89 protein-coding genes (1 of these 89 only partly in view) are annotated in these 110,111 nt (G+C 73.3%); 48 read left to right on the forward strand and 41 right to left on the reverse strand.

Annotation, left to right across the window (positions count from 1 at the left end):
* The 5 genes from mobA to ABD324_RS22890 all read left to right on the forward strand — a co-directional run.
* Positions 1 to 7, forward strand: partial view of a molybdenum cofactor guanylyltransferase gene (mobA, locus tag ABD324_RS22870; protein WP_344420646.1) — the final stretch only. Its footprint begins 668 nt before the window's first position; 7 of the gene's 675 nt are visible here — the last part of the coding sequence; its start codon lies beyond the left edge, outside the window; it ends in the stop codon at positions 5 to 7.
* Positions 4 to 729 carry an MBL fold metallo-hydrolase gene (locus ABD324_RS22875; RefSeq protein ID WP_344420649.1) on the forward strand — a complete coding sequence of 242 codons (726 nt, stop codon included), beginning with the start codon at positions 4 to 6 and terminating at the stop codon, positions 727 to 729. Before mobA ends, ABD324_RS22875 begins: the two co-directional genes overlap by 4 nt.
* A gap of 96 nt (positions 730 to 825) precedes the next feature.
* A complete protein-coding gene (locus ABD324_RS22880) occupies positions 826 to 3,390 on the forward strand; it encodes a glutamate--cysteine ligase (protein WP_344420652.1) in 2,565 nt (854 codons plus the stop codon).
* 78 nt (positions 3,391 to 3,468) lie between these two features.
* Positions 3,469 to 5,235, forward strand: a complete 1,767-nt coding sequence (locus ABD324_RS22885; RefSeq protein ID WP_344420655.1) for an N-acetylglutaminylglutamine amidotransferase — start codon at positions 3,469 to 3,471, stop codon at positions 5,233 to 5,235.
* A gap of 1 nt (position 5,236) precedes the next feature.
* Positions 5,237 to 7,150: a S9 family peptidase gene (locus ABD324_RS22890; RefSeq protein ID WP_344420658.1), complete on the forward strand. Its 1,914-nt coding sequence runs from the start codon at positions 5,237 to 5,239 to the stop codon at positions 7,148 to 7,150.
* Between the two features lie 89 nt (positions 7,151 to 7,239).
* Here the strand turns inward: ABD324_RS22890 and ABD324_RS22895 are convergent, their stop codons facing one another.
* From ABD324_RS22895 to ABD324_RS22910, 3 genes are all read right to left on the reverse strand, one after another.
* Positions 7,240 to 8,778: a serine/threonine-protein kinase gene (locus ABD324_RS22895; RefSeq protein WP_344420661.1), complete on the reverse strand. Its 1,539-nt coding sequence runs from the start codon at positions 8,776 to 8,778 to the stop codon at positions 7,240 to 7,242.
* An 82-nt stretch (positions 8,779 to 8,860) separates the two neighbouring features.
* Positions 8,861 to 11,053 carry an apiosidase-like domain-containing protein gene (locus ABD324_RS22905; RefSeq protein WP_425565883.1) on the reverse strand — a complete coding sequence of 731 codons (2,193 nt, stop codon included), beginning with the start codon at positions 11,051 to 11,053 and terminating at the stop codon, positions 8,861 to 8,863.
* Between the two features lie 79 nt (positions 11,054 to 11,132).
* Positions 11,133 to 12,359: an FAD-dependent monooxygenase gene (locus ABD324_RS22910; protein ID WP_344420664.1), complete on the reverse strand. Its 1,227-nt coding sequence runs from the start codon at positions 12,357 to 12,359 to the stop codon at positions 11,133 to 11,135.
* A gap of 112 nt (positions 12,360 to 12,471) precedes the next feature.
* Between ABD324_RS22910 and ABD324_RS22915 the strand changes: the two genes are divergently transcribed.
* The gene (locus ABD324_RS22915; protein ID WP_344420667.1) at positions 12,472 to 13,968 is read left to right on the forward strand and encodes a lipopolysaccharide biosynthesis protein; all 1,497 of its coding nucleotides are present in this window, start codon (positions 12,472 to 12,474) and stop codon (positions 13,966 to 13,968) included.
* A gap of 12 nt (positions 13,969 to 13,980) precedes the next feature.
* On the opposite strand, the gene ABD324_RS22920 is transcribed toward ABD324_RS22915, so the two are convergent.
* A complete protein-coding gene (locus ABD324_RS22920; RefSeq protein ID WP_344420670.1) occupies positions 13,981 to 14,898 on the reverse strand; it encodes an ATP-grasp fold amidoligase family protein in 918 nt (305 codons plus the stop codon).
* Between the two features lie 246 nt (positions 14,899 to 15,144).
* Here ABD324_RS22920 and ABD324_RS22925 point away from each other — a divergent pair, with 246 nt between their 5' ends.
* The 3 genes from ABD324_RS22925 to ABD324_RS22935 all read left to right on the forward strand — a co-directional run bounded on the left by ABD324_RS22925 (position 15,145) and on the right by ABD324_RS22935 (position 17,701).
* Positions 15,145 to 16,131 (forward strand): glycosyltransferase family 2 protein, encoded by a 987-nt coding sequence (locus ABD324_RS22925; RefSeq protein ID WP_344420673.1) that lies wholly within the window; start codon positions 15,145 to 15,147, stop codon positions 16,129 to 16,131.
* A gap of 74 nt (positions 16,132 to 16,205) precedes the next feature.
* Entirely contained in the window at positions 16,206 to 17,186 is a 981-nt protein-coding gene (locus ABD324_RS22930; RefSeq protein ID WP_344420676.1) for a hypothetical protein, read from the forward strand.
* 80 nt (positions 17,187 to 17,266) lie between these two features.
* On the forward strand, positions 17,267 to 17,701 hold the full coding sequence (locus ABD324_RS22935; protein WP_344420678.1) for a CBS domain-containing protein: 435 nt from the start codon (positions 17,267 to 17,269) through the stop codon (positions 17,699 to 17,701).
* 72 nt (positions 17,702 to 17,773) lie between these two features.
* Here the strand turns inward: ABD324_RS22935 and ABD324_RS22940 are convergent, their stop codons facing one another.
* Positions 17,774 to 18,403: a mycothiol-dependent nitroreductase Rv2466c family protein gene (locus ABD324_RS22940; protein WP_344420681.1), complete on the reverse strand. Its 630-nt coding sequence runs from the start codon at positions 18,401 to 18,403 to the stop codon at positions 17,774 to 17,776.
* Positions 18,404 to 18,560: 157 nt separating this feature from the next.
* Here ABD324_RS22940 and pepN point away from each other — a divergent pair, with 157 nt between their 5' ends.
* Complete coding sequence (gene pepN / locus ABD324_RS22945; RefSeq protein ID WP_344420684.1) at positions 18,561 to 21,098, forward strand: aminopeptidase N; 2,538 nt, start codon at positions 18,561 to 18,563, stop codon at positions 21,096 to 21,098.
* 112 nt (positions 21,099 to 21,210) lie between these two features.
* Entirely contained in the window at positions 21,211 to 21,864 is a 654-nt protein-coding gene (locus ABD324_RS22950; protein ID WP_344420687.1) for a phosphatase PAP2 family protein, read from the forward strand.
* A gap of 131 nt (positions 21,865 to 21,995) precedes the next feature.
* On the opposite strand, the gene ABD324_RS22955 is transcribed toward ABD324_RS22950, so the two are convergent.
* From ABD324_RS22955 to ABD324_RS22980, 6 genes are all read right to left on the reverse strand, one after another.
* Positions 21,996 to 22,283: a hypothetical protein gene (locus ABD324_RS22955; protein WP_344420691.1), complete on the reverse strand. Its 288-nt coding sequence runs from the start codon at positions 22,281 to 22,283 to the stop codon at positions 21,996 to 21,998.
* A 195-nt stretch (positions 22,284 to 22,478) separates the two neighbouring features.
* On the reverse strand, positions 22,479 to 24,020 hold the full coding sequence (locus ABD324_RS22960; RefSeq protein ID WP_344420693.1) for a sensor histidine kinase: 1,542 nt from the start codon (positions 24,018 to 24,020) through the stop codon (positions 22,479 to 22,481).
* Between the two features lie 193 nt (positions 24,021 to 24,213).
* On the reverse strand, positions 24,214 to 24,951 hold the full coding sequence (locus ABD324_RS22965) for a LuxR C-terminal-related transcriptional regulator (protein WP_344420695.1): 738 nt from the start codon (positions 24,949 to 24,951) through the stop codon (positions 24,214 to 24,216).
* A 340-nt stretch (positions 24,952 to 25,291) separates the two neighbouring features.
* Entirely contained in the window at positions 25,292 to 25,783 is a 492-nt protein-coding gene (locus tag ABD324_RS22970) for a DUF5130 family protein (RefSeq protein ID WP_344420697.1), read from the reverse strand.
* Positions 25,770 to 26,012: an aa3-type cytochrome oxidase subunit CtaJ gene (gene ctaJ / locus ABD324_RS22975; RefSeq protein ID WP_344420699.1), complete on the reverse strand. Its 243-nt coding sequence runs from the start codon at positions 26,010 to 26,012 to the stop codon at positions 25,770 to 25,772. Before ctaJ ends, ABD324_RS22970 begins: the two co-directional genes overlap by 14 nt.
* 59 nt (positions 26,013 to 26,071) lie before the next feature.
* The gene (locus ABD324_RS22980; RefSeq protein ID WP_344420701.1) at positions 26,072 to 27,487 is read right to left on the reverse strand and encodes a DUF2252 domain-containing protein; all 1,416 of its coding nucleotides are present in this window, start codon (positions 27,485 to 27,487) and stop codon (positions 26,072 to 26,074) included.
* Positions 27,488 to 27,664: 177 nt separating this feature from the next.
* On the opposite strand from ABD324_RS22980, the gene ABD324_RS22985 reads away from it, so the two are divergent.
* Positions 27,665 to 30,091: a hypothetical protein gene (locus ABD324_RS22985; RefSeq protein WP_344420704.1), complete on the forward strand. Its 2,427-nt coding sequence runs from the start codon at positions 27,665 to 27,667 to the stop codon at positions 30,089 to 30,091.
* Positions 30,092 to 30,111: 20 nt separating this feature from the next.
* Here the strand turns inward: ABD324_RS22985 and ABD324_RS22990 are convergent, their stop codons facing one another.
* Positions 30,112 to 30,735 (reverse strand): arsenate reductase/protein-tyrosine-phosphatase family protein, encoded by a 624-nt coding sequence (locus ABD324_RS22990; RefSeq protein ID WP_344420706.1) that lies wholly within the window; start codon positions 30,733 to 30,735, stop codon positions 30,112 to 30,114.
* Between the two features lie 294 nt (positions 30,736 to 31,029).
* Between ABD324_RS22990 and ABD324_RS22995 the strand changes: the two genes are divergently transcribed.
* Genes ABD324_RS22995 through ABD324_RS23010 form a run of 4 tightly spaced genes read left to right on the forward strand, consistent with a single transcriptional unit; the run spans position 31,030 to position 35,493 of the window.
* Positions 31,030 to 31,518: a hypothetical protein gene (locus tag ABD324_RS22995; RefSeq protein ID WP_344420708.1), complete on the forward strand. Its 489-nt coding sequence runs from the start codon at positions 31,030 to 31,032 to the stop codon at positions 31,516 to 31,518.
* Positions 31,515 to 33,038, forward strand: a complete 1,524-nt coding sequence (locus ABD324_RS23000) for a glycosyltransferase (RefSeq protein WP_344420710.1) — start codon at positions 31,515 to 31,517, stop codon at positions 33,036 to 33,038. The genes ABD324_RS22995 and ABD324_RS23000 overlap by 4 nt, the downstream gene beginning before the upstream one ends.
* Positions 33,035 to 34,639 carry a glycosyltransferase family 39 protein gene (locus tag ABD324_RS23005; RefSeq protein ID WP_344420712.1) on the forward strand — a complete coding sequence of 535 codons (1,605 nt, stop codon included), beginning with the start codon at positions 33,035 to 33,037 and terminating at the stop codon, positions 34,637 to 34,639. The genes ABD324_RS23000 and ABD324_RS23005 overlap by 4 nt, the downstream gene beginning before the upstream one ends.
* A complete protein-coding gene (locus ABD324_RS23010; RefSeq protein ID WP_344420714.1) occupies positions 34,639 to 35,493 on the forward strand; it encodes a CE1 family esterase in 855 nt (284 codons plus the stop codon). The genes ABD324_RS23005 and ABD324_RS23010 overlap by 1 nt, the downstream gene beginning before the upstream one ends.
* 1,368 nt (positions 35,494 to 36,861) lie before the next feature.
* On the opposite strand, the gene ABD324_RS23015 is transcribed toward ABD324_RS23010, so the two are convergent.
* From ABD324_RS23015 to rfbB, 5 genes are all read right to left on the reverse strand, one after another.
* Positions 36,862 to 37,362, reverse strand: coding sequence for a hypothetical protein (locus ABD324_RS23015; RefSeq protein ID WP_344420716.1), 501 nt, complete (start codon positions 37,360 to 37,362; stop codon positions 36,862 to 36,864).
* A gap of 118 nt (positions 37,363 to 37,480) precedes the next feature.
* The gene (locus tag ABD324_RS23020) at positions 37,481 to 38,158 is read right to left on the reverse strand and encodes a DUF4352 domain-containing protein (RefSeq protein WP_344420718.1); all 678 of its coding nucleotides are present in this window, start codon (positions 38,156 to 38,158) and stop codon (positions 37,481 to 37,483) included.
* 174 nt (positions 38,159 to 38,332) lie between these two features.
* A complete protein-coding gene (locus ABD324_RS23025; RefSeq protein WP_344420720.1) occupies positions 38,333 to 39,652 on the reverse strand; it encodes a UDP-glucose dehydrogenase family protein in 1,320 nt (439 codons plus the stop codon).
* Between the two features lie 99 nt (positions 39,653 to 39,751).
* Positions 39,752 to 40,321 (reverse strand): dTDP-4-dehydrorhamnose 3,5-epimerase family protein, encoded by a 570-nt coding sequence (locus ABD324_RS23030; RefSeq protein ID WP_344420722.1) that lies wholly within the window; start codon positions 40,319 to 40,321, stop codon positions 39,752 to 39,754.
* Positions 40,318 to 41,286 (reverse strand): dTDP-glucose 4,6-dehydratase, encoded by a 969-nt coding sequence (gene rfbB / locus ABD324_RS23035; RefSeq protein WP_344420724.1) that lies wholly within the window; start codon positions 41,284 to 41,286, stop codon positions 40,318 to 40,320. The genes ABD324_RS23030 and rfbB overlap by 4 nt, the downstream gene beginning before the upstream one ends.
* A 42-nt stretch (positions 41,287 to 41,328) precedes the next feature.
* Here rfbB and ABD324_RS23040 point away from each other — a divergent pair, with 42 nt between their 5' ends.
* The 3 genes from ABD324_RS23040 (at position 41,329) to ABD324_RS23050 (ending at position 44,066) form a co-directional block, all read left to right on the forward strand.
* A complete protein-coding gene (locus ABD324_RS23040) occupies positions 41,329 to 42,150 on the forward strand; it encodes an SDR family oxidoreductase (protein ID WP_344420727.1) in 822 nt (273 codons plus the stop codon).
* A complete protein-coding gene (gene rfbA, locus ABD324_RS23045) occupies positions 42,147 to 43,031 on the forward strand; it encodes a glucose-1-phosphate thymidylyltransferase RfbA (protein WP_344420729.1) in 885 nt (294 codons plus the stop codon). The genes ABD324_RS23040 and rfbA overlap by 4 nt, the downstream gene beginning before the upstream one ends.
* Positions 43,032 to 43,175: 144 nt before the next feature.
* Complete coding sequence (locus ABD324_RS23050; protein ID WP_344420733.1) at positions 43,176 to 44,066, forward strand: glycosyltransferase family 2 protein; 891 nt, start codon at positions 43,176 to 43,178, stop codon at positions 44,064 to 44,066.
* Between the two features lie 12 nt (positions 44,067 to 44,078).
* On the opposite strand, the gene ABD324_RS23055 is transcribed toward ABD324_RS23050, so the two are convergent.
* Positions 44,079 to 45,188, reverse strand: a complete 1,110-nt coding sequence (locus ABD324_RS23055; RefSeq protein ID WP_344420736.1) for a glycosyltransferase family 4 protein — start codon at positions 45,186 to 45,188, stop codon at positions 44,079 to 44,081.
* A 499-nt stretch (positions 45,189 to 45,687) separates the two neighbouring features.
* On the opposite strand from ABD324_RS23055, the gene ABD324_RS23060 reads away from it, so the two are divergent.
* The 4 genes from ABD324_RS23060 to gmd are packed head-to-tail and all read left to right on the forward strand — an operon-like array spanning position 45,688 to position 50,424.
* A complete protein-coding gene (locus tag ABD324_RS23060; protein WP_344420739.1) occupies positions 45,688 to 47,181 on the forward strand; it encodes a sugar transferase in 1,494 nt (497 codons plus the stop codon).
* Entirely contained in the window at positions 47,178 to 48,482 is a 1,305-nt protein-coding gene (locus ABD324_RS23065; RefSeq protein ID WP_344420742.1) for a glycosyltransferase, read from the forward strand. Before ABD324_RS23060 ends, ABD324_RS23065 begins: the two co-directional genes overlap by 4 nt.
* Entirely contained in the window at positions 48,482 to 49,441 is a 960-nt protein-coding gene (locus ABD324_RS23070) for a GDP-L-fucose synthase family protein (protein WP_344420745.1), read from the forward strand. Before ABD324_RS23065 ends, ABD324_RS23070 begins: the two co-directional genes overlap by 1 nt.
* Positions 49,438 to 50,424: a GDP-mannose 4,6-dehydratase gene (gene gmd, locus ABD324_RS23075; protein ID WP_344420747.1), complete on the forward strand. Its 987-nt coding sequence runs from the start codon at positions 49,438 to 49,440 to the stop codon at positions 50,422 to 50,424. The genes ABD324_RS23070 and gmd overlap by 4 nt, the downstream gene beginning before the upstream one ends.
* A gap of 35 nt (positions 50,425 to 50,459) precedes the next feature.
* Here gmd and ABD324_RS23080 read toward each other — a convergent pair whose 3' ends face one another.
* The 4 genes from ABD324_RS23080 to ABD324_RS23095 form a co-directional block, all read right to left on the reverse strand.
* Complete coding sequence (locus ABD324_RS23080) at positions 50,460 to 52,199, reverse strand: glycosyl hydrolase family 28-related protein (protein WP_344420750.1); 1,740 nt, start codon at positions 52,197 to 52,199, stop codon at positions 50,460 to 50,462.
* An 11-nt stretch (positions 52,200 to 52,210) separates the two neighbouring features.
* A complete protein-coding gene (locus ABD324_RS23085) occupies positions 52,211 to 53,824 on the reverse strand; it encodes a tyrosine-protein kinase domain-containing protein (protein ID WP_344420753.1) in 1,614 nt (537 codons plus the stop codon).
* A complete protein-coding gene (locus tag ABD324_RS23090) occupies positions 53,811 to 55,076 on the reverse strand; it encodes a hypothetical protein (protein WP_344420756.1) in 1,266 nt (421 codons plus the stop codon). The genes ABD324_RS23085 and ABD324_RS23090 overlap by 14 nt, the downstream gene beginning before the upstream one ends.
* A 176-nt stretch (positions 55,077 to 55,252) precedes the next feature.
* Positions 55,253 to 56,347, reverse strand: a complete 1,095-nt coding sequence (locus tag ABD324_RS23095) for a glycosyltransferase (protein WP_344420759.1) — start codon at positions 56,345 to 56,347, stop codon at positions 55,253 to 55,255.
* A 103-nt stretch (positions 56,348 to 56,450) separates the two neighbouring features.
* On the opposite strand from ABD324_RS23095, the gene ABD324_RS23100 reads away from it, so the two are divergent.
* Complete coding sequence (locus ABD324_RS23100) at positions 56,451 to 57,740, forward strand: lipopolysaccharide biosynthesis protein (RefSeq protein ID WP_344420762.1); 1,290 nt, start codon at positions 56,451 to 56,453, stop codon at positions 57,738 to 57,740.
* 291 nt (positions 57,741 to 58,031) lie between these two features.
* Here the strand turns inward: ABD324_RS23100 and ABD324_RS23105 are convergent, their stop codons facing one another.
* Positions 58,032 to 59,540 (reverse strand): right-handed parallel beta-helix repeat-containing protein, encoded by a 1,509-nt coding sequence (locus ABD324_RS23105; RefSeq protein ID WP_344420764.1) that lies wholly within the window; start codon positions 59,538 to 59,540, stop codon positions 58,032 to 58,034.
* A 210-nt stretch (positions 59,541 to 59,750) separates the two neighbouring features.
* Here ABD324_RS23105 and ABD324_RS23110 point away from each other — a divergent pair, with 210 nt between their 5' ends.
* Positions 59,751 to 60,467, forward strand: a complete 717-nt coding sequence (locus ABD324_RS23110) for an FkbM family methyltransferase (RefSeq protein WP_344420767.1) — start codon at positions 59,751 to 59,753, stop codon at positions 60,465 to 60,467.
* Between the two features lie 7 nt (positions 60,468 to 60,474).
* Here ABD324_RS23110 and ABD324_RS23115 read toward each other — a convergent pair whose 3' ends face one another.
* Positions 60,475 to 61,179: an acyltransferase gene (locus ABD324_RS23115; RefSeq protein ID WP_344420770.1), complete on the reverse strand. Its 705-nt coding sequence runs from the start codon at positions 61,177 to 61,179 to the stop codon at positions 60,475 to 60,477.
* A gap of 95 nt (positions 61,180 to 61,274) precedes the next feature.
* Between ABD324_RS23115 and ABD324_RS23120 the strand changes: the two genes are divergently transcribed.
* Positions 61,275 to 61,934 carry a PIG-L deacetylase family protein gene (locus ABD324_RS23120; protein ID WP_425565884.1) on the forward strand — a complete coding sequence of 220 codons (660 nt, stop codon included), beginning with the start codon at positions 61,275 to 61,277 and terminating at the stop codon, positions 61,932 to 61,934.
* Here the strand turns inward: ABD324_RS23120 and ABD324_RS23125 are convergent.
* Positions 61,925 to 62,830, reverse strand: coding sequence for an NAD-dependent epimerase/dehydratase family protein (locus ABD324_RS23125; protein WP_344420773.1), 906 nt, complete (start codon positions 62,828 to 62,830; stop codon positions 61,925 to 61,927). The two genes, ABD324_RS23120 and ABD324_RS23125, sit on opposite strands and share 10 nt — an antisense overlap.
* Positions 62,831 to 63,044: 214 nt before the next feature.
* Between ABD324_RS23125 and ABD324_RS23130 the strand changes: the two genes are divergently transcribed.
* From ABD324_RS23130 to ABD324_RS23155, 6 genes are all read left to right on the forward strand, one after another.
* On the forward strand, positions 63,045 to 64,274 hold the full coding sequence (locus tag ABD324_RS23130) for a methyltransferase domain-containing protein (protein ID WP_425565885.1): 1,230 nt from the start codon (positions 63,045 to 63,047) through the stop codon (positions 64,272 to 64,274).
* Between the two features lies 1 nt (position 64,275).
* Positions 64,276 to 65,097, forward strand: a complete 822-nt coding sequence (locus ABD324_RS23135) for a glycosyltransferase family protein (RefSeq protein WP_344420776.1) — start codon at positions 64,276 to 64,278, stop codon at positions 65,095 to 65,097.
* Positions 65,094 to 66,212: a methyltransferase C-terminal domain-containing protein gene (locus ABD324_RS23140; protein WP_344420778.1), complete on the forward strand. Its 1,119-nt coding sequence runs from the start codon at positions 65,094 to 65,096 to the stop codon at positions 66,210 to 66,212. Before ABD324_RS23135 ends, ABD324_RS23140 begins: the two co-directional genes overlap by 4 nt.
* Entirely contained in the window at positions 66,213 to 67,340 is a 1,128-nt protein-coding gene (locus tag ABD324_RS23145) for an NAD-dependent epimerase/dehydratase family protein (protein ID WP_344420781.1), read from the forward strand. It begins immediately after the preceding gene.
* Entirely contained in the window at positions 67,340 to 68,674 is a 1,335-nt protein-coding gene (locus ABD324_RS23150) for a UDP-glucose dehydrogenase family protein (protein ID WP_344420784.1), read from the forward strand. Before ABD324_RS23145 ends, ABD324_RS23150 begins: the two co-directional genes overlap by 1 nt.
* A 228-nt stretch (positions 68,675 to 68,902) precedes the next feature.
* On the forward strand, positions 68,903 to 70,402 hold the full coding sequence (locus ABD324_RS23155) for a sugar transferase (protein ID WP_344420787.1): 1,500 nt from the start codon (positions 68,903 to 68,905) through the stop codon (positions 70,400 to 70,402).
* 18 nt (positions 70,403 to 70,420) lie between these two features.
* Here the strand turns inward: ABD324_RS23155 and ABD324_RS23160 are convergent, their stop codons facing one another.
* Positions 70,421 to 70,720 carry a TetR/AcrR family transcriptional regulator C-terminal domain-containing protein gene (locus tag ABD324_RS23160; RefSeq protein WP_344420790.1) on the reverse strand — a complete coding sequence of 100 codons (300 nt, stop codon included), beginning with the start codon at positions 70,718 to 70,720 and terminating at the stop codon, positions 70,421 to 70,423.
* A 259-nt stretch (positions 70,721 to 70,979) separates the two neighbouring features.
* Here ABD324_RS23160 and ABD324_RS23165 point away from each other — a divergent pair, with 259 nt between their 5' ends.
* The 3 genes from ABD324_RS23165 (at position 70,980) to ABD324_RS23175 (ending at position 76,157) form a co-directional block, all read left to right on the forward strand.
* Positions 70,980 to 73,910 carry a P-loop NTPase fold protein gene (locus ABD324_RS23165; protein WP_344420793.1) on the forward strand — a complete coding sequence of 977 codons (2,931 nt, stop codon included), beginning with the start codon at positions 70,980 to 70,982 and terminating at the stop codon, positions 73,908 to 73,910.
* A gap of 117 nt (positions 73,911 to 74,027) precedes the next feature.
* Positions 74,028 to 75,422, forward strand: coding sequence for an HNH endonuclease signature motif containing protein (locus tag ABD324_RS23170; protein WP_344420796.1), 1,395 nt, complete (start codon positions 74,028 to 74,030; stop codon positions 75,420 to 75,422).
* Positions 75,423 to 75,425: 3 nt separating this feature from the next.
* On the forward strand, positions 75,426 to 76,157 hold the full coding sequence (locus tag ABD324_RS23175; protein ID WP_344420799.1) for a hypothetical protein: 732 nt from the start codon (positions 75,426 to 75,428) through the stop codon (positions 76,155 to 76,157).
* A 51-nt stretch (positions 76,158 to 76,208) separates the two neighbouring features.
* Here the strand turns inward: ABD324_RS23175 and ABD324_RS23180 are convergent, their stop codons facing one another.
* Entirely contained in the window at positions 76,209 to 76,928 is a 720-nt protein-coding gene (locus tag ABD324_RS23180) for a TetR/AcrR family transcriptional regulator C-terminal domain-containing protein (RefSeq protein WP_344420802.1), read from the reverse strand.
* A 98-nt stretch (positions 76,929 to 77,026) separates the two neighbouring features.
* Between ABD324_RS23180 and ABD324_RS23185 the strand changes: the two genes are divergently transcribed.
* The gene (locus ABD324_RS23185; RefSeq protein ID WP_344420805.1) at positions 77,027 to 78,175 is read left to right on the forward strand and encodes an FAD-dependent oxidoreductase; all 1,149 of its coding nucleotides are present in this window, start codon (positions 77,027 to 77,029) and stop codon (positions 78,173 to 78,175) included.
* Here ABD324_RS23185 and ABD324_RS23190 read toward each other — a convergent pair.
* From ABD324_RS23190 to ABD324_RS23200, 3 genes are all read right to left on the reverse strand, one after another.
* Positions 78,138 to 79,058, reverse strand: a complete 921-nt coding sequence (locus ABD324_RS23190; RefSeq protein ID WP_344420808.1) for an endonuclease/exonuclease/phosphatase family protein — start codon at positions 79,056 to 79,058, stop codon at positions 78,138 to 78,140. The genes ABD324_RS23185 and ABD324_RS23190 overlap by 38 nt on opposite strands.
* An 86-nt stretch (positions 79,059 to 79,144) precedes the next feature.
* Complete coding sequence (locus tag ABD324_RS23195; protein ID WP_344420811.1) at positions 79,145 to 79,873, reverse strand: polysaccharide deacetylase family protein; 729 nt, start codon at positions 79,871 to 79,873, stop codon at positions 79,145 to 79,147.
* Positions 79,874 to 79,907: 34 nt separating this feature from the next.
* On the reverse strand, positions 79,908 to 80,900 hold the full coding sequence (locus tag ABD324_RS23200) for a polysaccharide deacetylase family protein (RefSeq protein WP_344420814.1): 993 nt from the start codon (positions 80,898 to 80,900) through the stop codon (positions 79,908 to 79,910).
* 115 nt (positions 80,901 to 81,015) lie between these two features.
* Between ABD324_RS23200 and ABD324_RS23205 the strand changes: the two genes are divergently transcribed.
* Positions 81,016 to 82,236 (forward strand): glycosyltransferase family 4 protein, encoded by a 1,221-nt coding sequence (locus ABD324_RS23205; protein ID WP_344420817.1) that lies wholly within the window; start codon positions 81,016 to 81,018, stop codon positions 82,234 to 82,236.
* On the opposite strand, the gene ABD324_RS23210 is transcribed toward ABD324_RS23205, so the two are convergent.
* The 4 genes from ABD324_RS23210 to ABD324_RS23225 are packed head-to-tail and all read right to left on the reverse strand — an operon-like array spanning position 82,209 to position 87,922.
* Complete coding sequence (locus ABD324_RS23210) at positions 82,209 to 83,360, reverse strand: glycosyltransferase (RefSeq protein WP_344420820.1); 1,152 nt, start codon at positions 83,358 to 83,360, stop codon at positions 82,209 to 82,211. The two genes, ABD324_RS23205 and ABD324_RS23210, sit on opposite strands and share 28 nt — an antisense overlap.
* Positions 83,357 to 85,453, reverse strand: coding sequence for an O-antigen ligase family protein (locus ABD324_RS23215; protein ID WP_344420823.1), 2,097 nt, complete (start codon positions 85,451 to 85,453; stop codon positions 83,357 to 83,359). Before ABD324_RS23215 ends, ABD324_RS23210 begins: the two co-directional genes overlap by 4 nt.
* Before the next feature lie 56 nt (positions 85,454 to 85,509).
* Positions 85,510 to 86,763 carry a hypothetical protein gene (locus ABD324_RS23220; protein ID WP_344420826.1) on the reverse strand — a complete coding sequence of 418 codons (1,254 nt, stop codon included), beginning with the start codon at positions 86,761 to 86,763 and terminating at the stop codon, positions 85,510 to 85,512.
* Positions 86,756 to 87,922 (reverse strand): glycosyltransferase family 4 protein, encoded by a 1,167-nt coding sequence (locus ABD324_RS23225; protein WP_344420829.1) that lies wholly within the window; start codon positions 87,920 to 87,922, stop codon positions 86,756 to 86,758. The genes ABD324_RS23220 and ABD324_RS23225 overlap by 8 nt, the downstream gene beginning before the upstream one ends.
* A 59-nt stretch (positions 87,923 to 87,981) precedes the next feature.
* On the opposite strand from ABD324_RS23225, the gene ABD324_RS23230 reads away from it, so the two are divergent.
* Both ABD324_RS23230 and ABD324_RS23235 read left to right on the forward strand, forming a co-directional pair.
* On the forward strand, positions 87,982 to 89,253 hold the full coding sequence (locus tag ABD324_RS23230; RefSeq protein WP_344420832.1) for a glycosyltransferase: 1,272 nt from the start codon (positions 87,982 to 87,984) through the stop codon (positions 89,251 to 89,253).
* Between the two features lie 152 nt (positions 89,254 to 89,405).
* On the forward strand, positions 89,406 to 90,443 hold the full coding sequence (locus tag ABD324_RS23235) for a hypothetical protein (protein ID WP_344420835.1): 1,038 nt from the start codon (positions 89,406 to 89,408) through the stop codon (positions 90,441 to 90,443).
* 9 nt (positions 90,444 to 90,452) lie between these two features.
* On the opposite strand, the gene ABD324_RS23240 is transcribed toward ABD324_RS23235, so the two are convergent.
* Positions 90,453 to 91,577, reverse strand: coding sequence for a GNAT family N-acetyltransferase (locus tag ABD324_RS23240; protein ID WP_344420837.1), 1,125 nt, complete (start codon positions 91,575 to 91,577; stop codon positions 90,453 to 90,455).
* A gap of 108 nt (positions 91,578 to 91,685) precedes the next feature.
* On the opposite strand from ABD324_RS23240, the gene ABD324_RS23245 reads away from it, so the two are divergent.
* Complete coding sequence (locus tag ABD324_RS23245) at positions 91,686 to 92,882, forward strand: GNAT family N-acetyltransferase (protein WP_344420840.1); 1,197 nt, start codon at positions 91,686 to 91,688, stop codon at positions 92,880 to 92,882.
* Between the two features lie 25 nt (positions 92,883 to 92,907).
* Here the strand turns inward: ABD324_RS23245 and ABD324_RS23250 are convergent, their stop codons facing one another.
* Positions 92,908 to 93,666, reverse strand: coding sequence for a hypothetical protein (locus tag ABD324_RS23250; protein WP_344420843.1), 759 nt, complete (start codon positions 93,664 to 93,666; stop codon positions 92,908 to 92,910).
* Between the two features lie 157 nt (positions 93,667 to 93,823).
* On the opposite strand from ABD324_RS23250, the gene ABD324_RS23255 reads away from it, so the two are divergent.
* The 4 genes from ABD324_RS23255 (at position 93,824) to ABD324_RS23270 (ending at position 100,216) form a co-directional block, all read left to right on the forward strand.
* Positions 93,824 to 95,314 carry a lipopolysaccharide biosynthesis protein gene (locus ABD324_RS23255; protein ID WP_344420846.1) on the forward strand — a complete coding sequence of 497 codons (1,491 nt, stop codon included), beginning with the start codon at positions 93,824 to 93,826 and terminating at the stop codon, positions 95,312 to 95,314.
* Positions 95,315 to 95,429: 115 nt separating this feature from the next.
* Complete coding sequence (locus tag ABD324_RS23260) at positions 95,430 to 96,935, forward strand: sugar transferase (RefSeq protein WP_344420849.1); 1,506 nt, start codon at positions 95,430 to 95,432, stop codon at positions 96,933 to 96,935.
* 6 nt (positions 96,936 to 96,941) lie between these two features.
* Positions 96,942 to 99,164 (forward strand): penicillin acylase family protein, encoded by a 2,223-nt coding sequence (locus ABD324_RS23265; RefSeq protein WP_344420852.1) that lies wholly within the window; start codon positions 96,942 to 96,944, stop codon positions 99,162 to 99,164.
* 62 nt (positions 99,165 to 99,226) lie between these two features.
* The gene (locus ABD324_RS23270) at positions 99,227 to 100,216 is read left to right on the forward strand and encodes a hypothetical protein (RefSeq protein ID WP_344420856.1); all 990 of its coding nucleotides are present in this window, start codon (positions 99,227 to 99,229) and stop codon (positions 100,214 to 100,216) included.
* An 88-nt stretch (positions 100,217 to 100,304) separates the two neighbouring features.
* Here ABD324_RS23270 and ABD324_RS23275 read toward each other — a convergent pair whose 3' ends face one another.
* Complete coding sequence (locus tag ABD324_RS23275) at positions 100,305 to 101,243, reverse strand: NAD-dependent epimerase/dehydratase family protein (protein ID WP_344420859.1); 939 nt, start codon at positions 101,241 to 101,243, stop codon at positions 100,305 to 100,307.
* A 144-nt stretch (positions 101,244 to 101,387) separates the two neighbouring features.
* Here ABD324_RS23275 and ABD324_RS23280 point away from each other — a divergent pair, with 144 nt between their 5' ends.
* Positions 101,388 to 102,182, forward strand: coding sequence for a hypothetical protein (locus tag ABD324_RS23280; RefSeq protein ID WP_344420862.1), 795 nt, complete (start codon positions 101,388 to 101,390; stop codon positions 102,180 to 102,182).
* 218 nt (positions 102,183 to 102,400) lie between these two features.
* Here the strand turns inward: ABD324_RS23280 and ABD324_RS23285 are convergent, their stop codons facing one another.
* From ABD324_RS23285 to ABD324_RS23300, 4 genes are all read right to left on the reverse strand, one after another.
* A complete protein-coding gene (locus ABD324_RS23285) occupies positions 102,401 to 103,006 on the reverse strand; it encodes an HNH endonuclease (protein ID WP_344420864.1) in 606 nt (201 codons plus the stop codon).
* Positions 103,007 to 103,123: 117 nt separating this feature from the next.
* On the reverse strand, positions 103,124 to 104,230 hold the full coding sequence (locus ABD324_RS23290; RefSeq protein ID WP_344420867.1) for a cystathionine gamma-lyase: 1,107 nt from the start codon (positions 104,228 to 104,230) through the stop codon (positions 103,124 to 103,126).
* Entirely contained in the window at positions 104,227 to 105,234 is a 1,008-nt protein-coding gene (locus ABD324_RS23295) for an NAD(P)H-dependent glycerol-3-phosphate dehydrogenase (protein ID WP_344420870.1), read from the reverse strand. The genes ABD324_RS23290 and ABD324_RS23295 overlap by 4 nt, the downstream gene beginning before the upstream one ends.
* A complete protein-coding gene (locus ABD324_RS23300; RefSeq protein ID WP_344420873.1) occupies positions 105,231 to 105,941 on the reverse strand; it encodes a lysophospholipid acyltransferase family protein in 711 nt (236 codons plus the stop codon). Before ABD324_RS23300 ends, ABD324_RS23295 begins: the two co-directional genes overlap by 4 nt.
* A gap of 89 nt (positions 105,942 to 106,030) precedes the next feature.
* Between ABD324_RS23300 and cofC the strand changes: the two genes are divergently transcribed.
* The 3 genes from cofC (at position 106,031) to ABD324_RS23315 (ending at position 110,075) form a co-directional block, all read left to right on the forward strand.
* Positions 106,031 to 106,675, forward strand: a complete 645-nt coding sequence (cofC, locus tag ABD324_RS23305) for a 2-phospho-L-lactate guanylyltransferase (RefSeq protein ID WP_344420876.1) — start codon at positions 106,031 to 106,033, stop codon at positions 106,673 to 106,675.
* Between the two features lie 81 nt (positions 106,676 to 106,756).
* Positions 106,757 to 109,120, forward strand: coding sequence for an RNA degradosome polyphosphate kinase (locus tag ABD324_RS23310; RefSeq protein ID WP_344420879.1), 2,364 nt, complete (start codon positions 106,757 to 106,759; stop codon positions 109,118 to 109,120).
* 1 nt (position 109,121) lies between these two features.
* Positions 109,122 to 110,075, forward strand: a complete 954-nt coding sequence (locus ABD324_RS23315) for an NUDIX hydrolase (protein ID WP_344420882.1) — start codon at positions 109,122 to 109,124, stop codon at positions 110,073 to 110,075.
* Positions 110,076 to 110,111 lie beyond the last annotated feature (36 nt).

The following is a 110,111-nucleotide window of genomic DNA, read 5'->3' on the forward strand; positions in this document are numbered from 1 at the left end:
GGGATGAGCTGGCTCGAGCTCGGGCGCGGGGTGTTCGCCCGGCGGGATCCCGACGAGCTCGACCTGACGACCGGGCTCGTCCTGGGTGCCGAGCGGGCGCTCGTGATCGACACGGACCGTGACCTCGCGCGCGGAGCCGCCCTGGCCGCCGCGGTGCGGGAGGTGACCGCGCTGCCGGTCACGGTCGTCCTCACCCACGGGCATTTCGACCACTGCTTCGGGACCACCGCGTTCCTGCCCTGCCCGGTCCTCGCGCATCCCGGCTGCCGGGCGTTCCTGGAGCGGTCGGAACAGACCACACGGTGGGCGCCGGAGTTCCCGTCGATCGCGGAGGTGGATCCCGTGGTGCCGACGACGGCGCCGGGGCTGGTCGACCTCGGCGGGCGGCTGGTGCGGTTGTTGCCCCAGGCGCCGGCGCACACGGACCACGACCTGGCGGTGCACGTGCCGGACGCGGACGTGCTGTTCGCCGGGGACCTGGTGGAGAACGGGACCCCCGACTACGAGGACGCCCACCCGCTGACCTGGGCGGACGCCGTCGCCGGGCTCCCCCGCGCCGGGACGGTCGTGCCGGGGCACGGGGATCCTCTCGGCGCCGCCGAGGTCGTTGCGCAGCAGGCGGAGCTGGCCGAGGTGGCCGGGTTGGCGCGGGCGGTCGCGGCCGGGGAGATCGACCGGGCCGAGGCGGACGCGCGGTCACCGCATCCGGGCGTGCCCTGGACGTCGTAGACGTGTGTTTCGGCCTCCCGAAAGTGCCGACTCGCGGGACGTGGGGGTCGCCTCGGGGCTATACGGATGTAACAAAGCGCGCCTAGCGTCACCCGTATGAGTGCCGCCGCGAGACCTCTGCTCGGGGTGGAGGAGGAGTTCCACGTCGTCGACCTGACGACGCGGCGGGCCGCGCCCGAGGCCGAGGTGCTGCTCGGGGAGCTCGACGGCGCCGAGTTCGCCCGGGAGCTGCAGCGCTCGCTGGTGGAGACCAACACCCCGGTCTGCGCGACGCTCGACGAGCTGGGCGGGCACCTGCGGCGGCTCCGGCGGAAGCTCGAGTCGGTCGCCGAGCCGCAGGGGCTCGGGATCGTGGCGGCGGGGACCGTCCCGCTGGTCGACCTCACCGGCGACGACATCTCCGCAGGCGCCCGCTACGAGAAGATGCAGCACGAGTACCAGATGCTGGTGCGCGAGCAGCACATCTGCGGCGCGCAGGTGCACGTCGACGTGCCGGACCGGGACACCGCGGTGCAGGTCGTGCGGCGCGTCGCCCCGAGCCTGCCGCTGCTGCTGGCCCTGTCGGCGAGCTCGCCCTACTGGCGGGGGCACGACACCGGCTACGCGAGCTACCGGAGCATGGTCTGGTCGCGCTGGCCGACCGCGGGGCCGCCCGCGATGGTCGAGACGGGTGCCGAGTACGACGCCATGGTCGACCAGCTGATCGCCAGCGGCACGATCTCCGATCCGGGGATGCTCTACTTCGACATCCGGCCGAGCGCGCACGTGCCGACCGTCGAGCTGCGGGTGTGCGACGCCTGCACCGAGGTCGACGACGTCGTGCTGATCGCGGGCCTGTTCCGCGCGCTGGTGTGCCGCGCCCGCGCGGGGATCGACGCCGGCGACCCGCTCCCGACGCAGGGCCAGGAGCTGATCCGCGCGGCCTCGTGGCGGGCGGCGCGCAGCGGGCTGGAGGGAGATCTCGTCGATCTGACGGGACCCACGCTCGTCTCCCCGCCCCTGCTGATCGGGCGCCTGGTGCAGGAGCTGCGGCCCTGGCTCGAGGAGCTCGGCGACTGGGACACCGTGGTGGACCTGTCGCAGGCCACGCTGCTGCGCGGCTCGTCGGCGGCCCGGCAGCGGCGGATGTTCGGGCGCCGCGGCGAGCTGGTCGACGTCGTCGACGCCCTGATCGCGGGCACCCAGGGCCGCCCGCTCGCGCTCGACCCGCCCGTCGAGGCCCCGCACACGTCCGCGCTGCTCGTCGGCTACGAGCCCACCGGGTTCGACGAGGCCGTGTCGGCGACGGGCAGCCTGCCCGAGTACGGCTGGCTGGTCCGCGCGCTCGACCGGCTCGGCCCGCGCGGGATGACGGCGGCGCGGTCCGCGCTGGAGACCGAGCAGCGCGCCCGCGGGGTGACGTTCGGCCCCGACGACGGCACCGGCGGCCGGCTCTTCCCGCTCGACCTGGTCCCCCGGATCATCGACGCCGACGACTGGCAGGGCCTCACCGGCGGGCTCGCGCAGCGCGTCCGGGCCCTGGAGCTGTTCCTGCGCGACGTCTACGGCGAGCGCGCGATCGTGCGGGACGGGATCGTCCCGGCCACCGTCGTCGAGAACGCGCCGGGGCGGACCCGGCAGGGCGAGATCGTGCCCGGCGACGTCGTGCGGATCGCCGTTGCGGGGATCGACCTGGTCCGTGACGCCCCGGACCACTGGCTCGTGCTGGAGGACAACCTGCGGGTGCCGTCCGGGATCGGCTACTCGATCATGAGCAGGCGGCTGATCCGCAGCGTGATGAGCGATCTCGAACCGCCGGCCGGCGTCGTCGGGCTGGAGGACGTGCCCGGACGGCTGCGGGCCGCGCTGCTCTCCGCCACGGACTCGGGCAGCCCCGGGGCCGACGAGGTGGCGCTGCTGTCGGCCGGGCCGTCGGACTCGGCGTTCTTCGAGCACCGGCTGCTGGCGGACCAGATGGGCGTCCCGGTCGTCACCCCGCGGGACCTGCAGGTGACCGACGACGGGGTGTTCCTCGTCAGCGAGGGCGGCAAGCGGCGGCTGTCCGCGCTCTACCGGCGGATGGACGAGGTGGAGCTGATGACGGCGCGGGGCGCGGACATGCGCCCCGTCGGCCGGCAGCTGGCGGCCGCCGTGTCGCGCGGGCGGGTCGCGCTGCTCAACGCCCTGGGCAACGGGGTGGCCGACGACAAGCTCGTCTACGCCTACGTCCCGGCCATGATCCGCTACTATCTCGACGAGGAACCGCTGCTCGACTCCGTGCGGACCTATCCGTGCGTGGACGCCGAGGCGCGCGCCGAGGTCCTCGACCGGCTCGGTGAGCTGGTGCTCAAGCCGGTCGACGGCTACGGCGGGCAGGGCATCGTGATCGGCCCGCACGCCGAGCGCAGCGAGCTGACCGAGGTGGAGAAGGCGATCCGCACCGAGCCCGCGGCCTGGGTCGCGCAGGACCTGGTGGCGCTCTCGACCCATCCGACCTTCACCGGACGGCGGCTGGAGCCGCGCGCCGTGGACCTGCGGGCCTTCGTGTTCCAGAGCCAGTGGCACGGCAGCCCGCACCTCGACGTGGTGCCCGCGGCGTTGTCCCGCGTGGCCCCGCCGGGGAGTCTCATCGTGAACTCGTCGCGGGGTGGCGGCGCGAAGGACACCTGGATCCTGCGCTGAGGTCGTGAGTGCGGATGGTCGCTATGGCGACTATCCGCACTCACGGGGTCGGTGGGGTCTCGACGGGAGGAGTGGCGGATGTGTGGCATAGCCGGCGAGCTGCGGTTCGATGGGAGCCCGGCGGACCCCGCGGTGGTCGCCAGGATCACCGCGGCCATGGCGCGCCGCGGGCCGGACGGGACCGGGGTGCACGCCGCGGGGCCGGTCGCGCTGGGCCACCGCCGTCTCAAGATCATCGACCTGTCCGAGCGGGGCGCGCAGCCCATGGTCGACAGCGCGCTCGGGCTGGCGGTGGTGTTCAACGGCTGCATCTACAACTACCGCGAGCTGCGGGTCGAGCTGGAGGCCGCGGGCCACGCCTTCTTCTCGGACTCCGACACCGAGACGGTGCTCAAGGCCTACGCGCAGTGGGGTGCGGCGTGCGTCGAGCACTTCAAGGGGATGTTCGCGTTCGCGGTGTCCGAGCGGGACAGCGGGCGGCTGGTGCTGGGCCGGGACCGGCTCGGGATCAAGCCGCTGTACTACGCGGACGGCCCGGGGTACGTGCGGTTCGCCTCGACGCTGCCGGCGCTGCTCGCGGGCGGCGGCGTGGACACCGCCGTCGACCCGGTGGCGCTGCACCACTACATGACCTTCCACTCGGTGGTGCCCGCGCCGCGGACGATCCTGGCCGGCGTCCGGAAGCTGCCGCCGGCCACCGTGCGCACCTACTCCGCCGACGGGACGTTCACCGACCACGTCTACTGGCGGCCCGTCCACGAGCGGCGCTTCGACGTGCCGGACTGGAAGGAGGCGATCCTCGAGAGCCTGCGGACGGCGGTCCGGCGCCGGATGGTGGCCGACGTGCCGGTGGGCGTGCTGCTGTCCGGCGGGCTCGACTCGTCGCTGGTGGTGGCGCTGCTCGCGCAGGAGGGGCAGCGCGACCTCAAGACCTTCTCCGTCGGCTTCCACGCGGCCGGCGGCGAGAAGGGCGACGAGTTCGAGTACTCGGACCTCGTCGCGAAGGAATTCGGCACCGACCACCAGCAGATCCTCGTCGATCCCGCGCGGATGCTCCCGGCCGTCGACGACACGATCGCGGCGATGGGCGAGCCCATGGTCAGCCACGACTGCGTGGCCTTCTACCTGCTCTCGGAGGAGGTCTCCCGCTCGGTGAAGGTGGTGCAGTCCGGGCAGGGTGCCGACGAGGTGCTGGCCGGGTACGACTGGTACCCGCCGCTCGCCTCGGTGCCGCGGGAGGACGCCGTCGACGCCTACCAGGCGGTGTTCACCGACCGTCCGCACGCGGAGCTCGCGGAGATCCTCGAGCCCGAGTGGCTGCTCGACCACGACCCGAGCCGGGAGTTCATCCGCGCGCACTTCGCGGAGCCCGGGGCGGACCGCACGCTCGACGCGGCGCTGAGACTGGACAGCACGATCATGCTCGTGGACGATCCGGTCAAGCGCGTCGACACCATGACGATGGCCTGGGGGCTCGAAGCCCGGGTCCCGTTCCTGGACCACGAGCTCGTCGAGCTCGCCGCGGCGTGCCCACCAGAACTAAAACTCGCGCACGGCGGCAAGGGCGTGCTCAAGGAGGCGGCCCGCGGGGTCGTCCCGGACGCGGTCATCGACCGCCCGAAGGGGTACTTCCCGGTCCCGGCGATCCGGCACCTGGAGGGGCCCTTCCTGGAGCGCGTGCGGGCGGCCGTGACGGACCCTCGGGCGAAGGCGCGCGGCCTGGTGCGGGGAGACTGGCTCGAGGCGATGCTCGCGGATCCCAACGCGCGGCGTACCAACCTCGGGTCGAACGCGTTGTGGCAGGTAGCGCTGCTGGAGATGTGGCTGCAGGAGAGAGGGTTGTGAGGTGTCGTTCACCGAACGGAGGCGGGCCCAGCTCGCCGGGGCGTCCCTCATCCCCCCGGCGTACCGCTCGCCGCTGCCCTCCCCGGACGGCACCCGGCTCGCGTGGATGTCGGACCGGGACGGGCGGCCGCGGGCCTACGTCGGCACCCTGACGGACTCCGTCTCCCCACAGGACGCCCCACCGCAGGACACCCCACCGCAGGACACCCCAGCGCTGGACACCCCGCCGCTGGACACCGAGGTGGACCCGGCCGTGGCCTGCGACGTCGCGGCGATCTCGTGGTCCCCCGACGGCACGTGGCTGGCCTGCGAGGTCGCTCCCGGCGGAGGGGAGCGCACCCGGGTGGTGCTGGTCGACCCGGAGGGCGGCGAACGCCGCGAGATCGCGGAGGGCTCGACCGCGGTGCGGCTCGGGGCCTGGTCCCCGACCGGCCGGCAGCTGGGCGTGACGATCTACTCCGCGCCCGGCGACGGATCCGGGGTGGCCTGCCTGGTCGACGTCCGCGACGGGTCCTCGACGGTGCTGGGCACCGGCCCCGCCGCCACGGTGTGCGCGATCAGCCGGGACGGGCGGCGGGCCGTGCTGCGCAGCGGGCGCCGCGGCGACCGCGGGCTGGAGCTGGTCGACCTGTGGACCGGGCGGCGCACCGAGCTGCTGCCCGGCGGCGGGGCGACGGTCGCGGACGTCCGGTTCGGCGTCACCGGCGGCACCCTGTACGTGCACACCGACGCCGGACGGGAGCGGCCCGCGCTGCTCGCCTGCTCGATCGGCGAGGACGACGTCTCCCTGCTGTGGGAGGTCGCGGCCCGCTCGCACGACGATCTCGACGTCGTCGCGCTCGACCCGGCCGGGGCCCGCGCCGCGCTGGTCTGGAACGTCGACGGGCGCTCCGAGCCGGAGATCGTCGACCTGCGGACCGGGTTCTGCGAGCCCCTCCCGGAGTACGCGGGCGACATCGTGAGCGGGGTCGCCTTCACCCGCGAGGGCGCCGGGCTGCTCGTCGCGAGCGAGGGGCCCGCGGTGCCGCCGCACATCTCCCACATCGCGCTCGACGTCCCGCTCGCCGAGCCGGTGCCGCTGCTGCCCCCGGTCGGGGACTCCGTCGACCTCGTCGATCCCACGCTCGTCGAGCCGACGCTGCACGAGTTCCGCGCCGAGGACGGGCTGGTGCTCACCGGCTGGCTGTTCCGCCAGCGCGGCGGGTTCGGGGCCGCGCCCACGCTCGTCTGGCTGCACGGCGGGCCCGAGGCGCAGGAACGGCCCGTGTTCCATCCGCTGTTCCAGGCGCTCGTCGCCGCCGGCGTGCAGGTGTTCGCCCCGAACGTCCGGGGCTCGGCGGGCTTCGGGCGCACGTTCTCCCAGGCGGACGACGGGCAGCGGCGGTTCACCGCGATCACGGACGTGCGGGCGGCCGTCGGGTTCCTCACCACCTCGGGGCTCGCGGACCCGGCGCGAATCGGCGTGGCCGGGCGCTCCTACGGCGGCTACCTCACGCTCGTCGCGCTGGCCTGGTACCCGGAGCTGTTCAGCGTCGGGGTGGACGTCTGCGGCATGTCCGACCTGCACACCTTCTACGCCGAGACGGAGCCGTGGATCGCCGCCGCCGCCGTCACCAAGTACGGGGACCCGCTCGCGGACTCCGCGCTGCTCGAGTCGCTCTCCCCGATCCACCGGGCAGAGCGGATCACCGCGCCGCTGCTCGTGGTGCACGGCCGCTACGACACGAACGTCCCGCTGGGCGAGGCGGAGCGGATCGTGGCCGCCCTGCGCGAGCACGGCCGGGACCCCCGCCTGCTGCTCTTCGACGACGAGGGCCACGAGACCCACTCGCTGGCCAACCGGGCCGAGTTCGTGGCCGAGGTGGTCGACTGGGTGACGAGGCACCTGCACCCGGCGGCGGTCGCGACCGCCTGACCCCTCGGCGCAGCGTTATGGAGCCATAACGCCCGTTTCGGGCCTCGAAATGTGCGTTATGGCTCCATAACGCGACAGGGGTGGGCGGGTCAGGCGCGGGAGAAGGACTGGATGCGGTTGGCGGCCACGCGGAAGGTGTAGGGCTCGTTGGTCGTCGTACCGTCCGCCCTGGTGAAGACGATCGTCGCGCTGACCTGGCCCTCCCCGCTGGAGCGGGGGTTCTGGACGCTCACCGAGCGGATCCCGGACCAGAACTGGCGGTAGCCGTCGAGGCTGCCCGACGCCGCCTGGGCCTGGCTGCCGAGCAGCGCGTACGCCGAGTCCGGGTCGCCGGGCAGCAGGCCGTAGTAGTTCTGCACGAAGCTCACCGCGTTCGCGTCCGCGGGAGCGCTCGACGGGGTCGGCGACGGCGTGGTGGTGCGCGGCGGGGTCGTGGTGGTCGTCGGCGGGGGCGTGGTCGTGGGCGCCGTGCTCGTGGTCGGGGCCGTGCTGGCGGCGGGCGGCTGGGCCTCGGTGCCGCCGCCGTTCGCGCGCAGGGCGCCGATGAGGATGCCGCCGCCCACCACGAGCAGCACCAGGACCGCGATCAGGATCGGGACGAGCCCGCGGCGGCGACGCCCCGGCCCCGGCGGGCCCGCGGGCGGGGTCGACGGTGGGGGGACCACCAGGGGTGCGGGGAGGTCGGTGAGGGTGCGGGGACCCGTGGCCTTCGCGTCGGCGGCCGGCACCGGGGCGATCTGGGTGGCCGCCGTGAGGGGCGCGGTCGCGCTCATGCCGACCGTCGAGCCGCCGGTGGCGATCGCGGTCAGCGCGTCCCGGGCCTGGCTCGCGGTGGGGCGGTCCGCGGGCTCGTTCGCGAGCAGCCGCATGAGCAGCGCGGTGAGGGTCCCGGCGTGCTCGGGCGGGCGGATCGCGCCGGTGGCGACCTTGTGCAGCAGGGCGTAGGCGTTGTCGTCGAGGCCGAACGGGGGCTCCCCCTCGACCGCGGCGTAGAGGGTGGCGCCCAGGGCGAAGACGTCCGACGCGCTGGTGGGCTCCTGGCCGCGGGCGACCTCGGGGGCGAGGAACGCGGGGGTGCCGGCGATCATGCCGGTGCGGGTGAGCTGCACGTCGTCCACCGCGCGGGAGACGCCGAAGTCCGTGATCTTGGCGCGGCCGTCCTCGGCGATCAGCACGTTGCCGGGCTTGATATCGCGGTGTACTACGCCCGCGGCGTGGGCGGCCGCCAGCCCGTCGGCCACCTGCCGGCCGATCCCGGCGGCCTCGGCGGGCTCCATCGGGCCCTTGCGCCCGAGGACGACCGCCAGCGACTGCGACGGGAGGTACTCCATGACCAGCCAGGGGCGGTCGTCGTGCACCACGACGTCGAACATGCTGATCACGTGGGCGTGCTGCAGGCGGGCCCCGATCCGGCCCTCGCGCAGCAGGCGCTGGCGGGACTCCTCCGCCGCGTCCGCCGGGTTCCCGGTGGTGAGGGCGGCCGCGGCGATCAGCTCCTTGACCGCGACGGTCCGGTTGAGCAGCTCGTCGGTCCCCCGCCAGACCGCACCCATCGCCCCGGCGCCGATCCGCTCCTCCAGCCGGTAACGGTTCCCGATTCGGGGTGCGTCGGCCTCGGGCGGGGTCATGACCGTCAAGGGTAGGCACTCGGCGTGAGGTGGGTGCCAGGTGGTCGCCAGGTGTGGCGCAGTCGGCCCTCGACCCGGCCGGTCACCGGGGCAGGCCCAGTTTGCGGGCGCAGGCGGGCCAGGAGCCGTAGCCGCCGCGGGCGTCGCGGACCTTCGTCGCGATCTCGATCTGCTGCTCCTTGGTGGCCTGGTCGGCCCGGGGCGCGTACCTCGTGCCGCCGAAGTCGGACCAGGTGCCGCGGTCGAACTGGAGGCCGCCGTAGTAGCCGTTGCCGGTGTTGATGGACCAGTTCCCGGAGGACTCGCAGGCGGCGAGGGAGTCCCAGGGGCCTGCGGCGGGTGGGGCGGGCTCGGGCTTCGCCGCTGCCGGCTTGGCCGGCTCCGGCTTGGCCGGCTCGGGTTTCGCGGGCTCGGGTTTCGCGGGCTCGGGTTTCGCGGGCTCGGGTTTCGCGGGCTCGGGTTTCGCGGGCTCGGGTTTCGCGGGCTCGGGTTTCGCCGGTTCCGGTGTGGTGGGCTCCGGCGCGGCGGCGGGCCGGGCCGCGGCGGCCTGGCCGGAGTTCGACGTCGTGGCGGCGGGCTTGCCCGTGTCCGGCGTCGCCGGGCCACCGGTCGTGGAGCCCGCCGACCCAGCGGAGCCCGTCGACACAGTGGGACCCGTCGACGCGGTGGAGCCCGTCGACCCAGTGGGGCCCGTCGAGGTGATGGCGCCGTCCTTCCCCGTGCCGGTGCCCGGGTCGTCGACCACCTCGGCGCCCGGCTGCCCCCAGCCCGCCTTCGCGTCGTCGAGGACCAGGACCCAGTCCCGCTCGTCGCCGGTGCCCTCGGGGGCCTCGAAGGCGGCGGTGCCCGTGGCCTCCACCGGTTCGTCGACCTCGAGGACCTCGCCGGTGCGCGGGTCCACCCAGGAGGCCCGGACCGAGTCCGCGGAGAGGGTGTCGAGATCGACGGTCACGTCCTCGCCCTCGGGGGTGTAGGCGACGAGGAACGAGCCGTCGGACGCGAGGGCGCCGGAGACGCGCGAGCCGCCGGTCGCGCTGCTCCTCAGCGCCTCGTCCGCGGGGCCGAGGAGGCGGTAGGGGCGGGACTCCAGGACCCGTTTGAGCACCCCGAGCTGCTCCGCGGTGTCCTTCCCGGTGCCGGTGCTGCCGGTGTCGCCGGTCGAGCCGCCGAACGTCGTCCCGTTCGCCCCGCCGAGGGCCGCGCGCCAGGCCTCGGCCCGGACGTCGTGCGCCGAGGTGGCGGCCCCGCCGCACCTCTCCCCCTCGACCGGGGGTGAGGTGTCGAGCACCGGCTGCGCCGCCCCGGAGTCCCGGGCGGTCGCGCGGGCGTCCGCCCGGGTGGCGGTGTCCGCGCAGCTCCCGGCGGTGCTGGAGGTGATGTCGGTCGGCCCGGTCGAGCGCGGGCGAGCCGGGTCCGAGCCCGTCGACCCCGCCGCCCCCGCCGACCCCGCCGACCCTGAGGACGAGTCGGCGGGCCCGGAGGGTGAGCCGGTGGAGGAGCCACCCGTCCTCGAGGCCGATCCACCGGACCCGGATCCGTCGGTGCCCGAACCACCCCGTACCGGACCACCCTGTGCCGGACCACCCTGTGCCGGACCATCCGCAGCCGGACCATCCGCAGCCGAGCTCGGGCCCGTCGAACCGGCGGAGTCCCGTCCCAGGTGCTGCACCGGGGCCTCGCTCCCCCCGGCCCGCAGCCCCTTCACCAGCTCCGACCAGATCCCCTCGTGGCCCCCCGCGTCCCCGCCCCCGGTCAGCCACACCACCGACGCGCCGGAGTACCGAGCCCCCAGGAACGCCCCGTACTCCTGCGCGTTGTCCTCCGTGACCAGGCTCCCCGCCTGCCCGTCGCTCCACACGGGCGCGAGGGCGAGGGTGATCCCCGCGGAGGCGGCGTCCGCCACGAGCGTGTCCACGTGCTCCCAGTACCCGCCCGGCGCCGTGTCCAGCTTCCCGAGGTACCCCGAGTACGGCGCGCGGCCGGCCCGGTCCCGTTGCGCGCCGGGCATGATCAGCCCGGCACGGACCACGGTGTAGCCCTGACCGGCGCGGGTGTCGAGGTAGTCGGCCGCCTCGTCGTCGCCCATCGCGGTGAGCAGGTCCCAGCGGGTGTCCGCGAGCCAATAGAACGGCGCCCCGCCCGCGTGGACGAACCACCGCCCCTCCACGCGCACCCCGCCGGGCGGCGCGTCCCGCCACCCCACGACGACGAGCACTCCCGCCAGCACCACCACGACGGCGATCGCCGCCCACACCGTCCGCACCAGTCGACCCACAGGCGGGAGGTTCGCAGCGCGCCCCGCCGGGCGGACCGGAACCGGGATTTCCCGTCACCATGGTGAACGGGGTCGGGCGTCAGCGGATGGGCTCGCCCCTCCGCAGGGCGCGGCGCAGCCGGCGGGCGGAGGTGAGGCGGCGGCGGACCCGGCGGACGGGGTCGATCTGGGTGGCCCGGTGCAGCTGGTAGTGCAGCGGGTGCTGGTCCCCGCGGCGGTCGGACAGCGACCAGGCGAACCGGACGGGATCGGCGTCGAGCCCCTCCGTGGCGACCTCGAACCACTCCATGCTGCGCCGCGCCATGTCCTGGATCGGGCGCATCTGCGCGCGCCGCCGGGCGTCGTACGCCGCCAGGGCAGCGGAGAGGCCCCCGTCGGTCGTCCGAGCAGGGCCGCCGTACACGGCGTCGGCCAGCCCGTACGCGTCCTCCATGGCCAGGACGGTGCCGGAGCCGATGGAGAAGTGGGTGGTGTGCGCGGCGTCCCCGGCGAGCACGAGGTTGTCCCGCCGCCAGGTCGCGTTGCGGACCTCGCGGAACTCCAGCCACGGCGAGGCGCCCATCCCGGGCGGCGCCACGAGGGCGTGGCCGTCGAGGGCGCGGGCGAAGCGGCGCTCCAGCATCCGCATCGCCTCGTCTCCCGGCATCGCGTCGAGGCCCAGGCCCGCCCAGGTCGCGGGCGGGCACTCGACGATGCAGGTGCTGGGGCCGTCGGAGGCGGGGTAGGCGTAGAACCAGATCCAGCCGGCCTCGGTGCGCTCGTAGGCGAAGGTGAAGGCGCGGAACCGCCGCGTGGTGCCGAACCACACGTACTTGTTGCGGCCCTGCGAGACCTCGGTGCCGAAGTGGGTGGCGTGGCGGGTGCGGATGCGGCTGTTGATCCCGTCCGCGGCCACGACGAGGTCCGCGTCCGCGGTCAGCGGGTCGGTGGCGGGGTCGTCGGTGACCTCGGCGCCGAACCGGACGTCCGCGCCGACCGCGACGGCGCGGTCCGCGAGCAGCGACAGCATCCGGGAGCGGCCGACCGCGTAGCCGTAGCGGCCGCCGAGGTGGACCTGCCGCCCGGCGACGTCGACCACCTGGTCGCCCCACAGGTGCAGCGCGCCGCGCAGCGCCGGGGCGCCGACGGGGTCCGCGCGGTAGGCGGCGTCGAGGATGTCCTCACCGAGAGTGACGGCGAAGCCCTGCGCGCTCCCGTACCCGGAGCGCTCCGCGACGACCACCTCGTCCCGGCCACCGGAGCGGAGTCTGGCCTGGATGGCGAAGGTCAGCCCGGCCGGGCCCCCACCCACACACACGATCTTCACTCCGCGCCTCCCACGGTCGCCCAGGGCCACGGCACGGTAACAGAACGCAGTCGCCGACCTGCCCGACGGGGCGCACACCGCATTCTCAGGTGAGCCGTCTAGCGTCAGGAACGTGACCGCGCCCGGCAGCACGCGAGGCGGCCTGCTCGGCCGCCTCCAGGGGCTGCGCGGCGAGCTCGAGATCCCCCTGTTCCGCAACGCCTACGCCCTCATGCTCAACACCGTCGTCAACTCCGGGTTCGGGCTGCTCTACTGGATCTTCGCGGCCCGCACCTTCGACGCGGACGAGGTCGGGCGCGGCAGCGCGCTCGTCTCGCTGATGATGCTGGTGTCCATCCTGACCCAGCTGAACTTCGGGCAGGTGCTGATCCGGTTCCTGCCCCGGGCCGGACGGTCGTCGGCGCGGCTGGTGCTGGTCGGCTACGGCCTCTCGACCACGCTCTCCCTGCTGGCCGCCGCCGGCGTGATGGCCTACTGCCACTGGGCCCGCGCACCGGGCGACCCGCTGCACGTCTCGCTGCCCTTCGCGGTCTGGTTCATGGTGTCCACGGCCGCCTGGTCCGTGTTCAACCTGCAGGACAACGCCCTGACGGCGCTGCGCTCCTCGATGTGGGTCGCGCTCGAGAACGGCGTCTACGGCGTGGTCAAGCTGGTGCTGCTGGTCGTCGTCGCGGGCACGAGCCTGGCCGACGGCGTCTTCACCAGCTGGACGCTGCCCGTCATCGCCCTGCTCGTCCCGGTCAACCTGCTGATCTTCCGCCGGCTGCTGCCGCGCCACCATCGCGCGTCCGCACCGGACGCCGGCCTGCCCGAGCGCGGCACGATCGTCCGCTACATGGCGGGCGACTACGCCGGGCAGATCTTCAACCAGGCCGTCTCGTCGTTCCTGCCGGTCCTGATCGTGCACCTGATGGGGTCCGCGGAGGCCGCCTTCCTGCTGCCCGCGCAGACCGTGTTCATCGCGATGAACCTGCTGACGCAGTCGATCGTGTCGTCGCTGGTGGTGGAGGGGGCGCGGGACGCGGCGCGGGCGCACGAGCACGCGGTCGCGATCGCGAAACGGATCCTGGTGACGGTCGTCCCCGGCGCGGTGCTGGTCGCGCTGGTGGCGCCGTGGCTGCTGCAGCTCTACGGCACCGAGTACCGCGCGCACGCGACGACGCTGCTGCAGCTGCTGATGCTCTCGACGCTGCCGCACCTCGTCGTCACCCTCTACATGACGATGTCGCGGCTGCAGAACCGCACCGGCCCGCTGGCGGTGATCCAGGGCGTGCACGCCGTGGTGATGCTGACCGGCACCATCCTGCTGTCGGGCCGGCTCGGGCTCGACGCCGTGGGCTGGTCCTGGCTCGGGATCGAGACCGGGCTCGCCCTCGCCGTGCTCAGGCCCGTGATCGCCTGGCTGCGTCCCCGCCACGGCGGCCCGGGGCCCGACGAGGACCCGACCACCCTGATCGTCCCCGAGGGGTCGACCGAGCAGACCGTGCGGATCGAACGGCCGCCGATCTGGCCGGCGACGGGCACCCTCGGGCCGGTCGGCCCTATCGGCGGCTACGAGCGCCCCGACGGGGACGATCCGCCGACCGAGCCCTTCCGCGCGGTCCGCTGAGCGGGGGCCGCGTCAGCCGGCGAGCTGGCGCTCCCGCTGCACGAACCGCTCCGGCACGGGCACGCCGTCGCGCCACAGGTCGCCCAGGGCGCGGTCGAACTCGCGCGGCTTGAGCCGCACCAGCCCCCCGCCGGGGTTGTGGGTGATCTCGCCGAAGTAGACGTGCCCGTCGACCTCGTAGAGGTCGATCCGGGCGAACTCGAAGTCGGCACCCAGGGTGCGGGCGATCTCGAGCATCCGGTCGTAGGACGCCGGCCGCGGCGGCAGCGCGTCGGCCTGCGCGAAGCGCCCGGAGATGGCGAACGGGCACCAGTCCGGGTGCAGCAGCGTGGAGGTGTGCGCGCTGAACCGGTCCTGGTCGACGACGACCATCGTCGGCTCGCCGTGGAAGACGAAGAACTTGTGGTCCGCGGGGGGTGTCACGCCGTCCCCCAGGAACTCCTCGACGACGGCCCGGCGCGGCAGCCCCTTGTAGGGCGCCTCGCGCCAGCCGTGCTCGTAGAAGTCGGTGTCGAGCCAGCGGGCGACGGTCGCGCGGATCGCGGCGTGGTCGGCCGCGGCCGGGTCCCGGACGAGCAGGGTCATGTCGCAGCCGTGCGTCCCCTTGACGACGTACGGCCGGGTGCGCGCGGCGAGGTCGAGGTCCTCGGCGCGGTCGACGACCTGGTGCAGCGGGATCAGGTGCGCGGCCCCGATCCGCTCCGCCACGTGCTCGCGGACCGCGTACTTGTCCGCGGTCACGTGGACCATCTCCGGCTGCTCCCGCAGGTTCTTCGCGGCCAGCAGCTGCGAGTACGTCCGCGGCCGGCGCAGGGTCGTCAGCTCGCCCTGGAACAGGGCGTGGTGGGCCACGGCGAAGGCCCGCGGCGGCAGGAACCGCAGGCGGCGCGCAAGCACGACCCGTGCGGCGAACGACGCGGAGAGTGACATTGGGCTGACGATACCGGGTCCGCTAGGCCATTCGAGTGTGCCCCGGCTGGTCGCAGCGACGATCACCCTTTGGGGCGACAGGCAGCCTGCCGAGCGGTCGATCCGGTACCGCTGACCGCTGCATTTCACCTGTTCGGACCGCCCGCAGCACCCCACACCCCGCCGGTCGCAGCCCGGACGCCGCCCACCTTCCGGCTCCGCGCCGGTCGATACGTCCCGCAACGGCCCTTGTTACGGTCCCGGCCCGTGCGGGAAGAAGATGCGGTCGTCTCGGTGATCACGCCGGCCTACAACGTGGGCCGCTGGATCGGCGAGGCCGTCGACTCGGTGCTGGCGCAGACGGAGCGGCGGTTCGAGTACGTGGTCGTCGACGACGGGTCGACGGACGACACGGCGGACGTCGTGCGCGAGCGGGCGGCCCGCGATCCGCGCGTCCGGCTGGTCCAGGTGCCCAACGGCGGCTCCGGCGCGGCCCGCAACATCGGCCTGGCGGCCACGACCGCGCCACACGTCGCCTTCCTCGACGGCGACGACCGCTGGCGCCCGGACTTCCTGCGCCACACGCTGGCCACGCTCGCGACCGCCCCGCCGGAGACCGGGATGGTCTACTGCCACACCCGCGTGATGCTGGAGAACGGCCGGGTCGTGATGGCCCGCTGGCAGCCCACCGGACGCGTCGACCTGGACCGGCTGCTCGCCGCGAACTGCCCGCCGCACAACGGCAGCTCGCTGCTGATCCGCCGCAGCTGCTTCGCCGAGGCCGGGGAGTTCGACGCGTCCCTGCCCAGCACCGTCGACTTCGAGATGTGGCTGCGCATCGCCACCTCGTCGTCGACGCCGCTGATGTGGGGCACCCGCCGCTACCTGCTGGACATGCGGCTCATGCGCACCGGCTCGATCAGCAGCAACCGCACGGCCCGCTTCACGTACCTGGACAAGCTCCTCACCGAGTACGCGCCGCGGATGCAGCGGCTGCACCCGGGCCTGGCCTACGTCCGGCCCGCGGTGTTCGCCTACCGCGACGGCCACGACGACGTCGCCGACAGCTGGGCCGTGCAGGCCCGGGAGGCCGGGACCGGGCAGCTGGCCCGGGACGCGTGGGGGCTCTCGCTACTGGCCTGGAGCACGGCGGGCCGGACCTCGCGGGCGCGGATCCGCGAGGCCCGTGGTCGCGCGCGCGGGCTCGCCTACGCCGGCCTCCCGCGGGCCCGGAGGCTGCTCACCGGCAGCTGAGCATGGCATCTGTCATGCCCGGAACCGGCTGACCGGCACGGGGCGGCGCGGGCCCGCGGCGGGATCGTCGGACCATGCTGACCCGACTCGCCCCCGCAGTGGGGCTGTTCCTGCTCGCCCCGCTGGTGGCCGAGTTCCTGCTCGGCAACCTCCCGGTGACGGCGCTGTTCGCGCTGGTCGCGCTCGCCCCGCTCTACGGCGGCGGCGCGCTGCTCGTCCGGGAGGTCGCCCGGCGCTCCGGCCGCGGCTGGCCGACGATGCTGCTCCTCGGCCTCGCCTACGGGGTGATCGAGGAGGGCATCACCACCCAGTCCCTGTTCAACCCGCACTACCTCGGCACGGACCTGCTGTCGTCGGGGTTCGTGCCGGCGCTGGGCATCGCGGTCCCGTGGACGGTCGGCGTGCTCACCCTGCACACGGTCTGGAGCATCGCGACGCCGATCGCCCTGGTGGAGAGCGTCTCCCGGCGGCGGGGGCCGTGGCTGGGCACGCCCGGACTGGTCGTCACGGCGGTGCTGTTCCTCGCCGGCGGGGTGGCGACGACGGCGCAGCAGCTCTCGAGCGATCCCTTCCGCGCGCCCGCGCCGCAGCTGGTCGGCACGGTGGTGGTGGCCGTGCTGCTCGTCGTCGCGGCGTTCCTCGTGCCGCGTCCCCGCACCGGGAGCACGGCGGGCACCGCCCCGTCCCCGTGGATCCTGCTCGGCCTCACCCTCGCCGCGGGCGTCGTGTGGGAGCTCGTGCCCATGACCTGGTGGGCCGTGGTGGCCTGGGCGCTGCTGCTGGTCGCCGCGCTGCTGACCCTGCCGCGGTGGTCGAAGGCCCCGAACTGGACACAGCGGCACGTCCTGGCCCTCGCCGCCGGCACCACGCTCACCTACGCCTGGCATGCCTTCGGAGAGACGCCGGTGTTCCCCTCGTCACCCACCGCCGATCTCGTGGGCAACGCGCTCTTCGCCGCCGGCGCGGTCGCGCTGCTGGTCGTGGCGTGGGTGCGGGTCTCCCGGGCGGCCGGTGCCGCGGACCGCTCGGCGACGCCGGTACGCGCGAATGCGTGATTCACCGGCCCGATTCCCTGCCGAAATCCGCGGGCGGGCGCATCATGAGGGCATACCGGCGAGTGGTGGAGGTAAAGGCGATGAAGATTGCAGACATCCTCGACACGAAGGGTCGGACCGTGCACACGGTGCTTCCCTGGGCCACGGTGGCCGATGCGGTGAACCGGCTCGAACGGCTCGGCGTCGGCGCGCTCGTGGTCTGCGACGGGGACCATCGGATGGTCGGGATCCTGAGCGAACGAGACCTCATCCGTGAGCTCTCCCGGAGAGGACCGGCCCTCCTCGAGATGCGGGTGGACGAGGTCATGACCAGCAAGGTCGCCACGGCGTCGCTGGGCGAGCCGATCGGGACGGCGATGGCGAGGATGACCAGGGACCGCTACCGGCACCTGCCGGTGACCGATCGCGGCGCGCTCGTCGGGATGGTCTCGATCGGCGATCTCGTGAAGGCCCGGCTGCGCGACATGGAGCTCGAGACCGGGGTCCTGCGGGACATCTTCATCGCCGCCCACTGATCGCCGGGGAAATCGCCCGAAATGCCACGAGCGGCACTTCTCGTACGGAAGTGCCGCTCGTTTCATGAAAGCTCAGTAATCGAAGTTCGGGTCCTCGGTGCGGGTCCGCTTCAGCTCGAAGAAGTGCGGCCAGCCGGCCAGCAGCCGGGCGCCGTCGAAGACCTTGCCCGCGTCCTCGCCGTGCGGGACCTTCGAGATCACCGGGCCGAAGTACGCCACGCCGTCGACGTGCAGCACCGGGGTGCCCACGTCCATGCCCACCGGGTCCATGCCCGAGTGGTGCTCGGTCGTCAGCTTCTCGTCCCACTCGGTGGAGGCCGCGGCCTCGGCCAGCTCGGCGGGCAGGTCCTGCTCCGCGAGGGCCTCCTTGATCACGACGTCGAAGTCCTTGTTGCCGCCGTTGTGGATCCGCTCCCCCATCGCCCCGTAGAGCGGGCGGACGACCTCGCGCCCGTGCGCCTCGGCGGCGGCGATCAGCACGCGGACCGGGCCCCAGGCCTTCTTCATCATCTCGACGTACTGCTCGGGGAGATCACGGCCGGAGTTCAGCACGGCGAGGCTCATCACATGGAAGTTCAGGTCCAGGTCGCGGACCTTCTCGACCTCGAGGATCCACCGGGACGTCAGCCACGCCCACGGACACAACGGGTCGACCCAGATGTCGACAGCGGTCTTCTCCGTGCTGGTCTCCGGGCTGGTCACGGGCACTCCGATCGTCGAGGAAACACACTCCCGTGACAGCCAACCACCGGTCGCCGCACCGTGTTCCCCCGGCGGCCGTAATGCCGGGGGCGCCGCACCGCCGCCCGTGATTGGATGCGTTCACGCCACCCCGTGATGGAAGGACCGCCACCCGCCCATGGCCCCGCCGAACCTGACCCGCGCCGACGCCGAGCGCCGCGCCGCCCTGCTGGACGTCTCGTCCTACGTCGTGGATCTCGACCTCACGGACGGCTCCGGCGCACCCGGCGAGAAGACCTTCGCCTCGACCGTCACCGTCCGGTTCGCCTGCGCCGAGCCCGGCGCGGGCTCCTGGATCGACTTCGTCGGCGCCTCGGTGGAGTCGGCCACGCTCAACGGCACCGCCCTGGACGTCTCGGGCTACCGGGAGGACGACGGGCTCGCGCTGCCCGGCCTCGCCGCGGACAACGAGCTCACGCTGGTCACGGTCGCCGAGTACACGAACACGGGCGAGGGCCTGCACCGCTTCGTCGACCCGGTCGACGGCGGGGTGTACCTCTACTCCCAGTTCGAGACGGCGGACTGCAAGCGGATGTTCGCCTGCTTCGACCAGCCGGACCTCAAGGCGCGCTACACCCTCACGGTGACCGCCCCGGAGGACTGGAAGGTCGTCTCCAACGCGGTGGCCACCGTGGAGAAGGGCGTCCACCGCTTCGCCGAGACCGAGATCATGTCGACGTACCTCGTCGCGCTGATCGCCGGCCCGTACGCGAGCTGGCACGACTCCCACGACGGCATCCCGCTGGGGATCTTCTGCCGCGCCAGCCTCGCGCCGCACATGGACCACGAGCGGATCTTCACGGAGACGAAGCAGGGCTTCGACTTCTACCACCGCAACTTCGGGATCCGGTACCCCTTCGGCAAGTACGACCAGCTCTTCGTGCCGGAGTTCAACGCGGGCGCGATGGAGAACGCGGGCGCGGTGACCTTCCTGGAGGACTACGTCTTCCGGTCCCGGGTCACCCGCAGCCTCTACGAGCGCCGCGCCGAGACGATCCTGCACGAGATGGCGCACATGTGGTTCGGCGATCTCGTGACCATGCGCTGGTGGGACGATCTGTGGCTCAACGAGTCCTTCGCCACCTGGGCGTCGGTGCTCTGCATGGCCGAGGCCACCGAGTACTCGGAGGCGTGGACGACGTTCGCGAACGTCGAGAAGTCCTGGGCCTACCGCCAGGACCAGCTGCCGAGCACGCACCCGATCGCGGCGGACATCCCGGACCTGCAGGCCGTCGAGGTCAACTTCGACGGGATCACCTACGCCAAGGGCGCCTCGGTGCTCAAGCAGCTGGTGGCCTACGTGGGGCTCGAGCCCTTCATGGCGGGCCTGCGCGCGTACTTCGAGGCCCACCAGTGGGGCAACGCGACGTTCGACGACCTGTTGGGCGCCTTGGAGAAGGCCTCCGGCCGGGACCTCTCCGACTGGGGTGCGCAGTGGCTGCGCACCACCGGGCTCAACCTGCTCCGCCCCCAGTTCGAGCTCGACGACTCGGGTCGGTTCACGAGCTTCGAGATCGTGCAGGGCGGGGCGCGGCCGGGTGCCGGGGAGACCCGGACGCACCGCGTGGCCGTCGGGATCTACGACGAGGACGCGAACGGCAGGATCGTGCGCACCGAGCGGATCGAGGTCGACGTCGCGGGCGACCGTACGGCCGTCGACGCCCTGGTGGGCACCCACCGCGGCACCCTCATCCTGGTCAACGACGACGACCTCACCTACTGCGCGCTGCGGCTCGACCCGGGCTCGCTGACCACCCTGATCGACCGCATCGGGGACATCGCCGAGCCGCTGCCGCGCACCCTGTGCTGGTCGGCGGCCTGGGAGATGACCCGCGAGGCCGAGCTCAAGGCGCGCGACTTCGCCACCCTCGTCTCCGGCGGGTTCTCCCGCGAGACCGAGATCGGCGTGCTGCAGCGGCTGCTCCTGCAGGTGCAGACGGCGGTGGCGTCCTACGCGGACGAGACGTGGGCCGCGGAGTCGGGCTGGCCGATGCTGGTCGACGCCCTGCTGCGGCGCCTCGAGTCGGCCCCGGCCGGCTCCGACACCCAGCTCGCGACGGTCAACTCGCTCGCCGGCTGCGTCCTCTACACCTCCGTGCTCGAGGGCATGCAGGACTGGCTCCGCGGCGTCGACGTGCCCGAGGGGCTCACCGTCGACACCGACCTGCGCTGGCGGCTCCTGCACGCGCTCGTCGCGCACGGGCACGCCGGCGAGGCGGAGATCGAGGCGGAGCACCGCCGCGACCCCACCTCCACCGGCCAGCGGCAGGCGGAGCGGGCCCGCGCGCTGATCCCCACCGCCGACGCCAAGGCCCGGGCCTGGGACCGCGCGGTGCACGACGACGAGCTGCCCAACGCCGTCAACGAGGCGATCATCGGCGGTTTCGCGCACCCCGTCCAGCGCGCGCTGCTCGCGCCCTACGTCGAGAAGTACTTCGCCGAGGTGTCGGACGTGTGGGCGCGGCGGACCTCGGAGCGGGCGCAGAGCATGGTGCTCGGCCTGTTCCCGAGCTGGGCGGTGGAGAAGTCCACGGTGGACGTCGCGGACGCCTGGCTGGCCGACGAGAGCCACCCCCCGGCCCTGCGCCGCCTGGTCTCCGAGGGACGGGCAGGAATCGTCCGAGCCCTGGCCGCCCGCGAGTTCGACCGCTCCTGACAGGGCGTCATGGAGCCACAACGTCCGTTTCGGGGTCTCGAAATGTGCGTTGTGGCTCCATAGTGCGAACGGGAGTTGGCGTTCGGAGGGCGCAGCGGGGAGCCTGGGTCTCGTGACCCCGTCCGCTCTTCCCGCCCTGCCCGCCGAGCTGCGCCGGCCGGCCGCCGTCGGCGTGGTCGCGGCGACCGTGGTGTTCGGGCTGCTCGCGGCCCGCTACGGGGGCGACAGTGGGTACGGGCGGGTCGACGGGCACGCCGTCTCGGTCGTCGACCGGCTGACCGGGGCGCACTTCTCGCTCCTGGAGCAGCTCACCCGGTTCGGCTCGCCGCCGCTGGTGGTCGCCGCGGCGCTGCTGCTCTGCGCAGTCTGCCTGGTGCTGGGGCGGCGCCGGCTCGCCGTCGTCGCGCTGGTGGGGCCGGGACTGACCGGGCTGGCCACGACGCTGCTCAAGCCGACGATCGGCCGGACCATCGGGGACGGCGGCTACGCCTTCCCCAGCGGCCACACCGGCGGCGCGACGTCGATCGCGCTGGTGGCGGCGCTGCTGCTCGTCAGCCTCGTGAGACCGGGCCGCACCACGGGCATCGCCCTGGTCGTCGTGATCGCGCTGGTGGCCGGCGGCACGATCGGCACCGCGATGGTCGCGATCGGCGCCCACTACCCGACGGACACCGTCGGCGGCTTCTGCGCCGCCGTCGCCCTGGTCCTGGGCACCGCCCTGGCCCTCGAGGCCGTCGCGACCCGCCGCCGCGCTATGGAACCATAACGCGCTCCCAGGGCCCCCGAACTCGCGTTAGGGAACCATAACGCGCTCCCGTGGCCCGGAAACGTACGTGATGGAGCCATAACGCGACGAAGGCCCCGCCGGACACCGGCGGGGCCTCGTCGTCCGTGTGGTTACCGGCGCAGGCCGAGCGTGCGGAGCAGGCCGCCCTTGCGCTCGCCCTTCGGGGCGAAGGCGGCACAGACCTCGGGGCCGCAGGCGCCGCAGTCGCTGCCCGCGCGGTAGTGCTCGTGGGCCTCCTCGGCGTGCCCGCAGGTGCACACACCCAGGACGGGCGGCGCCGGGGGCGCGACGGGCGGCGCGGTCGGCGCCGTGCGCTGGCTGGGAACCACGATGTCCCGGGTGGGCACGCTCGCACCGAGATCGTCCACCGCCGGCAGGCCCGTGGGGGGCGTGAGCACCGACGAGGAGGATCCCGTGGCACCACGCACCGTGGCCCGGTTGCTCGGACGGGCGTTGTCCGACTCACCCATTCGGGATCCCACCTTTCTTCCGTGCGGCCTCAGACGACCGCTCGGAGCACAGTATGCAACCGGATGACACCACTCGGCCATCACCAGGAACGGTGAGACGCCCGACGGTGTCGAAGGTTGCCCCTACCGAGCGATACTGTCGGTGGCCGGTAGGTGAGAGTCGGCGGCCGGAAGAGTGAGACGGGCGATGCATCCGCGCGGCTCGGTCGCGGAGCGCAGTTCCAGGCTACCGCCCTGACCCTCCGCGAGCTGCCTGCTGATGTGCAGCCCGAGGCCCTCACCGCCCGCCCCGGCGTCCCGCGCGCCCCGGTCGAACACCTGGCCCTCGCGCCCCTCGGGCAGCCCCGGGCCGTGGTCGCGCACCTCGATGACCACCCGGCCGCCCGCGGCGAAGGCGGACACGTCGATCCGGGTGCCCGGCGCGTGCCGCTCGCAGTTGGCCAGCAGGTTGGTGACGATCTGGGCCGCGACGGCCGAGTCCCCGGCGGTCTCGAGATCCTCCGGGACCTGGAGGCTCACCTCCTGCTCACGGGCCTGCCGGAGCGCGACGAGGCCCTCCAGCATCGGCGCGACGAGATAGCCGGCGCCCTCGGAGCCGGGATCGGCGGCCGGGCGAGCGGCGCGGCCGTCCTCGTCCCGGTCGAACAGCGCCAGCTCGCCCTCGATCTCGCCGAGGTCGTCCCTGGACTCCAGGATCGTGTGCAGCCGCCCGAGCTCCGCCAGCACGGCCTTGCGCAGCCGCGCGTGCTCCGGCCCCTCCCCCTCGGCGGAGAGCAGATGGGTGATTCCGGCCAGACCGGCCAGCCCGTTGCGCAGCTCGTGATTGCGTTCCGCGGTGTTCGCCGCCGCCCGCTCCATGTGGAGGGCGGCGACCGCCAGCTCCTCCTGCTGGGCGAAGTTCTCCTCCTGCAGGTTGCGCAACCCCCGTTGCACCATCTGCAGCAGACCGACGAACAGCACCGAGAGCCCGACGAGGCGCAGCGCCGGGAACACCAGGTCTCCTACGGGCGCCGCCGAGCTCGACAGGCGGTACAGCTGCCCGGCCGCCAGCACGACCAGCCCGAGGCCGGCCCGCAGCCGCGCCCCGCTCTGCCGCCGCGCCGCCTCGACCACGCCCAGGACCGCCGCCGCGACCCACCCGACGACCACGATCACGGTGGAGACGGGACCGGTGAGCACGTTCGTGACCGGGCCCAGCTGCGGGACGGCGAACAGCGCCAGCACGGCCAGCACCACACCGCCCACCATGATCACCCAGCCGCCCCAGCCCCCCAGGCGCCGCGGCGGCCGGAGGGCGAACACGAGCAGCACCAGCGCCGTGGCGTACGCGACGAACCGGGAGACCTGCTCGGCGGTCGTCGCCGTGGCCGCCGGAGCCGTGACCCCCCAGGGCAGGACCACCGCGCAGTACAGCACCAGGGCCGCGGCGAGCCAGGCCAGCCGGGCGTCGCCGAGCACGCGGGACCCGACGAGCGCGAGGATCGCCGCCGCCGCGCCGACACCGGCGGCCGCGATCGTGAGCACGTCCGACGCCGTCTCCCGGTGGAGCCAGTCCAGGATCCGCGGGGTGCTGGCGAGCACGACCACCCCGGCGCAGAGCGCCGCGATCGCACAGAGGTCCACCGTCAGCCGCGAGGTGAAGCGGGCTCGCTGCAGTCGGCCCACCGCACTCGTCACACCCGTGGCCATGACCGGTGAGGCCCCCCTCCGCCGGACGCCGCCCACACCGTCGGCGGGCGTGCCGTGGGCTCATACTAGGCGGGCGCAATCACCGTCGGCAGCGGGTGACCCGCTGCACCCGAACGGCTGCCGGGTGTTCGCCGGACACTCGTGCGACACGCATCCCACCTGCGGGGACTCAGCCCCCGCTGGCCTTGCGGAACAGCGCGACCGCCTCGAGCTGCGAGCCCACCTCGAGCTTCGTCAGCACCGCGCGGATCTGGGTCCGGACGGTCGCCAGCGACACCACGAAATGGTCCGCGACGGCCTGCGCGCGCTTACCGCGGGCGAGCTCCGCGAGCACCTCACGCTCGCGCTGGGTCAGCCGGCCGAGCTTCTCCGTGAGGTCGCGGCGCTCGGACTGGCGACGGCGGAACAGGTCGATGAACTTGCGGCGGCGGTCCTCGGACATCACCGGCCGGCCGGCCGCGGCCTCGCGGACCGCGCCGAGCAGCGTGGGGAACGGCGCGTTCTTCGGCACCCAGGCCAGCGCGCCGGCGTCGAGCGCCGAGCCGACCCGGGCCGGGTCCGCGCTCCCGGAAAGGACGAGCACCTGCCAGCCGTTCGCGAGCAACGGCCCGACGAGCTCCACACCGTCGATCCGGTTGCCGTCGGCGTCCCGGCCGAGATCGAGGTCCAGCAGCACGAGACCCGGGCGCAGCCGCGAGATCTCGGCGATGATGCCGCGCTCGGCCGCCGGGCGGACGCGGTGCGCGGCCACACCCTCGGACTCCAGGCTCAGCACGAGCGACGTGGCGACCAGCTCGTGATCGTCGACCACCACGACCGGCACCCCCGGCGCGGAGACGGCGCCGGGCGCGGGGACGGCCCGGAGCGGGCGCTCCGGGTCAGGGCGGTTCGGGCTCGATTCACTCATCGCGATGCGGCTGCGATCCCCCGTGCGTCCGACTGGTCATGCGGCCGGGACGAGCGCCCACAGGTGCGGTGACTGAAACCGCCCGTGAGTGGATGCCTACGCCGCGCCCCCATGAATACACCATATGGCTGACCCGGAGTAGGCATCCCGCACGATTGCGGGATGCAGGGTGTGGCGGAGCGGCGGACGGTACGCCCGCCGGGGTGATCCCCGGTCGGGCGGCCCGAACGGGCCGCTCAGCGGCCCGGCTGCTCGTCGCCGCTCAGCGGCCCGGCTGGTTTCCGCCGCTCAGCGGCTCGACTGCTCGTCGCCGCTCAGCGGCTCGGCTACTTTTCGCCGCTCAGCGGCGGTGGCCCGCCTGGTCGGCCAGCATCCGCAGCCCCGACAGCAGGCCACCGAGCAGGTCCGACTCCTTGAACGAGGCCACCATGCTCATGACGGCGAGCTTGGCGCCCCGGTCCGGCAGCCGCAGCTTCGCCTCGGCGCCGGTGACCACCTCGACGAGCCGCTGCCCGGGGCTGACCGCCACCAGGACGGCCTCGTGGGCCGAGTCCAGCGAGGACTGCAGCTCCGCGGCGGCAGCCGCGGAGTCCGCACCCAGATCGCCCAGGTAGATCGCGAAGAGCAGGCCGGTGTCCCGGCTGGCCAGGGTCAGGGCCTCGTCGAGCCGCGAGAGCTGGACGGGCGTGAACAGCCCCTTGCTCTCCGGCTCGGCGTGGACCTCGGCGACCGACACGCGGCCGCTCCCGGTCAGGACCGAGCCCTCGGGCAGGTCGGCAGGATCGATCGTGGCGACGGCGCTCGCGCCGTGCCCGTGCTCACCAGTGGCCACGGGCACCTCCGGTCGTCGCGGCGGGGTTCTCGATCGCGTGCGGGTCGTGCGGGGTCAGGTGCGCGCCCTCCGGGTTCGCCGTCCACAGGACCGGCTCATGCTCCCAGGGCTGCCCGGACCGGTACTTCGGACGACGCGCGGCCCGGCGCGCGACAGTCAGCAGGGCCACCGCCCCGTACAACACCGCGGGCGCCAGTACATAGACCAGCACCGTCTCCACCACGCTCACGGTGCGACAACCTATCCGACTCCGGCACCCCGAAGCACGTCAGGCGGACCGGACGCTTCTCACACTCCCTCTTCCGCGGGCAGCACCCCGCGCCGGACGGCGTCGATGAGCGCCGCGTGATCACGCTCGGTCTGGTCGGCGTAGAGCCGCGCGAACCGCCCGATCGCCGTGCGCGCCTTGCCCCCGCCGCCGAGGTAGCCGCTGATCATCGACGCCCCGCTCGTCCGGGCGTGGCCCTTCGCCAGCATCCGCCCGCACACCGAGGCGTAGTCCGACAGTCCGGAGGCCCCCGCGCCGTCGAGCACGATCGCGCCCTTCATGTCCCGGAACTGGCGGACGTAGTACTGCCGGCGCCCCACCGTCGTCCAGCCCAGCAGCGGATCGGACACGGTCTGCAGCGCCTGCTGGTACTCGACCACCCGCTCGCCCTGGTGGTGGTGCAGCGGCGTCTCGCCGTGGACGTACGGCGCGACGACGGAGCGCTGCGCCTGCTTGAGCTGCAGGAACAGCACGTCGTCCGGGCCGGAGCCCTCGCACAGGGCGATGTAGGCGCGCAACCCCACCGAGCCGACCCCGACGACCTTGTGCGCCACGTCGACCACCCGGTAGCCGCCGACCACCCGCGCCCAGTGGGACGGCAGGGTCAGCAGGTACTCGTCGAGCGCGGCGACGAGCCGGTCGTACTGCTCCGGATCGGGCCGCGTGATCAGCGGCGGCGCCTCCACGATCCGGCGCTCGCCGCCCTCGGTGCGGGAGAAGCGCGGCAACGCGTGGTCGCTGGTGCGCCGGCGCGCCTTGCGCACCGCCTCGGCGACGGCCCGCCGGCTGGCCCCGGGCGGGGCGAGCTCGCGCATCTGGTCGGCGGCGAGCAGCGCGAACGAGCGGGCGAGCAGCGGCTCCTCGGCGAGCTGCTCGAGATGGCGGCGGTAGGCCTCGACGCAGCGGGCCACCGCCTCCCCGCAGCCCTCCTCCCCGATCCCCTGCTCGCGCCCGGCCACCCAGACGCTGGCGGCGAGGCGGCGCAGGTCCCACTCCCAGGCACCGGGATGGGCCTCGTCGAAGTCGTTGAGATCGAAGACGAGATCACGCTCGGGCGAGGCGTAGAACCCGAAGTTGCCGAGGTGGGCGTCCCCGCAGATGACGGGGCGGACGCCGGTGGCGGGCAGCGTGGCGAAGTCCGAGGCGTGCAGGGCCGCGGCGCCGCGCAGGAAGGCGAAGGGACCGGCGACCATCCGCCCGACCCGCACCGGGACGAGCCGCTCGACCCGGCCCGCGTTCGTCGCCATCACGGACTCGACCGCACCGATCCGCCGACCCTCGGGCGACCAGTCCGCCAGCGACGAGCGCGGCACCTCCTGCCGCAGGGCCTTGCCGATCCGGTAGCGCTCCGCGCGGGGCACCGCGGGCGCGGACAGGACGCTGAAGCCGCGCCGGTCCGGATCGGCCAGGGACTCGAGCACGACGTGCGGCTGCATGCCGGTGGTGTACACCGTGGACGGGCGGTCGCGCCACGACCACCCGGCGCAGCGGTCACCGCGGGTGGCCGCCCGACTGTGACGTCCGGGTGCTCCTCGCCGCACCGTGGTGACGGTCGGAGGTGATCCCGTCACCCTCGGCTTGTCCTGCTCGGCCCCGCCGACCAGCATGGGTCCATGCGCTTCCGGCGGTCGGTGCTCGGCCTCGTCGCGGCGGCCGGGCTCGCCGGTCTCGCCGGGTGCGCGAGCGTGCCCACCCCGCTGTGCAACCAGGCCGCGCAGCTCGTGGACTCCGGGCAGCTCGCGCAGGCCGCCGAGCTGTACGCCCGCGCCGAGCAGCGGCAGGAGGGCGCGTGCTCCACGGACGGCCTCGACGAGGTCGGCCGGCGCTACGGCATGGCCTTCCAGGACGCGGCCCGCGGCACCAACGCCGAGATCGCCGGCCAGGCGGACTCGGCGAAGGCCGCCTACGAGTCCGCCCTGCGGATCGACGCGGGCAACCAGGCCGCCGCCACGGGCCTGGTCCGCCTCGGCCTGCCGCCCGCGGAACGCACGGCCCCGCTGGCGCTGCCGGAGGTGCCGTCGTACCCGCCGCCCTCGCCGTGGGACTCGTGGCCGCTGTTCCTCGTGGCGATGCTGGTCACCCTGCTGGGCCTGGGCGCGCTGGCGTGGTTCGTGGTCCGCCGCACCTCGGGCCTCGAACCGGCGGGGGTCGGGTCCTTCCGGCGGACCGGTCGCCCGTCTGCCGCGGCCCGGGTCGACCCGGCCCCGCGCCGCCCCCGGACCGACGACGGGGAGGCCGAAGCACCGGCCCCGGCACAGGCACGCCCCCCGGACCGCGCCCGCTCCGACCTGGGACCGCCGGTCCCCGACCGCGCTGGTCCCGAGCCCGCTGGTCCCGAACCCGCCGAGCCCGAGCCGGGCCGCCGGTCGCGGCGCGGCCTGGCCGCCGCGCTCGGCGCCGGAGCCCTCGGCGGCCTGTTCGCCCGCCGCGCCCGCACCGCGCCCGGGGAGCACGAGGACGTCGAGGAACCCGACTCCCCGATGCTCCCGACGGAGGAGTCGGTGGCCGAGGAGGAGCGCCGGCGGTGGGGCGCACCGCGCCGTCCCCGGGATCGGCCCGCGACCGCGGCCGGGCCCGAGGCCGAGGCCGACGAGCCGGACCCGCCGACGGCGGGCGGTGTCGATCCGGACCCGCCGACGGCGGGCGGTCTGGATACGGAGCCGCCGGCCGCGCGCCGCGGCGACCCCGACGAGCCGGCCCGGCCCCCGACGCCGCGCCCGGCGCAGGACGGGCCCGAGGAGCGCACGCTCGGCCCCCTCCACGACTCGTCCGCCCGCTCCGAGGTGGCCGAGACCGGCCCCGGTCCCCGGGGCTCCACGGGCGAGCATCGGTCGGAGTCCATACCGGACCCGGACGAGCCGCCCACCGCCGGGCCGGGACTCCCGACCGAGGCCCCGCACACGGAGACGGCACACGCCGAGGCACCGTCGCCCGCGACACCGCACCCCGACACCCCACGGTCCGACACACCACCGTCCGACACACCACCGTCCGAGCCATCACACGCCGACGCGCGGCCCGCCGAACCGCGCGCCGACGCGGGACCCTCCGACGCGCGGCCGGCCGGCGCCGCCGAGCCGGACCGCCCCACGACCGCCGCGGAACCCGCCCCGCCGCCGGCCGATCACCCTGCGCCGCAGGCTGATCAACACGAGACCGATCCCGGGGCGCCCTGCCCGAACCCCGCACCGCCCTCCGATCCCACCGCCGCGTGGCCCACCGCCCCTCTCCCCGCGGTCCCGCCCGCCGCACCACCGGCGCCCCCACCGGTGCCGTCGTCGTCGGGCCTGCCGGGCGTCGCCCGGAACCCCGCGCCCGCGGGGCCGGCCCCCTCCCGCGCCGGCGCCGCCCGCGGCGAGGAGGTCGTGCAGCTCCAGCGGGTCCTCGACCGCTCCCTGCGCGGCCACACCGACGGCGGACCGCCCCGCTACTTCGCCAGCACCCGACGGTTCGACGGCCCGGCGGTCGGCGTCACCGTCGAGATCGCGGCGGTGACCCTCGCCGACACCCCGATCGTCAGCCGGATCATCCTGGTGCGCCGCACCATCGCGCCGGAGTCGCCGGCGGCCCGCTGGTCACCCGCGGAGGAGCCGGAAGAGCAGGTGGAAGCCGCGGCGGCCGCCCGTCGCTACGCGATCGGCCGCCCGTCGCTCGACGAGCACTGGGCCACCCGCCCCCGCACCACGGACCGCGCGCTGTTCGCCGAGCTGGACCGGATGCGCCCGCTGTGGGGCGATCTGCTGTTCTCCCGCGCCCCCGGCCTCGACGACTCCGGCGAGGCCCGCCTGGAGGAGCCGGGCGGCGACCTCCGCACCCGGCTCAGCGCGGCGCTGCACCCCGAGCGCCCGGCCAGCCCCTTCCCGCGCCCTCCCCTGGAACCGCTGGCCGTGGTGCGCGCGATCCTCGTCGGCGCCGAGGACGACGAGCGCGACCTCGCCCACGCCCAGGTCGCCGTCGCGCAGACGAGCGCCCTGGCCCTGGCCGCCGCGGAGTCCGCGGAGTTCCAGCTCACCCACGCCATGCGCGGCGTCGGCAGGTAGCCCGGTCAGCGCCGGCCCGATCAGCGCGGCGGCAGGATCTTCGTGACGATCCGGTGGACGGCGTCCGTGATCAGCATGACTGCCCGGTGGTGGGCCTCGTTGGGCTGCCCCATCGGGTCCGGGATCGCCAGGTCCGCGGGATCGGTGGCGACCAGCCCACGCTTCATCCGCGCCTGCTCCACCAGCTCGAACGCCCGCTTCACCGGGTCCTCGGGCGGCAGCATGTCGCCGTCGACCGCATCGGCGAGGGCCGCGAACTCCCGCAGCGCGAAGGTGGTGCGCAGCCCGGCCGGCTCGCGTTCGACGACCGCGCTGCGGTGACGCACGTTCGCCCCGAGCACGAGGTCCGCCCGCCGCACCATGGACGAGCGCAGCTGACGAGCCCGGAACTCCCCGGCGATCAGCCCGTCGAGCCCCCAGGGCCGCAGCTCGTCGCGGGTGTCGGGGTGCATCATCTCGCCGACGACCGCCGACACCCCCGCGCTGGACACGTCGATCCGCCGCGCGAGGTTCCCGCCGAGCCCGCCGATCAGCAGGTGCCGGGTCATGATCTCGGCGGCGGGCGAGCGGCAGATGTTGCCCGTGCACACGAACAGCAGGCGGAAGATCTCCTGCCGGTTGCCTCCGTCGTCGGCGGCGTCCACGGGCCCTCCCCTCGTCGTCCCCCACGGTGACATGCCCGTGCCCCGAGCGCGCTGTGATGCTTTCCCCGCACGTCGCCGCCCGGTCGGCCCTCGTTACGACGTTCGGCCCCGCGCCTCCTCGATCCCGGTCACGGACCGTTCTCACGCAAAGTAATTAGTTGAACCTGTAACAAAGAGGCTCGTTAGTCCGAATGCCAGTACATGACGACGGCCTACCTGCCGGTAACCACCTATAAGCAGCGCGTTCCCGCAACCCGCCGCCGTGACGCGCGCAGCAGCACGCAGTCACTCATCGTGACGCTGTGCCTTGCTGTGGCGTTCGGCGCCCTGATCGCGGGAGAGCTGCTCGCCGGGAGGCCGGCCGGGGTCGTCGCCGCCGCGGCCGCCGCCCTGGTCGCGGCGGTGCGGCTGCGCGCCCCGCTGCCGGGGCCGCGCATCCACGACCGCGAGCTGGATCTCGTGATCGGCGCCGGGGCCGCGTTCGTCGCGGTCGCGCTGCTCGTGGGCCAGGTGGTCGCACCCGGCCGGGCGCTCGGCGTCCTCGCCGTCACCCCCGTCGTGGTCGCCGTCCTGGCCGTCGCGCTCGGGACCCGCCGGCTGTGGCACGCCCGGGGGATCCCGGTCGTCACGGCTCTGGGCTGGTTCCTGCCCTGGGCCGGGCCGCTGCCGATCGCGCTGGCCTCGGCCGGGCTCGTCGGGGTCGTCGCCCTGCTGTCGGTCCGTGGACGCGCGGTCCGCCTCCCCGGCATCCGTGGTGCCGGTGTCCGTGGGGGGACGGCATGAGCACCCGGCCCAGCACGCTCGCCCTGCTCCCGCTCTCGCCCGAGGTCGCGACCGCCCGGTCCGGCCCGGCGCTCGGGGCCCGGACCCACCACGCCGTCCACGGCCTCGCCGACGTGCACCCCCGCCTCTCCGCCCGGCCCGCCGGCCGGCGCGGGATCGGCCGGGCCGGGATCGCCGGGATCGCGGCCCTCCTGCTCCTCGGTGCCGCGGCGGTGGCGGCACCGAGGCTCACCGCGGTGGTCGTCGCCGGCGTCCTGATCGCCGCGTACGCCGCGGCGACCGGATACAAGCTGCTGCTCGTCCGCCGCGCGGTCGCGGACGACCCGACGATCCACGTCAGCGACGACGACGCCCGCGCCGCCACCGACCTGCCCGTCTACACGGTCCTCGTCCCCGCCTACCAGGAGCCGGAGGTCGTCGGCCAGCTGGTCGGTGCCCTCGCGGCGCTGGAGTACCCGGCCGACAGGCTGGAGGTCCTCCTGCTGCTGGAGGAGGACGACGTCGAGACCCGGGCCGCGGCCGAGCGCGTCATCCCCGGCACCCCGGTGCGGATCGTCGTCGTGCCGCCCTCGGAGCCGCGGACCAAGCCCAAGGCCTGCAACTTCGGGCTCACCGAGGCGCGCGGTGAGTTCGTCACGATCTACGACGCCGAGGACCGGCCGGATCCGCTGCAGCTGCGCCGCGCGGTGGTCGCCTTCCGGCGCGGTGGCGAGGACCTCGCCTGCCTGCAGGCGCGGCTGAGCTACCACAACGCGGACCAGAACCTCCTGACCCGCTGGTTCACCCTCGAGTACGACGTCTGGTTCCGCTGGCTGCTCCCCGGCCTGATGGCCACCCGCGCGCCGATCCCGCTGGGGGGCACGTCGAACCACATCCGCCGCGACGTCCTGGTCGGCATGGGCGGCTGGGACGCCTGGAACGTCACCGAGGACGCCGATCTCGGGGTCCGCCTGGCCCGGCACGGGTGGGCGACCGCGATGCTCGGCAGCACCACCCTCGAGGAGGCCAACAGCGACGCGATCAACTGGGTCAAGCAGCGTTCCCGCTGGTACAAGGGCTATCTGCAGAGCGTGCTGGTGGCGCTGCGGGAGCCGCGGGAGCTGTACCGGGCGATCGGTGCCCGCGGGATCGCCGGGCTGCTGCTGTTCGTGCTCGCGACCCCGGTGCTCGCGCTGCTCAACCCGGTCTTCTGGTTCCTCACCGCGCTCTGGTGGGTGGCCGAGCCGCCGTTCGTCGAGTCGCTGTTCCCGCCGGTGACCTTCTACCTGGGATCCGCGGTGTGGATCATCGGGGTGCTCGCGGCGATCCACACCGGGATCGCGATCTCGCGGGTCGCCGGCAAGCCCTGGCTCGCGCCGGCCGCGCTGCTGGTGCCGCTCTACTGGGTCCTGATGTCGCTGGCCGCGGCGAAGGCCGTGCTGCAGCTCGCGTTCCGCCCGTCGTACTGGGAGAAGACGACCCACGGGCTCGACGCCTCCCCGTCCTCGATCGCCACCGTCCCCTCCGGGAGCACCTCGTGACCGCCGTCCTCGAGAGGCCGGCCACCCGGCACTCCGCCCCGCCGCGCCCGGTGCGCGCCCGGGCCGTGTTCGCCGCCGCCGCGGCCCTCTACCTGGCGCTGGGCACGGTCCTGGTGTTCGGCTTCGACTCGATCATGGAGGACGCGCTCTCCCGGGTCTCCGCGGCGAGCTCCGTCTGGTCCGCGGTGGACCCGAAGCTGGCGGCCGTCGGGTTCGTGTGGACGCCGCTGCCCGCGCTGCTGATGGTGCCGTTCACCGTGCTGCGCCCCCTCTGGCCCGCCCTGGTCTCGACCGGCTTCGCCGCCGTGGTGATCTCGGCGCTGTCGATGGCGGGCGCGGTCGCGGCCGTGCACGGGATCCTCGCCGACCTGCGGGTCCGGGGCACCGCCCGATGGCTGGTCACGGCACTGTTCGCGCTCCAGCCGCTGATCCTGGTCTACGCCACGAACGGCATGACCGAGGCGCTGCTCATGCTCTGCCTCCTGGTCTCCGCCCGTCGGCTGCTGCGCTGGCTACGGGCCGGCGAGGGGACCGGCCGGCGGGCGCACGATCTCGTCGTCGCCGGCATCGCGCTGGGCGTCGGCTACCTGGCGCGGTACGAGGCGATCGTGGCCGCGGCCGCCGTCACGCTGCTGGTCGTGGCCGTGACCTGGTGGCGCACCCGGGACCGGAACGCCGTGCTGGTCGACGCGCTGCTGGCCGGCCTCCCCGCCGCCGCGGCCTTCGTGATCTGGGCGCTGCTCAGCTGGCTGACGGTCGGCTCCCCGTTCGAGCAGTTCACCTCGGCCTACGGCAACGCGGCCCTGACCGGGGCGAGCCGCTCCGGATCACTCGGCGACGTGGCGGCGCAGGTCCTGCTGCTCGCGCCGCTGGCCCTGCCGCTGCTGGTCGCGGCCTGCTGGCGGCGTCCACTGGCCGCCCTCGCCCCGGTGGCCGTGTTCGGCTCGGTGCTGGTGTTCGAGTGGCTGCTGCGCGCGGCGGGCGACCTCTTCGGCTTCCTGCGCTACCAGATCATGGTGATCCCGCTGCTCGCCGTGGTGCTCGCACTGCTGCTGGCCGAGGCCCGCCCCCGGCGCGGCCTGCGCACCGCCGGCGCGGCCCTGCTCGCGATCGTGGCGTTCGGCGGCGCGGCCGTCACGTCCGGCCTGCTGGTCCTGAACGGCACCACCCTGGCCAGCCAGGAGTACCTGCGCATCCGCCCCGTCGTCGACTCGGTGCTGGACCGGCCCACGATCGCCGGTGCGAACGGCATGTGGGCGGGCGACCGCGCCCTGGCCGCCCGGATCGACGCCCTGGACCTGCCACCCGGCAGCGTCCTCGCGGACAGCGGCTCGGCCTTCGCCGTGCTCGCCGCGAGCGCGCACCCGCAGGCCTTCCTGATCACCTCCGACACGGGTTTCGACGCCGCGCTGGCCGATCCGCCCGCCCACGGCATCCGCTACGTGCTCCGCAACGAGCAGGGCGGCATCGACGCGGTCCGCACCACCTGGCCGAATCTCGCCTCCACGGGCTGGGCCCAGGAGATCGCCTCGATCCCGGCCGCCACGCCGTGGTCCTACTCGTGGACTCTCTGGCAGGTGACCCCGCAGACTGGGCGGTGATGCGCCGCCTCCTCCCGCTCCTGCTGCTCGCCCCGCTGCTCGCGGCCGCCTGTTCGGCTCCCGCAGCGGGGCCGTCCCCTGCGCCGTCCGCGCCTCCCGGGTCGGCGACGGCGGCCGTGGTCCCGGCCTCGCCGGGCGACCGGACCCTGTCCCTCACCCGCCCCGAGGGCGCCCGGGAGGCGATCGTCGTCCATCCCGCGTCGGCGAGACCCGGTGCGGCGCTGGTGGTCGTGATGCACGGCAGCGGCGGAACCGGGGAGGACATGCGCGGCCTGGGGTTCGACGACCTGGCGGCCCGCGACGGCGTGATCATGGCCTACCCACAGGGGCTGAGCGGGACGTGGAACGCGGGCGCCTGCTGCGGCAGCGCCGCGTCGAAGAAGATCGACGACGTCGGCTACCTGACCGCGCTGGCCGCCACGCTCGTCGGCACGGACGGTGTGGACCCGCGCAGGGTCTACGCCGTCGGCTTCTCCAACGGCGCGATGATGAGCTACACCTGGGCCTGCGCGGGCGGCGCGCTCGCCGGGATCGGCCCGGTGGCGGGCGCCACCACCGGCCCCTGCCCGAGCCCCACCCCCACCAGCGTGATCGCCCTCGCGGGCACCGCGGACGACCGGGTGAAGATCGAGGGCCGCCCCGAACGCGGCTGGGACTCCCTCGAGGTCACCCTCGCGCCCTTCCTCACCGCCGACGCCTGCGCCGCGCCCGCGACCAGCACGGACGGCCCCGCGACCCTCACCACCTGGGCCTGCGGGGGCGGCCACACGGTCGTCCGGGACGTGCTGGCGGGGCAGGGGCATTCGTGGCCGGACTCGGCGACCGGATTCCTCTGGGAGAAGCTGGGGATCTGAGCGGCGCGACAACGATCCACCGACGCTCGACCGCACAATCACGGGCCGCACCTGGGCCTGATTCCCGAAGCAGAAGCTCTGCGCCGTTCCCGGGCCGTCAAGCCACGGGTGGGGCTGACGACGGGGCGGGCTTCGTCGACTCCGACGGAACGATCGGTGGGGACGAGGCAGGCGGGTCAACCACAGGTGGCTTCGAGGCAGGCGGATTCGAGGCAGGCGGACTCACGACCGGTGGGGCCGACGAGACGGGCGGCCGCGGAGCCGACGACGAGGGCGGCAGGGGCGCCGTGGTGGGCGGCGTGCTCGGCCGGCTGAATAGCCACTCCCAGATCGTCCGGCTTTGCTGCACCGGCGCAGTAACCGGCGGCGTCCCGCTGATCGGGCTGCAGTAGTAGTTGGGCGTCCCCGCGACCGGCGTGCAGTAGGCGTAGAAGCCGGTGCCGGGGGCGGCCGGGCGGGTAGGCTCGGCACTGGCCGTGGCCGCCATCATCAGCGATGCCCCGACCGCGACCGTCACCACGACACCCACAGCCGTCGCGGTCCATCGACGGGAACTCCATTTCGGCACGGTCGCTCCTTCTGCAGAAGAACTCTCGCAGAGGGGGACGGCTCCCGGCCGCCGGTGGTTGCCGGTCGAACGGAGCAATGCGGACAGAATGCCGCGACGGTCGCCGAGCGGTCGGGCGACTCCTACACGAGGGCTGCGGGCACAACTGTGCGTTGCGGCGGCGCGGGCAACCGGCCGAGCAGTTCAACCCGGTGAACCATGTTCCGCGAGGGCGGCCCTCCGGCCCACCTCGGTGGATGGAACCGATCACCGTGATCGTCCACTCGCCTTTGTGGATCAGATGATGATGCCGCAGACACAACAACACCAGATCCCCGACCGCCGTGTCCCCGCCCTGCGACCAATGCGTCACATGATGAGCGCTCGTCCACTGTCCAGGGACGTCACACCCCGGGTGAGCGCACCCGCCGTCCCGCTGGTCCAGAGCCCGCCGCATCGCCGGAGTCACCAGGCGGCTGCGCCGCCCCACATCCAACGGCTGCCCCTTGGCGCCGAGCACGATCGGCACCACGTGCTCCAGCGAAATCTCCGCACACGCCACCGCCACCGCCGTCTCCGGCAGCTCGACCGCCAACCCCTCACCGAGGATCGTCCGCTGCGGTACCACCGCCCGCGCCGCTTCCAGCCGAGCCGACGCCGCACGGGCCGACATCCGCTGCGCGGACCGCAGAAGATCTGCCGTGTCCTTGTAGCCCAGGTCCCCCGCCAACCCGCGGGAGTCGATCTCGGCGACGATCGCGAGATGCTGCGCGTCGAAAGAACTCTGCCGCGTTTGGCCGCCTTCGCCTGACACCGCCGGCCTACTCCGGCAGCGACATGTCCTTCTTCGCCGCGGCGATCAGCCTTTCCCGCCCCGCGCTGACGTCCGCCCGGAGCCGCTCGTACTCCCCTGGCGTCATCCCCTCCCTGATCCCGGCGCTCAACCGCTCCAGGCCCAGCCGCACCTCGTTCGCGAGATCCACCGACCGGCGGGGCGCCAGGAGCCTGATCCGGGTCAACGCCCCGCGAACCCCCCGGATCGCCTCGCGGAGCGCCTCCCCCGTCGCCCCGTCCGCACTCTCGGCCTCGCTCGACGTCCGATGGTGGCGGTACGAGGCACGGGTCGCGGCGTAGGTGGCGTCGATGAAGTCGAAGTAGGCCTTGGCCAGCTCCTCCCGCGCCCACTTCACGGTCTCCCGCCGCCCGGCGAAGTAGGTGGTCGCCACCAGCGTCGCGACACTCACGACCGCACCGGCCGCAGCGATGTAGGTGGTGACGTTCCACCCCGCCGCCGCGGGAACCTGAGCGAGATCGACCGACACCGGACGATCGTGCCCGGGTGGGCACGGTCCCGACAATCACCGAACCGACTCCGTCGTCCCCGAGGGCGGTGCGTGACCACCTCGCGGCCCGGTGTGCCGTGGGGTGGTGGGCAGAGGGTCAGCCGACCTGGCTGGTCCAGACGACGTCGGCGGAGGACGAGAAGATGCTGCCGGTGTACTGGACCTGGTAGGTCCCCTTGAGGCCCGGGTTCTTGAAGCAGACCCCGCCGGAGACGCTGCCGCCCGCGGCGAGGTTGCCGGAGTTCAGCGTGTTGCCCTCGGCCAGCGTGGAGACGACGATCGCGCCGTTCGGGTCCTGCAGCTTCCAGTCGAACTGGTTGTAGCCGGCCTGCGACGTCGAGCCGTTCCTGTACGACACCGTCGTGCAGAGAACCTTCTGCCCGAAGCTCGTGGACGCCTTGAGCGCCGTGGCCGTGAGCGTGACGCCGTCGTTGACCTGTGCCTGCCCGGCCGCGACCGGGCCCTTGGCGGAGTCGCCGGCCGCAGCGGCCGAGGCCGCTCCCCCGCCCGCGGGAGCGGCGGTGGTGCCGGAGCCGCCGGAGCCGAGGCCGGCGATCACACCCAGGAGGACGGCGAGCACGACGACGCCGCCGAACACGAACGGCCACTTACGGCGCTTGCGCGGCGCAGGGGCGGGCTGACGCTGCTGGGGAACCTGAGCGAACTGCTGCGGGTATCCGTAGGGCGCACCGTCCTGCTGTCCGGGCCAGCCGTAGCCGTGCTGCTGTTGCGGGTCGTAGGGCCGTCCGTGCTGCGGGGTCTGCGGTGTGGTCACGCAGGACCCATCGCCTTTCGTCTCGCGACCTGTTAGCCAAGGCACTGCGCGATCGTCACCTTTGATGATCAGGCAGATGCACTCCGTGACAGGCACGGAGGAGGAACTCCGACCGCGACAGTCGTGACGGGTCGACCGCGTGGGGATCAGCGTGTGGGGATCAGCGTGTGGGGATCAGCTCGCGTGGCGGCGGCCCAGCGCCCGGTAGCTCCAGCCCGCGGCCTCCCACACATCCCGGTCCAGCGCGTTGCGCCCGTCGAGGACCCGCTTCTGCCGCACGATCTTCCCGAACGCCACCGGGTCCAGCTCCCGGAACTGGCGCCACTCCGTGAGCAGCAGGACCGCGTCGGCGCCCCTCGCCGCCTCCTCCGCCGTGTCCGCATAGTCGATCTGCGGCCAGTGCTTGCGGCAGTTCTCGATCGCCGCCGGATCCGTCAACACCACCGTCGCACCCTGCAACTGCAGCTGCGCCGCCACGTTCAACGCCGGCGAATCCCGGATGTCGTCCGACTCGGGTTTGAACGCCGCCCCCAACACCGCCACCCGCTTCCCCAGCAGCGAACCGTCGAGCACCTCACGCGCCAGCTCCACCATCCGGATCCGCCGACGCATGTTGATGTTGTCGACCTCCCGCAGGAACGTCAGCGCCTGATCCGCACCCAGCTCCCCCGCCCGCGCCATGAACGCCCGGATGTCCTTCGGCAGACACCCCCCACCGAAACCCAGCCCCGCGTTGAGGAACTTGCGGCCGATCCGGTCGTCGTGCCCGATCGCGTCCGCCAGCTGCTTCACGTCCGCGCCGGTCGCCTCGCACAACTCCGCCATCGCGTTGATGAACGAGATCTTCGTCGCCAGGAACGAGTTCGCGGCGGTCTTCACCATCTCCGCCGTGGCGTAGTCCGTGACCACCTTGGGGGTCTCGGCGGCGACGATCGTCGCGTAGACCTCGTCGAGCAGGGCATGCGCGGTGTCGGCGTTCTCGTCCGGCAACCCGTACACCAGACGGTCCGGGTGCACCGTGTCCTGCACCGCGAAACCCTCCCGCAGGAACTCCGGATTCCACGCCAGCATCGCGCCCGGGACCTTGTCCCCCACCAGCTCCGCGAGCCGAGCCGCGGTCCCGACCGGCACGGTCGACTTCCCGACGACGAGCTCGCCGGCCGCCAGCACCCCGATCAGCGACTCGACCGCCGACTCCACGTACCGCAGGTCCGCCGCGTACTCCCCACGCTTCTGCGGCGTCCCCACACACACGAAGTGCACCCGAGCACCCGCGGCGTCACCGAAGTCCGTGGTGAAGCGCAACCGCCCCGACGCCAGCGACTCCGCCAGCAGCTCCTCGAAGCCCGGCTCGAAGAACGGCGTCCGCCCCGCCGCCAGCATCGCGATCTTGGGCTCGTCGACGTCGACGCCCACCACCTCGTGCCCCAGCTGCGCCATCGACGCGGCGTGCACCGCACCGAGATACCCGCAGCCGATCACCGAGATCCTCATGTGCTCCCCCGCCCGGTCGTCGCTCGCGTCCCGACGGTAGTGGAGCGCACCGGGGCGCCCGCAGGCGCCGGTGTCGGGCGAACGCCTCGTGAACGGCGGTCAGCCGGCCCACGTCGGGAGCAGGCCCGAGGCCGCCGCCTCGGCGAGGGAGGGCGCGTCGCGGTCCTTGTCCGAGAGGACCAGGTCGAGGCCCGACGGCCAGGGCAGGCCCAGCTCCGGGTCCAGCGGGCTAATCCCGTGCTCCGCCGACGGGTTGTAGGGCTCCGAGCAGAGGTAGGTGGCGATCGTGTCGTCCTCGAGCGCCACGAACGCGTGCCCCAGCCCCTCGGTGAGATACACCGCGCGCGCGGACCCCGCGTCGAGCTCGACGGCCTCCCACTGCCCGAACGTCGGCGATCCCACCCGAACGTCCACCACCACGTCCAGCAACCGCCCCGAGGGGCACGACACGTACTTCGCCTGCCCCGGCGGCACGTCCGCGAAGTGCACCCCCCGCACCACCCCGGCCGCCGACACCGACTGGTTCGTCTGCTTCACCACCAGGTCGAAGCCCAACGCCTCCCGGAACACCGGCCCCTGGAACGGCGCCACGAACGACCCCCGGGAGTCCGGGAACACCGTCGGCTCGAACACCCACGCCCCGGCGATCCCCAGCTCGCGGACCTTCATCGCGCCGCACCGGCCTTCAACGGCTCCCACCAGGCACGACTCTCCTGATACCACGCCACCGTGTCCGCCAGCCCGGCCTCGAACGACACGCGCGGCTCGTAGCCCAGCTCGTCGCGGATCTTCGACCAGTCCACCGAGTACCGCCGGTCGTGACCCAAGCGGTCCGCCACCGGCTCCACCGACGACCAGTCCGCCCCCACCGCGTCCAGCAGCTTCTCCGTGAGCGCGCGGTTCGTCAGCTCCGTCCCGCCGCCGATGTTGTAGACCTCACCGGCCCGCCCCCGCTCCGCCACCGCCGCGATCCCCGCGCAGTGGTCCGACACGTGCAACCAGTCCCGCACGTTCAGCCCGTCCCCGTAGAGCGGCACCTTCCGCCCGTCCAGCAGGTTGGTGACGAACAACGGGATCACCTTCTCCGGGAACTGGTGGGACCCGTAGTTGTTCGAGCACCGCGTCACGCTCACGTCCAGACCGTGCGTCCGGAAGTACGAGCGCGCCAACAGGTCCGAACCCGCCTTCGACGCCGAGTACGGCGAGTTCGGCTCCAGTACGTGCTCCTCCGACCACGACCCCGACTCGATCGACCCGTACACCTCGTCCGTGGACACGTGCACGAACTTGCGCACCCCGCCGTCCAGCGCCGCCTGCAACATCACCTGCGTGCCCACCACGTTCGTCGACACGAAGTCCGCCGCACCCGCGATCGAGCGGTCCACGTGCGACTCCGCCGCGAAGTGCACCACCACCTCGCAGCCCTCCACGGCGCGCGCCGCCGCCGCGGGATCACGGACGTCACCCACCCGCAGCTCCACGTCCAGGCCGGCCAGGTTCTCCCGCCGCCCCGCGTACGTCAGCAGGTCCAGCACCCGCACCTCACCCGACAGCCCGGGATACACCCCCGCCGCGAGCGACCGCACGAACGCAGAGCCGATGAACCCCGCCCCACCCGTCACCAGTACACGCACCCGGCGAGGGTAGCGGCGCGGCACCACCGGAGAATGACGCCCATGCGCGCGCTCATCCTCGGTGCCGGTGGCCAGCTCGGCCGCGCTCTCGCGGCGGCCCTCCCGGACGCCCGGGCGCTGACCCGCGCCGACCTCGACCTCGCCGATCCCACGGGCCCGGACTGGGGCGCGTACGACACCGTCCTCAACGCCGCCGCCTACACGAAGGTCGACGCCGCCGAGACCGCGGAGGGGCGCCGCGCCGCCTGGGCGGCCAACGCCGCCGGGCCCGCCGCGCTCGCCCGGATCGCCGCTGCCCACGACCTCCGGCTCGTGCACGTCTCCACCGAGTACGTCTTCGACGGCACCCACGACGGCCTCGTCCCCGAGACCGCGCCGATCGCGCCGCTCAGCGCCTACGGGGCGTCGAAGGCCGCCGGGGACGCCGCCGTCGCCGTGTACGAGCGGAGCTGGATCGTGCGGCCCACGTGGGTGATCGGCGACGGCGCCAACTTCGCCCGCACGATGCTCGGCCTGGCGGGGCGCGGGATCAGTCCGACCGTCGTCGCCGACCAGATCGGGCGGCCGACCCTGGCGGCGGACCTGGCACGCGGCATCGTGGCGCTCCTCGACGCCGAACCCGGCACCTACCACCTCACGAACGGCGGCGAGCCCGCGAGCTGGGCCGAGGTGGCCCGGTTCGTCTTCGAGCGGGCCGGCCGGGATCCCGGCGACGTCACCGAGACCACGACCGCGGAGTACTTCGCGGACAAGCCGGACGCCGCCGCGCGGCCGCTGAACTCCGTCCTCGACCTGAGCAAGGCCGAGAAGCAGGGCGTCGCGCTGCCGGACTGGCGGGAGAGCCTGGCAGGCTACCTCGCGTGAAGGGCATCCTCCTCGCCGGTGGCACCGGCACCCGTCTGCACCCCATCACGCGCGGGGTCTCCAAGCAGCTCTTGCCCGTCTACGACAAGCCGATGATCTACTACCCGCTCTCGGTGCTCATGCTCGCCAGTGTGCGGGAGGTCCTGGTGATCACCACCCCGGACGACCGGGCCCAGTTCGAGCGCCTCCTCGGCGACGGCAGCGAGTTCGGCATCGCCCTGAGCTACGCTGTGCAGCCCGAGCCCAACGGCATCGCCCAGGCCCTGGTCATCGGCGCCGACCACGTCGGGGGCGACGAGGTCGCGCTCGTGCTGGGGGACAACATCTTCCACGGCCCCGGCTTCTCCGGGATGCTGCGCGACGCCCGCACCGGGCTCCGCGACGGCCACGACGGCTGCGTGCTCTTCGGCTACCCGGTGAAGGACCCGGAGCGCTACGGCGTGGGTGAGGCGGACGCCGACGGGCGGCTGCTCTCCATCGAGGAGAAGCCCGAGAAGCCCCGCTCGGACCGCGCCATCACCGGCCTCTACCTCTACGACGCCGGCGCCGTCGAGATCGCCCGCGGCCTGCGCCCGTCGCCCCGCGGGGAGCTCGAGATCACCGACCTCAACCGCGCCTACCTCGACCAGGGCCGCGCCCGCCTCGTCGACCTCGGCCGCGGCTTCGCCTGGCTCGACACCGGCACCCACGAGTCCCTCATCGAAGCCGGGCTCTACGTCCAGGTCCTCGAGAACCGCCAGGGCATCCGCATCGCCTGCCTCGAGGAGGTCGCGCTGCGCATGGGCTACATCACCCCGGACGCCTGCTACGCCCTGGGCGAGCAACAGGCCAAGAACGGCTACGGGCAGTACGTGATGGACGTGGCCCGCGCCGCGCGCTAGCCCCGCCCCGCCCCGCGCCGTGGGCCGGGTCCGCGGACCGGGTGGGTGCTCGCTACGCCCGCCGCCGGCCGGGCGAGGGCCGACGGTCGTAACGGACGGCTCGGGAGGGGCGACGAGTCACAGGAACGAGGGAGGCTCGGGAGCATGTCCGAAGCGCGGGTCGCGGTGTGCGTTCCGGTGTACAACAAGGAGCTGTTCCTGGCCGAGACGATGCAGAGCATCCTCGACCAGACGTTCACCGACTTCGAGCTCGTCGTGCTCGACAACGCCAGCTCGGACGACTCCGTCGCCATCGCGACCAAGTTCTCCGACCCCCGGGTGCGGGTCGAGCAGAACGCCACCACCGTGCCCCCCACGGTGAACTTCAACCGCGTGGTGCGGCTGTCCTCGGCGCCGTTCGTGCTGGTGGTCATGGCGGACGACATCCTCGATCCAGATCTGCTGGAGCGCCAGGTCGACGCGCTCGAGTCCGCACCGGACCTCGCCATGGTGGCGGTCCGCCACCACAACATCGACGAGGACGGCCACGTCGTCGCGAGGGACCGCTGTCTGCGCACACCGGATCTCCTCGGCCGGCGGACCCGGACCGAGCTCCTCCGGCGGGCGGTCCGGCACGGCGGGAACCCGATCGGCGGCCCGACCGCCGTACTGTTCCGCCGCACGGCGTTCGACGCGGCCGCGGGCTTCGCCGAGGACGAGCCGTTCTTCAGCACCGACATCAGCATGTGGCTCCGGTTGACCAGGCACGGCGACTACCTGGGCCTTCCCGAGACGCGCTGCCGGTTCCGGCTCAACTCGGGCTCGTACTCCGCCCGGATGGGGCGGGACGCCGTCCGGGTCCAGCGCCGCTGGGTCCGGGACCTTCGCCGGACCAACCGCCCGGACCTGCGACTCTCGGACCTCCTGTACGGGGACGCGCGGGCGCCGCTGACCTCGGTGCGCCAACAGCTGATCTTCGCCGCGTCGGCGCCGCCGAGCCCGGTCCAGCGGCTCGCGGCAGGAGTACTGGGACTGCGCACCCCCGGCCGGGCCTGAGCCCGGTCCGGTTCAGGGCCGGGCGGCCCGTTCGGCCGCCGCCACGAGGTCCTGCGCGGCCCGCCTCGGTGAGGCGAACTCGGCGTCGACGTCGTCGGCCCAGCCGCTCCACTGGTCGCAGGTCTCGACCAGCGCCTCGGCGAGCGCCTCCACCGTGGGCGGCACGACCCAGCACCCCGGACGATCCTGCAGGTTGGGAGCGATCCCCGAGACGTCGGACACCACGGTCTGCAGCCCGGCCACGTGCGCCTCGAGGGCCGTGAAGCCGTAGACCTCCTCGGTACTCGGCAGCACCAGCGTGTGGCACTCGGCAAGGAGCTCGACCACGCCGGCCTCGTCCAGGAACCCCCGGAAGTGCACGCTGTCGGCGACGGCGAGCTCCGCGGCCAGCGCCTTGAGGGGCTCCATGAGCACCCCGTCGCCCGCGATGTCGAGTGTCGCCTTCCCGGCCAGCGGCGCGAACGCGCGCAACAGCGCCGCGACGTTCTTGCGCTCGATGAGCTGTCCGACGTAGACGAACCGGTGCGGCCCTCCGGCTTCGCCGTCGCGGAGCTCCCGGACCCGGTGCATGAACTCGTCGAGCTCGACGCTGTTGACCGAGGTCACGACACGATCCGGAGCGGCGCCGTCGTGGATGGCCGCGTCCCGGGCCGCCGGACCGGGCACGATGACGGCGCCGGCGTTGCGGAACACGAACGACCGCACCGCGTGGAGCAGCCCGCCGCCGAACTGCCGGCTGTGCAGCGTGCTCTCGGCGTAGATCATGTACGGCTTGCGCAGCACCTTCGACCAGAACACGACCGCCAGGTTCGCCGGCTGCCAGAACGCCTGGATGATCACCGCGTCCGACCCCTTGACCAGCCTGCGCGCCACCCCCGGGCGGAGCAGGCCCATCGGGCTGTCCAGCCGGCGCGCGATCGCGGCGGGCAGCGGCACCCGCCAGCAGCCGACCAGGCTGGACGGGTAGTCGGGCGACGGGCGCCAGGTCCAGTGGCGGACCTTCTCCTCCCGGAAGAAGAACGCGGCGCTGAAGTCGACGAGCGCGGTCAGCTCACGGAACATCGGCTCCCGGTAGGGGGCCTGCACGTCCCCCAACCACACGATCTTCACGGTCTCTCCCATCGGGGATCCGGCCTCGAGGGCCACGGAGTGGGGTGGGAACGAACCGGGTCGGTGCGACGCGGCGCTGCTGCGCGACCCACGGTTACGTCGTGTACCGGTGGAAATGGTGTTACAGCCGGAGTGGTCAGGGGAAGTCGCCGGCCCGGACGAGTCGGGTGGCCTCGCCCACGTTCCACTACGGAGAGTGTCCAATTGACCTCTCAGAGAAGGAATTCCCGTCGGTGAACGCCGGCGAGGGCCTTGCGTGACCGACTCCACACTAGACTGATCGGGTTGCACTTCCACCTCGGGATTGTTCCCAAAATGGGCCCATTCTAGGGTCCATATCTACGCAGAGTGAGTACTCCACTCAGAGTAGAGCCTATGAGTTCCCCCGGAGGGGCTAACGTCGGGACGGAGAGCGACGAACTCTGCTTCGAAGGGCTCGTCTCGTCGACGCAGGTCGCGAACGCGCCAAACGACTACTCTATGTGATGCACCCGAAGTGATGGGGGCCAAGATGTCGCAGTCGATCCTGCCGCTCGCCGACGGTGATCCGGGTTCCGAGGGAACCGCGGGTCCTCCGTCGGCAGGGGCGCGGTCCGACCTGACTCCGTCGACCGCGCACCAGATCCGTCGGGTGCCGGACCGGATCGAGCCCGTGGTGCGCCCCTGGGCGGGCCTGGGCTCGATCGGCTCGATGAAGGCCTGGATGGTCCTGCTGCCCGTCGACGCCGTCGCGCTCGCCGCACCCGCGCTCTGGGTGCCCGCGCACTTCAAGGGACTGCTCGCGTGGGCGGCGCTGTCGCTGGTACTGCTGTTCATGGGCGGCTGCTACCGGCCCCGGCTGCACGTCAGCGTCCTCGACGAGCTCCCGGCCCTGCTCGGGCGGGTACTGACGGCGGCCGCCGTGATCGCCACGATCTTCGCGCTCTGGCACGACCAGGACGAGGTCATGGTGTTCCTCGGCACCGGCATCGTCGGGATCGGACTCCTCGTCGTGGGCCGAATGATCACCAGCTCCGTGATCCTCACGGCACGCCGCCGGCGCATCGTCTGCCACCGCACCGTGGTGGTCGGGGGCGGTGTCGAGGCGGCCGAGCTCATGCTCCTGCTCGACCGCTATCCCCAGTACGGCCTCTTCCCGGTCGGGTACGTCGGCCCGACGGCCGGGCCGGCCGCGGTCGCGGCGTCCCGGCTGGGCGGGCTCGACGACCTCGACAGGGTCGTCCGGTCCACCTCGTCCGACGTCATCCTCGTCGCGGACGGGGAGCACCCCGAGTCCGCCCTGCTCGACGCCCTGCGCAGCCCGGCCCTGGCCCACTGCGACCTCATGCAGGTCCCGCGGATGCACCAGTTCTGCCGCCAGTCCGGTGCGGACGACCACATCGGATCCATCCCGATCGTCCGGATCCACCGACCGCGGCTGCGCGGTCCGGCACGGGTGGTGAAGCGCGGCGCCGACATCCTCGTCAGCGGTGTGGTCCTGCTCGTCCTGGCGCCGCTGCTCACGTTGTGCGCGATCGCGGTCCGCCTCGAGGGCGGTCCCGGGGTGCTCTTCCGGCAGGAGCGGGTGGGCCGGGACGGCAAGCTCTTCACCTGTCTGAAGTTCCGGTCGATGCGGCCTGCCACCGCCGAGGAGTCCGCCACCAACTGGTCCATCGCCGCGGACTCGCGGGTGGGCCGGGTCGGCAAGGTGCTCCGGCGGACCGGGCTCGACGAGCTCCCGCAGCTGTGGAACATCCTCGTCGGCGACATGACGCTCATCGGGCCGCGGCCCGAGCGCCCGCACTTCGTCATGAAGTTCTCCGAGGAGTTCCCGACCTACCGGCACCGGCACCGGGTGCGGGCGGGGCTCACCGGCCTCGCCCAGGTCTCCGGTCTGCGGGGCGACACCCCGATCGCGGACCGGGCACGGTTCGACAACTACTACATCGAGAACTGGTCGCTGTGGCTCGACTTCAAGATTCTGCTCCGGACGTTCTCCGAGGTCTTCCTGGCCCGCGGCCGATGACCGAGGCCCCGCGCGCCGAACCGGGCCGACCGCTGTCCGTGCTCGTCCTCGGCATGCACTACGCACCCGAGTCCACCGGGAACGCCCCCTACACGACCGGGATGGCCCGCGGCCTGGCCGCCGCCGGACACAGTGTCCGCGTCGTCACCGGCTACCCGCACTATCCACAGTGGCGGGTCGCCGAGGGCTACGGCGGGCTCCGGATGCACGAGCTCGACGGCGACGTCGCGCTGACCCGGGTCCGCCATCCCGTCCCGGCGCAGCCCACCGCCGTCCGCCGGATCCTGATGGACGCGGCGTTCACCGTGCATGCGGCCGCGGTGCGCGGCCCGCGCCCGGACGTCGTGATCGCCGTGAGCCCGGTGCTGCTGACGGTCGCCGCAGGCCTGACCTGGCGTTCGCCCGGACGGACCGCGCTCGGTGTCGTGATCCAGGACCTCTACAGCCGCGCGCTGGTCGAGACCGGGATGGCCTCCGGGCGGGCCGCCCTCGGGGCGGCGGCGCTGGAGGGCGCCCTGTTGCGGCGGGCGGACGGTGTGGCCGTCGTCCACGAGAACTTCGTCCGCAACCTCGAGGGGCTCGGCGTCGACACCGGGAAGGTCTCGGTGATCCGCAACTGGTCGCACGTGGAGCGCTCGCGCACCGACCGGGCCGCGACGCGGGCACGCCTCGGCTGGGGCGCGGACGAGATCATCGCGCTGCACGCCGGGAACATGGGGGCGAAGCAGGGCCTCGAGAACGTCGTCGCGGCCGCGCGCCGGGCGGACGCCGAGGGCTCCCCCGTGCGCTTCGTGCTGCTGGGCGACGGCAACCGGAGGACACAGCTGGAGGCCGCCGCTCGGGGCGTGGAGCGGCTGTCGTTCCTCGACCCGTTGCCGGACGGCGAGTTCGAGGCGGCTCTCGCCGCTGCGGACGTGCTGGTCCTCAACGAGGCGGAGTCGGTGGCCGAGATGTCGGTCCCCAGCAAGCTGACGTCGTACTTCGTGTCGGGCCGGCCGGTCGTCGCCGCGACGGACCGGCGCAGCGCCGCCGCCGCCGAGATCGACCGCTCCGGTGCGGGGGTCCGGGTCGACACCGGTGCTCCGGACGCGCTGCACCGTGCCATTGCCGAGCTCGGGGCCGACGCCGGGCGCTGCTCGGCACTGGGCGCGCTCGGTGTGGTCTATGCGGACCAGAACCTTACTGCTAACGCAGCAGCCGCCGCGTACGATTCCTGGATCGTCGGCCTCGCGGCCGGGCGGACCCGGCGGGGTCGCTCTCCGCAGGTGGGCGCACGTTCGATGTCGAGACGAGGAGTTTGATGCCGAGTCATCGCGGGCCCTTGCCGCGACACGCCACGGTCTACGTCGCCGGCCACCACGGCCTGGTCGGATCCGCGATCGTGCGGCACCTGCGGGCCCAGGGGTTCGCGAACATCGTCGGCGCCCGCTCCGGCGAGGTCGACCTGCGTGACCCGGCTGCCGTCCGGGCCTGGTTCGACCGGACGAGGCCCGACGTCGTCGTCGACGCCGCCGCGCGGGTCGGCGGGATCCTCGCCAACTCCCGGGAGCCGGTCGAGTTCCTCTCCGACAACCTGCGCATGCAGCTCAACCTCATCGACACCGCGCACGCCTTCGACGTCGAGCACCTGCTGTTCCTCGGCTCCAGCTGCATCTACCCGAAGTTCGCCGAGCAACCGATCCGGGAGGACTCGCTGCTCACCGGGGCGCTGGAGGAGACCAACGACGCCTACGCGATCGCCAAGATCGCCGGGATCATGCAGGTCGACTCCTACCGCCGCGAGTACGGCCGGCGCTGGATCTCGGCGATGCCGACGAACCTCTACGGGCCCGGGGACAACTTCGACCTCCAGAAGTCCCACGTCCTGCCCGCCCTGATCCGCAAGTTCCACGACGCCACCGTCGCCGGCGCCGACGAGGTCGTCGTCTGGGGCACGGGGACCCCGCGGCGCGAGTTCCTCCACACCGACGACCTCGCCTCGGCGTGCCTGTTCCTGCTGGAGAACTACGACGAACCCGGCCCGATCAACGTCGGCTGCGGCGAGGACCTGGAGATCGGCGAGCTCGCCCGCATCGTCGCCGACACCGTCGGCTACCGCGGCGGCATCGTCTTCGACACGTCCAAACCGGACGGAACACCCCGCAAGCTCCTGGACGTCTCGCGGCTCACCGGCCTCGGCTGGAAGCCCACGATCTCCGTCCGAGACGGCATCGCCACCACCTACCGCTGGTACCTGGACAACGAGGACGACATCCGATGAGCGAGACCAAACGTGCGTTGATCACGGGGATCACCGGGCAGGACGGCTCCTACCTCGCCGAGCTGCTGCTGGAGAAGGGCTACGAGGTCCACGGCATCATCCGCCGCGCCTCCACCTTCAACACCCACCGCATCGACCACCTCTACCAGGACCCCCACGACCCGGACGCGCGGCTGTTCCTGCACTACGGAGACCTCACCGACGCCTCGCGCCTGGTCACCTTGATCGCCAAGGTCGCGCCGCAGGAGGTCTACCACCTGGCCGCGCAGTCGCACGTGCGGGTGTCGTTCGACGAACCCGAGTACACCGGCAACACCACCGGTGTCGGCACCACCCGGCTCCTCGAAGCGATCCGCATGGCCGGCATCGACACCCGCTTCTACCAGGCCAGCTCGTCGGAGATGTTCGGGGCGACCCCGCCCCCGCAGAACGAGGACACCCCCTTCTACCCTCGCTCCCCCTACGGCGCGGCGAAGGTCTACGGGTACTGGATCGCGCGGAACTACCGCGAGGCCCACGACATGTACGCCGTCAACGGCATCCTGTTCAACCACGAGAGCCCCCGCCGCGGCGAGACCTTCGTGACCCGCAAGATCGCCCGCGCCGCGGCACGCATCAAGTTGGGCATCGACACCGACGTCTACCTCGGCAACCTCGACGCGGTCCGGGACTGGGGCTACGCGCCCGAGTACGTCGAGGGGATGTGGCGGATGCTGCAGGCCGACGAGCCGACGGACTACGTCCTCGCGACGGGGACCGCCTACACCGTGCGGGACTTCGTGCGGTTCTGCTTCGACCACGTCGGGCTCGACTGGCAGGAGCACGTCAAGTTCGACCGGACCTACCTGCGCCCCACCGAGGTCGACTCGCTGATCGGCGATGCCACCAAGGCCCAGGAGATCCTCGGCTGGAAGGCGCAGGTCCTCCCCCCGGAGCTCGCCTCCATCATGACCCAGGCCGAGCTCGACGCACACCGCGGCTGACGGCAGGGGCCCCGGGGAGGACCCGGGGCCTGCCGTCAGAACCCGACGCCGTTCAGGGTGTTCCCGGTGATGACCGTGCCGCGGTCGTCGTAGATCCGGAAGACGTCCTGCGGCGCGGTGACCGCGGCGGCGGTGATCCGGTTGTCCGTGATCCGCCCGCCCGCCACCCCCTCGAACAGCACCGGGAGCACCGGGGCGCCGCAGAGGAAGCGGTTGCCCTCCACCCGGACCGTCGACGGGGTCGCCGGCGCACGTCCGCCCGGCGTGGTGGCCGTACCGCCGGCCAGGGCGTCGACCACGAAGATCCGTTCGGTGTTCACGGAGGCGTCGAAGTCGTTGTCGGTGACGAGGACGTCGGCCGAGCCGCTGATGATCTGCACGTGGGAGTGGTCCCGCAGCCCGCACTCGCGGAAGGTGTTGCCGCGCACGACGGTTCCGGTCGAGTAGTCCTCGACGTGCACCGCTTCCAGGGCGTACCCGCTGAAGCCGTTGCCCTCGATCACCGCCCGGTCGACATGGGCCAGGCCGACGCCGAACCCGTCCGGCGACTCCGTGCCCGAGAAGGTGCTGCCGACGACCCGGACACCACTGGTCGTGCCGTTGGGGCTGTTGAACTCGAGGGCGGTGTTGCGGTTGAGGGCGAAGGTGCAGCGCTCGACGGTGATGTCCGAGGTGGCCGCCGTGGACTCGTTGGTCTGCAGGAGGCCGTAGACCGTCGTGGTGATCACCGAGTCGGTGATCTGCAGGCCCGAGCTGCGCTCCTGGTCGCCGACGCGGATGCCGTGGCAGGTCGTGTCCGGGTACACGTCCATGTTCCCGACGAGCATGGAGCGCGACAGCGTGAGGTTCGTGAACGCACCGAGCCCGACCAGCACCGCATCGAAGGAACCGTTGCGGCGCAACGTGATCCCGTCGACCACGATGTCGTTGCCGGCGACGGCGAGCAAGGTCGCGAACCCGCCGCCCACCCCGCTCCCGAGGTCGAGGAAGGACCGGCCGGGGTCGCCGGCGAGGGTGACGCCGGACCGGGGGCTCAACGGGGCGCCGTCGATCCGGTAGTTCCCGGCCGGGAAGTAGAGCGTGCCGCCGGTGCGGCCGAGAGCGTCGAGGGCGGCGCGGATCCTCGCGTCGTCGCCGGCGCTGCCGTCGCCCACCGCGCCGTGGTCCCGGACGACGTCGACCACCGGCAGCCTCGTCAGCGCCGCGGATCCCGTGGGCGCGGACGGTGTGACCGACGGGCCCGGCGCGGCGCCGGCGAGTGACCGGGCCAGCACACCGGTGACCCCCGTCCCGGCCGCCACCAGCAGCCCGATCCCGAGCAGGGCCCGCCTGCCGATCCCGCGCCGGTCCCCCGCCGGTGCCGGGTTCTTCGGGGTCGCTCGGCCGCGACCTCGGTCCAGGAACACGAACAGGCTCACGCATCCCACCACGGTTGCCAGGGCCGCAACCGGCCAGTCCGCCTGCCCCGGCTGCCAGGAGGAGATCCTCCAGGCCAGGACGCCGCCCACGGCGGCGAGCAACAGTACCCCCGGCCAGGTCCTCCGGGCGCCCAGGAGCCCCGCGACGCCGCCGACGGCGGCGAGCGCGACGGCCGTCACGGCGTCCCCGAGATCCGACTCACCGCGCAGGACCCCGACCGGCCACCACAGCGGCAACGGGACACCGCCGACCACCAACCCGGTCACGCTCGTCGCCAGCATCCCGGCCCCCGCCATCACGGCGGCGGCCACGACCCCGGCGACAACGGCGTACCGGCGCGAGACCGTGCCGCTCACGGAGAATCAGGCTACGAACGCCGCGAACGGGATCGGTAGGACTTGCCGCCCGCTCCCGCGGAGACCGGGGTCCCACCGGCGGGCCGCTTCTTCGGCGCCGGCTCCTTTCGGGGCTCCGGGTCGACGGCCCGCTCCGCCACTGCCGGCTCCACCACTGCTGCCGGCTCCACCACGGCCGGCTCCACCACGGCTGTCTCCACCGCGGCCGGCGCGACGGGCTCCTCCTCCGGGAGGTAGGCGTCCCCGTAGCTGGTCCACGGCGACCCCGAGCTCTTCGGCACCCGGGTGAGGACCGTCCCGACGATCGGCAGCGAGGCCGAGCGGAGGAAGCCGTTGGCCGCCGCGATGTCCCGCTGGCTCGTGCCGCCCCAGCGCACGACGAGCAGGACGGCGTCGGCGTGGGCGGCGAGGTTCGCCGCATCGGCGACGGGCAGGACGGGTGGCGTGTCGAGGATGACGAAGTCGTAGCGCTCCCGCAGCGCCCGCAGGAGATCGGCCGCGCTCCGTGAGGACAGCAGCTCGTTGGGCCGGGGAACGGTGCGGCCGCTGGCGAGGACGTCGAAACCCACGCTCCGCTGGACGGCGTCGTCGAGGGCGACCTTGCCGGCGAGCACGCCGGTCAGCCCGACCGACGGCTCCAGGCCGAGGTAGTCCGCGGCCTTCGGCCGCCGCAGGTCGGCGTCCACGAGGATCACCCGGGCCCCGACGGCGGCCAGCGCCCCCGCGAGGCTGCACGCCGTGACGGTCTTGCCGTCCGCGGGCAGCGCGCTCGTCACGACCAGCATGCGGACGTCGCCGTCCACGTTCGCGAACTCCAGGTTGGTCCGGATGCGCCGGTACGCCTCGGCCCGCACGACCGCGTCCGGGGTCGGGCCGGCCGGCATGGCCACGGCCAGGGCGAGCTCGCGGGGAGCGGACTCGGCGGCATCGGGGACGAGTCCGAGCACGGCGGCATCGGTGATCTCCTCGAGCAGCTCGGCCGACCGGACGGAACGGTCGAGGGAGCGCCGGACGATCGCGGCCCCGATCCCCACCACGAGACCGACCACGGCGCCGATCACCAGGTTCAGCGCCAGCTTCGGGGACGCGGCGTCGGCCGGGGCGGTGGCCGGCTGCACGACCTCGGCACGCAGCACCGGGGTCGCGGACGCATCCGCGGTGCCGCCGGGCTGCGGCGTCTCGAGCTGGTCGACGAGACGGGTGAACGACCCCGTGACCTCGGAGGCGATCCGCTGAGCACCCGCGGCCGACCCGTCGCGCACCGTCAGGGTGAACAGCACCGTGTCCGTGACGGAGCTGGTGGTGATCTTCCCCTGGACCTCGTCGGGCGACAGGCCGAGCGCCGGGGCGGCGTCGGACGCGACCCGGGGCCCGGCGAGGATCTCCTGGTAGGTCTTGACCCGGTCCTTGGCCAGCTGGGCGCCCTGGTAGGAGTCCGAGAAGGACGACTGGCCCGCCGAGGTGGTGCCCTGGCCGTCCGCGGCGACGAAGAAGGTCACCGAGGACTCGTAGGTCCTCGGCAGCAGCAGGGTCACCACGGCCGCCAGCAGCAGACCCGCCACGAGGCAGGCCGCCACGAGGCGGGCGTTCTCCCGGAGGACGGTCAGATAGTCACGAGCGTTCACGAAGGTCCTCACGCAGAAATCGAGAGCGTGCCGCTGGGCGGCGGATCGGGGGGACGGGAAGCAGCGGCCGCTCCGGAGGGGCGGGATCCGCCCGGCGCAGTTCCCACACGAGCAGCACCATGCCGAAGGCCCAGGTCGAGTCCAGCGGCGGCTGGGACAGCAGCAGGGTCAGGAAGACGACGTAGATCGGGGCGTCGCCGTACGCGCCACGGTGCCGCCACATCACGACGACCGGCACGAGCAGTGCCGCGGTGATCAGCAGGACGAACGGCAGACCGTCGACCGAGATGTCCGAGATCAGGTTGATCCCGGACTGGGCCTCCGTCGGTGGCGCTCCGAGCGGTGTCTCGGTCAGCGCACGGATTCCGGCTTCGGTCGCCAGCTGGCGTTCGCCGAGGGAGGTGGCGTTCTGGGTCGACTTGGTCGCCACCCCGAAGACCGGGGCCTCCAGGGCCGCCCAGGCGGCGAGCCCGACCACCGCCAGGCCGCCGAGCTGGCGCAGGTAGTTGCGCAGCGAGATCCCGCCGCGGGCGCGGAGGAACCGGTGGTAGGCCCAGACGACCAGGAACACGCCGAACCCGGCCGTCGACAGGGTCCCGACGAGCCCCAGGAGCAGCGCGATCTTGAACCAGCGCGACCTGAGGCCGACCATGTCCGTCATGAAGTAGGCCATGGCGCAGTACATGGCCATCCAGCCGGGTTCGCGGCCGAGCCCGGTGAACCGCGGGTAGACCGTGCCGAGCACGGCGTACGAGCTCTGTGACGGGGTGAAGGGGAAGTACAGCGGTTCGGGGTACCCCCGGATCGGGATCGCCCCGATCGCCGCCGATCCCGGTCCGGCGACCAGCCAGACGAGGAAGGTCACCGCCCACGAGGCGGACAGCAGCACCAGCAGCAGGACCACCGCGCGGCCAACCATCCGCCGGCGGCGAGGGTCCTGGCAGACGATGGCCAGTGCACCCAGCGCGGCACAGGTCAGGACCAGACCCTGCAGGGGGTACTGGAACGTCCGGCCGGGTACGACGCCGGCGGCCTGGATCAGCAGCCAGACGTACCCGGCCGTGACGCAGCCGAGCACGATCGCGATCGGGATCGCGCCGCGGTCCGGTCCGAGGCGACGACGCAGACCGCCCTCCGTGCCCGCCACCGCGAGCACCGCCGCCACCGCGAAGCCGGCGAAGCCGAGCAGCGACAGCGACTCACCCAGGATGTTGGGCCGGACGAAGGGCAGCGACGCGACCAGCACGACCACCGACGCGACGGAACAGAACCGCCTGGCACGACGGCCACGGTCGTCCTGCGGGCCCACGGGTCGCGAGGGGACGTGCGTGCGCACGGCCCCGTACCCCCGGCTGCCTTCCACGTCCGTGACGTCGCTCCTTCCCGGTAAAACGTTGCACCACCCGGCCCAGGACCGGTCACCGCCGGTCAGCCCAACAGGGCCCGCGTGAAGTCCGCCGTACCGATCCGCGGGGCGGCGGCCCCGCAGGCCCGCACGAACCGCTCCCGGTCGCGCACCAGCTCCCTCACCCCGGCCGCGACACCCTCCTCGGTCATGTGGACCGCCAGCCCGGTCCCGGTGTCCCCGACGACCCTGGCGAGCCAGCCGCCGTGCGGGACCAGGCAGGGGGTGCCGACGAGGCAGGCCTCGGCGACGATGCCGCTGGGCGCGTCGTTGTCGTAGAGGACGGCCAGGACGTCGACGCCACGCAGGCAGGCCTCGAACTCGGCGTCGTCGAGCATGCCGTCGCGGACGACGAGTCGTCCGGCGGCGGCCAGGTCGCGGGCCAGCGGGTCGTGCGCGAGGTGACGGCGCACGTCGGGCTCCAGGCGCCCGGCCACGACGACCACCGCCGCCGGCACCCGCGCCGCCGCCGCAACGAGCAGCGGCACGTTCTTGCGGGCCGAGATCACGCCGAGGACCCCGATCGTCACACCGTCGGTTCCCCGGGCGGGCAGCCAGTCCGGCGTCCCCGGGTCGGGACGCTCGGTGCGCACCGGGTCACGGACCGGCCGGGCCCGGTAGCCACGGCGGTGGCGCACCACGCCGAACGCGTCGGTCAGGAACAGCATCTCCACCCGCCGGACCAGCGAGAGGGCCGCGACCAGGACCGGTTTGGCCAGGGTCGCCGGGCGGAGGCGCTCGGGCCCGTCGACCGTCGTCGTCCGCATCACGAGCACCCGGACCCGCGGCCCCCGGCGCACCAGCGCGGGCAGCAGCCGCAGCAGGGGAACGAGATGGAAGTCACCGTCCGGGAGGACGAGCAGGTCCGCGGACCGCCGCGCGGCGACCTCGACCGCGACCGGCACCGCGCCGCGCCGGTCCACCTGCGCCTCGTCCAGGACCTCGACCTCGACACCGAGATCGCCCAGCAGGACACGGAACTCGTCGGACTCGACCACCCGCCGGGTGGTGAGGACGACGACGTCCGCCCCTGCCACCTGGACCAGATGGCGGACGTAGTGGAGGTGATGACCCAGGAACTCGACCTCGAGCACGCAGACGGTCGATCCGTTCGACACGGGCGCAGCATAGTCACGGGACCTGTCACGATCGGACGGTCCGGAACGACATCCCCGCCGAACGGGTGGCGACGTCCACTCGATGAGGAGGACCGGAACTTCCATGGCGGGGTCTGCGCGCGGGGGCACGCTGTCGGTGCTGCTCGGACGGCTGGGCGGGGTGGCCGGCTCGTTGGTGCTCGGCCAGCTGTTCGTCGGCCTGACCTACATCGTCGCGGCACGCGGGCTCACACCTGCCGAGCTCGGCGTCATCGCCACCTGCACCGCCATCGGCACCATCGCGTGCACCGTGTTCGACGCCGGGCTCAACAACCTCCTCGTCCGGGAGGTGGCGGCGGGGGATCTCACGGCGCTCGACGCCCGCGCGTACGTGCGGACGAAGCGGCGACTGCTGCCCGTGATGCTCGTCCCGACCGTGGTCGCCTGCCTGCTGATCGAGTCGAACCATGTGACCGGGGCCCTGCTGGGCCTGCTGGGTGCGGCGGTGTGGGAGGCGCAGACGGCCAACTCGCTGCTCCGGGCCGGGCACCGCTTCGGCCCCGCGGCGACCAGCCAGATCGTCGGGCGGGGCGTCGGCCTGGTCCTGGTCCTCGTGCTGGTGCTGATCGGCGCACCCGAGCTGGGCCTCGTCATCGGCCTGCTGGCCTCGTTCGCGCTCGAGGCGGCGATCGACCGGGTGCTGCTGGGAGCACCCGGCACACCGGCTCGGACGCAGCGCGAGGCCCTGCCGCTGTACCGGGAGGGGATCGGCTACGGCCTGATCTCCCTCGCCGCCACGTCCCAGCAGCTGGACACGCCGCTGGTCGCACTCGGCGGCGGGGCCGCGTCGGCAGGTCTGTACGCCGCCGCCGGCCGGCTCATCAACCCGCTGTCCTTCTTCGCGAACGCCCTCGGCCTCGTGGGCTCGCCGTGGCTCGCCGACGCCCGGCGCGATCCGGAGCGGCTGCTCGCGGAGGAGCGCCGGTTCCTGCGCATCTCCGCGGTCCTCTGCCTCGCGCCGCTCGTCGCCGCCGCGGTCGGCCCGTTCGTCATCCCGTTCCTGCTGGGCGAGGCCTACAGGACGTCCGCGGCGGTGTTCGTGGTCCTCGCGTTGGGGTCGGCCGTCGCCTCGATGAACCAGCCGCTCGGGATCGTGGCGCAGAACCGGGGGCGGCAGCGCACGGTGGCGCTCGCCGTCGGGATCGGGGTCGGGATCGGCCTCCTGGCCACCTACGCGCTGGGCGCGTGGGGCGGAGCGGTCTGGGCGGCGGTCGGTTTCCTGGTCAGCCAGGCCTACATCCTCGTCCACCTGTGGCTGGTGGTCCGGGGGCTCCGCCGGGACGGCGCGCCTAGCTCGCCCGGTTCAGCGGCCCACCCGCCCGCCCGTCCCGCGGACGCGAAGCACCGGCGGTGAGCTCCTCGTCCGACCGCCGCAGGCGGCGGAGGACGAAACCCAGCAGGAGCCCGAGCAGCACGGACGCGGCCACCCAGATCCCGATCCAGAGTACGACGGTCATGGTTGGTTCCCCTGTCGGATTCCTACGAGGGTGCGCTCTTCGGCCCGATGTCGCATCCCCCGGTCCGGGTACCCCCGACCGGCCGACCATCACCCTCCGTACGCCCGTCTGGTCTGATCCGGTGGAGTCGTCGCCTGATACGACGGCTCACGGCGGTCCGGCTGACGACGCTCGGCGGCTGCCCGGGGTCAGGCCAGCGTCACGACGGTGTTGCCGCTCTCCGTGACCCCCGTGGCACCGTAGTTCCCGACGGTCCGCGCGGTGGGCCGCAGGCGGAACGTGTTGCCCGTGATGGTCACGTTCGTCACGGTCGGGTGGTTCCCGCCCGGCCCGACCCAGACGCAGTCGATCCGGTTGCCGTTGCCCGAGGTGTCGAAGGTGTTCCCCGTGACGGTGATGTCGTGCGAGGCGTCGGCCACCCAGACGTGGGACGCCCAGTCCAGCCCCGCGGTGAACGAGTTGCGGAAGATGTTGTCCGCCACCGTGACGAACGCGGAGCGGTCCTCGATGTGCACGGGCTCGTAGGCGTAGCCGTCGAACGTGTTGCCCTGGATGCGGGCGTTCTGGACGTTCGCCAGCCCGACACCGAAGCCGGCGCCTATCCGGTCCGCCCGGTTCGCCGAGAACGTCGACCCCGTGACCGTGATGTCGACCATGCGCCCGTTGGGGGCGTTGAACTCGAGATCGTCGAGGACGTTGCCGGTGAAGGTCGAGCGGTCGACGGTGAACCCGTCCGTGGTGGTGCGGACCCCACTGTCCTGGAAGAGCCCGTAGTCCGTGTTCCGGATCGTGGAGCCGAGCATCTTCGCGTTGCCGAGGGCACCCCAGATGGCGATGCCGTGGAAGGTCTGGCCCGAGAAGACGTCGCGGCGACCGTCGATCACCACGCCGTCCATGGTGAAGCCGCGCGATCCGTAGAGGTTGATCATGACTCCGTAGACGCCCGTCCGCCGGGCGAGCGTGAGGTCCTGGAGGGTCACGTCGTCGCCGGTCACCCCGAACATCTGCCGGAAGGACGTGATCTTGTCGGCGTCGAGGCCCAGCGTGGCCCCCGGGGTCGTCCCACGGATCGTGACGGCCGTGGCGAGTGTGATCCCCGGTGTGGCGTCCGTGGTGAGGATCCGGCAGTTGCCGGACACCGTCACGACGCCGTGCTTGGCGCTCATGTCGGTGATCGCGGCCTGCAGGGCGTCACGGTCGTTCGCGACGCCGTCGCACTTCGCCCCGTAGGCGCGGATGTCCGCGGTGGCGGCGTTCGGGTCCCGTACCGGTGGGGTGACGACCGGCGGGGCGTCAGGGGTCGGGGCGGTACCGGTCGGGGCCGTACCGGTCGGCGCCGGGCCGGAGGTCGGTTTGCCGGGTGCGGGACTGGTGGGTACGGGACTGCCGGGTACGGGCGTTCCCGCGGTGGGCGCGGCGGCAGCCGCCCGCGCGCGCTCGGCTGCCCGTCGCCAGTCCCTGACCGTGCCCCTCGCCGAACCGCTGGCGGCCACCCGGACCTCGGGGCCCGCGGCCGGAGCGACCTCCGGGACGGAGGGGGCTCGCATCCGGTGGCTCTGGGCGCTCAGGGTCGTGTCGACCTGTTCACCCGGGCCGGGGGCGGAGCCCAGCAGCCCGAGAGCCACCGCGACGACGGCAACGACGGAGGCACCTGCGGCGAGCGGCGGCAGGGCGGAACGACGGCGTGGGGAGCGCACGAGCCGAGAAGCTAAGCGGCGTCGCGTTCCGGCGGCGGAAATCTGAGGACGGAGGTTGCCTTTCGACGCCGACCGGTCCGTGCTCCGCGCCGGAGTGCGGTGCTGGAACGCCGACCGGGTGATCGATGGGCCGAACGGGTCAAGCATGGTCTCAGAAAGGTCACGTCGCGTCACCGTAACCGCGACCTAGATCATCACGAGGGAGTACAGGTGAATCTTCGCGAGCAGGTCCGGCAGCGGTTCGAAGCGGTCGGCCTCGAACTGGCCCGCCACCCCCTGCACCCGGTGGTCAAGGGGCTGCGGCACGAAGGTGTCGACACGGTCGTCGACGTGGGCGCGAACAGCGGGCAGTACGGCGCCAACCTCCGCAGGCTCGGCTTCACCGGCCGGATCGTGTCGTTCGAACCCGTGGCCGAGGCCTGCGCCGCGGCCCGCCGGAGGTCCGCCAAGGACGCCCGGTGGTCGGTGCAGCAGCTCGCGCTGGGGGCGGAACCGGCCCGGGTGGAGATCCACGTCGCGGCGAACGGGGCGGCCTCCTCCTCCGTCCTGCGGATGCTGCCCGCGCACGAGGATGCCGCCCCCGAGGCGAAGGTCGTGCGCAGCGAGGACGTGGAGCAGCAGCCCCTGGACGAGGTGTGGGACCAGCACGTCGGAGCGGGCGGACGAGCCTTCCTCAAGATCGACGTGCAGGGCTACGAGCGCCACGTCCTCGACGGAGCGACCAGGGTCCTGGCGGACGGGCTCGTCGCCGGCCTGCAGCTGGAGCTGTCGTACGTCGCGCTCTACGAGGGTGGCTGGAACCAGGCCGAGGCCCTCGCCTGGGCGGACGGCCACGGCTTCGAGCTCTTCCGCATCCTGCCCGGCTTCTCCGACGCCGCGACAGGACGCATGCTGCAGGCCGACGGGATCTTCTTCCGCCGGGCCTGACGCCCGCTCAGCGCGCGGACACGGCCGGGAGCGGCGGGGCGCCGACCTCGTCGGCCGCCGGATCCCACACGACGTCCCGCTTCACCACCCGCGCGGGCGAGCCGGCGAGCAGGCAGTTCTCCTCGTCGAAGCGGCCGGTGACCACACTGTTCGCCGCGACCACGCAGCCCCGCGGGATCCTCGCGCCCTTGAGGACGAGCGACCGGTTGCCGATCCACACGTGGTCGCCGATCTCCACGGGCAGGGTGCTCGGGCGCTGCTCCCCCGCGACCACCAGGGTGTGGAAGTCGTCGTCGAGGATCTGCACGTCCCAGGCGATCGCGCAGTCCGCGCCCACCGTGATGCCGATGCTGGCGATCAGCAGGGACCGCGGGGAGAAGTAGGTCCCGGCGCCGATGGTGACCGTCGCCCCCGGGCCGACGTCCCAGCGCGCACCCTTCCCGATCTCGGCGCCGCCGCGGAACTCGAGCCGGCCACGCACCCGCAGCAGGCCGTCCATCCGGGCGTCCGTGAACCCGTAGTCCCGGGTGCCGAGCTTGACCAGGCCGGCGGCGGAGATCCGGCCGGCGCCCGCGATGCGGAAGCCCGGGGAGACGATCATCGGCCGGACGCCCCGCGCGGCGGCCAGTGCCGTGCGCGGCAGCGAGGCCCGGTAGGGCCCGGCGAGCAGCCCGGCGACGCGCCGCAGGGCCGCGGCTCGGTTCGCTTCCATGCTGACAGGGTCCCCCGGGGGGGCCCGGCCGTTACAGCACGGAGGCGCACCCGACACCATGATCGGACCGACGGCCACTCAGGAGGGACCCCACGATGATGCGGCTCGTGCAGCCCGAGGCCCTGGACGAGATCGCGGTGCTCGGCGCGCACTGCGACGACATCGGGATCGGCGCCGGCGGCACCCTGCTGAGCCTGTGCCGTTCCCGGCCCGGCCTGCGGGTCCGGGCGGTCGTGCTCTGCGGTGGCGATCCGGTGCGGCAGCGTGAGGAGCGGGCGGCCCTCGCCGCGTTCTCCCCCGGGGCGGACCTGGAGATGACGTTCCTCGACATCCCGGACGGCCGGTTGCCGGCGAGCTGGGAGCGGGCGAAGGAGGCCCTGGAGTCCTTCCGCCTGACCTGCGAGCCCGATCTCGTGCTCGCCACCGCCCAGCACGACAACCACCAGGACCACCGGGGTCTCGCGAGACTGGTCCCGACGGTCTTCCGCGACCACCTGGTCCTCGGTTACGAGATCGTCAAGGCCGAGCCCGACCTCGCCCAGCCGACGGTGTTCTGGCCGCTCACCGCCGAGGTCGTCGCGGACAAGATCGCCCTGCTCCACGCGCACTACCCGTCCCAGACGGCCCGGCCGTGGTTCGACGAGGAGACCTTCCGCGGGCTCCTGCGCATCCGCGGCGTGCAGTCCGGGAACCGGTACGCGGAGGGCTTCCACCCCACCAGGATGCTGTTCTCCGGTCCCGCCGCTCAGGACTGACGCGCTCGGTAGAACTCCACGGTCCGCCGGAGCCCCTCGGCGAGCTCCACGCGGGCACGCCACCCCAGGTCGGCGGCGGCGGCGCGGGGGTCGGCGCGCAGGGTGCCGTCGAGCGGGCGGGCCGGCGCGGCGCCGAAACGGGGCACGGTGCCGTTGCCGACGATCCCCGCCACCTGCTCCACGACCCCGCGGATGGTGGTGGCGACCCCGGTCCCGACGTCGAACGAGCGCCCCTCGACCCCCGGCGCGACGGCGGCGGCCAGGACGGCGTCGGCCACGTCGTCGACGTAGACCCAGTCGACCTCCCGGGTGCCCGCCGTGAGCTCCGGTGGCGTCCCGGCGAGCAGGGCGAGGACCGAGTAGGGCAGCACCTTGCGCTCGTCGGGCTGCGCCGGCCCGTAGACCATCGCGATCCGCAGGTCGACCGTCGGTACGCCGAAGAGCGCGGTGAACATCCGGGCGTACCCGGCGGCGGCCCACTTGCTCGCCGCGTAGGGCGAGGTCGGGACCGGCGCCGGCACCTCCGGGGCGGGCGCCTCGAGGGACCCGGCGAGCACCACCCGCGCGCCCGTCCCCATGGCGGCGGTCAGGACGGCGAGGCTCGCCTGCAGGTTCGCCGTGAACGTGTCCGCGATCATGGCCTCGGTCCGCGCGGCGGAGGTCTGGGCGGCGAGATGCAGGATGGCCTCCGGGGCGGCCCCCGCGACCAGTCGGCGCACGGCGGCGGTGTCCGTCAGATCGGCCCGCCACGCCTGCACACCCTTCTCGGGCGGCAGCTCACGCCGGGACACGACGTGCACCAGGGCCTCCTCCCGGACCAGCCGGGCGACCACGGCCCGTCCGACGAATCCCGTTGACCCGGTGACCAGGACCCGACGCCCTCGCAAATCGGCCATATCGACCAACGCTCTCCTCTGGGTGCGCTACCGCCCGCTCACGGGACTCCGTTCGGTGACCTGCCCGTGACCTGCGACAGCACCGTAACGCGAGCCCCGATCCCGGCGAACGACCAGGAGACGGAGCCCTGCCGCTGCTACTGGGAGTGATCACATGCTCGCGCCTACCGACACCGCCATATTCGGCGAGACGGGCGAATCGCAGTTGGTCCAGGTGTCCTCCGCCTGTCGGCTGTGTGGCTCAACCGAGCTGCAGACGTTCGTCGACCTCGGCGCCACCCCGCCCTGCGAGCTGTTCCTCGCCGCGGACGAGCTGGACGCCCCGGAGGTCACCTACCCCCTCCACGTGCGGGTCTGCGAGCGCTGCCTGCTCGCCCAGGTCCCCCCGCTGATCACGCCGGAGGCGACGTTCAGCGAGTACGCCTACTTCTCGTCGTTCTCCACCTCCTACGTCGCCCACGCCGAGGCGTTCGTCGCCGGTGCCGTGGAGCGCCTGGGGCTCGGTCCGGACTCGTTCGTCGTCGAGGTCGCCAGCAACGACGGCTACCTCCTCCAGCACGTCGTCCGCCGCGGCATCCGCTGCCTCGGCGTCGAGCCGTCGGTGAACGTCGGCGAGGCCGCCCGCGAGAAGGGGGTCCCGACCGTCACCGCGTTCCTGAGCCCCGAGACGGGTGCCGAGGTCGCGGCCGAGCACGGGCGCGCCGATCTCGTCTCCGCGAACAACGTCTACGCCCACATCCCGGACGTCGTCGGCTTCACCCGCGGGCTGCGCGAGCTGGTGAAGGACGACGGCTGGGTGTCGATCGAGGTCCAGCACCTGCTCACGCTGGTGGAGCTGACCCAGTTCGACACGATCTACCACGAGCATTTCCAGTACTACACGGTGCTGACCGCCCAGCGGGCGCTCGAGGCCGGCGGTCTGACACTGGTCGACGTCGAGCGGATCGGCACCCACGGCGGCTCGATCCGGCTCTGGGCGCAGCGCTCGGAGATCGCCGGCCCGCCCACCGCGGCGGTGGCCGCGGTGCTCGCCGAGGAGGCGGCCGCCGGGCTGCACACCGTCGAGGGCCACGCCGGCTTCGCCGAGAAGGTCTCGCGAGTGCGGGACGACCTGCTCCGTTTCCTGCTCGACGCCCGACGGGACGGCAGGACCGTCGTCGCCTACGGCGCGCCCGGCAAGGGCAACACCCTGCTCAACTACTGCGGCATCCGGCCGGACCTGCTCGCCTACACGGTCGACCGCAACCCCTACAAGCACGGCAGGTTCACGCCCGGCACGCGGATCCCGATCCACGCGCCCGAGCGGATCGCGGAGGACAGGCCGGACTACGTGTTGGTCCTGCCCTGGAACCTGCGCACCGAGATCTCGGCCCAGCTGGAGTACGTCCGTGACTGGGGCGGACGGCTCGTCTTCCCGATCCCGGCCCTCGAGGTGATGGACTGACATGAAGGTCGTCCTGTTCTGCGGCGGTTACGGCATGCGCATGCGCGACGGCGTGACCGACCTGCCCAAGCCCATGACCCGCGTCGGGCCGCGCCCGCTGATCTGGCACGTGATGCGCTACTACGCGCACTTCGGCCACAAGGACTTCGTGCTCTGCCTCGGCTACGGCGCGGACCACATCAAGGACTACTTCCTCAACTACCGCGAGACCGCGTCGAACGACTTCACGCTGCGCCGCGGCGAGCTCGAGATGCACGGCACGGACGTCGAGGACTGGACGATCACGTTCGTCCACACCGGAATGGACAGCGCGATCGGCGAGCGGCTGCGCCGGGTCCGCGAGTACGTCCAGGACGAGGAGGTGTTCCTCGCCAACTACTCGGACGTGCTCACCGACCTGCCCCTCGACCTGATGATCGACAAGTTCCGCTCCAGCGGTGCCAGCGCCGCACTTCTCGCCGTACCGCCGCAGTCCGCGTTCCACTGCGTGGACGTGGCTCCGGACGGGATGGTCACGTCGGTCACCTCGGTGTCCAAGATGGACCTGTGGGAGAACGGTGGCTACCTGATCCTCACCCCCGAGGTCTTCGACCACCTGCCGGTGAACGGCGATCTCGTCGAGGACGCGTGCGTGGCCCTGGCCAAACAGAACAAGCTCCTCGCGTACCAGTACAGCGGCTTCTGGCGCGCCTCGGACACGATGAAGGAACGCAACGCCCTGGAGGCCGGCTACCAGGCCGGTAACCGGCCGTGGATGCTCTGGGAGACCACCCCGGACCGGGACCCGTTCCACGCGCTGGCCGAGCACGGGGTCCACGCGTGAGTCCCGCCCCCTGCCGGTTCTGCAAGAGCGTGCGCGGCGAGATCGTGCTGGACACCGGTCTCCAGCCGGCGTGCGACGACTTCCCCCCGGTCGACCAGGTCGAGGTCGAGGCGGTCCACCCGGTCCAGCTCTGGCTGTGCGCGGACTGCGGTCTCGCCCAGCTCGTCGAGGACCCCACCGAGCCGGACGAGCCGCGCGGCGTCGAGCCCCTGGCACTGGTCCGGCAGGCCGAGGCCGCCGTCGCCGGGGTCGCCGCAGCGGGGCTGCTCCCGGCCGGCGGCACGGTCGTCGAGCACGGCAGCCCGCACGGCGGGAGCTGGCTCGGCCTGCTCGCCGACCGCGGGATCCGGGAGACCACCGGCCCGGCCGACGTCGTCCTGGACTGCTTCGGCCTGATGCACGACGCGGACACCCGCGAGGCCCTCGAGCGCCGGGTCGCCGAGCTCGCCCCCGACGGGGTGCTGCTGGTGCAGTTCCACTCGCTCGAGGCCGTGCTGGCCATGGGCCAGTGGAACGCGGTGCGCCACGGCCATCCCGTCTATCTCTCCACCCCCGCGATGACCGGGATGCTGGCCGGGGTCGGCCTGACCGTCGTCCACGCCTGGCGATTCGACCTCTACGGCGGCACGGTCCTGCTCGCGGCGCGGCGCTCCGGCATCCCGGACGCGAGCGTGGCCGAGCTGACCGCCCGTGAGGTCGCGGCCGGTGTGCTCGATCCCGCCGTGGTCCGCCGGCTCGACGCCGAGGCCCGCACCAGCGCGGTCTCCCTGCGCGGCTGGCTCGAGACCGCGAAGGCCGAAGGCCACCGGATCGTCGGGTACAGCGCCGCCTCCCGGGCCGTGCCGCTGCTCAACGTCGCCGGCGTCGGACCGGACCTGATGGAGGCCATCGGGGACGCCTCGACCGCCAAGCACGGCCGCCGTATCCCCGGTGTCCGGATCCCCATCGTCGATCCCGTGGCGCTGCTGTCCGAGGGGCCGCTCGACGTGGTCCTGTTCGTCCCGGACCTCCTCGACGAGGTCCGCGACCGCTTCCCCCAGGTCGAACGGGCGGGCGGGCGCTGGGTGCTGTTCGAGCCCGAGCCCCGGGTCGCCCTCAGGAAGGAAACGCACTAGATGACGGTCAACGATCCCTCGGCGGTGCAGCGGGCCGAGCAGGTCCGCGCCGAGGACCTCGCCGCCATGCTCGAGGTGCTGGACGGCGACCTGGCCCGGATCTCGGGCCGCGGCGTGCTGATCACCGGTGGGGCCGGCTTCCTCGGCTACTACCTCGTGCAGCTGCCGCTCGCCTGGAACGACGCCCATCCCGACCTGCCGCCGATCGCGGTCACGGTGTGGGACAGCTACATCCGCGGTGTGCCCGAGTGGCTCAGCGCCCTGGAGGACCGCCCCGACGTCACCGTCCGCACCCAGGACCTGCGCGAGCCGCTGCCGGAGGACATCGCCGAGTTCGCCTTCGTCATCCACGCGGCCGGGATCGCCTCACCCACCTACTACCGCGCGCACCCGCTCGAGACGATGGACGCCAACATCACGGGCCTGCGCAACCTGCTGGACTACGCCCGCGAACGCGGCCCGGCGCTCGAGGGCTTCCTGTTCTTCTCCTCCAGCGAGATCTACGGGGACCCCGACCCGGGGGCGATCCCGACCGCCGAGGACTACCGCGGCTTCGTCTCCTGCACAGGCCCGCGCGCCTGCTACGACGAGTCCAAGCGCTACGGCGAGACGCTGTGCGTGACCTTCGCGCAGCAGTACGGCGTGCCCGTCCGCATGGCCCGCCCGTTCAACAACTACGGGCCCGGAATGAAGATCACGGACGGCCGCGTGATCGCCGACCTGTGCCGGGACGTCCTCGCGGGTCGCGACCTGGCGCTGCTCTCCGACGGCACCCCCACGCGGACCTTCTGCTACGTGTCCGACGCCGTCACCGGCTACTACCTCGCCCTGCTGCGCGGTGGCCCCGGTGAGCCGTACAACGTCGGCACCGAAGACCCCGAGATCAGCATGCGCGGCCTGGCCGAGACGCTGATCGACCTGGGCGCCGAGCTGTTCGACACCGACCTCAAGGTCACCTTCGCCGAGAGCGCCGAGTCGGTCTACCTCGTCGACAACCCCAACCGCCGCTGCCCCGACATCACCAAGGCGCGCACGCAGCTCGGGTACGAGCCGCGGGTGGCATTGCGCGAGGGCATGCGCCGCACCCTGCTCTGGTACGCCGGCAACCCGGGCGGGAGTGCCCAGTGATGCGCGTCTGCGTCGTCGGGAGCGGGTACGTCGGCCTGGTCTCCGGGATCGGGCTGGCCGAGCTGGGCCACGAGGTCGTCTGCGTCGACCTGGACGCGGCGCGGGTCGCCGAGATCAACGCCGGCGTGCCCCCGCTGCACGAGGCGGGCCTGGCCGAGCTGGTGGACAAGCACGTCGGCAGCCTGTTGACGGCCTCGACGGACCTGGCCGGAGCGGCCGCCGCGAGCCGGCTCACGCTCATCTGCGTCGGGACCCCGTCGCGGCCGGACGGCTCCATGGACACGACCGCGCTGGAGGCCGCCGCCCGCGAGATCGGCACCGCGCTGCGGAAGCACACCGGCGCGGAGGCCCCGGTCGTCGTCGTCAAGAGCACGGTGGTCCCCGGGACCACGGACACGCTGGTCCGGGGCATCGTCGAGACCGCGTCGGGCCGCACGGCCGGGGTGGATCTCGGCATCGGCTCCAACCCGGAGTTCCTCACCGAGGGCCAGGCCGTGGCGGACTTCCTGGAGCCGGACCGGATCGTCCTCGGCGGCGACGCGGTGGCCCTGGCGGCGCTGCGCGAGCTGTACGCGGGCTTCGAGGGCGTCCCGGTGCTGGAGACGAACGCCCGCACCGCCGAGCTGGTCAAGTACGCGTCGAACGCCATGCTGGCCGCCGCGATCTCCTTCTCCAACGAGATCGCGGACCTCGCCGAGCAGATCGGCGACATCGACGCCCACGAGGTCATGCACGGCGTGCACCTCTCCCGCTACCTGACCTCGCCGGCGCCGGGGCGCGCCGGCCTGGCGTCCTTCTACGAGGCCGGCTGCGGCTACGGCGGCAGCTGCCTGCCCAAGGACGTGGCCGCACTGACCGACGCGGGCCGCCGCGAGGGACTCGCCATGCCGCTCCTGCAGGCCGTGGCCGAGGTCAACACGGGCCGCCCGGGCCGGCTCGTCGACGCCGTCCGCCGGGAGCTCGGCTCCCTCGAGGGCCGGCGGATCACGGTGCTCGGCCTGGCCTTCAAACAGGACACGGACGACGTCCGTTTCTCCCCCGCCTTCCCGGTCCTGGACCTCCTGGTCGAGGCCGGCGCGGAGGTCACGGCCCACGATCCCGTCGTCGGCGAGTCCGTCCTGGCGCCGTACGCGGGAGCCGTCCGGCACACCCACGATCTCGCGGAGGCCGTCGAGGGCGCGGAGGCGGTCGTACTGGTCACCCGGTGGGCACAGTACGAGGAGCTCCCGAAGCTCCTCGACGGAGCGGACACGCTGCTCGTCGACGGGCGCCGGATGCTCGCCGCGAACTCGGTCCCCCGGTATGCGGGCATCGGTCTGCGAACGGTGCGGTAATGCGGGTGAACCGCTCATCGACACGGCGAATGGTGCCAATTCTTCGACGAGCGGTGCACAATCCGCGGACCCTTCTCCCACGACCCACCTGACGGATCTGTCCACGACTGTCGGACTCGTCACCTGTCGTAACGCGACACGGGAGACGAACGAAAAACGAGGTGCACAGCGGCACCCGGGAAATCGCGCCCTGCCGTCTGTGCGTCGAGTCCGTGGGGGAGTCTCGCTGTGAGCAGCAGTTCGAATGTGGATACCGGCCGCTCCGCGGCCGTCCGACCGGGGGCGTCGATCTCGCTCCCCGGTCCGCCGCAGGGTCTGGCGACCCAGGACCATCAGTGGCAGCGTCGGCTCCACACCATCGTCGTCGCCACGGACGTCACGGTCGTGCTGGTGACCACCGCCGTCGCCGTCCTGCTCGGCCTCGACGGGAACCCCGATGCGGACCGCGCCCACCTCGTCTCCGGCCTCATCGCCGCCGCGCTGCTCCTGTTCGCCCTCCCGCTCTCCCGCTCCTGGGACGGCCGGGCCCTCGGCTACGGCAGCACCGAGTTCCTCCGCCTCTTCCGCGCCACCTTCGGCGCCACGGTCGTGCTGGGCCTCGGTGGGCTGACGATCCTCGTCGCATCGGTGCGGATCTGGGTCTTCCTCATCGTCCCGCTCATCGGCATGCTGGTCGCCGCCGGCCGCTTCGCGATCCGCAAGGCGCTGCACCGGACGCGGCGCGAGGGCCGCGGAATGCACTCCGTGCTCGTGGTGGGCAGCGAGGAGGCGGTCGCGGACATGATCCGCCGCACCCGCCGCGATCCGTACTTCGGCTGGCGGGTCGAGGGCGTCTGCACCCCGACGGGCACCGGCCCCGGCGGCGCGCCGCACATCGAAGGTGTCCCCGTCGTCGGCGACCTGGACTCCGTGGCGTCGGACGTCCACGAGCGCGGCTACCGCGTCGTCTCCGTCTGCCGTGCCCCCGGCTGGGGCCCCGGCCGGCTGCACCGGCTGGCCTGGGCGCTCGAGGGCACGGACGCCGAGCTCGCGGTGGAGCCCGGGCTCATGGAGATCGCCGGTCCCCGGATGCACATCACCCCGGTCGACGGCCTGCCGTTGCTGCGCCTGTCGCGGCCGCGGTTCAGCGGCACCTCCCGCGCGCTGAAGATCGCGCTGGACCGCACCGTGGCCGCCCTGCTCCTCCTGCTGGTCGCACCGGTCTTCCTGGCCGTGGCGATCGCCGTCCGCGCCGACGGCGGGCCCGTCTTCTTCCGGCAGGAGCGGGTGGGCGCCAACGGCCGAACCTTCCGGATGATCAAGTTCCGGTCCATGGTGGTCGACGCCGAGGCCCGCCTCGCCGAGCTCGACGCGGCCAACGAGGCCGCCGGCCCGCTGTTCAAGATGACCCGCGACCCGCGGATCACGAAGATCGGCGAGATCCTGCGCCGCTACTCCGTCGACGAGCTCCCGCAGCTGATCAACGTCCTCAACGGCACGATGTCGCTGGTCGGCCCCCGCCCACCGCTCCCCCGCGAGGTGGCCACGTACCAGGACGCCGCACGCCGGCGCCTGCTCGTCCGGCCGGGCATGACCGGCCTCTGGCAGGTCAGCGGCCGCAGCGACCTCACCTGGGAGGAGTCGGTCCGCCTCGACCTGCGCTACGTCGAGAACTGGTCGATGGCCCTCGACCTCACGATCCTGTGGAGGACCGTGGGCGCGGTCGTGCGGGGTCGCGGGGCCTACTAGCCGGCCCGACGAGCACCATCAGCACGACCCGCCGTTGCGGTGGTCGGTCGCGCCGATCCCGGCCGCCAGGCCGTCCAGAACCATGCCCAACCGGCGTTCGAACACCACGTCCGGATCCGGGAAATCCTCCGCCTCCACGATCAGCCGCCGGAAATACGGATAACGGCCCTCCTCCAGGAGCTGCGCGATGTACGGGCCGGTGTGGCGTTGCGGGCCCTTCGACCGATCACCAGCGTCCGCACAGCCCAGCCGGCGCGGACCGCCGACCAGGAGTACGCCAACCGGCGCGACGCGGCCGCGCGCGTTCCCGGGCTGCACCTTCGCCTACACCGTCGTTTGCACCACCGGGCCGAACGGCGAGGCGATCGCCGACCACGACGCCGACGTCGGCGGCAAGGCCGACCGCTGGAAGGCGATCGTGCGGTCGGTCGTGACCACGAGCTGGCCAACGGCGTTGGCGAACAGCTCACCGGAAGGCCGTCGACGGGGCGTTACGAACCGGCTTCACCGAGCGACCTACAACCAACGGCGGGTGTCACCTCGCGGTCGGTCTGCGAATCCCTGGCTGGAGTGACTCATGGCACGGCGCGGCGTGGTCGACCTGCATGGCCTCGAGTGGACGGTCGAGGACGGCATCAACTGGGTGCCCCCTGTCCGGACCGAGGACGAGTTCCAGATCGATCTCGACACCGGCCGCGAGGGCGTCGTCATGGTTCTGACTGCGCTCTTCTGCCTGGGAACCTTCGTGGTGGTGTGGCCGTTCCAGGACGGGTCCGGCGTCATCGTTCCCCCGAGCGTCGCGCTGCTTGCGATGTGTCTGGTGGGGTACTTCCCCTTTCGCTGGTATGCGAGGCGCCCTCGATCCGTCAGTGTTCTCCTTCGTTCCTCGCCCGACTCACGTCTCACGCGGAGTTGGATCGCGCACGTCCCCTCGGCCCGTGCACAGGGCGACGCGGTTCGGCGCGCCATCGCGACGTTGCTGGTTCGGGACGATCCCCACACAGCCCTGGCCGGCCTGTACGACTTCGAAGGGGTGCCGCTCGACACGCTGGTACAGGAGAAGGCGATCATCGACCGGGCCGATCAGATGCCTTCCGAGACCGAGGTTCTCGAGATCGGCTACGCGCAGCTGGTCGCGGCGGTGCGATCGGGAGAGGTTGCCGGCCAGGTCCCGGGCGAGGAGGCACGATCGGACCTGGTCCGTCTGGTGTCGCAGCGGTGCGGGCGGTGGGCGGCACTGGTGCAGTCCGAGCTCCGAGCCGTCCACAACTCTCGGGAGCGACTGGACGACGCGTTCACCTCGACGTTCTTCCGGTTGGCCGCGACGGCGGCGTTCGGCCCCGGCTCCGGTCTGCCGTGGTGGCGGCGGGCCTTCCGCAGGGTGCCCCCCATCCACACGCTTCCCGACACCGTCGTCACCGCTGCTCGGAATGTGGCGGCCACGGATCGGGCGATCATCGAGCTGAGGTCGAGCAACGAGGACGCGCTCGTCCGCCTCGGCGACAGCATCCGTGAGCGCTGCGTCCTGCCGGAGCTCCGCACACAGCTGAGCATTCTCCTCGGCGAGGACGCCGTGTCGACGGTGTTGTCATCAGGCGACGGTCGCGGGCTCGACCAGCTCCTTCCCCCCGACTTCGAGCTGAACTCTGCGGCGTTCGAGCGCGTCACCGGCATGATCGACCAGTTCAGCACGGCCGCAATCGGCCTGGCCGGACCGCGCGGATGCGGCAAGACCACGCTCTTGACGGCCGTGTGCAAGGCACCCGGAGCGGACGGACCGCCGACGCTTCCGCTCCTCATCAGCGCGCCCGTCGCCTACGACACCCGCGAGTTCCTGCTCCACCTCGCCTCGACCTTCGGTCGTGCGGTGATCGGTCTCTCCGGTTCGGACGGCCCGCGCGGCCACCCCCGCGGAGGGGACGACTCCTGGACGCGTCGGTACATCGGACGGCTGATCGGCAGAGCAGCAGGAATACTCGCCGCGTCCACGCTCGTCGTCTACTGTCTGGCCCTGCTCGGCAACACGGCGGGCGGGCCGGCTCCCGGCGCCACGGTGTCGCCGACGCTGGCGCCGTACGCCCCGACGATTCTGGCCGTCGGCACGTTCGCGGTCGTCTTCGGTGCCCTGCGCCGTGCCGTCACCACGCCGCTGCGCGAGTTGTACGCGTTCAAGCGACCCGGCCAGGAAGTGCCGTTCCGGCGTCTCGACGCCGCCGCGCGGCTGTTCTCCTTCCTGGGAGCAATCGCCTTCGTGGCAGCCCTGGCCGGACCCGCGCTGGCGATCCTCCACGACCTCGGTCCGCAACTGGGGGCCCCGGCCGTTCCGACCTGGCTGCGCCCGCTCGACGTGCGCCTCGCACTGGGCGCGATGGGGATCGCTCTCGGCGTGGCGGGCCTCGCCGTGATCGTTCCTGCCTCGAAGCGCGAGGGCTGGGCATTCGCCAGCTCCGCCGAGGACATCGACAGGTCACTTGCGATCGGGTCGGACCTCCCCGACCTGCCGGCCCGAGCCCAAGAGCTCCTGGATGCGATCGGCTTCCAGATGGCGTGGTCGCGCTCGAACGCCTCGCGCTTCGGCGTGAATCTCGGAACGTACCTGCCCCTCTCGCACGATGTCACGGACACCTCGTCCGAGACGCGCACCGCACAACCCTGGACCAGGCCCGAAATCGTCCGGATGTTCCGGGAGCTCCTGGAGGAGGTCGGCCAGACCTATCGGATAGTCATCGCGGTCGACGAGCTCGACAAGGTCTCGGCCGAACGGGCCGTCGACTTCGTCGAGGATCTGAAGGCGATCTTCGGCGTGCCGAACTGCTTCTACCTGGTATCCATCTCCGAGGATGCGATGGAGGACTTCGAGCGCCGCGGGACACCCTTCCGGACGGCTTTCGACAGCGCATTCGACGAGGTCGTGGCGCTCCGGTACTTCACCTTCGACGAGTCGCGCGAACTCCTCCGGAGCCGGGTCGTCGCCATGCCCCAGAGGTTCTCCGCACTGTGCCACGTCGTGTCGGGCGGACTTCCGCGCGACCTGCTGCGTGCGGCCCGCTCGCTGTACGGACTGGGAGTTCCGATCACGCTGGAAGCGGCGGCGCGACGGATGGTCCTGGCCGAGCTGAGCCGGCGGACCATCTCCACGGCCAAGGCCCTCCGGACGGTGCCGGTCACGAACGAGGAGCTGGCCCGCGTGCTGCGGTGGGCCGACTCCGACGAGGGACACGACCTGGGCGACGACGCCCTCCTGCGCGACATCGCCGAGGTCCGCGGTGCGGCCAAGGCCTTGCGCGACAGTGCGGACCACACCGTCGCGGAGCAGTTCAGCTCCTGGTCCACCTTCGCGCTCTTCGCGCTCACCCTGATACAGCTCTGCGACGAGTCGCGGCGGGATCATGCCGGGATCCTCGAGTTCATCACCCGGCTCGCCCAGGCACGGCAGGCCTTCACGGTCCATCCGGACGTTGCGATGGACCGCGTCGAGACCGTCCGGGCGGAGGTCGGGCTCTTCTAGCTTGGGGAGCAAGGCTGCATCAACGCCTCGCCACACAGAGTGGGCAACGGCAGAAACCCCTGTCCGCCAGGGGTTTTCAGGTTGTCGATGATGCCCCGGCGGGGTATCATCGAACACATGTTCACCCCCTCCGCCTACGAGACGTACGCGCCTCGTGTGGAGGTCGTGGTCGACTCCTTGCACGGCGAGGTCCGGCGGCTCGGAGGTCTCGAGAAGGCCCTCGAGAAGCTCGTCCGGGAGATCGCTCCTGATCACTCCGATATGGACGACAAGGCGCTGATCGAGGCCATCGTCGAACAGGAACGGCTCAGCCGGATCCACGCTGCCCACCGCACCCGGCTCGTCGCAGAACTACAACGCCGCCGACCCGGCGACGAACCCGGAATCTCGAGCAACGACGACACCCCGATGGTCTTCCCCACCTCACGCTGGGTACCCGACGAACTCGGGCTCGTGCTCGGAATGTCCCGGCTCACCGCGAAGAACACGCTCATGGAAGCAGCCCGTCTCGAGAAGCTGCTGCCCGCCACGCTCCGCGCATTCGAGAAGGGCCGGATCGACGGCTACCGAGCGCGGATCATCCACGACCTCACCCTCGGCCTGCCGGACGATGTCGCCCGTGCGGTCGAGGCGATCGTGCTGCCCGGGGCGGGCGAGCAGACGTACGCGCAGCTGCGGGCCGCGGTGCGGGAAGCGATCATGCGGGCCGATCCCGAGGGCGCCAACCGGCGACACGAGGAGGCCCGGCGCCGGCGGCTCGTCGAGATCCGCCCGGAGGACGAGGGGATGGCCGCCCTGCGCGCCGCCCTGCCCGCCACCGAGGCGGAGCGGATCTGGCACCGGCTCTCGGAGCTCGCCCGCGCGATGGAGGACGAGCGCTCGCTCGACCAGCGCCGTGCGGACCTCGTCGCCGACCTCCTCCTCGGCCGCCTCACGCTCGACGGCGACGGGGCGGCAGGCCCGGTCGCGTCGACGCAGGTCCAGGTCGTCGTCGGGCTCGACACCCTCACCGGGGCGTCGGAGCAGCCCGGACACCTCATGGGCTACGGCCCCATCCCCGCCGACCTGGCCCGCGAGGCCGCGCTCGACGGGGTGTGGCGCCGCCTCGTCACCGACCCGCTCTCCGGTGCCCTGCTCGACCACGGTCGCACCACCTACCGGCCGCCGAAAGCGCTGGCGGACTTCGTGCGTGCCCGCGACCAGGTGTGCCGCATGCCGATCTGCAGGCGCCGCGCGGTCGACGCCGAGCTCGACCACCCGGTCCGCTGGGCCGACGGCGGGGAGACCTCCGAACAGAACATCACCCTGCACTGCAAACTGCACAACCTGCTCAAGGAACAACAGGGCTGGGAAGTCCTGGGGCACACCGACGGATCGGTCACCTGGATCACGCCCACCGGCCACGGCCACACCAGCCGCCCCTACGACTACCGCCCCCACACCACGGGCCGGGAACCACCCGACGCAGACGCCCCGGGCACCGAACCCGATCAGGACGCCCCGCCGTTCTGATGCGTGGCCGCGCGTCCCGGTGACCGAGCCGCGAACTCTCCCCCCGGCCCGGAGCCGGTCGCGGACCGGTTCGCGCAGGCCATCGCCGGGGAGGTCGCCGACGTCGTCGCCGCACAGCTCGGGGAGATCGGCGACCTGGGCGAGATGGAGGAGGCCCTCGACGACCTCGCCGCGCTCTACGTCTCCTGCCCCGACGATCCCGGGGCACCGATCGAGGACAACCCCGAGGCCCGGCTCCGAGACGACACTGCCCTGCGGGCGGCCACCGACGCGGTGGAAACCCTCCGCCGGATGGTCGGTGCCTTCGCGGACCGGACGGCCGCCCAGCAACAGGAGGCCGAGCTCCGGATCGACAACCTCGAGACGATGCTGGCGACGGAGAAGGCCCAGGCCGCGGTGGATCGCGACAGCGCTCTCACCAACCGCCGCCCGCTGCTCGGGGCGGTCATCCGGGTCGGCGTCGTGACCCTGCTCAGCTCCGTGATCGGCGGCCCGATCGCCGCGTTCGTCACCCACGCCCCGCTCCTCGAGAAGATCGTCGAGACCGTCTTCACGTCGCTGATCGGGAGCGCCGCCGCCGAGGCAGTGCTCGCCGCCACGCGGCACCACGACCAGCCCCGCGGCCCCCGGACGACCGAGCAGTGGGTGGTCTACGAGCAGGCGATCGAGAAGCGGCGGGCCGCAGAGACCGCCTACTACTTCCGCCAGGTCCGGGACGACCGTCGGCTCCTCTGAGGACTCTGCCTCCACGAGCGTCCGAAGGGGGCGGCGAGCCGGCCACCGGGGTCAGGACTCCCGCGCGATCCCCGCCGCCAACCCGTCCAGCACCATCCCCAACCTCCGCTCGAACACCACGTCCGGATCCGGGAAATCCTCCGCCTCCACGATCAGCCGCCGGAAATACGGATAGCGGCCCTCCTCCAGGAGCTGCGCGATGTACGGGCCGGTGTGACGTTGATAGCCCGCCAGGTCCAGGCCGGTACGGCGTTGCGCCTCGGCCTCCCCCAGCTCCTGCGCGACGAAACCGCGGGTGAACTGCAGGGCGGTGGACAACAGGTCCAGCATCGCGTCGATGTCGAGGCCCAGGCCGTCCACACACGCCAAGCCGGTCTCCAGGAACCGTCTCGCGTGAGGGCCCAACGTCGGGCGGTGGCCGAAGCGAGTGATCCAGGGATGGGCATGGTGGAGCCGACGCATCTCCCGGGCCAGCCCGGCGACATCCGCGCGCCAGCTCCCCGACGGCATGGCGGTCAGGTCCAGCTCACCCAACACCGCGTCGTACATGAGCTCGGTCAGGTCGTCCTTGTTGCCGACGTGCCGGTAGAGCGCCATCGGGCTGGAATCCAGCCGGCCGGCGACCTTCCGCATCGACACCGCGTCGACGCCCTCGGCGTCGGCCAGGGCGACCGCCGCCGCCGTGATGGCCCGGTGGTCGAGGGTGCGCACCGGGCCACGGCCCTGGCCGGACAGACGGGCCCAGATGACAGGCGGCGGATCGACGGACAACGCGGCACTCCTCGGGTGTGTTGCGGGCATCCTACGGGAGGAATACGGTGTACACGTCCAGTCACGTACGCCGTACACGTCCCAACCCGAGGTGCGCCATGACCCCATCCATCGCCGTCGTCGGAGGCGGGCCCGCCGGGCTCGTGCTCGCGCGGATCCTGCAGCAGCACGGCATCGCGTCCACCGTCCACGAGCTCGACGCCTCCGCCGCCGCCCGGCGCCAGGGCGGCCTGCTCGACCTGCACGTCGAGTCCGGGCAGCTCGCGCTGCGCGAGGCGGGGCTGCACGAGCGGTTCCTCCGGCTCGTCCGGCCGCAGGCGGAGGCCATGCGGGTGATGGACAAGGCGGGCACCGTGTTCCTCGACCAGGGCGCCGAGGGCAACGGGGGCCGGCCGGAGATCGACCGCGGCGACCTGCGCACCCTGCTGCTGGAGTCGCTCGATCCCGGGCGGGTCGTGTGGGGCCGCAAGCTCCGCGAAGCCCGGCGCCGGGACGACGGGCGGTACGAGCTCGCCTTCGCCGACGGCTCGCGGGAGGCCACCGACGTGCTGGTCGGGGCCGACGGCGCGTGGTCCCGGGTCCGTCCGCTGCTCTCCGACGCCATCCCCGCCTACGCCGGGATCAGCTACGTCGAGCTCCACCTCCCCGACGCGCCGGCCACGGTGCCCGCCTCCGCCGCACTCGTCGGTACCGGGAGCCTGTTCGCCCTGTCGGACAACAAGAACATCGGCGGGCACGGCGGCCGCGACCTCCACCTCGGCGCCATGCTGCGCACCCCCGAGGACTGGCTCGACACCCGCGGCGTCGACTGGTCGGACCCGGACGCCACCCGCACGGCCCTGCTCACGGAGTTCGCGGACTGGAGCCCGACGCTGACGGACCTGATCCGCCACTGCGACGACGAGATCACGGCCCACCGGATCTACGCCCTCCCCATCGGTCACGCGTGGCCGCGGGTCCCCGGAGTGACCCTGGTCGGAGACGCGGCCCATCTCATGTCGCCGTTCGCCGGCGAGGGCGCGAACGCCGCGATGCGGGACGCCTGCGAGCTGGCACTGGCCCTGGCCGAGCACGGGGACGACGTCGAGGCCGCGCTGGGGCAGTACGAGGCGGCGATGTTCCCGCGCGCCGCCGAGGCGGCCCGGCAGTCCGCCCGGGGCCTCGACCTGTGCTTCGCCGACGACTCCCCGCGGGGCCTGGTCGAGTTCTTCAGCGGGATGGGCGTTCCGGTCGCCTCCGCCGGATAGGGGCCCCCTCGACCGGGCCGGCGGGCGGATGACGACGGCCCCGGTCGGTCACCGGGACCCGCAGCCCCGCCAGGACGGCGCGGTGGTCCGTGCCGGGGAGGTCGACGATCTCGTAGCGGGTCACGGCGGTGCCCCGGGGGACGAGGACGTGGTCGATCGGGATGCCCAGGGCCCGCGGCAACCGGGCCGGGAAGGTGCCGACGAGCCCGCGTCCGGCGAGCGCGCCCGCGTCCCGCAGACCTGTGCGCAGCTCCCTATGGTCGAGCGTGGCGTTGAGGTCACCGGCGATCAGCGACCCCTCCGCGCCCCAGCGCCGCAGGTGGGCCATCTCGGCGAGCCAGCGGCCGGTGAGCCGCGCGCCCATCGGCGCCTCGGGATGCACGGCGTACAGCGCGCGGCCCGCGAGCGGCCCGCCGGTCGCGCGCAGCCCGCGGACCCCGGCCAGCGGCGTCGCCGCGACCTCCGGGTCGGCGGCGAGGAGGACCACCGACGGCCCGTCCGGCTGCCCGACCGGCGTGGACGACCAGTACCGGTAGCCGTCGAGCAGCGGGACCAGCTTGGCGGCGAAGTCGTGCCCGGCCTCCGGCAGCACGACGAGATCGGGCCGCTCGCGGGCGATCAGGGCGGCGAGCGCTCCGGTGTCCGCCCGCCCGGCGAGCACGTTGGCGGAGAGGACCGTGAGCCCGGCCGGACCGGGGACCGGGCGGCCGACGGTCCGGCGCACCGCGGGGACCAGTGCGGACGCGGCCAGCCCCACCGTCACCAGCCCGGCCCGCCGGGTGCGCCGGCCGGCCACCAGCGGCGCCGCCAGCACGGCGGCGGCCAGCGCCGCGTGCGGTCGCCAGGCCGCCGCGGCCACGGCGAGTGCTCGAACTCGTCCCATCCTCACGCTCCTCGGGTCCGGACCGGTCGTCCTCCCGCTGAACGCGCGACGGGCCGCCCGCGTGCCGGGGCGGGCCGGCCGGCCGGTCAGGCGGCCAGCCGCTGCCGGAGCCGGCGTACCGCGGCATAGGCCGGGTTGATCTTCGCCTCGAACGTCAGGCCTCCGTTGCCCCGGTAGATCCCGGTGCGGGACACCGCGAAGGGCCCCCGTTCCTCGGGCTCCTCGGGCAGGGCGAGCGCGATCCGGTAGCCGGCCTTCCGCGCCGCCCGCCGGACGTGCTCGCTGTGCCGGCCGAAGGGGTAGGCCAGCACGTCGCACGACTCGGAGAGCAGGTCGGAGATGATCTCCCGGCTCTCCTTCAGATCGCGGTAGCACTCCTCCTCGCCCAGGGTGCGCAGGTCCGCGTGCCTCATGGTGTGGCTGCCGAACTCCCAGCCCTGTGCCCGGAGGTCCTTGATCTCCTCGACGGTGAGCAGCGGCGGCGCCTGCTCGGCCGGCAGACCGGTGATCCAGTTCACCGGAACGCCCTCGGGCGTCAGCGACCCCGCCACCAGGTACATCGCCGCGGGCAGGCCGTAGCGCCGCATGATCGGCACGGCGAAGTGCGCGTAGTCGGCGAACCCGTCGTCGAAGGTGAGGACGGTCCGGCGGGCCGGGATCTCGCGCCCGCTCTCCAGCCGGTCCAGCATCGCGCTCAGCGGGACGACCCGCCCGGACCGGGCGAGCCTCCGGCACTGGCGCTCGAAGTCCTCCGGCTCGACGGAGACCGGATCGTCCCACCCGCACGCGACGGAGTGGTAGCAGAGGATCGCCACGTCGGGAGTCTGGCACAGCCCCCGGCGGCTCCCCTCAGGCGTGCCGGGCCGGGGAGGCGAGCACGCCGGGCACGGTCGCCATCGCCACGACGACCTCCGGCGTGTGCGGCAGGAACACCCCCGCGCGGCGGACGTCGTGCGCGCAGCAGCCACCATCGTTGGTGCCGCCGTAGAAGCTGAAGGAGCGGCGGATGCCGATCTCGGTCGCCAGCCGGGTCGTGACGGCGTCGAAGCTGGAGCGCGCCCCGACCGGGTAGCTGAACAGGTCGATCCCGCCGACCTCCTCCTCCAGCCGCTCCACGGAGCCGGCGATCTCGGCACGCTGGCGCTCCTCGTCGAGGGTGGCGAGCACCGGATGGCTCACGGTGTGCGCCCCGATCTCCATCCCGAGGTCACGGATCGTGCGGACGTCGTCCCAGCTCATCCAGTCCTTCGCCGCCGAAGCCCGGTCCGGGCGGGCCCGCCCGACCGCGGCCGCGAGCCAGTCCAGGAACTCCTCGCCGCGGTCCGCCGCCCGCTGCTTGTACAGGCCGTTGACCTGCCGGCGGACCTCCTGCCGCTCCCGCCCGGCGAGGGTGATCGCCTCGCCCCAGGGCGAGGCCGGCAGCGCGGCGGGCAGCGGCCCCTCGAGCAGGCCGGCGATCTCGTCCCACCAGGCGTGGTGCGGCTCGTCGACGAAACCCGTGCACACGAAGAACGTCCCGGGCAGGCCCCGGGCGGCCAGCGCCCTGGCCGCCCCGAGCTGGTCGGCGTACCCGTCGTCGACGGTGATCGCGATCCGCCGGGCCGGCCGGGTGGCGGTGAGGTCGGCCGAGCCCGCCGGGACGATCTCGAACCGCTCCGCGAGCAGGTCGAGCTGGCGCTCGAAGTCCTCGGTGCCGCAGCTGTAGAGGTCCGGGTCCGCACCGGGCGCGGGCGTGCCGATCCGGTGGTAGTTCAGGATGAGCAGGCCCCGCCACGTCCGGGAGACGAGCCGGTCCAGGCCCGAGCGGACGAGGACGGTGCTGAGGTTCCGGGTGACGGCCACGAGGCACCTTTCGCTGGCGGTGCGGGGGCACCGGGGATGAGGGCGATCGCTACGATCATGCGGTGCTCAACATCGTGCCCGGGCGAGTGACGGACCTGCGGACCGGGGCCCGCCGATGAGCCCCCGGCGGATCGCCTTCGTCGAGTTCGCCCCCTCGGGCGGGCTCTTCCAGTTCACCGCCCAGCTGGCCGGCGGGCTGGCCGCGCAGGGCAACGAGGTGCACCTGTTCACCGGGCCGCGCCCGGAGCTGAGCGCCACCGAGCCGGGCCTGCACATCCATCCCGTGCTCCCCACCTGGCACCCCGGTGACGAGCGGCCGCGCCCGCCCTGGGTCCGCAAGATCCGCCGCGGGGTCCGCGCCGGCCAGCTGGTGCTGGCCTGGTTCGTGCTGCTCGGGCGCCTGCTGGCGCTGCGCCCGGACGTGCTGCTGTGGTCCACGATGCGGTTCAGCATCGACACCATCGGCGTCCTGGTGACCTCCCGGCTGCTGCGGCGGACCGTGCTCGGCATGGTGTCGCACGAGCCGCGCCCGATGAAGGCCACGGACACCACCTCGTTCAAGACGGGCCGGGTCCTCGAGCCCACCCTGCGGGCCGCGTGGCAGCGCATGGGAGTCGCGTTCGTGCTGGGCAGGGAGGCCGAGCAGCTGCTGCGCACGAGCTGGTCGCCGCGCTGCCACGTGATCGTGATCCCGCACGGCGAGGCCACCGCCCTGCAGGGCGACGCGCCGGTCCCCCCGGTGGCCGGGACGGACCCGGTCGCGCTGTTCTTCGGGGCGTGGACGGCCTACAAGGGCCTCGACGTGCTGCTCGACGCCTGGCCCGCGGTCCGCGCCGAGGTGCCCGACGCGCGGCTGGTCATCGCCGGTGCGGTGGCGGGCGTGGACCTGGACCGGCTCACCGAGCGCTGCCGTACCACCCCGGGCGTCGACGCCCGGCCCGGCTACGTCGCCCTCCCCGAGGTCCCGGTCCTGTTCGGACGGTCCCGGGTGGTGGTCACGCCGTACCTGCGCGCGTCGCAGAGCGGGGTCGCGCACGTCGCGCACACCTTCGCCCGGCCCGTGGTGTCCAGCCGGGTCGGGGACATCCCGACCGTCGTCCGGGACGGCGAGACCGGCCTGCTCGTGCCGCCCGGGGACGCCCCGGCCCTCGCCGAGGCGATCACCGCGCTGCTGCGCGACGCCGGGCGCGCGGCCGAGCTCGGCGAGGCCGGAGCCGCGGCGGCCAAGGAGGAGTCCTCCTGGAACGAGGTGGCCCGCCGGTTCGACGAGGGCCTCGACCTGGCCGGTGTGCCGCGCACCGCGACCCCTCAGCGGGCCGGCAGCGCGTCCTCGTAGATCGCGCGCAGGCCCGCGCTCCACACCGCCGAGGAGAAGCGCCGCTCGAACCGCAGCCGACCGGCCGCGCCCATCTCCGTGCGCCGCGCCCGGTCGCCGGCCAGGGCGACCACCGCGTCCGCGAGGGCGGCCGGCTCGGGCTCGGCCAGCACACCGGTGTCCGGCGTCACGATGTCCGCGATGCCCCCCACCCGGGTGGCGACGACGGGCGTCCCGACCCCGAGGGCGTGCATCAGCGTGGTCGGCAGCGCGTCGGCCAGGCTCGGGTGCACGACGAGATCGGCCGCCGCCAGCAGCGCGGGGACGTCGTCGCGGTACCCGAGGAAGCGCACCCGGTCCCGCAGCGCCGCCGTGGCCGCGACCCGCGCCTCCAGCTCGGCGCGCAGCGGCCCGTCGCCGGCAAGGGCGAACACGATCCCGGCGTCGGCGGGGATGCGCTCGACCGCGTCGAGCAGCAGGGCGTGGCCCTTCTCGGGCCGCATGAGCGAGGCGGTCACCGCGAGGACCTTTCCCTCGCCGGCGCCCAGCTCGCGGCGCACCGTCGCGCGGTCCTCGGCCCCGAGCGTCCCGGGTGCCGCGACCCCGTTGGGCAGCACGACGGTGTCCGCGCGGCCCGCGAGCTCCCGATACCAGCTCGCCTGGGCCGAGGACACCGCGATCGTGGTGGTCGCCAGCCGGCGCCCCCAGACCCCGAGCCGCCGCTTGAGCGTGGCCATCCGCCCGACCGGGGCGTCCTCGATGAGGTGCAGGGTGGAGACGACCGGACGCCCGAGCGCCCGGCCGGCGATCGAGCCGACGAGGTCGGCGTGCTTGAGGTGGGTGTGCACGACGTCGATGCGGTGCCGGCGAAGGGCGGTCGCGACGTGCAGGATGGCGCGCGGGTCCCAGCGGGCCAGCTCGAGCTGGAGGACGGTGACGCCTTTGGCGCGCAAGGTCGCCGCGTGCACCGGTTCGTCCACAGGGGACAGTCCGATCACGACGATCTCCAGGCCGGCGGCACCGGCGACGTCCGCCAGCTCGACGAGCACGTGCTCGGCCCCGCCCGCACCGAGGGAGTGGATGACGTGCGCGACCCGGATGGTCGGGGTGGCACCGCCGGCGGGGATCGACGGGGACGGGCTCACGACGTACTCCTCGGGGAGAGCGGGGGCGGGACGGGGCGGGATCTGCGGAACCGGCGCAGGAGCAGGGAGCCCAGCCCCACCACCAGCGCCCAGGCGACGACCGCGCCGGCGAGCACCGTCGTCGGGTACACACGTTCGACGGTGACGGCGGGCGGGGACACCGCGATGATCCGGAACCCGCGGTCGAGCCCGAACCTCGCCACCGCCGAGCCGGCGGACTCGTCCGCCACGGCGAGCCGGCCGCGCGCGTCGTCGGCCGAGGAACCGGTGGCGGTCAGGGTGATGAGGCCGTTGGCCGGCTCGGCCTCGATGACCACCGAGGGCGAGCGGACCGCACCCCCCACCACACCCGCGAAGGCGGGCAGGACGGAGATCCGGCTGCGGACGTCGAGGGAGTAGGCCTCGTACGTGCCCGGCGCCGGCATCAGCGTGTAGCTCGACCGCGCCGTGTAGCTCTCCTGGCCGAACAGCCCGACGGCGACACCGACCACGACGGCCGCGGCGACACCGGCGCCCACGACCGTCGCCGCGACCCGGCGGGAGGCGGCGCGCACCGCAGCCCACTCGGCCCGTCGGCCCGCGGCCGTCGCCGGGCGGGTGAGCACGTCGAGCAGGCCGATCACGGCCAGCACGACGAGCACCGTCCGGAAGTACGCGACGTGCAGGAACAGGCTCGCCAGCGACCAGCCGAGCACGCTGGTCAGCAGGGCGGCGGCGAGCACCCGCTCCGGCGAGTCCGGCCCGCGCGCCCGGGCCAGCCGCAGCACGATCCGCAACGCCAGCAGCACCATCCCGCCCATCAGGACGATCCAGCCGGCCAGCCCGACGATGCCGGCCTCGGCCAGGAGCTGCAGGTAGAGGTTGTGCGGGGCGCGCGTGGTGCCGATCAGGAGTCCGTTGCTGCGGCTGGCGTAGTCGGGCACCGCCGAGCCGAACGCGCCCGGCCCCAGCCCGACGACCGGATGGTCCTCGAACATCAGCAGCGCGATCTTCTGCGCCGCCGTCCGCTCGACGATCGAGGGGTCGATCGCGTAGGCGGGCTGGTTGTCGAACGCCGCGTCGAGGTTCACCAGCCGGTTGCCCACGCCGGGGACGAAGAGCAGGAGGAGCACGACCGGGGACAGGATCAGGCCGAGCCGGCGCATGCGCGGTCCTGCTGTCGCGAACCACAGCACGAGGACCATCGCGCACGCCAGCAGCGTGCCGCGGGACTGCGTGAGGTACATGCCGGCGACGGTCAGCACCGTGCACAGGGCCCACAGCAGCACCCACCGGCCGCGGCGGAGGACCACCGCCCGCCGCATCAGCGCCAGGGCGCACGGCAGGGCCAGGACCAGGTAGCGGCCCCAGAAGTTGGAGTCCGGCAGCGGGCCGGCGTAGCGCGGGGTGGTGATCGCCTCACCCGAGGCCGCGCTGATCGTGGCGAACCCGCCGAACGTGGCCGTGGCGCTACCGCCGAGGAACACCTGGTTGACCACGCTGAACCCGCAGATCACCGCGATCGGGAGGACCAGGGCCGCCGCCACCCACCAGGGCCGCGTGACCAGGCGCGCCAGCCCCAGGACGATGACGAGGAACAACGCGTCCTTGAACTGGTCCGCGACGAAGGACGACGTGGCGTCGGGCGCCACGCTGCTGAACACGCCCGGCATCTCGCTGAGCAGGTAGACCCCGAGCAACGCCGCGGGCAGCCACGGGAAGGTGCGCAGCCGCGCGCGGGAGTCGCGGTCGAACAACGCCAGCATGATCGAGAGCGCGCCGAGCAGCAGCGACGCGTTGTAGACCGACGGGATGCCGTTCGACGCCAGCACCTGTCCGGCGTCGGAGAACTCCCCGGCGACCAGGAAGATCAGGGCGATCGCGGGCCGCCGCACGGCGTACAGCCCGACCACGGCCGCGAGGAACACCCCGAGCACCAGGAGCGCAGGCATCACGCCCGCGACCAGTGCGGTGGCCCCCGTGAGCACGCCGAGACCGACGGCACCCCAGCCCAGCGCGCCCGTCGGCACCAGGGGGGCGAGGCGACGGGGCGACGGGGCGAAGGGGTCGACCGCCGGCGGCGCCTCGCCCTGCGGTGCCCGGGGAGCAGGCACCGGAGAATCGGGCAGAGCAGGAGCGGTCACCGGAGGGGCGGCCCCCGGCGCCGGGGTCACTGCCGGACGGAGCGCCGGCCGACCCGGTCCCCGACCTCGTCGCGCTCCGGGTCGGCCCCGCGGCCGTTGCTCCGGTCCGCACCGTGGCCGTTGCTCCGGTCCGCGCCGTGGCCGTTGCTCCGGTCCGCACCGTGGGCCTGGTCGGCGCCGCGGCCGAAACCGCCGTCGTCGTGGGGATCGCGCTGGTCGTACTGCTCGCGCTGGTCCCGTTGCTCCCGCTGGTCCCGCCGCTCCCAGGCCTCGCGGGCCGCCGAGGTCATCGGCGCGGTCGGCGAGGCGAGCTCGGTGTAGGTCGGGCGCGGGCGGACCGGCAGCGCGGTCGTCTCCTCGTTGCCGGGCGCGGCGACCGGTGCCGCCGGGACGACCGGCGGTCGCCCGTTGACCGGCACGCCGTGGCGCGGCGAGGGCGAGGGCACCACGCGGGCCGGGGCGGGCTGCTCGGAGGCGGGCTGCCGCTCGGGGCGCACCGGCTCGGGCCGCGACTCCGGGTGCCCGGCGTCGACGCGGGGCGTCTCCACCCGGACGGGCTCGGAACGGATCGGCTCGGAGCGGACCGGCTCGGCCCTGACGGGGGCGGCCGGGGGCGCCTCGGTGCGGGCCACGGGTTCGGGCCGGGCGGACGGGGCGGGCGGAGCGGAGGTGCCGGGCTCGACGGCCCGGGCGGCCGCGCGGGCCGCACCGCGCCGGCGGTAGCCGAGCATCGCCCCGCCCCCGATCAGCAGCCCGACAGCTCCTGCGACCGCCGCGACCTGCTTCGGCGCGGCACCGATCCGGGTCCCGCTGCCGTCCGCGCTCTGCACGATCTGCAGGGTGAACGGCCCGGAGACCTGCTCGACCACCGGCGTGGCCTCGTTGACGAGGGCGGTGAGCGCGACCTCGGCGGCCTTGGCGGACCCGGCGGAGACATCGACGTTGATCAGCGAGGTGCTCGCGACCACCCCGGACGTGACCTCGAGGCTCGCCGGAAGCACCTGGGCCGCGCGCGCGGCGGGATCGAGCCACCGGCGCTGGCTGAGGACCTCGGCGGCCGTCGCGCCCGCCTGGCCCCGGCTGAGGGCTTCCCAGTAGTCCGCGATCCGCTCGGGCGCGACGTTCGGGCCGGGCAGCAGGGCGACCTGGGCCTGGGCCCGGTATCGGGGCGTCTGCTGCGACAGGACCAGCAGCGTGCCGGCGACGAACACGAGCCCCCCGAGCAGCGCCGCCGCGATCACCAGGATCGCCGTTCGTCGATTCCGAACCCGCTCAGCCATTCTTCCCCCCGCCGTCGCCACGCACGACACCCAGCCGGCCGCGGCGCTGCCCGGCGGCCTCTTCGTAGAGGTCGGCGATCCTGCGCACCCACCCGTTCAGCTCGAAACGCTCCAGCACGAGCTGCCGTCCTGCCTCGCCGAAGCGTGCCCGCAGCGAAGCGTCACCGAGCAGCGTACCGATCGCGTCGGCCAGGGGTTCGACCGCGCGGGGCGGCACCAGCAGCCCGGTCCGGCCGTGCTCGACGATCTCCGCCGTCCCGCCCACGGTCGTCGCGACGACCGCGACCCCGCAGGCCGCGGCCTCGATGAGTGCCGTCGGCAACGCCTCGGTGAACGAGGGCAGAAGCGCGAGCGTCGATCCGCGGAACAGGTCCGGCACGTCGTCGCGCGCCCCGGCCAGGACCACCCCGGGCGCGTCCCGCGCGCGCAGCGCGGCCGCCTCGTCCCCGTCCCCGACGATCAGCAGGACCGCGTCCGGGAACTGGGCCCGCACCTTCGGCCACGCCTCGACCGCGACGGCGTGACCCTTGTCACGGCGCAGCGCGGCCACCACCGTGACGACGGGGACGTCGTCCGGGATGCCGAGCTCCGGGGGCAGCGGTGCGCGCCGTCCCCCGGCGACCGGCCGGAACGCGGACATGTCGACGCCGTTGGGCAGGACCCGCCAGGTCGGCTTCGGCCTGCCGACGACCTGCGCGGTGGCCGCCCGGGCCGCCTCGGAGACGAAGACCAGGGCCGCGCCGCGCTCGGCGGAGCGGGTCCACAGCTTCTCCTTGAGCGCGCGCCGCCGGTCCGTGGTCGGGGCGGGCAGGTGGTGCAGCGTGGAGACGCACGGCACCCCGGCCAGCCGTGCGGCGATCGGCACGAGCGTCGCGGAGTAACCGAGGTGGGCGTGCACCACGTCCGCCCCCGACTCCCGGATCGCCTTGCGCAGCAACGGGATCGCCTTCGGATCGAGCAGCCTGCGGACGCCGACGAACGAGGGCTCCAGCCCGGCGCCGGTGAGCAGGTCGAGGCTGCCCGACCGCTCGGGGCTGAACGGGGCCAGGCTGGCCACCCGCATCTGCAGCCCGGCGGCGGGCGCGACCGAGTTCATGGTGGCCAGCAGCCGTTCGGCGCCGCCGTAGGAGAAGGAGTCGATGACGTGCAGGACCTTCATCGGGCCGCACCCGCCGTCACCGCGACGGACGCCCACAGACCGGTGGATATCGTGGCCGAATGCGCCCTGCTCCCCGTTCGGCGGCGGTCATCAGCATCGTCGACCCGTTCACCGGCGACGGCGGCAAGCCGAAGGTCCTCGCCGGGCTCGTCCGCCACCTGACCGACCGGCTCGGCACGGACCACGTGCACTACGTGCTGATCGGCGGCACCGCGATCCGCTCCGACGAGGTCCGGACGCACCACGTGCCCGGTCCGTCCACCCGCGAGCGTCTCGGCGGGCTGCTCACCCGCACGGTGCCCGGCCGGGCCCCGATGCAGGAGGGCCTGCTCTGGTCCCCGACGGTGCGCCGCGACCTGGGCGACCTGCTGCGACGCCTGGACGTCGACCTGCAGGTGTACGACACCGTGCGCACCGGCCAGCTCGCGCCGCTCGGCCATCCCGGCCTGCGCGTCTGCTACCTCGACGACCTGATGTCCCTGCGCTACCGCCGCATGCTCGACGCCGTGCGCCGGCTGCCGGACGTGCAGGTCGACGCGTTGGGCACCTTCGCCGACCAGATTCCCGGCCCCCTCCGTCCGGTCGCCCGCAACCAGGCCGTGCAGCGGCTGCTGATGCGTGTGGAGAGCGGGCTCTCGGCGCGCAGTGAGGTGCGGGCGGCGCGGGAGTTCGACCGCTGCCTGCTGGTGAGCGCCCGTGAGGCCGAGACCCTGACGCGCACCGCGGGCGTCGCCGAGGGCCGCGTCGTGGAGCTGCCGCCGTCCCTGCCGATCCGGTCCGCCGTCGCCCGGGACGTGCCCGCCGAACCGCGCTTCGTGTTCCTCGGGCTGCTGTCCGCCCCGCACAACGACGACGGTCTGACCCATCTGCTGCGCGAGGTGTGGCCGGCCGTGCTGGACCGGCTGCCGAAGGCTCGCCTGCAGGTGGTGGGACGCGATCCGTCGCCCGCCGCGCGCGAGCTGCTGGCCCGGCACGCGGACACGGTCGAGCTCGAGGGTTTCGTACCCGACCTCGACTCGGTGCTGGCCCGCTCGACGGCGCTGCTCAACGTCCTGCGCTTCGGCACCGGGGTGAAGATCAAGATCATCGAGGCGCTGGCCCGCGGGCTGCCGGTGCTCTCGACCACGCTGGGCGCCGAGGGGGTCCGGTCCGGTGCGGGGAGCGGGATCGTCGTGGCCGACGGGCCGGCGGACCTCGCCGCCGCCGCCGCCCTGCTGGCCGAGCCGGAGCACAACCTGCGCCTCTCCGAGGAGGCCGGCGGGCATTTCCGGCGTCGCTACGCCCAGGATGCCGTGAACGAGACCTACGACCGGGCTCTCGGTCTGGTCTGAGTGCGCGTGCATGTCCTGCTTCCGAGTCGTGGGTGCGGCGGAGCGCCGTGGCCTCTCCCGGGGTGTCGTCGGGCACGGCGCCGATGTTTCGGCAATGTGGCGAGTCCCCACGATCGGCTGCACCGCTCCGGCATGGTCTAGCCTCCGTGCTCGTGACCCCTCGGACGTGGTATCGACGGCGGGTCCGCAGGACGCCGCTGTGGGCGGCGGCGGCTCTCGCCGTGGGTCTGGTCGCCGCGGCGTGCGGGTCGGCGCAGCCGGTCGACGCCCCGTATCAGGCCTCCTCGCCGATGAGCTCGGACTTCTTCGCCGCGCCCGGCGGCATCTGGACCACGCCGATCGCGCCCGACGCGGCCGTGCGCAAGGACTCAGGGGTGTTCGTGAGCCGGCTCGCCGGGATGGCTCCGGTGATCTCGCTGCGCCGCTTCTCCGTGCCGATCTTCGTCGCCGACCCCGGCACCAAGCGCTACTCGATCGCCCCGACAGCGCCGTACGCCCCGGCGGGCACCCGCCTCGACGACGTCCCGGTGCCGGCCAACGCCGCGGCCGACCCGGCGGAGGACGGTCACCTCGCGGTCCTGGACCGGGACAACCGCTGCATCTACGAGTTCTTCCGGGCCAAGCCGCAGGGCGACGGCTGGACCGCCGACTGGGTCAACGCCACCCCCTCGGACGGCACCGGCATCTATCCCGACGGGCTCGGCACCCGGGCCGCCGGGTTCTCCATCGCCGCGGGCCTCATCTGGCCCGACGAGCTGCGGCGCGGTGAGATCGATCACGCGCTGGTCTTCGCCTACCCCTTCACGAAGAAGGGGGGCTACGTCGCCCCGGCCACCCGCAGCGACGGGCTCACCACCCAGGCGGGCGCCCTGCCGATCGGCTCCCGGCTGCGGCTGGACCCCACGATCGACCTGGACAAGCTCACCCTGACCCCGCAGGAGCGCACGGTCGCGCGGGCCCTCCAGACGTACGGGATGTTCCTCGGCGACACCAGCGGCGGGCTGACGCTCTACGGCGTGCAGCCGCTGAGCTTCGCCGCGGACCCCTACCAGTCGTTCTGGAACGACGGCCCGTGGGCGGACATCAAGGCGATCCCCTTCGACCGCCTCCAGGTCCTCGACTCCGGCGCGGAGCAGCCCCCCTACACCGGCCCCCCCATCGGGAACCGGTGCACGGGGCACCAGGGCTGACCGGGCGGGTCAGGACCCCAGCAACGGCTTGCCGATCGTCCGGACGACCTTCACCCAGGTCGGCGGCGTCGCGTCGTCCTCGGTGGCCTCCCTGGCCTGGTCGCGGACCCGCAGCGCGAGCGTGGTGGCCGCCCCGATGACCGCGTGCGAGGAGGCGAACAGGTCCTCCGCCGCCACCCGGTCGTTGCTGATGCTCGCCTTGTACGGCTCGTCCCCGAGCAGCCAGTCGATGCTGCCCGCGCCCGTCTCGATCCCGTGCTCGATCAGCGCGGAGCGACAGAGCTGCCCGATGCCGAACGTCGACCACCGCGGGTCGAAGCGGCAGTTCCAGACCCGCAGCGCGTCGCCGTCGCGCAGGCAGAGCGCGTAGCCGGCCAGGTCCTCGCCGATCCGGGCGCGGAGCAGCAGGATCTCCCCGCGCGCGGCGTGCGCCGTGACGATCTCGGGGAAGAACCGCCCCGACCACAGGTCGACGATGCTGCGCCGCTCCATCTCGCGGTCGCGTTCCCGGCAGATCGCACTGATCATCGGTAGCGCCGCGGCGATCTCGTCGCGATCGGTGGTGGTGTCGATCACAGCGGTGACGCCTTCGGCCTCCAGCCGTTCGGCCTGCCGCCGCCGGTTCTTCACGTACTGCTTGCTCGTGTAGTCCCGCAGCCGGGTCTTGCCGGCCTCGAGCACGAGCCGGGGGGCCACCTCGTCCGGCACCAGGCGCGCGTGGCGGGCCCGCGCGGCCAGCGCCACGGCCACCGGGTCGCCCGCGGGCAGGTGGCGCAGCACCAGCCGCCACGGCCGCAGGCGCTCGGCGGACACCGCGGCGAGCACGGCGGCGGCGAGCCGCGGCGCCACGTCGGGGCTGCGGACGGGCAGGGCCGCGGCGTCCGTCGGACCGTGCCCGAGCGCCACGAACTCCCGCAGGCCGGCCCGCACCCGGGTGCCGAGCAGGGCCGCGCCGGCGAGCTTCCCGTCCGCCTCCCGGACGGTCACGGCCAGCGGTTCGTAGGTCGGGTCGACCCGCGCGCAGACCCCCAGCCAGGTCCAGCGGGCCATGATGTGGGTGCCGCACGCGAGCTGGAGGTCCTCCAGCTCCCCGCTGATAGCCTCGATCCCCGTCAGGCCGTGCGCCACCGACATCGTTCCCTCCCCCTCGGCCCCTGTTCCCCTGCGGTCAGCGGCCGTGACGACCGTACTGGCGCCGCCCGAGGGCCCGACGAGTCCGCCCCGACGAGACGAAGGAATCGCATGTCGCTGACGGTCAGCCTGCTGCCGGCCCACCGCCGGGACGAGGCCGGGGAGCTCTGGCGGCGCGTCGAGGCCGGCCTCGCGACCCCGGCCCTGGCTGCCGGATGGACCTGGACCTCGACCTGGCTCGAGCATTTCGGCGATGTCGTCCCTCATCGGTTCCTCGTGGCGTACCGCGGCGACGAGCCGGTGGCCACCACCCTGGTCACCTTCTCGCGCACCGGCCCCCGGGTGTTTCCGCGCCGCCGGCTGCACCTCGGCACCGCGGGCGAGCCGGTCGCGGAGTCGGTGTTCGTCGAGTACAACGACCTGCTGTGCGCCCCGGAGGAGCTGCCCGCGGTGTGCCGGGCGGTGGCCGCGGCGGTGCGCACCGTCCCGCGCTGGGACACCCTGACCCTGGACGGCGTCGTGCCCCGCACGGCCGCCCTGCTGGGCGCCGACCTGGGCTTCGCGACGCGCGAGACGCCGTCGTGGACGGTCCGGCTCGACCCGGACCGGACCGTGATGGAGACGCTCGGGCGCTCGACCCGCCGCCTCGTCCGGCAGGCGGTCGAGGCCCTCGGCCCGGAGGAGCCCGAGCTCGCGACCGAACCGGAGCGGGCCCGCGAGATCTTCGACGAGCTGGTCCGCCTGCACCAGCGGCGGTGGACCGCGCAGGGCGAGCCGGGCGCGTTCGCCAGCATCCGGCGGCACGGGTTCGTCCGCGACGTCCTGCTCCGGCTCCTGGCCGAGGGCCGGGCGGCGGTCGGCAGGCTGGCCGGCGCGGACGGGCTGATCGGGTGCGTCGTCGGCTGGATCGACGACGGCCGGTTCCTCTACTACCAGGGCGGGTTCGCCCAGTACGACGAGGTCAGGAAGCGGGCGGGGCTGCTCGGCCACGCCGTGTTCGCCGAGCACTTCCGGCAGGCCGGCCTGCGCGAGTACGAGCTGCTGGCCGGGGACGCGCAGTACAAGCGACAGCTCTCGGCCGGGGAGCAGAACCCGCTGGTCTGGGCGGAGCACGACCTCGCCCATCCCCGCGCCGTCGCGCTCGGCGGGATCCGCGTGCTGCGGGACCGCGCCGGGGTGGCCGCCGGACAGGGGGCCGCCGCGGCGCGGGAGCGGGTCGGCTCGGCGCGGGAGCGGGTCGGCTCGGCGCGGGAGCGGCTCGGCTCCGCGCGGGAGCGGGTCGGCTCCGCGCGTGAGCGGTCGTCCTGACCGGTCGTGACCGGTCCCGGCCGGCCTAGCCGGCGCGGCCCGTCCGCTGCCGGAGCGACCCGGCGAGGCGGGCGGCCGTCCGGCGCGCCTTCCCCGGCAGGCCGCCGCCCAGCTCGGCCTCGAGGGCGGCGCCCACCGGTCCCTCGACGTCGGTGAAGGTCGCGAACCGCAGCGGGCCGATCCACACCGAGCGCATCAGCCCGACGCGCCGGTAGCCGGCGCGGGAGAGGAGCATGTAGACCGGGCGGTTGCCCACGGCGGTCTTGGCCACGAGAGATCGCATCCCCTCCGCGGTGTAGGTGTCGGCCATCACGCCCAGCACCGCGATGGCGACGTTCGTGCGGCGGGCCGCCGGCGTCGTCGCGCCGTCCTCGACACCGACGACGTCGGCCGGCAGCGTGGCCCATCCGCGGTGCCCGACCCGCAGCGGCACCTTCCCGGGGAAGGCCCAGGTCCCGAAGGCGGCCCGGTCGGTCTCGTCGAGGGCGACCCAGTTGTGCCCGCCGGCCGCGTAGCGCTCCCCCGCGGCGGCGAAGTTCACCATCGGCAGGGACGCCGCCTTGTCGATGTCCTCCCGGGGCAGCCGGCCCGCGGTCATCCCCTCCGGCATCGGTCGCGCCTGCGGCACGTCGGCGAGCACGGCCTCCCACCAGTGGTGTTCCTCGATCCGGTGGGCCCACTGCCGCACCCGCGCCCCCGCGGTGCGGACGACCCCGGAGACCCCGTGGGTCTCCCGCGCCCGCTGTACCCGGCCGACGACCGTCCGCGCTCCGTCCAGCAGCACTCCGTACCCCTCTCCACCCGATTCACCGTCGACGATCTGTCGTCGGATCCGCCCCGGACGTAACGCCCACGGCGCAACCGGCCGGTAACACCAGGCCGCACCGTCCGACAGAAGGAGCGGGACCACGGCGCCGCACGCCGTGCCGACCAGGAGAACCATGAGCACTACGGCCCCGCCGCGCCGACAGTCGAACGCGCCCCGGAACCCGCGCCTGCAAGCACTGTGGAACTACGTCGTCTTCGGCATCACGCGCTTCTCGACGCTGATCATGACGGTGGTGCTGGCCCGGCTGCTGAGCCCGGAGGACTTCGGCCTGTTCGCGCTCGGCCTGGTCCTGCTCAACCTGTTCGACTACGTCCGGGACTTCGGCGTGACGGCCGCGCTGGTCCAGCACCGGACCCCGCTCGCCCGCCTGCTCCCGACCGGGCTGACCATATCGCTGCTGTTCGGGCTGGTCATCGGGGTCGCCGCACTCGGGTTCGCGCCGCTGCTGGCCGACCTGCTCGGCCATCCCGAGCTGACGCCGATCGTCCGCGCCCTGGCCGTGGCCCTGCTGATCTCGTCGTTCAACGCGCTCCCCCAGGCGACCCTGCGCCGGGGCCTGGACTTCGGGCGGCGGCTCGCGCCCGAGGTCAGCGGGGCGCTCGTGAAGCTCGCGGTCGGGGTCGGCCTGGCGGCCTCCGGCGCGGGGATCTGGAGCCTGGTCTGGGCCCAGCTGGCGGGCAGCCTGATCACGACCGTCCTCTACTGGGTCATCGTCCGGCCCCCGTTCCGGCTGGGCTTCGATCGCCGGATCGCGGTGGACCTGCTCCGCTTCGGCGTGCCCGTCACGGCTGTGACGTTCCTCGCCTATCTGGTCTACAACCTGCCCGCGACGATCGTCGGCCGCCGGCTGGGCGCGGAGGAGGTCGGCTTCTACTCGCTGGGCTACCGGCTCGCCGAGCTGACGGTGCTGAGCCTGTGCACCGTCATCGGCGAGGTGCTCTTCAGCGCGCTCGCCCGCATCCAGGACGATCCACGGGGCCTGGCCGACGGCTACCGCACGGCCGTCGGCACGGTCGTGGCGATCACCTTCCCCGTCGGGCTGGGGATGGCCGCCGTCGCCCCCGATCTGGTCTCTTTGTTGTACGGCAGCCAGTTCGCCGCAGCGGCCCAACCGCTGATGCTCCTTTCGGTTTTCGTCGCCCTCCATTCGGCCACATTTCATGCGGGCGACATGTTGAAGGCGATAGGCCATCCGGCGATTCTCACGTATCTCTCGGTCGGCGGGCTCGTCGTGCTCGTCCCCGTGTTGTGGATCGCCGCCGGGCACTCGTTGACCATGGTCGCCGCCGCGCTGATCGGCGTGGAGGTGGCCAATTTCGTGGCCCGGCTCGTGATCGTCCGGCGGGTGCTGGGCCTGCCGATCGGCAGCCAGCTCGGCGTCTACGCCGGCCCGGCCCTGGCCGCCGCCATTATGACTATCATCACATGGACCCTGGGCACGGTTCTGCCGCCCTGGCCTGCGGTTCTCCGGCTGGCGGTCCTGGTCACCTTCGCAACGGTGCTCTACCTCGGCAGCCTCTACGTGTTCGCCCCCACGTCCGGCGCCCGGCTGACCGGGGCGGTCCGCGCCGCGCGGCGCCGGTCCGCCGCGACGGCCGAGTAACGCGCTTGTTTCCACGGACGATTGCCCCAACGGGTCCGGCGCCACCGAAATCTCCGTTGTGCGGGCCCGGCGTACGGCCGGCCGATGGGCGGGCCTTTCGAGGGGGAAAGTGATTGTGAACACGGAGACCGAATTCGCGGACCCCGTGCCGGGACGCCCGTCGGCGACGCCGACGACGCGGGCGCCCGACACCGCGGGATCGCTCCCCCGGCCCGTCTCCCTCCCCCGGCCGCGGTGGCAGGTGCGGCACGCCTGGCTCGCGGCCGGTGGTGACCTCGTCGCCGTCGGCGCCTCGCTGGGCCTGCGCCAGTGGTGGGGCGACACCCCCGCCCAGCCCGATCTCCCCCTGCTCATCGGGCTGACGCTGCCGGTCCTATTCATGGTCTGCCTCGCGACCGTCCGGGCCTGGGAGCCGCAGCTGCTGGGTCAGGGCTCCGAGGAGTTCAGCCGGCTGCTGCGCGGCGTCGTGCTCGCGGGCGTCGCCCTCGCCCTGATCGGGCTCGCCACGAAGACTCCCGAGGTCCGGCCCTGGGTGTTCGGCGTCCTGCCCGTCGCGGGGGTGTTCGCGGCCCTGTTCCGGATCGTGCTGCGCCGCCGGCTGCACCGGCACCGCGGCGCGGGCTCCTGCCTGCACGAGGTGCTGGCCGTCGGTTCGGTCGAGAACGTCGCGGTCATGATCGAGCGCACCCGGCGGGCCACCCACCACGGCTGGCAGGTCACCGGGGCCTGCACCCCCACCGGCCGGGGCCCGGACGGCGCGGCCGACGTGCTGGGCGTCCCGGTCGTCGGCGACCTGGACTCGGTCCGCGAGGTGGCCGCCGCCGGCTCGTACCGCATTCTGTCGGTCTCCCAGTCCCCCGGCTGGTCCTCCCGCCGGCTGCACCAGCTGGCCTGGGACATCGAGGGACGCGGCGTGGACCTCGTGGTCGACCCCGGCCTGATGGAGATCGCCGGACCGCGGCTGCACATGTCGGTGGTCGACGGGATGCCGTTCCTGCGGCTGACCGAGCCGTCGTTCTCGGGGGTGGCCCGCATGCTGAAGAACACGGCGGACCGGATCGGCTCGGCCCTGCTGCTGATCCTGCTCGCCCCGGTCCTGCTCGCGGTGGCCCTGATGGTCAAGCTGGACGGCGGCCCGGTGTTCTACCGGCAGACCCGCGTCGGCCAGCACAGCGAGGACTTCTCGATGATCAAGTTCCGGTCCATGGTGCCGGACGCCGACCGGATCCGCGCCACCCTGGTCTCCGACGACGAGGGCGCCGGCCCGCTGTTCAAGATGCGCAACGACCCGCGGATCACGAAGGTCGGCGCCGTCCTGCGGCGCTACTCGCTCGACGAGCTCCCCCAGCTGATCAACGTCCTGTGCGGGCACATGTCGCTGGTCGGGCCGCGGCCGCCGCTGCCCCACGAGGTCCTCACCTACGCGCGCGACGCGCAGCGCCGGCTGCTGGTCAAGCCGGGTCTGACCGGGCTCTGGCAGGTCAGTGGGCGCAGCGACCTCTCGTGGGAGGAGTCGGTCCGGCTCGACCTGCGCTACGTCGAGAACTGGTCGCTCGCGCTGGACGGGTTGATCCTCTGGAAGACCGTCGGTGCCATCACCCGCGGGCGCGGGGCCTACTGACCCGTCGTGCGCCGCACCGAGCTCCGGGCCCACGACGAGAACGGCGAACCCCGTCCGTCGCCCCGGTGGACCAACCGTCGGACACCTCTCGGCCGCACGGCGCTCTGCCTGGTGCTGGCGGTCGCCTTCCTCCTCGCCGGCTGCACGACATCGCCACCGATCACCTCACCGCTTCCCCCTCCGGGGCGGGCGACGATCCTGTGGGACACCTGGGGCGTACCCCACATCGCCGCCGGCGACGAACCGATGCTGTTCCGCGCCTTCGGACAGGCGCAGATGCGCAGCCACGGGAACCTGCTGCTCGGCCTGTACGCGAAGGCACGGGGCGAAGGCGCTCGCTACGCCGGCGAGACCTCGCTGAACTCCGACCGCACGGTCCTTCTGATGGGCCTGAGGGAGCGGGGCGCGGAGTGGTACGCGCAGCAGAGCCCCCGGATGCGTGCGGCCGTCGACGCCTTCGCCACGGGGATGACCGAGTACGCCACCACCCACCCGGCCGAGCACGACCGGATCTACGACCCGTTGCTCCCGCTCACCGGCGCGGACGTGCTGGCCCACGTGGCCCGGACGATGTTCGCCTTCATGACGGACGTCTCGGACTGCAAGCGCGTCCTGCCGGACCTCGACCGCGGCGACGCCCCGCCCCCGGGCTCGAACGCGTGGGCGATCGGGCCGGAACGCACCTCGGACGGCGGCACGCTGCTGCTCGCGAACCCGCACCTGGGTTGGGGTGGCGACGAGCTGCTCTACGAATCCCAGCTGGTCGCACCGGGAGTGGACGTCTACGGGGCCACGCTGGTCGGCTTCCCCGTCCCGGTGATCGGCTTCAACGACTCCCTGGGCTGGAGCCACACCGTCAACTCCGTCGACGGCTGCGACGTGTACAGCCTGGTCCCCGACGGCACGGGCTACCGCTTCGACGGCGGGCACCGTGACTTCGAGACCAGCAACCGGCAGATCTCGGTCCGGCTGCCCGGCGGGGGGTACCGCACCGAGAAGGTCACGGTCCGCCGTGCGGTGCAGGGCCCCGTGGTCACCGTGGGCGGCAAGACCTTCGCGGTCCGGGCCACGGCGGTGGACCAGGCCCAGGTGCCGGGTCTGCTCGAGCAATGGTGGGAGATGGCGCGGGCCCGCACCCTCGAGCAGTTCCGTGCCGCCCTGGGCCGCGAACAGCTACCGATGTTCAACGTCCTCTACGCGGACGACGCGGGGCACGTCCTGGCCGCCTTCGCGGGCAAGGTCCCGGACCGGCCGTCGTCGTACTCCGGGTCCTGGGACGCACCGGTCCCGGGCGACGACTCGCGGACCCTGTGGACGACCACACTGCCGGCCTCGCGGTTGCCGGCCGTGATCGATCCACCGGGCGGGTTCGTGCAGAACTCGAACAGCCCGCCGTGGACGTTCACCCTCCCCGCGGTACCCGAGCTCGACCCCGCCCGGTACCCGTCCTATCTGCCGTCGCCGGGCCTGGGCTGGCGGGAACGCCGCGGCCTCCAGCTGATCACGTCCACACCGAAGATGTCCCTCGACGACCTCGTCCGGCTGAAGAACGACACACACCTCAGCCTGGCCGACAGTGTCGTTCCCGCACTCGTCGCGGCGGCCAACCGCTCCCTCGACACCGGGGCCCGGCGCGGCGCGGCGGCACTGGAGAACTGGGACCGGCAGGCCCAGGCGACCAGCACGGGTGCGCTGCTGTTCCTCGCGTGGGTGTACGAGGCCCTGCCGGAGGGGCACTCCGCAGACGAGTTGTTCACCACCCCCTATGACCCGGCCGATCCGTTGGGCACCCCCCGTGACCTGAGGGATCCGGCCGCCGCCGTGTCCGCGCTGGGCCGTGCGGCCCAGCGGATCCAGAACCTGTACGGGGCCATCGAGGTCCCGTGGGGCAACGTCGCCCGGCTGCAGCGCGGCAACGTCGACCTCCCGGCCTCCGGCTTCCCCGGCGACCCGTACGGATCGTTCCGGGTGCTCTCGCCGGACATCGCTCGGATCGCGAGCGGGAAGCCGGGCGCGGTGTCGTTCGGCGACTCCTACGTGGCGGCCATTCATTTCGGGTCGACGACGACCGCTCGCGTCCTGTTGACCTACGGCAATTCGACGCAGCCCGGGAACAAGCACGTGGCCGATCAACTGGCACTGGCCCAAACGGGGGAACTCCGACCGGCCCTGCGCACTCTCAGCGAGATCAATCAGAATCTCGAGGAACGAATGGACGTGAGTCGTTGATCCGAACTGGTCAATTCGCTAGGCCGTGCAGCGCGAACCGCCCGAATGGGTAGTCTTCGACGATGACGGTCACCAGGCGCCGCGCGCTCACGATCCTGCCCGGTCTCGTGGCAGCGGGGATCGTGGCGCCCACGGTCCTCGCGGGCTCGGCCGCTCCGACCGCCGCGGCGGCGTCGGTCCGCCCCTACTTCGGCGCCGCGGACTGGCTCTGGGACCCGATCCCGACCGGTCCGGTGCTCGACCCCCAGTCCGCCCAGATGGTCAACTTCCTGCGGACGGGCAAGCACGTGGCCCTCATGCGCCAGTTCGGAGTCACCCTTCGCGGACCCTCGGGAATCACCGCCTCGACCCCGCGGTACGACGTCGCCTTCAGCCAGGTGCCGGCGTGGGGGCCGGACCCGTTCGGCCGGGACACCATGCCGATCCCGACGGGCACACCGGTTCCCCCCGGGTCCGACGGTCACCTCGCCGTCGCCGACCCTCAGACCGGCCAGGTCTTCAACCTCTGGCAGGCCCGACAGAGCCGGAGCTCGTGGGCGGCGTCGTGGGGATCCAAGGTTCCGCTCAACGGCGACGGCCGCGAGACCTTCGGCTCGTCGTCGACCGGAGCCCGGCTCGCTCGCTACGCCGCCGTGGTCCGCGCGTCGGAGATCGCCGCACGGAACATCCCCCACGCGTTGTTCTTCTCCACGGATATGGCCGCTCCCGCAGCGAACTTCCGGTACCCGGCCGCCGGGTCCGACGGCGCGAACATGGCCAGGGTCGCCACGCCGATCCCCGAGGGCACGCGGGTTCGGCTCGACCCCTCCGTGAACCTGGCCGCCATCCCCGGTATCACCGCCTTCGAACTGGTCGTCGGCACCGCCCTGCAGCGCTACGGCGCCTACTGCGGCGACAACGGCGGCTCGCGGATGTCGTTCCTGTTCGAGTACGAGGCGGGTGCCGCCCCGGGCCCGAGCTACGCCGCCGCGGGCGCCGCGTTCGACTACTTCGATCTCGTCCGCCTGCCCTGGGACAAGCTGCAGGTGTTGCGCAGCTGGAACGGTTCCTGAACCTGGCTGTCCGGCCACGGCTCGTCCGTCGTGCGAGGCGGCGGTCCGAGTGTGCCCGCACCCTCCGACGCCGGCAGCGCACCTCCGGTCAGTCCAGCGTGCGGATCCAGGCCAGGGTGGCGGCCAGACCGTCGACCAGCGAGGTCTGCGCCGCGTAGCCGAGTTCTGTGCGGGCCCGGGAGACGTCCAGGCAGCTGCGCAGGACCTCGCCGGCCCGGGGAGCGGCCAGTACCGGCTCGAAGGACCCCAGCCCGGCCGCGAGCCGGACCTGCTCCGCGAGCGTCAGCAGGTCGACCTCCGTGCCGGTGCCGACGTTGTACACATCGTGGCGCAGGTCCGTGGCGTCGATCGCCGCGAGGTTGGCTCTCACGATGTCCCCGACGAACACGTAGTCCCGGGTCTGCGCGCCGTCGCCGAAGATCGTCGGCCGGCGTCCGGCCAGTGCGCACTCGCAGAAGATCGCGATGACACCGGCGTCGCCCCGCGGATCCTGCCGCGGGCCGTACACGTTGCCGTACCGCAGCGTCACGACGTCGAGGCCCCGGGCGGCCCTGAACCAGGCGCCGTAGGTCTCCACGGTCCGCTTGCTCATGCCGTAGGGCGACAGGGGGGCGGCAGGGACCGTCTCCGGCGTCGGCACCGTGGCCGTCTCCCCGTAGATCGCGCCACCGGTCGAGGTGTTGACGACACGGCGCACCCCGGCCTCGTGCGCGGCATCGAGTACGTTGATCGATCCCACGACGTTGGTCGTCGCGTCGAGGGCGGGCTCGGCCATCGACACGCGGACGTCGATCTGCGCGGCCAGATGGCACAGCACGTCGGGCCGGAACGCCGTCACGGCCTTCCGGACGGCCTCCGCATCCCGGATGTCGATCTCGGCCAGCTCCGCGTCCGGTGATCCGGCGAGGTTCGCCGTGGACCCCCGGCTGAGGTTGTCGAGCACGAGTACCTCGGCCCCGCGGGCGACCAGGGCGTCGACCAGATTGGACCCGATGAACCCGGCACCGCCGGTGACCACTGCGCGCACGGGCGGAGCATATCGGGTCACCCGATCGGGACCGGGGCGGCGGCCGGCACCCTCGATCCGTCGCCGTACCCGAGTCCGGGGGCCGCTCGTTGACCTTCCGACATCGGACAGGTCGCGGCGTGCTCGCGGCGCGGAGGTGGGGCAATGCCGACAGGACGCACTACGAACAGCGACGCCGTCCGGGCCCTCGACGACGCCGCCACCATCCAGTTCCGGATGCCGCGCAGCGGCCCGGGGTCGGTCATCCTGCCCGCCGACCTCCTTGCCGCCCGCGAGCTGATGGGGGTTCCCGAGAAGCCTCGGAGCCACGCCGTCCTCCGCGGCTCGGCATTCGTCGCGATCGCCCTCACGGTTACGGCGTTCCTCGTCCTCGCCCACTTCGTCGCCCTCGCCGTGAGCGGGCCCACGGGCATCCCGGCGGCGGTTCGGCTGGGTACGGGGCAGAGCGTCTCCGCGTGGTTCAGCGGGGCGCTGGCCCTGGTCGACGCCGGCCTGCTGGCGCTCGTCGCGTCCACATCGTCCCGTCGTGAGCGGTGGCGTTGGGTCCTCGCGTCCCTCGCCGTACTGCTGGGCCCCGTGGGTAAGGCCTTGACCGGTCCGGGAGACGGTCAGGCGCTGCACACGGCCTCCGGGCCGTTGACGTCCGCCTGGCCGCTGTCGGCGCTCAGCATCGGGATCGCCGTGCTGCTGTGCGGCTCGCTGCTCCTACGCCGCCCGGGCGGGCGGACCGTGGCCCTCGGCGCCGCGGTCCTCCTTGCGGGGGCCACCGGCGTCGAGGCGCTCGAGGTGTGGTGGTTCGACGGCAGCGGGGTGGCGAGCGACCTCGTCGGCGTCGCGCTGAACGGGATCGGGTCGACAGCGGAGATGCTCGGCCTCGTCATCGCCCTGGCGGGGCTGCTCAGGATGGGGCGGGGCAGCACTCTCGGGCTCGCGCGATAGCGGATCGGTGGAGCCTTTCCGTACCGAAGTCTGACGATCCGTACTCCGGTGGTTAACGAAGCGTGTACCACCCGCGAATCCACTCCTGAGGTTCACGAACCTCGTGTACTGATCGGCCCACCGCCCCGATCAGTGCTGGAGCGGCCCGTCTCCCTTCCCGGGGGACGGGCCGTTCGCCGTTGCGGCCACTCCTCGGGAGCTCTCCGACCGGAGCAGCCTCAGGCCGCCGCGGACAGCCACGGCTCCCACGCCGGGTGCGGCTCCACCGCCAGCACCAGCACCCCGCCCGCGGCCCTGGCCGGCGGCGCCGGCGGGCGCTCCAGCACCCAGCCCAGCTCCTCCAGCAGGTGGTCCGCCTTGCGGGAGTTGCAGGCCCGGCAGGCCGCCACGCAGTTCTCCCAGCTGTGCGCGCCGCCCCGGCTGCGCGGCAGCACGTGGTCGATCGTGTCCGCCTTCTTGCCGCAGTAGGCGCAGCGGCGCAGGTCCCGGCGGAGCACCCCGGCGCGGGTCATGGGCACCGCGCGGCGGTAGGGCACCCGCACGTAGCGCGAGAGGCGCATCACGGACGGGGCGGGGACGGTGAGGTTCTCGGAGTGGAAGGCGGCGCCCTCCAGGGCGGCCTGCACGCACTCGGCCTTGCCGGAGAGCATGAGGACGACGGCGCGTTTTGCCGTGACGACGGCGAGGGGCTCGAAGCTGGCGTTCAGGAGGAGGACCCGTGACCCGGGCGGCAGCGCGGCGTGGAGGGGCCCGCTGTCCTCCTCGCTGTGGGGAACAGCGATGTCGGGAACAGCGACGAGGCCCTCGGGTTGTCGGTCCGGCACGCGCGACCACCTCCGCTCGGATGAGGTAAGTCGACCATACGAGAGGTCGGTTGCGCACGTGTGATATCCGGATGGACACGCGGGAACGACACGCGGTGCCGCGGAGTGGGCGAGCGGCTACCCGTGCACCGCGTCCAGCGCCCCCAGCACGTCCGCCACCAGGTCGTCGGTGTCCTCGCAGCCCGCGGAGAGCCGGACCAGGCCCTCCGGTACCGCGTCCCCCCAGCGGGCCCGGCGGTCCGCGGAGGTCCGCAGACCCCCGAAGCTCGTGGTGGAGACGACCAGGCGGGAGGCGTCGAGGAACCGCCCGACCGCGTCGGCGGAGGGCAGGGTGAATCGCAGCACCCCGTTCCACCGCCGCATCTGGCGGGAGGCGATCGGGTACGCGGGATCCGAGGGCAGCCCCGGCCAGCGGAGATCGGCCGGCAGCGGATGTCCGAGCAGGGCCTGGACGAGGGCGTGGGCGTTGGCCGCCTGGCGTTCGAGCCGCAGGTCCAGGGTGCCGAGCCCGCGCAGCGCCAGCCAGGTCTCCATCGGCCCGGGGACCGCCCCGCCCTGGGTCCGCAGCCGCCGGACCCGGTCGGCCAGCAGCACGTCCCCGCAGGTCACGTGCCCGAGCACGACGTCGGAGTGCCCGGACAGCGCCTTCGTGTCGCTGGCCACCACCAGGTCCGCGCCGAGCGGGAGCGGGCGCTGGCCGAGCGGGGTGGCCGTCGTGTTGTCGACGGCCAGCAGCGCGCCGTGGGCACGGGCCACCTCGGCGATCGCCCGGATGTCGCAGACCTCGAGCCCGGGGTTCGACGGCGTCTCGAGCAGCACGAGCGAGGCGCCCGGGATGGCGGCGGCCCAGTCGCCGACGGTCGCTACCTCACGGATCTCCACGCCGAAGGGCGCGAGCTCGTCGGCGGCGAGGAGCCGGGCGAGGTAGTAGCCGTCGCTGGGCAGCACGATCGCCCTACCCGGCCGCACCCCGGCGCGCAGGACCGCCGCGATGGCCGCCATACCCGAGGCGAAGGCCACGCAGTGCCCGCCGTCGAGCTCGCCGACCGCCTCCTCGTAGGCCCGCCAGGTGGGGTTGTCGGCGCGGCCGTATAAGTCCCGGGTGGGCGGGTCGTGGGGCAGCCCGAGATGGAAGGTCGAGGAGAGCACCGGCCCGGACCGCACCGGCTCCCCCGGCGCCCCGCCCTCGCCCGCGCCGACGCACCGGGTCCCGTCGCCGGTCACTCCGACCTCGGGGCACGGCTGATCAGCTCCTTGGCCATCTCCCGCGCGGAGTAGCCCTCGTGGCACACCCGGCGGACGGCGTCGGCGATCGGGAGCTCGACGCCGTGGCGTTCGCCCAGCTCGCAGATCGACACGCAGGACTTCACACCCTCCGCGACCTGGCCGTGGTTGGCCGCCTCGGCCTGGGCGAGGGTCTCGCCGCGGCCCAGGTGCTCCCCGAAGGTGCGGTTGCGGGAGAGCGGGGACGAGCACGTCGCCACCAGGTCGCCGAGGCCGGCCAGGCCCGCGAACGTCAACGGGTCCGCGCCCAGCTCGGCGCCCAGGCGGGCGGTCTCGGCGAGGCCGCGGGTGATCAGCGACGCACGGCTGTTGTCGCCCAGCCCCATCCCGGCGGCGATCCCCACGGCCAGAGCGATGACGTTCTTGCCGGCCCCGCCCAGCTCGCACCCGACGACGTCCGGGTTGGTGTAGGAGCGGAAGTAGTCGTTCGAGGTGGCGGCCTGCAGGGCCTCCGCCCGCGCGAGGTCCGAGCAGGCGATCACGGTCGCGGTGGGCTCCCCCGCCGCGATCTCGCGCGCCAGGTTCGGCCCGGACACCACCGCGACCTGGCCCTCCGGCACCTCCGCGACCTCGCGCACGACCTCGCTCATCCGCTTGAGCGTGCCCAGCTCGACGCCCTTCGCGAGGCTGACGAGCGTGGCGCCGCGCGGGAGCAGCGGCTTCCAGTCCGCGAGGTTCGACCGCAGGGTCTGGGAGGGGACGGCGAGCACCACCGCGTCCGCCCCGTCGAGCGCGGCGGCGGCGTTGGAGGTGGCCGTGACCAGGTCCGGCAGCGTGATGCCGGGCAGGTAGTCCGGGTTCTCGCGGCGCTCGCGCACGGCGGCGGCCACCTCGGGGCGCCGCGCCCAGAGCACCACCTCGCGCCCGGAGTCCGCCACCACCTTGGCGAAGGCCGTGCCCCACGATCCGGCGCCCAGGACCGCGATCCGGGCCAGCGCCGTCACGAAGGGTCCCCCGCGCGACGGAAGAACCCGGCGGGCGCCGGCTCCCCGCGCACCTCGGCCAGCAGTTCCTTGCAGCGGTTCATCAACAGGTCGGTCACCTCGCGCAGGACGGTCGCGTCCACGGGCTTGTCCCGGTACGCGGACAGGTCGACGGGATCCCCGGCGCGCACCGTGACGGTGGTGCGCGGGAGCGGCCGGAAACGCCTGTTGTAGTGGTCGTACACGCTGCGGGTGCCCCAGTGCACGACCGGCAGCACCGGGACGTCGCCGGCCAGGGCGAGCCGCGCGGCGCCGGTGCGGGCGTGCATCGGCCAGCCGTCGGGGTCGCGGGAGATCGTGCCCTCGGGGTAGATGACCACGATCTTGCCCTCGGCCAGACCCGTGACGCCGTCGCGCAGGCTCTGCTGGGCGTCCGCGGAGTCCCGGTGCACGGGGATCTGGCCGGTGCCGCGCAGCACCGTGCCGAACAGGGGGACCTTCCACAGGCTCGCCTTCGCCAGGAAGCGCGGCATGCGCCGGGCGGAGTGCACCCACAGCGCCGTGTACACCGGGTCCAGGTACGAGATGTGGTTGGCCACGAGCAGCGCCCCGCCCCGGGCGGGCAGGTGCTCGCGGCCCTCGTAGCGGGGGCGCGCGACCAGCCAGGACAGCGGATAGAACACGGCCGCCGCGAACCAGCCCCAGAAGCCGCACTTCTCACGCCTCACGAATGGGTGCTCCTCCCCTGTCTGTCCGGGGGATGATCCTCCCCCGAACGCCTGCCCACGGTCCACCGAGGCCGCCCCGGAGTGGAACGATGGGTGGCGTGCCGAATGCCGGAGTCGGACTCGTCGTCCCTGTGAAGCCGCTGGCCGCCGCCAAGTCCCGGCTGCGCGGCGCGGCCGACCGCGGCGTGGGCGATCCCGCCCGGCACGCCGAGCTCGCGCTGGCGCTGGCCCTGGACACCCTCGACGCGGCCCACGCGGCCCGGTCCGTGTCCGAGATCATCGTGGTGACGACGGACGTGCGCGTCGCCGCACTCGTCCCCCCCGGCCTGAAGGTCGTCACCGACGAACCGGGCACCGGCCTCAACGCGGCCCTCGCCCACGGCGCCGACCTGCTCGAGCCCGGGATCCGCGGCGCCCTGCAGGCGGACCTGCCGGCCCTGCGCCCCGAGGAGCTCGACGCGGCGATCGAGGCCGCGGCGGGCGGGCGGGCCTTCTGCGCCGACGCCCGGGGGGACGGCACCACCCTGCTGCTCACCGCCGCGGGCGGGCCGCTGGATCCGCGGTTCGGGCCGGGCTCGGCGGCGGCGCACCTCGCGTCCGGTGCCGCCGCGCTGTCCGGTGCCCTGCCCGGCCTGCGCCGGGACGTCGACACCGAGGCGGACCTGCGGGAGGCCTGCACGCTCGGCGTCGGCCCGCGGACCGACGGCCTGCTCGTCTGCCGCTCCCGGCCGTGACCTTTCCGTGATGCAGAGTTCACCTCGATGTCGTCCATCTGGCCCCGGTCCGGGCTCGTCCCGTAAGGAAGAATCCCGCCGATGAGCACGGCCCCCGAGAACTCCGACAGCACCGAGAATTCCGACAGCACGAATTCCGGCGGCGAGCGGAAGGGCGGCACCCCCCGGCGCAGCGCGGCCCGGCGGACACCCCCGGCGCGCAAGCCCGCCACCCGCCGTCGCGGCCCCCTCCCCGCGACCACCCAGCGCGGCGAGAGCACCACCACGGCACCGGCGCCCGCCGCGGCGACGACCGCCACCACGCCCGGGGCCGCACCGATCAGCCCGCCGGCCCCCACGACCGCCGCCGCCCCCAGCGGGCTGCCGGACGACCGGTACCTCAACCGCGAGCTGTCCTGGCTGGACTTCAACTCCCGCGTGCTGTCCCTGGCCGAGGACACCAGCCAGCCGCTGCTCGAGCGCGCCAAGTTCCTGGCGATCTTCGCGAGCAACCTGGACGAGTTCTACATGGTCCGGGTGGCCGGCCTGAAGCGCCGCGACGAGACGGGCCTGTCCGTGCGCAGCGCCGACGGGCTCACCCCGCGCGAGCAGCTGGCCCGGATCGCCAGGAGCGGCCAGACGATCGCCTCGGCCCACGCCCGGGTGTTCCTGCAGGAGGTCCGCCCCGAGCTGGACCGCAACGGCATCCACATCCGCCGCTGGAACGACCTCACCGCGGCCCAGCGGCTGCGGCTCACGGACTACTTCGCCGCGCAGGTCTTCCCGGTGCTCACGCCGCTGGCGGTGGACCCGGCGCACCCCTTCCCCTACATCTCGGGGCTCTCGCTCAACCTCGCCGTCACGGTGCGGGACACCGACAGCCGGACCGAGCGGTTCGCCCGGGTCAAGGTGCCCAACAACGTCCCCCGCCTGGTCAAGGTGGCCAACGACGACCCGGAGGCCGGGGAGGTCACGTTCCTCCCGATCGAGGACCTCATCTCGGCGCACCTGGGCGACCTGTTCCCGGGGCTCGAGGTGGCCGAGGCGCACGCCTTCCGGGTCACCCGCAACGCGGACCTGGAGGTCGAGGAGGACCGCGACGAGGACCTCCTGCAGGCACTGGAGCGCGAGCTCGCCCGCCGCCGCTTCGGCCCGCCCGTGCGGCTCGAGGTCGTGGACACCATGTCCGAGCACATGATGGAGCTGCTGCTCCGCGAGCTCGACGTGGATCCCGGGGACGTCGTGACCGTGCCCGGCCTGCTCGACCTCACCTGCCTCTGGGAGGTCTACGCCACGGACCGGCCGGGCCTCAAGGACGAGCCGTTCCGCCCCGCCACGCACCCCGCGTTCGGCGAGCGGGAGACCCCGCGCAGCATCTTCGCCACCCTGCGCGAGGGCGACGTGATGGTCCACCACCCCTACGACAGTTTCTCGACGAGCGTGCAGCGCTTCATCGAGCAGGCGGCGGCGGACCCGAACGTCCTGGCGATCAAGCAGACGCTGTACCGGACGTCCGGCGACTCGCCGATCGTCGACGCCCTGATCGACGCCGCCGCCGCGGGCAAGCAGGTGGTGGCCCTGGTGGAGATCAAGGCCCGCTTCGACGAGATGGCCAACATCCGCTGGGCGCGCGAGCTGGAGAAGGCGGGCGTCCACGTCGTCTACGGGCTGGTGGGGCTCAAGACGCACTGCAAGACCGCGCTCGTGGTGCGCCAGGAGGGCTCCACGATCCGCCGCTACTGCCACATCGGCACCGGCAACTACAACCCGAAGACCGCGCGGCTCTACGAGGACATCGGCGTGCTCACCGCCGACCCGACGATCGGCGCGGACCTCACGGACCTGTTCAACTCGCTCACCGGCTACTCCCGGCAGACCTCCTACCGCTCGCTGCTGGTGGCGCCCTACGGCGTGCGGCGCGGCATCGTGCGGCGCGTCGAGGACGAGATCGAGGCCTTCCGGGCCGGCGACACCAGCGCGCGGGTGCAGATCAAGGTCAACTCGCTCGTCGACGAGCAGGTGATCGACGCCCTGTACCGGGCCTCGCAGGCCGGCGTGCCGGTGGACGTCGTGGTCCGCGGGATCTGCGCGCTGCGCCCGGGCCGCCCGGGGCTCTCGGAGAACATCCGGGTACGCTCGATCCTCGGCCGCTTCCTGGAGCACTCGCGGGTGTTCCACTTCGCCGCCGCGGACGAGTACTGGATCGGCAGCGCGGACATGATGCACCGCAACCTCGACCGCCGCGTCGAGGTCCTGCTCCGCGTCGCGGACCCGCGGCTGTCCGGCCAGCTCGCGGACGTCTTCTCCTCCGCCCTCGACCCGGCCACCCGCTGCTGGACCCTCGACGCGGACGGCACCTGGAACCCGTCACCGCCCCCGGGCACGGACCTGGAGAAGGTGCGGGACCACCAGGCGGAGCTGATGATCACCCACGCGGCGCGCCAGCCCGCCGACGCCGAGAGCTGAGGTGTCCGCGCTCCACACCGCCCTCGGCGCCGACGTCCTCGCCGCGGGCACGGTCCTCTGGCGCCCCGTGAGTGGCGATGGTCGCCAGGGCGACCATCGCCACTCACGAGCCGTGGAGGTCGCCCTGGTGCACCGGCCGCGGTACGACGACTGGTCGTTGCCGAAGGGCAAACTGGACAAGGGCCTCGACCACGGCGAGCTCGCGGACTGCGCGCTGCGCGAGACGCGGGAGGAGACCGGGGTCGCCGCGCGGCTCGGGGCCCGGCTCGGCGACGTCCGGTACGGGGTGCCGGAGGGCCGGAAGCTGGTGCGGTACTGGGCCGCCGAGGCCGTCGACGACGCCGCGTTCGTCGCGAACGACGAGACGGACGAGCTGCGCTGGGTCCCCCTCGCCGACGCCCCGGGCCTGGTGACCTACTCCCACGACCGCGACGTGCTCGCCCGGTTCCGCCCGCCCGCGTCGGTCCTGGTTCTGGTGCGGCACGCCAAGGCGGGCAGCCGCAAGGACTGGGAGGGCGACGACGACCTGCGCCCGCTCTCGTCGAGCGGGCGCGCGCAGGCCGCGCACCTCGTCGGGTTCCTGGGCCGCTTCGCCCCCGAGCGCTTCCACGCGTCCCCGCCGGTCCGCTGCCCGGACACCCTCGCCCCGTACGCGTCCACGCTGGACGCCGCGATCACCCCGGAGCCGCTGCTGGGCGAGGAGGGCTACTGGGAGGACCCGGCCGCCGGCCTCGTCCGCTTCCGGGCCCTGCTCGGCACCCCCGGCGTCACGGCGCTGTGCAGCCAGGGCGGGGTGATCCCGGACGTCGTCGAGACCCTTCTCGACGAGTCGGGCGTCCGCCCGTACGGCATGCGTGGCACCGAGCCCGTCCCCAGCCGCAAGGCCAGCACCTGGCTCCTGACGGCGGACCCTCACGGCCGCCTCCTGAGCGCGGACTACTACCCCACCCCCTGACCCGCCCCTCCCCCGCGTGGGAGCCCCCGAATTTAC

Source organism: Pseudonocardia ailaonensis, from assembly GCF_039531635.1.
In the GTDB taxonomy this organism is placed as follows: Bacteria; Actinomycetota; Actinomycetes; order Mycobacteriales; family Pseudonocardiaceae; genus Pseudonocardia; species Pseudonocardia ailaonensis.

What these genes read in the sequence shown, in the direction of transcription:
- ABD324_RS22875 (WP_344420649.1), top strand. Translation starts at nt 4, where the DNA reads ATGAGCTGGCTCGAGCTCGGGCGCGGGGTGTTCGCCCGGCGGGATCCC.
- ABD324_RS22880 (WP_344420652.1), top strand. Translation starts at nt 826, where the DNA reads ATGAGTGCCGCCGCGAGACCTCTGCTCGGGGTGGAGGAGGAGTTCCAC.
- ABD324_RS22885 (WP_344420655.1), top strand. Translation starts at nt 3,469, where the DNA reads ATGTGTGGCATAGCCGGCGAGCTGCGGTTCGATGGGAGCCCGGCGGAC.
- ABD324_RS22895 (WP_344420661.1), bottom strand. Translation starts at nt 8,778, where the DNA reads ATGACCCCGCCCGAGGCCGACGCACCCCGAATCGGGAACCGTTACCGG.
- ABD324_RS22920 (WP_344420670.1), bottom strand. Translation starts at nt 14,898, where the DNA reads ATGTCACTCTCCGCGTCGTTCGCCGCACGGGTCGTGCTTGCGCGCCGC.
- ABD324_RS22930 (WP_344420676.1), top strand. Translation starts at nt 16,206, where the DNA reads ATGCTGACCCGACTCGCCCCCGCAGTGGGGCTGTTCCTGCTCGCCCCG.
- ABD324_RS22935 (WP_344420678.1), top strand. Translation starts at nt 17,267, where the DNA reads ATGAAGATTGCAGACATCCTCGACACGAAGGGTCGGACCGTGCACACG.
- pepN (WP_344420684.1), top strand. Translation starts at nt 18,561, where the DNA reads ATGGCCCCGCCGAACCTGACCCGCGCCGACGCCGAGCGCCGCGCCGCC.
- ABD324_RS22965 (WP_344420695.1), bottom strand. Translation starts at nt 24,951, where the DNA reads ATGAGTGAATCGAGCCCGAACCGCCCTGACCCGGAGCGCCCGCTCCGG.
- ABD324_RS22980 (WP_344420701.1), bottom strand. Translation starts at nt 27,487, where the DNA reads ATGCAGCCGCACGTCGTGCTCGAGTCCCTGGCCGATCCGGACCGGCGC.
- ABD324_RS22985 (WP_344420704.1), top strand. Translation starts at nt 27,665, where the DNA reads ATGCGCTTCCGGCGGTCGGTGCTCGGCCTCGTCGCGGCGGCCGGGCTC.
- ABD324_RS23000 (WP_344420710.1), top strand. Translation starts at nt 31,515, where the DNA reads ATGAGCACCCGGCCCAGCACGCTCGCCCTGCTCCCGCTCTCGCCCGAG.
- ABD324_RS23010 (WP_344420714.1), top strand. Translation starts at nt 34,639, where the DNA reads ATGCGCCGCCTCCTCCCGCTCCTGCTGCTCGCCCCGCTGCTCGCGGCC.
- ABD324_RS23025 (WP_344420720.1), bottom strand. Translation starts at nt 39,652, where the DNA reads ATGAGGATCTCGGTGATCGGCTGCGGGTATCTCGGTGCGGTGCACGCC.
- ABD324_RS23030 (WP_344420722.1), bottom strand. Translation starts at nt 40,321, where the DNA reads ATGAAGGTCCGCGAGCTGGGGATCGCCGGGGCGTGGGTGTTCGAGCCG.
- ABD324_RS23040 (WP_344420727.1), top strand. Translation starts at nt 41,329, where the DNA reads ATGCGCGCGCTCATCCTCGGTGCCGGTGGCCAGCTCGGCCGCGCTCTC.
- ABD324_RS23050 (WP_344420733.1), top strand. Translation starts at nt 43,176, where the DNA reads ATGTCCGAAGCGCGGGTCGCGGTGTGCGTTCCGGTGTACAACAAGGAG.
- ABD324_RS23055 (WP_344420736.1), bottom strand. Translation starts at nt 45,188, where the DNA reads ATGGGAGAGACCGTGAAGATCGTGTGGTTGGGGGACGTGCAGGCCCCC.
- ABD324_RS23060 (WP_344420739.1), top strand. Translation starts at nt 45,688, where the DNA reads ATGTCGCAGTCGATCCTGCCGCTCGCCGACGGTGATCCGGGTTCCGAG.
- ABD324_RS23065 (WP_344420742.1), top strand. Translation starts at nt 47,178, where the DNA reads ATGACCGAGGCCCCGCGCGCCGAACCGGGCCGACCGCTGTCCGTGCTC.
- ABD324_RS23070 (WP_344420745.1), top strand. Translation starts at nt 48,482, where the DNA reads ATGCCGAGTCATCGCGGGCCCTTGCCGCGACACGCCACGGTCTACGTC.
- gmd (WP_344420747.1), top strand. Translation starts at nt 49,438, where the DNA reads ATGAGCGAGACCAAACGTGCGTTGATCACGGGGATCACCGGGCAGGAC.
- ABD324_RS23100 (WP_344420762.1), top strand. Translation starts at nt 56,451, where the DNA reads ATGGCGGGGTCTGCGCGCGGGGGCACGCTGTCGGTGCTGCTCGGACGG.
- ABD324_RS23115 (WP_344420770.1), bottom strand. Translation starts at nt 61,179, where the DNA reads ATGGAAGCGAACCGAGCCGCGGCCCTGCGGCGCGTCGCCGGGCTGCTC.
- ABD324_RS23120 (WP_425565884.1), top strand. Translation starts at nt 61,275, where the DNA reads ATGATGCGGCTCGTGCAGCCCGAGGCCCTGGACGAGATCGCGGTGCTC.
- ABD324_RS23125 (WP_344420773.1), bottom strand. Translation starts at nt 62,830, where the DNA reads ATGGCCGATTTGCGAGGGCGTCGGGTCCTGGTCACCGGGTCAACGGGA.
- ABD324_RS23135 (WP_344420776.1), top strand. Translation starts at nt 64,276, where the DNA reads ATGAAGGTCGTCCTGTTCTGCGGCGGTTACGGCATGCGCATGCGCGAC.
- ABD324_RS23145 (WP_344420781.1), top strand. Translation starts at nt 66,213, where the DNA reads ATGACGGTCAACGATCCCTCGGCGGTGCAGCGGGCCGAGCAGGTCCGC.
- ABD324_RS23150 (WP_344420784.1), top strand. Translation starts at nt 67,340, where the DNA reads ATGCGCGTCTGCGTCGTCGGGAGCGGGTACGTCGGCCTGGTCTCCGGG.
- ABD324_RS23165 (WP_344420793.1), top strand. Translation starts at nt 70,980, where the DNA reads ATGGCACGGCGCGGCGTGGTCGACCTGCATGGCCTCGAGTGGACGGTC.
- ABD324_RS23170 (WP_344420796.1), top strand. Translation starts at nt 74,028, where the DNA reads ATGTTCACCCCCTCCGCCTACGAGACGTACGCGCCTCGTGTGGAGGTC.
- ABD324_RS23185 (WP_344420805.1), top strand. Translation starts at nt 77,027, where the DNA reads ATGACCCCATCCATCGCCGTCGTCGGAGGCGGGCCCGCCGGGCTCGTG.
- ABD324_RS23190 (WP_344420808.1), bottom strand. Translation starts at nt 79,058, where the DNA reads ATGGGACGAGTTCGAGCACTCGCCGTGGCCGCGGCGGCCTGGCGACCG.
- ABD324_RS23205 (WP_344420817.1), top strand. Translation starts at nt 81,016, where the DNA reads ATGAGCCCCCGGCGGATCGCCTTCGTCGAGTTCGCCCCCTCGGGCGGG.
- ABD324_RS23220 (WP_344420826.1), bottom strand. Translation starts at nt 86,763, where the DNA reads ATGGCTGAGCGGGTTCGGAATCGACGAACGGCGATCCTGGTGATCGCG.
- ABD324_RS23225 (WP_344420829.1), bottom strand. Translation starts at nt 87,922, where the DNA reads ATGAAGGTCCTGCACGTCATCGACTCCTTCTCCTACGGCGGCGCCGAA.
- ABD324_RS23230 (WP_344420832.1), top strand. Translation starts at nt 87,982, where the DNA reads ATGCGCCCTGCTCCCCGTTCGGCGGCGGTCATCAGCATCGTCGACCCG.
- ABD324_RS23240 (WP_344420837.1), bottom strand. Translation starts at nt 91,577, where the DNA reads ATGTCGGTGGCGCACGGCCTGACGGGGATCGAGGCTATCAGCGGGGAG.
- ABD324_RS23245 (WP_344420840.1), top strand. Translation starts at nt 91,686, where the DNA reads ATGTCGCTGACGGTCAGCCTGCTGCCGGCCCACCGCCGGGACGAGGCC.
- ABD324_RS23255 (WP_344420846.1), top strand. Translation starts at nt 93,824, where the DNA reads ATGAGCACTACGGCCCCGCCGCGCCGACAGTCGAACGCGCCCCGGAAC.
- ABD324_RS23270 (WP_344420856.1), top strand. Translation starts at nt 99,227, where the DNA reads ATGACGGTCACCAGGCGCCGCGCGCTCACGATCCTGCCCGGTCTCGTG.
- ABD324_RS23280 (WP_344420862.1), top strand. Translation starts at nt 101,388, where the DNA reads ATGCCGACAGGACGCACTACGAACAGCGACGCCGTCCGGGCCCTCGAC.
- cofC (WP_344420876.1), top strand. Translation starts at nt 106,031, where the DNA reads ATGGGTGGCGTGCCGAATGCCGGAGTCGGACTCGTCGTCCCTGTGAAG.
- ABD324_RS23310 (WP_344420879.1), top strand. Translation starts at nt 106,757, where the DNA reads ATGAGCACGGCCCCCGAGAACTCCGACAGCACCGAGAATTCCGACAGC.